Source organism: Ectopseudomonas khazarica (assembly GCF_017915135.1).
Taxonomy (GTDB): Bacteria; Pseudomonadota; Gammaproteobacteria; order Pseudomonadales; family Pseudomonadaceae; genus Aquipseudomonas; species Aquipseudomonas khazarica.
This window is the reverse complement of record NZ_CP068551.1, coordinates 3,441,926-3,557,268: the sequence shown is the minus strand read 5'-3', so window position 1 is coordinate 3,557,268 and position 115,343 is coordinate 3,441,926. Positions and strand designations below refer to the sequence as shown.

Genomic DNA, 115,343 nt, shown 5'->3' with positions numbered 1-115,343 from the left:
CGACCCAGACCGCTCTTGTGCCTCTGGCCGGACTCTATTCCGGTTTGAGTGGCGTTGGAGTAGGTGGCTTGCAGGGCGGTCGCACCGTTGATGCCAGCGGCAACATCAAGGTGGCGAGCATCGGTCCTGATATCAATGCCAAGAACGATGGTCAGTTCGGCGTCGCGTTCCGTTATATCGCTGAAGAACTGAACTCCACCGAGTTCGGTTTCTACTTCGTCAATTATCATGCGAAAGAGCCGACCATCTACGCAGATCTTGGTGATTACAGCGGGCTTGATCTCGGTGCAATTGCCGCACAGACACAAGGCGCACTGGCACCGCAGGTGCAACAGGCCGTTGCTGCCCAGGCTGGTGTGTCCGTTCCCACGCTGCAAGCTGTGTTGGCCAACCCTGCCCTTAATCCCGCGCTGGCCGCCGCCTATTCGAATGCACTGACCAGTGCGGTGACGAGTGCTACTGGTGGCCTGGCTACGATTGATGTGGCCAATCAGGTCAACGCTCGCCGTGAATATGCTGAGGACATCCGTATGTACGGCTTCAGCTTCAACACCACGGTCGGCAACGCGTCGGTGTTTGGCGAGTTGTCCTACCGCCCCAATCTGCCGATTGGTATTGCTGCGACCAACGACCTGCTCGGTGACCTGCTGACGCAGGCGCCTCAGCTTGCAGGCGGTAGCGTGGTCAACATTGGCGGTCAGCAGGTTCAACTGGGTGACCAGATCCACAACTCCACCCGTGTCGAGGCATTCAACACCTCGCTGGGCACCATCTACAACTTCGGCCCGACTCTCGGTTTCGACTCGCTGTTCGGCGTGGCCGAGCTGGCTTCCGAGCACCTGCGTGGCGACAGCCTGCAGTACAACTCCCGCAATGGCACGCGTTATTACGCAGGCCGCGGTAACGGCTCCTACATCTCCGGCTACGATCGCGACGATCAGGTCAACAAGAACGCCTACGGCTACACCCTGGTGCTCTCCGGTACCTGGAACGACGTCTACGCGGGCGTGAACCTGTCGCCGTTCGCCGTGTTCAAGCACGACTTCGAAGGCAACTCGCACCAGACCGGCAACTTCATCGAAGGTCGCAAGGCGTACACCGTCGGTATGCGCGCCAGCTACCTCAACAGCCTGGAAGCCGAGATCCAGTACACCGAGTTCTATGGCGCAGGCCAGAACAACGGTGCGCGTGATCGCGACAACATCGGTCTGAACGTCAAGTACTCCTTCTAATACCTATAACCAGAAAAACGCCGGGCGCCTGCGGGCGCCCGGCCAGACTCTTCACGGAGAATTACCCATGCTGAACAAGCACAGGCTGATGGCCGTAGCCGTTGCGCTGGCGTTTTCCGCCGGCTCTGCACTGGCTGCCGTTTCCCCGCAGGAAGCTGCCAAACTCGGCGATACCCTGACGCCCTTCGGTGCCGAGAAAGCCGGCAATGCCGCCGGCACCATCCCGGCCTGGACCGGTGGCATCACCAAGGCACCGGCCGGCTACACCCGCTCGGGCCAGCATCACGTCGACCCGTTCCCGGAAGACAAACCGCTGTTCACCATCACCGCGGCCAACCTGAGCCAATACGAGGCCAACCTGACGCCGGGTCAGATCGCCATGTTCAAGGCCTACCCGGAAACCTACCAGATGCCGGTCTACCAGACCCGTCGCTCCGGCTCGGCGCCGCAGTGGGTCTACGACAACACCATGAAGAACGCCACCAGCGCCAAGCTGGTCGACGGCGGCAACGGCTTCTCCGATGCCTATGGCGGCATCCCGTTCCCGATTCCGCAGAACGGCGTGGAAGCGCTGTGGAACCACATCGCCCGTTATCGTGGTACCTACATCGTGCGTCGTGCCTCGGAAGTGGCGGTACAGCGCAATGGCGCCTACTCGCTGGTCACCTCGCAGCAGGAGGCCATGTTCAAGTACTACATGCAGAACGGCTCCTTCGCCGACCTGAACAACATCATGTTCTACTACCTGTCCTTCACCACCAGCCCGGCGCGTCTGGCCGGTGGTGCGGTGCTGGTTCACGAGACCCTGGATCAGGTCAAGGAACCGCGCCAGGCCTGGGGTTACAACGCCGGTCAGCGTCGTGTGCGTCGTGCGCCGAACCTGGCGTACGACACGCCGATCGCTGCCGCCGATGGCCTGCGTACCGCCGACGATACCGACATGTTCAACGGTGCTCCGGATCGCTACGACTGGAAACTGGTGGGCAAGAAGGAAATCTACATCCCGTACAACAACTACAAGGTCACCAGCCCTGAGGTTAAGTACGAGGACCTGCTCAAGGTCGGTCACCTGAACCCGGCGCTGACCCGCAACGAACTGCACCGCGTCTGGGTGGTGGAAGGCACGCTGAAATCGGGCGCCCGTCACATCTACTCCAAGCGCACCCTGTTCCTCGACGAGGACAGCTGGCAGGCTGCAGTGGTCGATCAGTACGACGGTCGCGGTGAGCTGTGGCGCGTATCCATCGCCTACCTGAAGAACTACTACGACCTGCCGACCACCTGGTCTGCCCTGGACGTGTTCCACGATCTTCAGGCGCGTCGTTATCACGTGCAGAACCTGGACAACGAAGAGAACAACACCATCGACTTCAGCCAGGCCATTCCGGACGACGGTTACTTCAAGCCGGCTGCGCTGCGTCGTCGCGGCACGCGATAATAGTCGTGTAGCCTCGCGCCAAGGCCGCTACAGTAGTAGCGGCCTTTTTCGTATCAGCTTCGCGAATAGGCTTCTATAACGCGGGTTCTGCCTTAACAAAACATAACGTCGCGCTAATTGTCAGGGCTTTCCTAAGCTCGCTAGGATGGGCGGCCTGCTATTGAGAGCAGTACCGCCTATAACAAGAAAGGGGGAAGGTATATGAGTGAGCCCGTCATGCGGCGCACCCAGTCCGGTCTGACGCCCACTACGGCGCACAAATCGGCGCTTCGTGTCCATTCGCCGCTGGCTAAAGCGCTCTCGCTGTGCAGTGTGCTTTCCGTTCTGGCTTTCACTGCCGTGCCTGCATACGCCGAGACGTCGTCGACAGCGGAGGCCGGTTATGCCATCGAGTCCGCCAAGGCCGTACACAGCCTGCTACAGGACGTCGTCAACACTGGCGAACGCCTGGTAGCCGTCGGCGACCGTGGCCACATTCTCCATTCCGAAGACCAGGGACAGAGCTGGGAGCAGGCCAAGGTGCCGACCCGGCAGATGCTCACCTCGGTCTTCTTCGTCGATCCCAAGCACGGCTGGGCGGTCGGTCACGACGCGCAGATTCTCGTCACCGGCGACGGCGGTCTGACCTGGACCAAGCAGTTCGAAGACCTCGAGCGCGAGGCGCCGCTGCTGGATGTCTGGTTCAAGGACCTGCAGACCGGTTTCGCGGTGGGCGCCTACGGTGCGCTGCTGGAAACCAGCGACGGCGGCAAGACCTGGGAAGACGTCAGCGATCGCCTCGACAACGAGGATGCCTATCACCTCAATGCCATCACCGCAGTGAAGGATTCCGGCCTGTTCATCGTCGGTGAGCTGGGCCAGATGTTCCGTTCCGCCGACTGGGGGCAGACCTGGGAACGCATCGAAGAGCCGCCCTACGAGGGCTCGCTGTTCGGCGTGCTCGGTACCGACCAGAGTGGCACCTTGCTCGCCTACGGCCTGCGCGGCCACCTGTTCCGCTCCGCCGATTTCGGTGACAGCTGGCAGCAGATCTCGCTGCACACCCCCAACAATGGCCCGCTGGAGTTCGGCCTGGCCGACGGTACGCTGCTCCGCGACGGCAGCATCGTGGTCGTGGGCCACGGCGGCACCGTGCTGCGCAGTACCGACCACGGGCAGAGCTTCAGCCTGATGAATCGTCCCGACCGCCTTTCGCTGGCCGGGGTGACTGCACTGGATAACGGCAACCTGATCCTGGTGGGGCAGGGCGGCGTTCACCTCGCCGCTTCGACCGGCGCCGATCTGGGCCAACAATAACAAGCCGGGAGCCTTTGCATGACCAAGCATCAACAAAAGCCTGCTTCTTATCTCGAGCGGCTGATCTTCAACAATCGCCCGGCGGTGATCCTGATCTGCCTGCTGATCAGCATCTTCCTGTTCTACCAGGCTGCTCAGGTGCGCCCGCAGACCAGCTTCGAGAAGATGATTCCGCTGGGCCATCCGTACATCCAGAAGATGCTCGAACACCGTAACGACCTGGCCAACCTGGGCAACACGGTGCGCATCTCGGTGGAAGCCACCGAAGGCGACATCTTCAGCAAGGAGTACATGGAGACGCTGCGGCAGATCCATGACGAGGCCTTCTACATCCCCGGCGTCGACCGTTCCGGCCTCAAGTCGCTGTGGAGCCCCAGCGTGCGCTGGACCGAAGTGACCGAGGAAGGCTTCGCCGGCGGCGAAGTGATTCCGCAGACCTACGACGGTTCCGCCGACAGCCTCGAGGAGTTGCGCAGCAACATCCTCAAGTCGGGGCAGATCGGTCGCCTGGTGGCGAACAACTTCAAGTCCAGCATCGTCGACATTCCTCTGCTCGAGTCCTATCCGGACCCGGCCGACCAGAGCAAGCTGATCAAGCTGGACTACCAGAAGTTCTCCCACGAGCTGGAAGAGAAGATTCGCGACAAGTACCAGGCGCAGAACCCCAATGTGCAGGTGCACATCATCGGTTTCGCCAAGAAGGTCGGTGACCTGATCGACGGCCTGGTCGGCGTGGCGCTGTTCTTTGCTGTCGCCATCGGCATCACCTTCGTTCTGCTGCTGTGGTTCACCCACTGCTTCAAGAGCACGCTGGCGGTGGTCATCACCACTCTGGTGGCGGTGATCTGGCAGCTTGGCCTGCTGCACACGCTGGGCTTCGGTCTGGACCCATACTCGATGCTGGTGCCGTTCCTGGTGTTCGCCATCGGTATCTCGCACGGGGTGCAGAAGATCAACGGCATCGCCATGGCCTCCGGCGAGGCGACCGATGCGCTGTCCGCAGCGCGCATGGCCTTCCGTCAGCTGTTCATCCCCGGGCTGGTCGCGCTGCTCTCCGATGCCGTCGGCTTCGTGACCCTGCTGCTGATCGATATCGGCGTGATCCGCGAGCTGGCCATCGGTGCGTCCATGGGCGTGGCGGTGATCATCCTGACCAACCTGATCCTGCTGCCGGTGGTGATCTCCTACATCGGCATCGGCAACCGTGCCGTGAAGAAGAGCCGCGAGGAAGCCGCCAAGGACCATCCGCTGTGGCGCGCCATCTCCAATTTCGCGCACCCGATGGTGGCGCCGATTTCCGTGGTGATTGCCGTGGTGGCCCTGGCCGGTGGCGTCTGGTACGGGCAGAACCTGAAGATCGGTGACCTCGACCAGGGCGCGCCGGAGCTGCATCCGGATTCGCGCTACAACCTGGACAACGACTTCGTCATCCGCAACTACTCGACCAGCTCCGACGTGCTGGTGGTGATGATCAAGACCGCGACCGAGCGTTGCTCCACCTACGAAGCGCTGTCCGCCATGGACGAGCTGATGTGGAAGATGGAGAACACCCAGGGCGTGCAGTCGGCCATCTCCATGGTCACCGTGTCCAAGCAGGTGATCAAGGGCATGAACGAGGGCAACCTGAAATGGGAAACTCTGTCGCGTAACCAGGATGTGCTGAACAACTCCATCGCACGTGCCGAAGGCCTGTACAACGCCGACTGTTCGGTGGCGCCGGTACTGGTGTTCCTCGAGGACCACAAGGCCGAGACGCTGTCGCGGGTCATGGCTGCCGCCGAGGCGTTCTCCGCAGAGCACAGCACCGATGACCTGCAGGTCGTGCTGGCCGCCGGTAACGCCGGTATCGAGGCCGCCACCAACGAGGTGATCGCGGCTTCCGAGACCACCATGCTGATCGCGGTCTACGCGGCTGTGAGCATCATGTGCCTGCTGACCTTCCGCTCCCTGGCGGCGACGCTGTGCGTGATCCTGCCGCTGGTACTGACCTCGGTGCTGGGCAACGCGCTGATGGCCTTCATGGGCATCGGCGTGAAGGTCGCGACCCTGCCGGTGATCGCGCTGGGCGTCGGTATCGGTGTGGATTACGGTATCTACATCTACAGCCGCCTGGAGACCTACCTGCGTCAGGGCATGACGCTGCAGGAGGCCTACTACGAGACGCTCAAGTCGACGGGTAAGGCGGTGCTGTTCACCGGCGTCTGCCTGGCCATCGGCGTGGCCACCTGGATCTTCTCGGCGATCAAGTTCCAGGCCGACATGGGCCTGATGCTGACCTTCATGTTCCTCTGGAACATGATCGGCGCGATCTGGCTGCTGCCGGCGCTGGCGCGTTTCCTGATCAACCCGGAGAAGCTGCGCGGCAAGGCCTGATGCCTGTAGCGCAGGACGAGAACCGCGGCCCCAGGGCCGCGGTTTTTTTATGCGTGTTGCATGAGGGGCGATATGGGCGCGGGTAGGGGGCTTGGCTGGTGCCTGGGATCGCCCGCAAGCGGGCTCCTACGGAGTGGGTGGGCGGCAATGTGCGGGCCGCGCTCGGTTCCTGGGGCGTTGGCAGGTTGCGAATCGCCTTGCACGGTTCATCGCCTTGCCACTGCTGGCCGGTCTCGCTGTGCGGCGTGCCGTCGGGTGCATCGGGTGCGTCCGTCAGCGGTACGTAGTGCGCCGCCATGTCAGGGTTTACGCGAGGGATCGCCCGCAAGCGGGCTCCTACGTAGTGTGTGCGGCTGCGTTTGCTAGGTGTGTAAACCCAGCACGTTGTTCAGTGGAAGCGGCGCTCTGCTGATCGGGGGCAGGTATCCGAGGCTGGCGTGCAGTCGGTGCCAGTTGTAGTGATGCAGCCAGGGCAGCAGGTGCGCTGCTCGCTGCTGTGAAGTGTCGTAGCTACGGGCATAGGCCCATTCACGCAGGCTCGTTTGGATGAAGCGCTCGGCCTTGCCGTTGGTACGTGGCGTATAGGGCTTGGTGCGGATGTGTTTCAGCCCGAGCCGAGCACACAACCGTTGAAACGCCCGGGACCGATAGCAGGCGCCGTTGTCTGTCATGACGCGCCGAAAGCAGATGTTCAGCCCGCGGTAGTAGCGCAGTGCTTGCAGCAAGGCCCGGCAGGCGCTGCTGCCGCGCTCATCCGGATGCAGGCTGGTGAACGCCAGTCGGGACGCATCGTCGATAGCCACGTGCATGAACTCCCAGCCGGCGCCGTCGGAGCACTGCTGACGGTCGCCAGTGACTCGATGTCCGGGTTTCCAGAAGCGGCCAAGCTTCTTGATGTCCAGGTGCAGGAGATCACCAGGATTGGCGTATTCATAACGCACCACCACAGGCGCGGGTTCCAGCTCAGCCAGCCGATGAAAGCCGGCCTGCTTGAGACGGCGGGCCACGGTACTGACGGCCAGGCCGAGTATCTGGGCGATCTGCCGGTAAGTCTTGCGAGAGCGACGTAGCTCGATCAGTTTTTCGACCAGGGCGACTGCCGTGGCATGGGGGCATGAGTGCGGACGTGATGAACGATCCATCAGGCCGATCTCACCTTCCTCACGAAAGCGTTTGAGCCACTTGTAGGCTGTACGCACACTGACGCCAGCGGCTTGTGCCGCATCTTCGACTCGTAGGCCGTTGAGCATGCGCTGCACGAGAAGGGCTCGACCTCGCGGGGTAAGACGGGCATGTTTATGCAGGTTCATCCGGGGCTCCTGGAAGGCTGTGTTGGTCGCACTTCCAGAATTCCGGGAATGCCCCGGATGAACAACCTACTGAGAGATCACAGCTAGCGCGGATACAGCGGCGGCAACGCGCTGCTGTCCTGCGGGGCGGCGCTCGGTTCCTGCGCTGCCGGCAGGTTGCGAATCGCCTTCCACAGCTCATCGCCTTGCCACTGCTGGCCGGTCTCGCTGTACAGCGCGCCGTTGAGGCCATCGAGCGCGTCCGACAGCGGCACGTAACGCGCCGCCATGTCGGCCAGGGTTTCCGGTTGCTGTCGCGCCCAGGCATCGAGCGCATAACGGGTGGCCTGGGCATCGCCCGCCTGGCAGGCGCGCTTGAGGTCGTCGAGCAGCGTGCGCGGGCTGGGGCCAGCCTGTGCGGCCCGCTGGATGGCCGGTTGGCGTCGGGCGCGCCACCACAGGGCGAAGCCGAGCAGGGTGCTCAGGCCGAGCAGCGCGCAGGCCAGTTGCCAGGGCCACAGCTCGGGCACCTCCTGTGGCTGTGCGACGGGCAGGTTCACCGTGGGGCTGTCCTCGCCCTGCAGCTGAGGGTTCTCGGCCACCTGCAGGGTGCGTGCCGGCAGCGTCGTCCGCTCCAGGCTGTCGCTCTGCGTGTTCCACCACACCACTTCCAGCGCCGGTAGGGCGATGTCGCCGCTGCGGCTCGGCACCAGGGCCTCGCGTTCCTCGCGCGTGCCGACCACGCCGCTCTCGCTCTTCTGGTCGCTCAGTTGCGGCTGGTCCGGGTAGCGGCGCAGGCCTTCGACCTGGGTAGCCGGCAGCGGCGGCAGCTGGGCGCTGGACAGGCCATCGACCTTGAGGATCAGGCGGCGGGTCAGCGAGTCGCCGACCTGGCTCTGTTCCGGCTGCGGGTTCCAGGTTTCCGCCAGGCCCAGCGCCCGTGCCGGCAGCCAGGGTGCATCGGCGGGATAGTCCGCCGGCTTGGCCTTGACCCGCAGGGGGATGTCCGGCGACTTGACCCGCGAGACCTTGCCCGCACGCGGGCCGAAGGGCAGGAAGTCATCGTTGCTCGAGCGGTCGACCAGGGTGGCGCTGAAGGTCTGCCCCGGAATCACCAGTTCGCCGCTGCGCTGCGGGTAGATGGCGTACTGCAGTTCGATCACGCCGTGGCGCACGCCACCGATGCGCTTCTCGTAGGTGCGCGGCTCGCCCAGCTGTTCCACGCGCGCGTCCTGCATCTGCAGCGGCGTCAGGGTGCTGTCGTCGTACATGGACACCGAATGGTAGATGCGCAGCGTCAGCACGGCCTGTGCCTGCACGTAGACGCTGTCCTGGTCGAGGCTGGCATCGATGTACACCGGGGCCAGCTTGGCGCTGCCGCTGGCGTCGCTGACCGCATCGACGGTGAGGGTGATGGGCAGGGTCTCGGCGTCTTCCAGGCGGATGGGCGGAATCACCACTTCGCCGCTGCGCCGGGGTTGCAGGGTGAGGATCCAGCGGGTGCTGGCGCGGGGCGTGTCGCCGATGCTGCTCAGGCGATTGACCTGGCGGCTGCCGAGGACTTCGAAGTTCTCGTCCAGCGGGCTGAAGTCGGGCCGTCCGAAACGGGTCGGGTCGGTCGATTCGAGGGTCAGCACGACGGTTTCCCCCTCGCTCAGGCGCGTGCGGTCGACGCTGGCGAAGAAGGCATCGGCGCAGGCCTGGCCGCTTACCAGTAGAAGAAGCAGGAAGAGGAAGCGCTTCATCGGCTTGAGTCCTGACGCTGTTGCTGTTCATACCAGAATTTGCGCCGCAGCAGTTCGGCCGGGTCGTCCGGGATCTGCCGCAACCATTGTTCCAGGGCCTGGCGACGTTCTGCGGCGTCGCCCAGATCGCCCTCGGTGACGGCGCCCTGGCCCGGCTCGCTCGGCTCCGCCGGAGCGCCCGTATCCGGCTGCGTGCCACCTGCGCCTGTATCCTGGGCATCGCCGTCGCTGCCACTGTCATCGCGGCTGCCGGATTGGCCGGGCTGCGCAGGCTGGCCGTCGGCGGGCTGAGCGCTTGCGTCCTCGTGCGGTTCGCCGGTGTCGCCCGAGGCGTCGTCCTGTTGCTGCGCAGACGCATCGCCGCCGTTCTGCTGCTGATCCTGGCGCTGGCGCAGCGCTTCTTCCACCAGCGCCTTGTTCTGTTGTGCTGCGGTCAGTTCCGGCTGGCGCTCCAGGGCCTGTTCATAGGCATCCAGCGCCGCTTCCAGTTCGCCGGACTTGGCCAGCGCGTTGCCGCGATTGTAGTGATCGGCGGCCGTGTCGCCCTGGGCGAAGCGCTCGGCGGCACCGGCGTAGTCCTCGGCCTGGTACAGCGCGTTGCCTTGCCACTGCGGGTCGACGAAACGCTCCGCGGCCTCGGCCGGGCGCTGCGCCTGCAGCAGGCGCTGGCCTTGCTGGTCAGGGCGCAGCCACAGGTCGTCCAGTTCGAAGGCCTGGCTGCTCTGCGGCGGCAGCATCAGCAGCAGCGGCAGGCAGAACAGCCAGCCGCGACGCCCCGCGCAGGCCGCGAGCAACAGCAACGGCAGCAGCAGCCAGTAGCCCTGGTCGACATGGCTGTCGAGCTGCGTGGGCTCCTGTGCCGCCCGCAGTGCCTGGGGGGCGTCGAACAGGCCGAGGCTCCTGAGGTCGTCGTCATCCACCCGTATCTGGGCGTAGCGGCCGCCGTTGCTCTCCGCCGTTTCGCGCAGGCTGCGTGCATCCAGGCGGGGCACCAGGATGGCGCCGCGCTGATCCTTGAGGAAGCTGCCGTCTTCCTGCACCACCGGTGCGCCTTCGCGGCTGCCGACGCCAAGGATCAGCAGCGGCACCGCACGTTTTTCCAGGGCCTGGCGAATGCCGCTGCGCTCCTGCTCATCCAGTGCGCTGCCGATCAGCAGGATGCGACCCTGGCCGAGCTGCGCCTGATCGAGCATCTGCAGGGCGCGCACCACCGCCAGGTCGGCACGGCGGCCGGGTTCGGGCATCAGCGACGGTTTGAGCGCCTCGAGCAGGTTGCGGCTGGTGGCCAGGTCATCGGACAGTGGCACCAGGCTGTGTGCGCTACCGGCGTAGACGATGATCGCCGTCTGCGCATCGCGCCGCGCCTCGAGCAGGTCGAGCAGCTTGCGCCGTGCCTGTTCCAGGCGATTGGGGTGGCCATCGCTGGCGAGCATCTGCGGGGTCAGCTCGAGCACCACCAGCAGCGGATCGGCCGGTTTCTGGTTGCTCTGCTCGACCCGCTGCCAGCTGGGCCCCAGCAGTGCGCCGATGGCCAGCAACCAGGCCAGGCCCAGGGTTACCCAGGGCAGGCGGCTGGAGCGGCCATCACCGCCCTTGAGCAGCACCTGATGAAAGGCGGCGGGAAGCAGCAGCTGCCAGCGGCCGCTGGCCCGTTCACGGTGCCACAGGCGCCACAGCAGCCAGGCCAGCAGGGGCAGCGGCAGCAGCCACAGCGGGCGCAGCCATTCCGGCCACAGCGCCATCATGCGCGCCTCCGCAGCCGGTCGGGCCACAGCACCTGGCCGACCAGCAGCAGCGAGCCCAGCAGCGCCAGCGCCAGTGGCCAGGCGTACAGCGCCAGGGCAGGGCGGGCGAGAGTCGGTTGCTGGGCCACGGGCTCCAGGCGGTCGAGGCTGAGTTCGATCTGCTCCAGCTCGGCCTGGCTGCGTGCGCGGAAGTATTCGCCACCGGTGGCATCGACGATCGCGCGCAGGGTCGGTTCGTCCAGTTCGAGGCCACTGTTGAAGCCCAGCGCGCCAGCCAGGCCGCCTTGCTGAGGGTCGGCGCCGATGCCGATGGCATAGATGCGCACGCCTTCATCGGCGGCCAGTTGCGCGGCCACCAGCGGCTCGATGCTGCCGCCGTTGTTGGCTCCGTCGGTGATCAGCACCAATACGCGGCTCTGCGCCGGGCGCTGGCGCAGGCGCTTGACCGCCAGGCCGATGGCGTCGCCGATGGCGGTGTTCTTGCCGGCGATGCCGATCAGCGATTCTTCCAGCCAGGTGCGCACGGTGGTGCGGTCGAAGGTCAGCGGTGCCTGCAGGTAGGCCTGGCTGCCAAAGAGGATCAGGCCGACGCGGTCACCACGGCGGCCATCGATGAAATCACCGAGCAGGCGCTTGACCAGCTCCAGGCGGCTGATCGGCTCGTCGTCCCATTGCATGTCGGCGTAATCCATCGAGCCGGACACATCCACCGCCAGCAGCAGGTCGCGGCCGCTGGCCGGCAACGGCAAGGGCTCGCCGACCCACTGCGGGCGCGCCGCCGCGCACAGCAGCAGGCACCAGAGCAGCACCAGCGGGGCCTGCTGGCGCCAGCTGGGCAGGGCGGCGCGGGCGCGGCGGCCGCTCAGGGCCTGCAGTTCGTCGAGGAAGCTGACGCGCAGCGCCGCATCGCCGCTGTCGGCGGCTGGCAACAGCAGGCGCAGCAGCCAGGGCAGCGGCGCCAGGAGGAAGACCCACGGCCAGGCGAACTCAAACATGTTTGCGAATCCACACGGCAATGGCCTGGTCGAGCTCGGCGATGGCCTTGTCGCTCAGCGTGCACTGCGGCTTGTAGCTGCCTTCGACCAGAATCATCCAGCGCGTCAGGCCGGCGGCCGGGCAGCGGTTGTCGAGGAACGCCAGCCAGGCGCGACTGCTCAGCACGTGGCTGCCGCTGTCCGGATAGCGTTCGCGGCACAGTCGCTTGAGCAGGGCGTTGAGCTGTTGCAGCCAGGGGCCGGCCGGCGCTGCGTCGTAGGGTTTGCTCAGCCGCGCCAGTTCGTCCAGCGCGGCCTGGCGCAGCGGGTCCAGGTCGCTCTCGAGCTGCGCCCTGGGCTGACGCTGGCGCCAGCGCCGAAGCAGCTGCCAGAGCCCCCAGCCGAGCAGCGGCAGCAGGGCTGCCAGCAGCCACCAGCCTGGTGCGGGCGGCCACCAGGGCACGGGCGCCGGTTCGATCAGCGGCTGCAACTGGTCGATGGGGTTCATAGGGTTTTTCTCGGGTGCAGCGCGCCGAGCTGCTCCTGCAGCTGTTCGATCAGCTCGAACTGCGTGCTGAGCGGCAGCAGCGGTACGCCGAGCTTTTGCGCCAGGCGCTGCCAGCGTGCTTCACGCGCCTGGGCCTGGGCACGATAGGCCTGGCGCAGGTCGCCGTTGTGGCTGTCGACTTCCAGCTGCATGCCGCCCTGGGTGAAGCGCAGCAGGCCGGCAGCCGGCAGGGCATGATCCAGCGGGTCCGACATCGGCAGCAGGAGCAGGTCGGTATGCCGGGCGAGCAGGCTGAGTTGCTGCTCGGCGTTATCGCTCAGGGCGCGCTCGTCGCACAGCACGATCACCAGGCTGCCGGGACGCAGCACTTCGCGGGCACGGCGCAGGGCCAGGCCGAAGTTGTCACGGGCGAGGTTGGCCTGGCTCTCGGGGCCCAGCGCCTGGTTGGCGCGGGCCAGCAGGTTGAGCAATTGCAGCAGGCTCTGCTTGCTGCGCCTTGGCTTGACTTCATGGTGCTCGTCGTCGGCGAAGACCAGGCCGCCGATGCGGTCATTGTGACCGAGCGCGGCCCAGCCGATCAGCGCGGCCGCACGGGCGGCGAGCACCGACTTGAAGCACTGCCCGGAGCCGAAGAACAGGCGCTGGCTCTGTTCGGCGATGATGAAGATCGGCCGCTCGCGTTCTTCGTGGAACAGCTTGGTATGCGGTTCCTGGGTGCGCGCGGTGACGCGCCAGTCGATGGTGCGCACATCGTCGCCGGGCTGGTAGACGCGCACCTGGTCGAAGTCCACGCCGCGTCCGCGCAGCCGCGAATGGTGCAGGCCGGTGAGCGGGCTGCGCCGTGCGGGGGTGGAGAACAGCGGCACCTCATGCGCCTTGTGGCGCATCTCGATCAGCTCGCCGAGATCGACCTGGATGCCCGCCTGCAGCTTGTGGCTTGCAGCTTGCGGCTGCATCTATGCCACCGCCACCACGTCGAGGATGCGCTGGATCACGCGGTCCTGGTCGACGCCCGAGGCTTCGGCCTCGAACGACAGGATGATGCGGTGGCGCAGCACGTCGAACAGCACCGCCTGGATGTCTTCCGGGCTGACGAAATCACGCCCGGCCAGCCAGGCGTGGGCGCGTGCGCAGCGGTCGAGGGCGATGGAGCCGCGCGGGCTGGCGCCGTAGGCGATCCAGTCGGCCAGCTCGGCGTCGAACTTGGCCGGGGTGCGGCTGGCCATGACCAGTTGCACCAGGTATTCCTCCACGGCATCGGCCATGTACAGGCCGAGGATTTCCTTGCGTGCGGAGAATATCGCCTGCTGGCTGACCCGGTGCTCCGGCTTGGCCTCACCGTTGAGGGCGTCGCCGCGTGCCTGGGCGAGGATCTTGCGCTCGACCGCCGCGTCGGGAAAACCGATCTTCACGTGCATCAGAAAACGGTCGAGCTGCGCTTCGGGCAACGGATAGGTGCCCTCCTGTTCGATCGGGTTCTGCGTGGCCATGACCAGGAACAGCGGCGACAGGTCGTAGGTGCTGCGTCCCACCGACACCTGGCGCTCGGCCATCGCCTCGAGCAGCGCCGACTGCACCTTGGCCGGTGCCCGGTTGATCTCGTCGGCCAGCACCAGGTTGTGGAAGATCGGCCCCTGCTGGAACACGAAGCTGCCGGTCTCCGGACGATAGATCTCGGTGCCGGTGATATCGGCCGGGAGCAGGTCAGGGGTGAACTGGATGCGGTGGAACTCGCCTTCGATGCCTTCGGCCAGTTCCTTGATCGCCTTGGTCTTGGCCAGGCCCGGTGCGCCCTCGACCAGCAGGTGACCGTCGGCGAGCAGGGCGATCAGCAGGCGCTCGATGAGCTTCTCCTGGCCGAGGATCTGGGTGGAGAGAAATTGGCGTAACGCGACCAGCGCTTCACGGTGTTCCATCGTCGGGCTCTTCTGGCGGATGGGCAAGGCGCACTGCGACCTCGCGTGCAGACCGCCGACTTTAATGCATTTGCGCCTTCAGCCGCTATGCATGGCGCGGGTGATGAACCGCCTGGTGAAAGAAATGAGCGACGCATCGCCAGGCGCCAGGGCAGTCCATCACAGCGCGTGCTGGATTGCCCGGGCGCGGCCGCTCATTGCCACTGCGCGAGCAGTCGACGCTGGCTGCGCTGTGCGCTGTCCTGGGTGGTCGGTTGCAGCCACAGGCTCTGCCCCGGCAGGCATTGCGCCAGGCGCGCCACCGCCTGGGGTGTCAGCGCGCCGAGGCGTGGATAGCCGCCGATGGTCTGGCGGTCATTGAGCAGGATGATCGGCTGGCCGTCCGGGGGTACCTGCACGGCGCCCAGCGGAATACCTTCGGAGATCATCGAGCCGCGCTGGCATTGCAGTTGCGGACCGTTGAGGCGAATGCCCATGCGATCGGCACGCTGGTCGATCAGCCACTCGCTGTTGAAGGCGTCGAACAGGCTCTGGCCACGGAAGTCACCGATCTGCGCGCCGAGCACCACCTGCAGCCGGGGGGCATCCTCGTAGACGGGGATGCACACCGCGGGCATCTGCCGGGCAGCGGCTGCTTCCGTGTCCCAGGTGAGCGCATCACCCACGGCCAGCGGGCGGCCGTCGCCGTGCAGGCCGCCGAGCCCCTCGCGGCGCATGCTCGCGCAGCTGCCCAGTACCAGGGGCGCCTTGAACCCGCCGGGCGCAGCCAGGTAGGCCCGTGCGCCCTGGCGCGGCGTGGCGAAGCTCAGGCGCTGCCCCTGGCGCACGCGGAAACTGCGCCAGGGCAGCAAGGCCTGGTCATCGAGACGCGCGCCGAGATCCGCGCCGGTCAGCGCCAGGGTCGCATCGCGGGTGCATTCGAACTCGAGGTTGCCGAGGGTGATCTCCACCACGGCTGCCGTGAGCGGGTTGCCCAGCAGCCAGTTGGCCCAGCGGTGGGCGATCCAGTCCAGTGCGCCGCTCTGGGTCACGCCAAGGTGGCGTACGCCGAAGCGCCCAGCATCCTGCAACTGAATGAAAGGGCTGCTGCGCAGCACGCGCAGGCCATTGCCGATCGCGCTCATTGGCTGGCCTCCAGCGGACTGTCGTCACCGCCCAGGCGAATGAATTCGGCACGTTCGACAGCGACGAAGCGCACGCGGTCACCGGGTTGCAGCAGGCTGTAGCCCTCGATGTCGCTGCCGAACAGGCGAGTCGGGGTACGCCCGATCAGGTTCCAGCCGCCGGGGGAGACCACCGGGTAGGCGGCGGTCTGGCGCTCGGCGATGCCGACGCTGCCCGCAGCGATACGCTGGCGGGGCGTGCTCAGGCGCGGTGCGGCGAGGATTTCCTCGACCAGCCCCATGAAGGCGAAGCCCGGTGCGAAACCCAGGGCGAACACCTGGTAGGCATGGCCGCTGTGACGAGCGATCACCTCGGCTTCGCTGAGACCGCTGCGGCGTGCCAGCAGCTGCAGTTCCGGGCCGACGCTGCGGTCGTACCAGGTCGGCAGCTGGTGCTCACGGCCGTTCTGCACGTCGGCAGGCTGCAGGCCATCGAGTGCCTCGGCGACCTTGGCGCGCGCCTGGGCGCTGTCGAGCTGGCACAGGTCATAGTGCAGCAGCAGCGTGGTGTAGGAGGGCACCAGGTCCAGCAGGGCGTCGCCGAAGGCGGCCTGCAGGCGCGTGCGTGCCGCCAGCATCCAGGGCATGTTGGCTTCGTCGATGTGATCGAACAGGCGCAGGATCAGGCTGTCGATGCCGGCGACTTCCAGTCGCACACTGGGCGCCTTCATGCCTGGGCCAGATGGTCGAAGGCCTGGCGGATACGCTTGACCGCCGCGACCGAGCTGGCGTTGTCGCCATGCACGCACAGGGTCTGCGCGACCAGCGGCAGGGCACTGCCATCGCTGGCCTGCAGCGCCTCGCCACGTGCCAGGGTCACGGCCTGGGCGACTATCACTTCGCTGTCGTGATGCACTGCGCCGGGCAGGCTGCGGCTCACCAGGTAGCCGGCGGCGTCGTAGGCGCGATCGGCGAAGGCCTCGAACCACAGGGTCAGGCCGAACTCGTCGCCCAGTGCCTGGGCGGCAGCGTTGTCGCGGGTGCACATCAGCATCAGCGGTAGCTGGCGATCGTACTTGGCCACGGCGCTCATCACCGCGCGCAGGGTGGCGGGCTTGCGCATCATGTCCTGGTACAGCGCGCCATGCGGTTTGACGTAGCTGACGCGGCTGCCCTGGCTGCGGCAGAGGCCTTCCAGCGCACCGATCTGATAGAGCATCAGGTCTTCGACTTCCTGGGGCGTGCAGTCCATCGAGCGGCGGCCGAAGCCGACCAGGTCCTGGTAGGCGGTATGTGCGCCGATGCGTACGTCGTGGGCCACGGCAAGGGCCACGGTCTTGCGCATCACGCTGGGGTCGGAGGCGTGGAAGCCGCAGGCGATGTTGGCGCAGTCGATATAGGGCATGACCTCGGCGTCCAGGCCCATGGTCCAGGCGCCGAAGCTTTCGCCGATGTCGCAGTTCAGAAGCAGGCTGTTCAAGGGAGCATCCTAATCATGGCTTGTCGATTCCAGCAGCGTTGAGCTGTACTGGCTGATGGCTGCATTTTTTCCGTTGCCACGGAACAGCGTCCAACTAATAAAAACATCCGCCGGAGATAGGAAAAGCTGATGGTGGCGGGTATCGGATTTTTCGATCGCGAGGCGCTGGTTTTTCCCGTTGGACAGGGCGCGTCGCGTGGGTCGACAGTGCGTCGGGTGAACGCTCCCTGGCGCCGTTCTGGCGCATCCCCGGTGCCCCGCACCGGGGCCTCTTGCGTTTCCTTCGACCCGACACGAACGGGGGACCCCGATGAAGACCGCTCCCTGCATGTCCGCGCTCTGCGCGTTGCTCGTCGTTCTACCCATGAAAGTATCCGCGCAAGGTGCCGCGTCCTGGTCGATGTCGGTGGAGCAACCGGCTGGCAATTTCATCAGCCGCGTGGCCGTCGATTTTGCCAGGAATGTGCGCCAGACCACCAAGGGGCAGCTGAACATTCGCGTGCATCCCGGTTCTGCCCTGTACAGCCGGCCGCAGGTGAAGGGCGCCGTGAGCCGCGGTGACATTCAGCTCGGCGATGTGTTCATGTCCGCGCTGGGTGCCGAGGACCCGCTCTACGAACTGGACAGCCTGCCGTTTCTCGCCACCGATTACGAGCAGGCGCGCCGGCTCTGGGCCGTCAGCCGCGGGGCGGTCGAGCAGCGCCTGCTGGCCGATGGTGTGCGCCTGCTGTATGCGGTGCCCTGGCCGGCGCAGAGCCTGTTCAGCACGCGCCCGCTGCGCCAGCCGGGCGATATCCGCGACCTGAGCTTTCGCAGCTACAACCCAACCATCTCGCGCCTGGCGCAACTGCTCGAGGCCCGGCCCACGACCATCGACACCGAGGACGTGCCGCAGGCGTTCCGCGACGGCCAGGTCGATATCATGCTCACCTCCAGCGCCACGGGGGTGGACCTGCGCGCCTGGGACTTCACCTCGCACTTCTATGACGTGCGCGCCTTCATCCCGAAGAACATCGTGATCGTCAACGAGCGTGCCTTCCAGCGCTTGCCCGAGGCGCAGCGTCAGGCCCTGCTGCATGCGGCCGAGCGCGCCGAGCGGGCAGGCTGGGAGCTGTCCTGGGCACTGACCGAGTACCAGACGCGGATGCTCGCGCGACATGGCATGCAGGTGGTTCGCGACATCGATCCGACCCTGCAGCAGGGGCTGGTCGAGGTGGGGCAGCGGCTGACCGAGGAGTGGCTGGCGCGTGCCGGCGACACGCGGGCAGGGATCATCCACGAATATCGGCAAGAGCAGGCGCGCTGAACCACGGCGGCGGGCGTCAGCCTCGAGCTGGCGCCCGCCGTGCTCATACCAGGCGAAACTGACTGGCGCTGCGACCCAGGGCGTCGACCTGGGATGACAGCCCCTCGGTATGACCGCCCAGCGTATGGCGCAGCTCTTTGCTTTGCCCGGTATGCACGTGGATGGTCTCCATCTTGTCGGCGATGTCCTCGGTGGTGGTGGACACTTCCTCGATGGCGACCACCACCTGGTTCATCTCGCCGGTCAGGCGCTCCATCGCCGAGGTGATCGAGGTGATCGCGTCGGCGACCTGCGCCGCATGGCGTTCGCTGTCGGCTGCCAGGTTCAGGCCGTTGCTCATCAACTGATGCATGTGCCGGGTCTGGTGCTGGAACTCACCGACGATGGCGCTGATGTCGGTGGTGGCGGCCACGGTCTTCTGCGCCAGCGAGCGCACTTCATCGGCCACCACCGAGAAGCCGCGTCCGGCATCACCGGCCCGCGCCGCCTCGATGGCCGCGTTGAGCGCGAGCAGGTTGGTCTGGTCGGCCAGGCTGTTGATCACATCGACGATGCCGTTGACCCGGGCGCTGCTCTGGCCGAGGGCGTCCACCTGGTTGTGCGTGTCCTGAATCAGCTGCGCCAGGCGGCTCATGCTGTTCACGCTGGCGGCGATCACTTCGCCGCCGTTGCGCGCCGCGTCGTAGGCACTGGTGGTGGCGCTGCCGACTTCCGCAGTGCGCTGCGCCATGTCGTTGAGGGTGGCGCTGATCTGGTGCGAGGCGGAGGCGGCCTGCTCGGTCTGCATCTCCACCTGGCTGCTGTTGTCACCCAGCTGGCGCATGGCGTCGCCGAGGTGATTGTGCAAGCGGCTCAGCTCGCCGTTGGCACGCACCACCTCGGCCACGATGCCACCGATGCCCTGGATCATGCGATTGGCCGCGTCTGCCAGCTGATTGAATTCGTCGCGGCGGTTGCCTCCCACCGGCAGCTTGCCGCTGAGGTCGCCGGACGCCACCTGGCTGAGCAGCTGGATGACGTTGCGCAGGCGGCTGACCAGGGTGCGTGAGGCTTGCAGCAGGGGGAAGCAGAGCAGGGCGGCGACGGCCAGGAAACTCAGGCCCATCAGCCACAGCGCGGAGATGCGCGATTGCTCCGCCTCCTGCGCACGTCGCAGCAGCAGGCCGTCCTGCAGGGCGCGAGCCTGTTGTGTCATGCGCGCCTGCAAGTCTTCGCCCAGCTGGCCCAGGCGCTGGTTGGTGGCGTTGATGCGCTCGATACTGGCATGGGCTTCGCTGAAGGTATCGGCGTAGGCCTGCACGTTCTTGCCGATCGGGGTCTGCTGCCACTCCAGGTCGGCGATCTGCTCCTGCAGCTTGCCGATCGCCGTCAGCGCGATCTGGGCGAAGGCCGGATCGAAGGTCGACAGGTAGTCGCGCTGGCTGCTCAGTGCGCTGGTGATGAACGGCTTGATCAGGTCGAAGCTGATGGCTTCCAGGGCCTTGCCCTTTTCACTCAGGACCTTGCGCTGGCCATCGAAGGGCGACAGCCCCAGCGCCTGGTTGAAGCTCAGCCACTGACGCTGTTGTTCCAGTTCCTCCTCGAGGATGGCCTGGATCCGCTGTGCGTGTTGCAGGGTATCGTCGTCTCGCAGGGCTTGAGCCTTGGTCAACAGTTGTCCGATGAGTTCGTGCAGTTCATCGAGACCGCTGCCGAATGCCGCCAGCTGCTCGGGCGTGAGCTGCTGGCGCTGGGCGTTCTGCCGCCACCAGCGGTTCATCAGTTCGGTGCTGGCGCTGGCGTAGCTCGCCGCCTGCTCCCTGGCTTGCAGGGCGCTGCTCAGGCGGTGGCTGGCCCACAGCGAGGCGGCCGCCATCAATGCCAGACTGATCAGGGTGAGCGCGATGAGGGCGCGGAATTTTTGTTGCCAGGACAGGTGCAAAGTCACGATAACGCCTCGCCATCTTCTTCAGGATGATTCTCGGGAATCGGCAAGTTGTCATACGACTGCGGTGAAAGTCTATGGCTATCTTGCCGCCCGGGAAATGAAAAACGGGGCCCTGAAGGCCCCGTCCGCGCAACGCCGCTTACCAGAGCGGCAGGGTGTAGCTGAGGATCAGGCGGTTCTCGTCGAGATCGTTGCCGAAGTTGGAACGAACGGTGGCGTTGCGCCATTTCAGGCCCAGGTTCTTCAGCGGGCCGGTCTGCACCACGTAGGCGATGTCCATGTCGCGCTCCCACTCCTTGCCCTCGCTGCTGCGTCCGGCGACCTCGACGTTGTCGCCAGAGATGTAGCGGGTCATGAAGGTCAGGCCGGGGATGCCGAGGCTGGCGAAGTTGTAGTCGTAGCGCAGTTGCCAGGAGCGTTCCTGGGTATTGGCGAAGTCGTTGATCTGCACGAAGTTGACCAGGAAGGGGTCGCTGTTGGCGATGTACGGGAAGGGGTCGTCACCGCTCATGCGCTGGTAGCCGGCACCGAAGGCATGGCCACCCAGGCTGTAGGTGAACATGGCGCCGAAGGCCTTGTTGTCGAGGTCGCGGAAGTTGCCGTCCTCGCGGCTCTGCGAATAGCGCAGGTCGCTCTTCAGCGACTGCCCTTCGCCCAGTGGTAGCACATGCACCAGGGTGCCGTAGTACTGCTGGTAGATGTCTTCCAGCGTGCCGTAGTGCAGGCCGGCGGTGAGCTGCGGCGTGAGCTTGTACTCACCACCGCCGAAGACGAAGGAATCGCTGCTGCCGCCGATGCGGTTGCCGCTCATCTCGGTGTAGTCGCTGGAGCTGTTGGCCTTGATCCGGTTGATCTTACCGCCCTGCAGGGTCAGCTTGTCGATTTCCTGGACGTTGAGCAGCGCGCCCTGGAAGGTCTGCGGCAGCAAGCGCGAGTCATTGGCGGAGACGATCGGGCTGCGGAACTGCAGGGCGCCGACTTTCAGTGTGCTGTTGGAGATCCTGGCCTTGGCGGTCAGGGCGAGCTTCGAGTAATCGTCCTGCGAACCGCCGGAACGGTCGGCCGGCAGCAGGCCGGTGCCGGCGGTGCCGTCGCCGGAGTCGAGTTTCAGGCCGAGCATCCCCAATGCATCGATGCCGAAACCGACGGTGCCCTCGGTGTAGCCGGATTCCATGCGCAGCAGAAAACCTTGCGCCCATTCCTCAGCCTTGTCGCGAGCGCCGCTCTGACGGAAGTCGCGGTTGAAGTAGAAGTTGCGCATCTCGACGCTGGCCTTGCTGTCAGCGATGAAGTCGGCGTGCGCCAGGGTTGGCAGGCCGCTGCCGAGCAGCAGCGCGGATGCCAGTGGGTAATGGGGTTTCATGGTTGCAGTGTCTCCTGTTGGGAGCGCGCAGCGGCGAGAGCGGCTGCTTGGCAGAGCGCGTTTTGAATGATGTTGTTGTGGTCTGCGCGGAGCGCGCCGCCATTCTTCAAAGCGTTGTTCGGCTGCGTCCAACGAGAAAAAACAGGGGGCCGGCGATAGGAAAATTCATCCGCCGGGCGAAAAACCTCTGGCATGCAACCTGCTACGCCCAAGGCAGCATGGGTGCTGACGATCAGGCCCGGATGACGATATTGCGAAGAGGCGTTGTGGCATGAACCTGAGATTTCTCGAGACCTTCGTTTGGGTGGCGCGGCTGAAGAGTTTCCGCCTGACTGCCGAGAAGCTGTTCAGTACCCAGGCGTCGATTTCCAGCCGCATCGCCGCGCTCGAGGATGAACTCGGTACGCGTCTTTTCCTGCGTGATTCTAAGGGCGTGTCGCTGACGCCCGAAGGGCAGAAGGTGCTCGAATACGCCGAGCGGATGATCGACACCATGCAGGCGCTGAAGCAGTCGATCAGCGATACCGGCAGTATCCAGGGGCGCATCCGCATCGGGGCGATGGATACCGTCATTCACACCTGGTTGAGTCCGTTCGTAACACGGGTGATGGAGCGCTACCCCGCAGTGGAGATCGAACTGACCGCCGACACCGCGCGCAACCTCAACGAGCAACTGCTCAAGGGTTATCTGGACATCGTGTTCCAGACCGACATGGTCAATGGCGACAGTGTGCGCAATCTGCAGCTGGCGGTGTTCCCGGTGCGCTGGATCGTGCCCACCGGCTCGCTGTACCACCGCCGCTACGCCTCCACGGATGAGCTGGCGCGCGAGCGCATCATCACCTTCTCGAAGAACTCGCGGCCACACCAGGACATTCTCAACCTGCTGCACGCCGGCAGCGTCAGTGCGCCGCGCATCAACTGCGTCAACTCCATCGCGGCGATGACCCGGCTGATTCGCGATGGCTTCGGGGTCGGCGCCTTGCCGCCGGCGCTGGTCCACGATGAACTCAAGCAGGGGGTGCTGAGCATTCTCGACGACGTTCCCGAGCCGCCGGCCTTGCCGGTGGTGGCCACCTGGCGCACCGGGGTCGGGCTGGAACTCAGCGAAGACATCATCGCCCTGGCCTGCGAGGCACTCGACGTCTATGCCGAGGAAATGGGCGAAGCCTGCATGGCGCGCGTCGCCCCGGCGCCGGAACAGCAGAGCGCCTGAGCCCTTTCGCTGGTCGACGGCCCCTCGAGAAGCCCCCTCGGCAGGCTCGCTCAGCGCACTTGAATCCCGCTCGCCTGCCTGTCATGCCTCGGCGCAGGCGGCCTTGCCCAGGTTTTCCAGGAGCCGTCAGCGATTGCCCGCTGCTGGTGCATTTGCCACAGCGATGCCCCGTTTCATCCCATAACGAATTCCGATCATGCGCCCCCGGTTTTTCTAGTTGGACAGGGTAGGGCGATGCGCTGAGACTCGAAATCGTCTTCCAGCCGCGCGTGCGGCGCACAAAGAACAATTAACAGGAGAGCACCATGAAAAGCATCGCATCGCGTTTCGCTATTACCGCTTTGGCTTGCGCACTGGGCGTCGGCGCCCAGGCTGCCGAGCGCTGGAACATGAGCGTCGAGCAGCCCGACGGCAACTTCATCACGACCGTGGCCAAGTCGTTCGCCGAGGACGTGGAGCAGGCCAGCCAGGGTGAGCTGCAGATTCGTGTGCACGCCAACTCGGTGCTGTTCAAGCGCCCCGAGGTCAAGCGTGCGGTGCAGACCGGGCAGATCCAGGCTGGCGACGTGCTGATGTCGGTACTGGGTAACGAAGACCCGATCTTCGAAGTCGACAGCGTGCCGTTCCTGGTGCGCAACTACGAGCAGGCCCAGGCGCTGTGGGCCGCCAGCCGGCCGGCCGTCGAGGAGCGCCTGGCCAAGCAGGGCATCAAGCTGCTGTACGCCATGCCGTGGTCGCCGCAGAGCATCTTCACCAAGACCCCGGTCGCCAGCATGGACGACTTCAAGGGCATGAAATTCCGTGCCTACAACCCGGCCACCTCGCGCATGACCGAGCTGATGGGGGCGGTGCCGACCGTGATCCAGACCGGCGAGATTCCACAGGCCTTCAGCACCGGCATGATCAACGGCATGCTCACTTCGCCGACCACGGGCGTGGACTCCCAGGCCTGGGACTTCTCTTCCTACTACTATGACGTCAAGGCCTTCATCCCGAAGAACTTCGTCATCGTCAACGCACGTGCCTTCGCGCGCCTGCCGGAAGCGACCCAGGCTGCGGTACTCGATGCCGCCAAGCGTGCCGAGGCGCGTGGTTGGGCGATCGCCCAGGAGAAGACCGGCGAGCTGGTCAAGACCCTGGCCGACAACGGCATGCAGGTGTCCGAGCAGGCACCGGCTGCGGTCGAGAAGGGCTTCGAGCAGATCGGCCAGACCATGGCCGAAGAGTGGCTCAAGCGCTCCGGGGCCGACGGCCAGGCTATCCTCGACGCCTACCAGCGCTGATGTCAGTGCCCATCGCTGCGTCGCAGCGATGGGCTTTTTCTTCAAGCTTGCCCAGGGAGCCCGCTGTTCATGACCCCACTGCACAAGCTCTACACCCTGTCCGGATGGCTGTCCGGCGTCTTTCTCGTCTCGATCTGCGTGCTGGTGGTGGCACAGATCGTGGCCCGCCAGCTGGGCACCATGGTGCCGGCGGCCGATGAGTTCGCCGCCTACGCGATGGCGGCGTCCGGTTTTCTCGCCTTGCCCTATGCCCTGCAACGTGGCGCACACATTCGCGTGGAACTGATGCTGCGCCTGCTGCCGCCTGGTGGCCGTCGTGCGGCCGATGTGCTGGCCACACTGATCGGTCTTGGCATCGCCGCCTACCTGGCCTGGTACTGCACCCTGTTCGTGCTGGAGTCCTACGAGTTCAAGGAAGTGTCCTCGGGCCTGTTGCCGATCCCGATGTGGCTGCCTCAGCTGCCGATGCTGCTCGGCACCCTGATCCTGGTCGTGGCCATGGCCGAGCGCCTGGTGCTGACCTGCCTGGGCAGGCGTTTCGAGTCTGCCGAGGCCGATACGGCGATGAGCGAGTGAGCCGCATGGCTCGATCCTTAATTGCGGCCATCGCCGCACTGATTCGTGAGTGAACCCGTGGACTACACAACCATCACCATTACGCTGCTGCTGGCACTGTTCGTGCTGCTCGGCGGCGGCGTCTGGGTCGCCCTGTCGCTGCTCGGCGTCGGCATCATCGGCATGGAGCTGTTCGGCGGCGCGCCGGCCGGCTCGATCCTGGCCTCCACCAGCTGGGCGTCCAGCGCCAGCTGGACCCTGACCGCCTTGCCGCTGTTCATCTGGATGGGCGAGATCCTCTACCGCACACGCCTTTCCGAAGACATGTTCAACGGCCTGGCACCCTGGATGCGCGGCATGCCGGGGCGCCTGCTGCACGTCAACGTATTCGGCTGCGGCATGTTCGCGGCGGTCAGCGGCTCGTCCGCGGCCACCGCCGCCACCATCGGCCGCATTTCCCTGCCCGAGCTGAAGTCGCGCGGTTATCCCGAGTCCATCGCCATGGGCTCGCTGGCCGGCGCCGGCACGCTCGGCCTGCTGATTCCGCCGTCGATCATGATGATCGTCTACGGGGTGGCGGCGCAGGTGTCGATCTCGCGCCTGTTCATCGCCGGCATTCTGCCCGGCCTGCTGCTGCTCGCCATCTTCAGCGGTTACCTGATGCTCTGGTCGGCCTGCAATCGCAGCCAGCTGCCGGAGGAGGGCGACCGCCTGCCGTTCATGGAAAAACTGCGCCGGGCCAAGTTGCTGATCCCGGTGCTGGGGCTGATCGTCGCGGTGATCGGTTCGATCTATGGCGGCATCGCCACGGCGACCGAGGCCGCGGCGGTGGGGGTGGTCGGCGCGCTGCTGATCGCGCTGTGTTCCGGGGCGCTGACCCGGGAGACCTTCATGGCCAGCCTGATGGGCGCCGTCTCCACCTCGTGCATGATCTTCTTCATCCTGCTCGGCGCGGCCTACCTGACGTCGGCGATGAGCTTCACCGGCCTGCCGGCGGCGCTGGCCGACTGGATCATCGCCAAGCAGCTGTCGCCGTACCTGCTGCTGCTGGCGCTGACGCTGTTCTTCATCGCCCTGGGCTGCTTCCTCGATGGCATCTCGATCATCCTGCTGACCACGGCGGTGATCCTGCCGGCGGTGCAGGCGGCGGGCATCGACCTGCTGTGGTTCGGCATCTTCGTCATCCTGGTGGTGGAGATGGCGCAGATCACCCCGCCGGTGGGCTTCAACCTGTTCGTCATCCAGAACCTCACCGGGCGCAACCTCGGGGCGGTGGCGCGGGCCAGTTTTCCGTTCTTCATGCTGCTGGTGCTGGCGGCGGTGCTGATCACCACCTTCCCGCAGATCGTCCTGGCGCTGCCCGAGGCCATGCGCGGCGCCTGACCCTTCTGCATGGCTCGTTCGCCCTGCGCTGGCGGGCCATGGTTTTCTCTTTTGCACCGTCTCGGTGCAGCCTTGAAAGAAAATGTCGCAGCACCGCAAGCGGTTGCAGGGCTTCCCTCGTTAAGCTCGGCGGTCATACGTGACCAGTCGGTCGTCTCCCTTCGCGCCGGTCCGATGCGACTCGCAGGTGTCATTGTCGCTTCATGGACTAACGTTGAACTAGCAGACCATTGCAAACGTAGACGCGGCAGCAATGGCAACGCAGGTGGTTGTTCAACCGCCTGGCAACACCCAGCGGCAGCGATCCAGATGTCCTGTCGAACCACCAGCCCAACGGAGCAAAAACATGGCGTTCTTTACGGCGGCCAGCAAAGCCGACTTCCAGCACCAACTGCAAGCGGCCCTGGCGCAGCACGTGAGTGAGCAGGCGCTGCCACAAGTAGCCCTTTTCGCCGATCAGTTCTTCGGCATCATCGCCCTCGAGGAGCTGACCCAGCGGCGTCTTTCCGACCTGGTCGGCTGCACCCTGTCGGCCTGGCGCATGCTGGAGCAGTTCGATCACGCCAAGCCGCAGGTGCGGGCGTTCAACCCCGACTACGAGAAGCACGGCTGGCAGTCCACCCATACGGCGGTGGAAATTCTCCATGGCGACATCCCGTTCCTGGTGGATTCGGTGCGCATGGAGCTGAACCGCCACGGCTACAGCATCCATACCCTGCAGAACAGCGTGTTCAGCGTGCGCCGCGACAAGAACGGCCAGCTGCTGGAGATCCTGCCGCGTGGCACCCAGGGCGAGGGCGTGCTGCAGGAAGCGCTGATGTTCCTGGAAATCGACCGCTGCGCCAGCTCCGCCGAACTGAAGACGCTGGAGAAGGCCATCCATGAAGTCTTCGGCGACGTGCGCATGAGCGTTGCCGACTTCCAGCCGATGAAGGCCAAGGCACGCGAGCTGCTGGCCTGGCTGGACCGCGCCAAGCTCAAGGTGGACAAGACCGAGCTGGAGGAGATCAAGGTCTTCCTCGGCTGGTTGCTGGATGACCATTTCACCTTCCTCGGCTACGAGGAATTCACCGTGGCGCCCTCCGCTGAAGGCGGCACCATGGTCTACGACGAGAAATCCCTGCTCGGCCTGTCCAAGCGCCTGCGCTCCGGGCTCAAGGCCGACGAGCTGCACATCGAGCCGGAGGCGGTCGCCTACCTGCGTGAAGCGCAACTGCTGTCTTTCGCCAAGGCGGCCGTGCCGAGCCGCGTGCACCGCCCGGCCTACCCGGACTTCGTCTCCATCCGCGAACTCGATGCCAAGGGCAACGTGGTCAAGGAATGCCGTTTCATGGGCCTCTACACCTCGGCGGTGTATGCCGAGAGCGTGTGGAACATCCCCTACATCCGCCGCAAGGTGGATGTGATCAAGCAGCGCTCCGGTTTCGACAGCAGCGCCCACCTGGGCAAGGAGCTGGCCCAGGTGCTGGAAGTGCTGCCGCGTGACGACCTGTTCCAGACCCCGGTCGACGATCTGTTCAGCACCGCCATGGCCATCGTGCAGATCCAGGAGCGCAACAAGATTCGCGTGTTCCTGCGTCGCGACCCCTATGGCCGCTTCTGCTACTGCCTGGCCTACGTGCCGCGTGACGTGTACTCCACCGAAACCCGGGTGAAGATCCAGCAGGTGCTGATGGAGCGCCTGCAGGCCACCGATTGCGAGTTCTGGACCTTCTTCTCCGAGTCGGTGCTCGCCCGCGTGCAGTTCATTCTGCGGGTCGACCCGAAGAGCAAGACGCAGATCGATCCCGTGCGCCTGGAGAAGGAAGTCATCCAGGCCTGCCGTTCGTGGAAGGATGACTACGCCGGCCTGATGGTGGAGAGCTTCGGCGAGGCGCAGGGCACCAACGTGCTGGCGGAATTCCCCGGCGGCTTCCCGGCGGGCTATCGCGAGCGTTTCGCCCCGCACTCGGCGGTGGTGGACATGCAGCACCTGCTCAGCCTGAGCAGCGAAAAGCAGCTGGTGATGAGCTTCTACCAGCCGCTGGCGCAGAACGAGCAGCAGCTGCACTGCAAGCTGTACCACGCCGATGCGCCCCTGCCGCTGTCCGACGTCATGCCGATTCTGGAGAACCTCGGGCTGCGCGTGCTCGGCGAGTTCCCCTACAAGCTGCGCCGTGCCGATGGCCGCGAGTTCTGGATCCACGACTTCGCCTTCACCTATGCCGAAGGCCTGGATGTCGACATCCAGCAGCTCAATGACACCCTGCAGGATGCCTTCATCCACATCGTCGGTGGCGACGCCGAGAACGACGCCTTCAACCGCCTGGTGCTGACCGCGGCCATGCCCTGGCGCGACGTGGCGCTGCTACGCGCCTATGCGCGCTACCTCAAGCAGATTCGCCTGGGCTTCTCGCTGAGCTACATCGCCGCCACCCTGGTCAACCACGCCGACATCGCCAAGGAGCTGGTGCGCCTGTTCCGCACGCGCTTCTACCTGGCGCGCAAGCTCACCGCCGAAGACCTCGACGACAAGCAGCAGAAACTGGAGCAGGCCATCCTCGCTGCGCTGGACAACGTTGCGGTGCTCAACGAGGACCGCATCCTGCGGCGCTACCTGGACCTGATCAAGGCTACCCTGCGCACCAACTTCTACCAGAACGGCGAGCATGGCCAGGGCAAGGCCTACTTCAGCTTCAAGCTCAGCCCGCGCCTGATTCCGGACATTCCGCGCCCGGTGCCGAAGTTCGAGATCTTCGTCTACAGCCCGCGTGTCGAGGGCGTGCACCTGCGCTTCGGCGACGTTGCGCGGGGCGGTCTGCGCTGGTCGGATCGTGAAGAAGACTTCCGTACCGAAGTGCTCGGCCTGGTCAAGGCGCAGCAGGTGAAGAACGCCGTAATCGTGCCGATGGGCGCCAAGGGCGGCTTCGTGCCGCGCCGGATGCCGGTCGGCGGCTCGCGTGACGAGGTGATGGCCGAGGGCATCGCCTGCTACCGCATCTTCATCAGCGGCCTGCTCGACATCACCGACAACCTCAAGGATGGCGAGGTGGTGCCGCCGGCCAACGTGGTGCGCCATGACGCCGACGACCCCTACCTGGTGGTGGCGGCGGACAAGGGCACCGCGACCTTCTCCGACATCGCCAACGGCATCGCCGCCGAGTACGGCTTCTGGCTCGGCGACGCCTTCGCCTCCGGCGGTTCGGCCGGTTACGACCACAAGGGCATGGGCATCACCGCCAAGGGCGGCTGGGTCAGCGTGCAGCGTCACTTCCGCGAGCGCGGCATCGACGTGCAGAAGGACAACGTCACGGTGATCGGCATCGGCGACATGGCGGGCGATGTGTTCGGCAACGGCCTGCTGCTGTCGGAAAGCCTGCAGCTGGTGGCGGCGTTCAACCACATGCACATCTTCATCGACCCCAACCCGGACGCCGCGCGCAGCTTCGTCGAGCGCAAGCGCTTGTTCGAGCTGCCGCGTTCGAGCTGGGCCGACTACGATGCCAAGCTGATCTCCGAGGGCGGTGGCATCTTCCTGCGCAGCGCCAAGAGCATCGCCATCAGCCCGCAGATGAAGGCGCGCTTCGACATCGCCGCCGATCGCCTGGCGCCGACCGAGCTGCTCAACGCACTGCTCAAGGCGCCGGTCGACCTGCTGTGGAACGGCGGTATCGGCACCTACGTCAAGTCCAGCAAGGAAAGCCACGCTGACGTCGGCGACAAGGCCAACGACGCCCTGCGTGTCGATGGTCGCGAGCTGCGCGCCAAGGTGGTGGGCGAGGGCGGTAACCTGGGCATGACCCAGCTCGGCCGTGTCGAGTTCGGCCTGCACGGCGGCGCCAGCAACACCGACTTCATCGACAACGCCGGCGGCGTGGACTGCTCCGACCACGAGGTCAACATCAAGATCCTGCTCGGCGAGATCGTTGCCGGCGGCGACATGACCGAGAAGCAGCGCAACAAGCTGCTGGCGCAGATGACCGACGACGTTTCCGAGCTGGTGCTCGGCAACAACTACAAGCAGACCCAGGCACTGTCGCTGGCCGAGCGCCGTGCGCGCGAGCGGGCAGGCGAGTACAAGCGCCTGATGAACGCGCTGGAAAGCGCCGGCAAGCTGGATCGTGCCCTGGAGTTCCTGCCGTCCGACGAGGAGCTCAACGAGCGCGCCAACAACGGCCAGGGCCTGACCCGTCCGGAGCTGTCGGTACTGATCTCCTACAGCAAGATCGACCTCAAGGAGTCCCTGCTCAAGTCTCAGGTGCCGGATGACGACTACCTGGCCCGCGAGATGGAAACCGCCTTCCCGGATATCCTCACCGAGAAGTTCGGCGACGCCATGCGCCGTCACCGCCTCAAGCGCGAGATCGTCAGCACGCAGATCGCCAACGACCTGGTCAACCACATGGGCATCACCTTCGTGCAGCGCCTGAAGGAGTCCACCGGCATGAGCGCGGCCAACGTCGCCGGCGCCTACGTCATCGTGCGTGACCTGTTCCGCCTGCCGTACTGGTGGCAGCAGATCGAGGCGCTGGACTACAAGGTGCCGGCCGACCTGCAGCTGCAGCTGATGGACGAGCTGATGCGCCTGGGCCGTCGGGCCACGCGCTGGTTCCTGCGCAGCCGGCGCAACGAGCTGGACGCCGCCCGCGACGTGGCGCATTTCGCGCCGCGTATCGAGGCGCTGGTCGGTCGCCTGGACGAGCTGCTCGAAGGCCCGGCGCGCGAGCAGTGGCTGGCGCGCTACCAGAGCTTCGTCGAGGCTGGCACGCCGGAGGAACTGGCGCGCGTGGTCGCCGGCACCAGCCACCTGTACACCCTGCTGCCGATCATCGAAGCCGCAGACGTGACCGGCAAGGATGCCAGCGAAGTGGCGACTGCCTACTTCGCCGTGGGTGGCGCGCTGGAGCTGTCCTGGTACCTGCAGCAGATCACCAACCTGCCGGTGGAGAACAACTGGCAGGCACTGGCCCGCGAAGCCTTCCGCGACGACCTCGACTGGCAGCAGCGGGCGGTCACCGTGTCGGTCCTGCAGATGGTCGACGGCCCGCAGGACATCGAGGCACGGGTGGCGCTGTGGCTCGACCAGCATCAGCGCCTGGTCGATCGCTGGAAGGCCATGCTGGCCGACCTGCGCTCGGCGACCGGCACCGACTACGCCATGTACGCCGTGGCCAACCGCGAGCTGATGGACCTGGCGCAAAGCGCCTGAGCCATCCGCTGAAAGAAAAGCCCCGCCTAGTGCGGGGCTTTTCATTTCAGGCTGCGCGTGTAGCCCGGATGAAGTCCGGGGCCGGGCTACGGGGCTGTACTACGGACTCCCCGGATTGCATCCGGGCTACGGACGCCGCGCCCGCACGGTTTGCTCCCCTCTCCCATTTATGGGAGAGGGGGCCGGGGGAGAGGGCGAGCGCGCCGCATTTCGCCAAACCAGTACGCCACCGCCTTGACCACCTTCGTAGCCCGGATGAAATCCGGGGCCGGGCTACGGGGCTGTACTACGGACTCCCCGGATTGCATCCGGGCTACGGATGCAGCGCCCGCACGGTTTGCTCCCCTCTCTCATTCATGGGAGAGGGGCCGGGGGAGAGGGCCGAGCGCGCCGCACTTCGCCAAACCAGTACGCCACCGCATTGACCACTTTCGTAGCCCGGATGAAATCCGGGGCCGGCTACGGGGCTGTACTACGGATTCCCCGGATTGCATCCGGGCTACGGTCGTAGAGTCCGCACGGTTTGCTCCCCTCTCTCATTCATGGGAGAGGGTCCGGGGGAGAGGGGCGAGCGCGCCGCACTTCGCCAAACCAGTGCGCCACCGCATTGACCGCCTTCGTAGCCCGGATGGAGCGCCCGCACGGTTTGCTCCCCTCTCCCATTCATGGGAGAGGGGCCGGGGGAGAGGGCCGAACGTACCGCGGTCAAAAGACCGTGCCAGCACGTGCGTCAGCGCAACATCTGCTCGACCAGGCGTTTCTCTTCGGAGAGTTCGCGCTGGCGTGCGTCGATGCGCGAGGCCAGCTGGAAGTTGTTGCTGGCGCGGCGCTTGGCGTAGTCCAGCTGTTCGATCGCCTGGTTGTAGTCACCCACCAGCGCGAAGAACTCGGCGCGCGCCTGGTGCAGGCCGATGGTGTTGCCGCTCAGGCCGCGTACCTCGGCGACCTGGTACCAGACGTCCGGGTCCTTGCTGCGGGTCTTCAGCAGGTCATCCAGCGCTCGCTCGGCATCCGGGATGCGCTGCTGCTTGAGCAGCAGGTCGATGCCGCTCTGTTGCAGCGGATAGTTGCTGGGGTACAGGGTGCGCATGCGTGCCTGGCGTCGATCGGCTGCGTCGAGGCGGTTGGCGGCCATGTCCAGCTCGATCTGCGCCAGGTTGTAGACGATGTCGTCCGGGGCCTTGCTCAGCAGCGGTGCCAGGGTCTTGCCGGCCTCGTCGAGCTGGCCGGTCTTCATCTGCGCCAGAACCAGGCCATAGCGTGCGGCATCCAGCCCCGGGTTCTCGTCGAGCATGGCGCGGAAACGCTTGGCGGCGACCCCGGGCGTCTCTTCATAGGTCAGCTGCACGCGGGCGCGCATCAGCTGGTAGCGCAGGCTGTCCTCGCGGCCTTCCACCGGGTACTGCTCGGCGCGGTTGCGGGTGTCGGCGATGCGCGACTCGGAAACCGGGTGGGTCAGGAGGAATTCCGGCGGCTTGGCGTCGTAGCGGTACTGGCGCATCAGGCGCTCGAACATCGACGGCATGGCGCGCGGGTCGTAGCCGGCCTTTTCCAGGTTGACCAGGCCGATGCGGTCGGCCTCCTGCTCGTTCTGGCGCGAGAAGCGGCGCTGCTCCTGAATCGCCGCAGCCTGGGTCGACATGATCGTGGCGATGCCGGCATCCCCCGCGCCCGCTGCAGCGGCGACGATGCCGGCGAGCATGGCGGCCATCAGCGGCAGTTGCATGCGCTGCTGCGCCTCGACGCCACGGGCGAAGTGGCGTTGCGACAAGTGCGCCAGTTCGTGCGCCATGACCGAGGCGTACTCGGCTTCGGTCTGGGCGTAGAGGAAGAGGCCGCCGTTGACCCCGACGATCCCGCCCGGGGCGGCGAAGGCGTTGAGCTGCGGGCTGTTGAGCAGGACGAACTCCAGGCGGCGGTCCTGCAGCTGGCTGGTTTCCGACAGGCGATAGACGCTGGATTCGACGAAGTCCTTGAGCTGCGGGTCATCCAGTTGCGAGACCTGGCCACGCAGCAGGCCGAGCCAGGCGCGGCCGAGTTGGTGTTCTTGCTGAGGGGAGACGATCGAGGAGCTGGCATCGCCAAGCGACGGCAGGTCACTGGCTCCCGTGTGGGCAGCGAACAGGCAGGCCAGCGTCAGCAGGGTGGGGCGCAGAAAAGTCATGCACTCAGGGCTCTCGGAGGGCAAAGGGGGTTACTGTAGCCGGCCAGCTAGCGCGCTGGCCAGGGTTGCAGTGGCTTGGTTATCCTAGCGCCCTTATCAGGAGTAGACGATGACAGACGTACCGGCTTTCGATGCCGAACTCGACGCCTGCGGGCTCAATTGCCCGCTGCCCTTGCTCAAAGCCAAGCTCGAGCTCAATCGCCTGGCCAGCGGCGCCGTACTCAAGGTCAGTGCCACCGATGCCGGTTCGCAGCGCGACTTCCGCGCATTCGCCACGCTGGCCGGTCATGCGCTGCTGCATGAAGAAGTCGACTCGGGTGTCTATCGTTACTGGCTGCGCAAGGCCTGAGCCCTTCGCCGTCCTCCCCAGCACATCTGCAGATTAAGGATCGTTGATGGTCAAGGTTATACGCGACTGGCTGCACCGCTACTTCTCCGACGAGCAGGCCGTGGTGCTGGCCGTGCTGCTGGTGCTGGGGTTCGCCGTGGTGCTGACCCTGGGCGGGATGCTCGCGCCGGTGCTGACCGGCCTGGTGCTGGCCTTCCTGATGCAGGGCATGGTCAACGGCCTGGAGCGCATGCGGGTGCCGCAAGTGCTCGCCGTGTGGCTGGTGTTCACCCTGTTCATGGGCTGCCTGGCGGTGTTCATGCTGGTGCTGATGCCGTTGCTGTGGCAGCAGCTCAGCACCCTGTTCAACGAGCTGCCGCGCATGGCGGCCGAATGGCAGTCGGTATTCCTGCTGCTGCCGGAGCGCTACCCGAACCTGATCACCGACGCGCAGATCGTGCAGCTGATCACCAGCATGCGGGGCGAGGCCGGCAAGTTCGGCCAATGGGCGCTGTCGTTCTCGCTGTCCAGCCTGCCGATGCTGGTCAGCGTGATGATCTACCTGGTGCTGGTGCCGATCCTGGTGTTCTTCTTCCTCAAGGACCGCGAGCAGATCGGCCAGTGGTTCCGTGGCTACCTGCCGCGCGAGCGGGCGCTGATCAGCCAGGTCGCGCAGGAGATGAACCAGCAGATCGCCAACTACATCCGTGGCAAGTTCATCGAGATCATCATCTGTGGCGTGGTCACCTACATCGCGTTCGCCTACCTGGGGCTGAACTACGCGGCGCTGCTGGCGCTGCTGGTTGGCCTGTCGGTGGTGGTGCCTTATATCGGCGCGGTCGTGGTGACGGTGCCGGTGGCGCTGATCGGCCTGTTCCAGTGGGGCTGGAGCGACCAGTTCATTTACCTGATGGTGGTCTACGGCATCATCCAGGCCCTCGACGGCAATGTGCTGGTGCCGTTGCTGTTCTCCGAGGCGGTCAACCTGCACCCGGTGGCGATCATCTGCGCGGTGCTGCTGTTCGGCGGCCTGTGGGGATTCTGGGGCGTGTTCTTCGCCATTCCGCTGGCCACGCTGTTCAAGGCGGTGATCAACGCCTGGCCGCGTACCGAGCTGGAGTCTGCACAGGCCTGAGAGGGCTTGTCGCAGGAGCTAGCGGTCTTTGCTCTGTGTCTGGCACGCTAGTGCTGGGGCCGCGTTAGGGGGCATCCGCGACCAGCGGTGTGCGCCTGGGGCGCATCGCAAATGAATTCGCTCCTGCCGCCTCAGGCTCCTCGGGCGAATCACCCGGTAGGCGCGGCTTCAGCCGCGAAACAGGCGCATGACTGGAGCGATTTCCCCGTCAAACGAAAAAGGCCGCGAATGCGGCCTTTTTCATACTCGGTCCCCGCTGGTACGGGGCTCGGCATTCGCGGCTGAAGCCGCGCCTACAGCAGGCGTGCCCGGTCTCAGCGCTTGTGCAGTTCCTGCGCGGCGGCCAGCACTTTGTCGACATGGCCGGCAACCTTGACGTTGCGCCATTCCTCGCGCAGTACGCCATCCTTGTCGATGAGAAAGGTGCTGCGCACGATGCCCATGTACTCCTTGCCGTAGTTCTTCTTCAGCTGGTACACGCCGAACAGGTCGCACAGGGCGTGCTCCTCGTCGCTGATCAGCTCGAAGGGGAAATCCTGCTTGCACTTGAAGCTCTCGTGCTTCTTCAGGCTGTCCATCGACACGCCGAAGATCAGCGTGTTGGCGGCCTGGAACTGTTCGAAGCGCGCGCGGAAGTCCAGGCCCTCGGTGGTGCAGCCGGGCGTGGCGTCCTTCGGGTAGAAGTACAGCACGACCTGCTGGCCCTTGAGGTCAGACAGCTTCACCTGCTGGCCGCTGGTGGCTTCGGCCTGGAAGTCGGCAACGGCTTGGTCGATGGCTACGGTCATGGGAACTCCTTCAATAGAGGCGGTCGATAATCTCGCGCGGCAGACGGCGGGGCCTGATGAGCAGGCCGCCGTTGTGGCTACTGGCGCAGCGCCGACGAGCGGCGAATCGTCATGGGTTCTGCGGGCGCCAGGGTTCGATCAGCGCGTCCAGGTTCAGGGCGTCGGCGAAATCGAGGAACTGATCACGCAGCCAGCTGATCTGGGTGCCTGCCGGCAGCGTCACCGTCAGCGTGGCGTTGAGCATGGTGCCGCCGGTCTGTGGTGCCTGGTAGGTATCGCAGGTGAGGTTCTCCAGCTCCACGCGGTGGTCGATGAAGAACTGGCACAGTTCGTTGAGGATGTCCGGGCGGTACACGGCGCTGACGTAGGCGACGTAGGGCAGCGCCTGCGGGCGAGCGTCGGCAGCGGCGCTGCGGATCAGGTTGACCGAGAAGTCGTGCTTCTTGGCCAGCAGCGGCAGGCTCGACTCCAGGCGCGCTAGGGCGTCCCAGCTGCCGGACACCTGCAGCACCAGGGCGCTGAACTCTCCATGGCGGCTCAGGCGGGTGCTGATCACCGCACAGCGGTTCTCGTGGCTGGTGCGGCTGAGCAGGTTGGTCAGGGCCATGGCATCACGGCCGAGAGCGCTGATAACGAGGAATTGTTCGCGAACGGGGGGGGTGGACATGCAGCCTTCCTAAAGCGATGAACGGTCCGCGCACGAGACGCCGCAGACCAAAGAGAGCAGGTTAGCGAAAAGCACCGCCGAGGGGAATGGCGCCGCCACCCTCGTCGCCCCAAGTCGGGAGCGGATATGCCCTTGTCCGTTGCTTGTGCCGGACTGGTGGCACCAGTACCATTACGGCTCAATTTTTCCGGCAGGAGCAGTTGCATGATTGCGGGCAGTATGGTGGCACTGGTCACGCCCATGGACGCGCAGGGTGATCTGGATTGGGCGGCCCTGAGCAAACTGGTGGATTTCCACCTGCAAGAGGGTACCAATGCCATCGTCGCGGTCGGCACCACCGGTGAGTCCGCCACGCTGGACGTGGGTGAGCACGTCGAAGTGATCAGGCGCGTGGTCGACCAGGTCGCTGGCCGTATCCCGGTCATCGCCGGCACCGGTGGCAACTCCACCCGTGAGTCGGTCGAGCTGACCCGTGCGGCCAAGGACGTTGGCGCCGATGCCGCTCTGCTGGTCACCCCGTACTACAACAAGCCGACCCAGGAAGGCCTGTACCTGCACTTCCGCCATATCGCCGAAGCCGTGGCCATCCCGCAGATTCTCTACAACGTGCCGGGCCGCACCGTCTGCGACATGCTGCCGGAGACCGTCGAGCGCCTGTCGAAGATCGACAACATCATCGGCATCAAGGAAGCCACCGGCGACCTGCAGCGTGCCCAGGACGTGCTGAGCCGCGTCGGCAAGGACTTCCTCGTCTATTCGGGCGACGACGCCACCGCTGTCGAGCTGATGCTGCTGGGCGGCAAGGGCAACATCTCCGTCACCGCCAACGTCGCGCCGCGCGCCATGAGCGACCTGTGCGCCGCTGCCATGCGTGGCGAGGCGGCCATCGCCCGTGCCATCAACGACCGCCTGATGCCCCTGCACAAGGCCCTGTTCCTCGAATCCAACCCGATTCCGGTGAAGTGGGCGCTGCACGAAATGGGCCTGATGGACGAAGGTATTCGCCTGCCGCTGACCTGGCTCAGCCCGCGCTGTCACGAACCGCTGCGCCAGGCCATGCGCCAGTGCGGCGTATTGGCTTAATCGAGGAATTCTACGCATGAAGCGACTGGCCGGATTTTCCGCCCTTGCTCTGATCGTCTCCAGCACCAGCGGTTGTGGCTGGCTCTGGGGTGAAGATGGCTACTTCCGTGATCGCGGTAGCGACTACCTGGAAGCGCGTCAGACCGCACCGATGCAACTGCCGGCCGATGTCCAGGCCAAGCGTCTCGACCCGCTGCTGCCGGTGCCTGCCCAGGTCGCCACCAGCAACTCGACGTCCCGCGAATTCGAGGTGCCGCGTCCTCAGCCCCTGCAGGTGCGCGGCGACGAGCGTGAGTTCAGCCTGCAGCGCAGCGGCGACTCGCGTTGGGTGGTTGCCCAGCGCGTGCCGGCCGAAGTCTGGCCGCTGGCCCGTCAGTTCTTCGAGGACAATGGCTTCCGTATCGCCAGCGAGCGCCCGCAGGTCGGTGAATTCACCACCTCCTGGCAGCGTTTCGACGAGCTTTCCAGCACCATGGCGCGTCGCCTGAGCAGCCGCGTGTCCGGTGTCGCACCGGATGCCGAGACGCGCGTACGTGTGCGCATCGAGCCGGGTGTGCAGCGCAACACCAGTGAAGTCTTCGTCACCAGCGCCGAGCGTCCGGCCGGCAGCAGTGCCGATGTCGCTTTCGCCGAGCGCAGTGGCAATGCCAGCCTGGAAGCGGCACTGCTCGACGAAATGCTGGTGAGCATGGCGCGTGGCGTGGAGCAGGGCGGTTCCGTCTCGCTGCTCGCCGCTCGCGACTTCGATGCCCCCAGCCGCGTCAGCCTGAGCGAAGACGGCAACGGCAACCCGGTGCTGAACCTCGGCGCCGACTTCGACCGCGCCTGGTCGGGTGTCGGCCGCTCGCTGGAGCTGGGTGACGTGCGTGTCGACGACCTCAACCGCAGCCTTGGCCTGTACTACATCAACCTGGCCGAAGGTGCCCAGGTCAATGAAGAGAAGCCCGGTTTCTTCGGTCGTCTGTTCGGCAGCGAGCCGAGCAAGGAAGAGATCGAGGCGCGCGCCGAGCGCTATCAGGTTCGCCTGACCCCGGTGGGCGATAGCGTGCAGGTCACGGTGGAGAAGGACCTCAACACCATCGCCCCGGCCGATGTATCGCGCCGCGTGCTGAGCCTGATTCAGGACAACCTCGGCTGATCCAGGCAGCAGCTGCCTCAGCCTCCAATCGATGGGCGAAATCCTAAAGGGTTTCGCCTGTTTTGTTTGCCACGAACGGAAATGCCGACATGAGCACACCTACCACCCTGAGCCTGAAGAAGATCTACTCGGGCAAGGTCCGCGACCTCTACGAAATCGACGACAAGCGCATGCTGATGGTGGCCACCGATCGTCTGTCGGCATTCGACGTGATCCTCGAACAACCGATCCCGGAGAAGGGCAAGATCCTCACCGCCATCTCCAACTTCTGGTTCGACAAGCTGGCCGGCGTGGTGCCCAACCACTTCACCGGCGACAAGGTCGAGGACGTCGTGACGGCGGCCGAACTGCCCCTGGTCGAAGGCCGTGCCGTCGTCGCCAAGCGCCTCAAGCCGGTTGCCGTCGAGGCCATCGTGCGTGGCTACATCGTCGGTTCCGGCTGGAAGGAGTACCAGAAGAGCGGCACCGTCTGCGGCATCGCCCTGCCGGCTGGACTGAAGGAAGCGGCCAAGCTGCCGCAGCCGATCTTCACCCCCTCGACCAAGGCCGCCGTCGGCGACCATGACGATAACATCAGCTTCCAGCAGTGCGAAGCCATCATCGGTGCCGAACTGGCGGCCAAGGTACGTGACACGGCCATTGCCCTGTACAGCGCTGCGGTCGAGTACGCGGCCACCCGTGGCATCATCATCGCCGACACCAAGTTCGAATTCGGTCTCGATGAAGACGGCACTCTGACCCTGATGGACGAAGTGCTGACGCCCGACTCCAGCCGCTTCTGGCCGGCCGACAGCTATGTCGAAGGCAAGAACCCGCCCAGCTTCGACAAGCAGTTCGTCCGCGACTGGCTGGAGTCCACCGGCTGGAACAAACAACCCCCGGCCCCGGCCGTGCCGGCGGACGTGGCGCAGAAGACGGCGGACAAGTACCGCGAGGCGCTGACGCGCCTGACCGCCTGACCACCCAGACAGGCGCCACCGGCAGCACCGGAGGCGCCTGTTTTTTACAAGCGACTGATAGAACAAGAAAAATTTTCAAAATTAGCTTCGCCAAAGCGCATTGAGCTGTTATGATTCGCGCCGCTTGGGAAGATGCCGGAGTGGTCGAACGGGACGGATTCGAAATCCGTTGTGTCAGCAATGGCACCTAGGGTTCAAATCCCTATCTTCCCGCCATATATAGAAAAGCCCTGTAAATTAATGGTTTACGGGGCTTTTTCTTTTCCGATTATACCATCCTTGTTTACCACCCTTGCCCCACTCTTGATAGTCGGAAAAGCGTTCAAATTTCCTCGCTCCTAGCCCGAAAATCCCCGCTCGATAGGAAGACCGCCGAACCTGCCGCGCTGGTGGGGTGGTGGCAATAGCCAAGATTCGACAAATCCGACAAAGGAAGGCCCCAGCTATGAGGCCGGGGCGCTGTATGCGAACTGTCGTTAAATCACAAACTCATGGTAGGTGGCGTCAATCTCGGCTTGCGTGAGGCCGATGTAAGCCATTGTGATAGCTGGGCTTGAGTGGTTCAGCACTCGGCAAATCTTCTCGATGCTCACGCCAGCGGAGTGCATCAGCCATCCACGGGTTTTCCGCATTGAGTGAGTACCAAGGCTAATACCCAGTTCGTCACCTACGGCCTTGAACGCTACCGCTACGGCTACCCGACTAACAGGCTTGCCGCTGGCCCTGTTGCTCTCTACCTCAAACAGGTAGGTGTGGTGAGGGTGTGCAGCGCGGCGCGCCTTAACGATCTCCTGCGCCTTGCTGTTCAGCTCGATAGATCGGGTTTTGCCGGTCTTGCCTTCCTTGAGCACCACACGCCCGCTTAGGGCCTCCTCATAGGTGATGGTGAGCAGGTCTGTGATACGTAGCGCCACCTGCAAACCAAAATTCCAAAGGTCAGCGTACAGAGTATTGCCACGAGCGTTCAGAGTGAGCTTGTGGGTGATCTGCTGAACCTCGGCTTGAGTTTTGACTGCTTCGACTAGCTGCATGGTGCACCCCTGAATCTGCTGCGATATCTAATTAACATAAAATTCTTACAGAGGGAGATTAGCGCTTAGAGAGCTTGAAGTCAACGTTTTCAAAGGCTGGCTAATTAACAAAATAAGATTCTGTTAATTAGGGCTGCGCTCATACGATCCTTGATGGTTCCTTGCGCAGGCCTGCTGCTATGCTGGCGCTCTGACATCCTCGAAGGGACTCACTATGAAGCTATCACCTTTAGCTCTACTGGCACTGCTGGCGCTAACCGGCTGTGCTACATCGAAACTCACACCTGAACAGGCAGACCCCGTGCTTACCGCCTGAGCTTTGATCAGGGTGGGTTTTATATCAACCCGTATTTTTCCGACTGAAAGTTATAGTTAAAGCTTGAATTCATAAAAACCAAAGGAATGTCACTATATGTCAGCATCAAACGTAATTTTATCTGTATTGTCTCTACTTGTGAGCATTTCATCATTTGCAGATCCAATAGAACGGAAAAAATACAACTGGCCTCAGGAGCCACGATCCGTTATTGGAATTAAACTAGGAGTACCGGCGGCTGACTCCAAACTTCCCGCCTGCATTGAACCAAGTGCGAGCAACGGCTACGCCTTGCCTAAAGCTACCTGCCTTTATTCTGATGATAGTTTGGGTGTGCAGAGAATAGATGGGTTACCTTGGAAAACTCTGAGAATAACGGGCAACGTATTTTTGTTTGAAGGGAAGGTTAAGTCGATTCACTTCGATATTCACCACGGAGATTTCCCTGAGTTTTCTCAGATGTTGATCGAACGGTATGGTAAGCCAATGAAAATAATAGGCGGGGCGGTGCAAACATATGGCGGAGCCGAACTACCGGCCAAGACCATGGAGTGGCATGGTGAAAAAACTTTAATTACTGCCTACGAGAGATACAATAAAATAGATAGGTCTCTTATTGTATTTAGTGATGCAGGCATGTTGAATAAGTCGATCGAGCTTGACAAGAAAAATATTGAGTCCGGCGCCTCCAGCTTTTAAATCAAGGATGTTAGCAGTGTTTGAGTATACATTGGTCTACAGCTTTCGCGGCGAGCAAAAACAACTAGATGGAGCTTCAACTACCAAGCTGGATAAGGTGACTCTTTTAAACAAGGCGCTCCCCAAAACTTTTATCTATCCTAAAAACTGGAGTAAAGAGACCCATCCCACAATGGAGGAGTTACAGGAATACCATGGATATAAAGCGTTAAATGTTATTTGGAAAAGTTAAATGAGCAGATTTGGTGCTTAACCACTAACTAGCATAGAGCCAAGTATAATCAGTGTTTGAGCGCATAAGGGGCTTGTATCTGTAGCATACAAAAGCCCCTTTTCATTTGTTTAGCTGTCTGTTATTCAGGAATGATGAGTTCCCCGAAACATTCTTCAGCTTGTTGCTGAAAGTCAGCCAGTTTCTTAGCTTTAGCCTGTTCCTGACGCTTACGCTCCTTCTCCATTTCAGCTTCTTCTAACTGGAGCACAAGAAGCTTCTTGTATTCCGCACGCTCTTTTTTCAGAGCTTCGATATAGTCCTCTTTGACTTGTTCATAAACTACAGCCAGCTCAGCTTCCTGCACCTCTTCGGGCTTAATCATCCGTGCTCTAAATGCCAGGGGCACCATATTAATATGAGCCTTTGGACACAGAACAAAACCTTCTTTTTCCTTCTCAATCACTGCCATAAGAAAGTCGTAGCTTAGGTCAGCCTGAACATGAATATAGTTCTCCGCGTGTTGATATAGAGTCTTGCGTTGCTCTTGAAGCTGAGCTAGTTCTGCTTGGCTGTATTCACGTGGAGCGCCGCTGATAGTGGTTTTGTTAGTCATTGTGGTTGTTCCTCTGTTGTTGTATGGTTAGTGTTTAAAGATTACGAAAAAGATCACGAATAGCTTTTCGGTGTTCGGAGAGTGGGCCTTTTGTTAGGGGTGCTGCTTTAACGATAGGCTTAAATGCATCTTGCTTTGCTATCTGTGCATTTGCTTCTTCTTGCTCTTCAATCAGGGCTTGTGCATGACGTTGCATCACGAGGTGCATTAGCTCTGATTTCAGGTCTGGGGGTAGAAGACATTTTGTATCTGGTTTCATTATTTATTCCCTCTTGTTATGGGCGATAGATGCCCGTAAACCCAAATTCTTTAAAGTGGGATTGGTTATTTTATTAATGGTTGAGTTGTTGCTGCGCTTTGAAAGGCGGGAAGAGCCACGTGTGTTACGGCTTCGCCTCTATCAGAACTACTTATTCGCTGACGCTCACAAGCAGTTCTGTCACACTCTCAAGCGAAGTCGCTTCGCTTTGTTGCTTTCGCGTGTGACCTAAACTAATTAGAAAAAGATGATGAAGAGGTGTCACCCTGTCTACCTGTCTCCAAGAGCCGCATATACTGGGCTTCTCAGGGTAGACAGCTAATCTGCATGGGTGTCTACCTAGGTGTCTACCTGTCTACTTAGCTGTCACCTAAAACGATGTGCTCGGCATAGCCTCTTCAAGTTCTTTCGCTGTCGATGTTAAAGTGATGCCAGACTCAAAACCAAATGAAGTGATGTAGTACCGCTGGTGTTTGGTTTTTCGCTGTATGCATCCCATTTTCAATAGAGCATTGGCAATCGCCATTTCCGAAAGCCCATGCTCAAATTCGTCTGCATACTTCTGCTTCACCCACTTAACAGTTAGTACCGAATTGGCCTCTACTACAGCGGATAACACGTCTTCCAGTTTGTCAGTGGTAGAGAAGCCCATTAGCTCCTGTTTACTTACAGTCATCGGTGGTGCATCTGTTGGACGATGCTTTGACAGGTCGATCTGTTCCAGATAATCCCTTACCAACTGAAAACCACCAGCCAATAACCAAGGCTTAAACGTATCGTTCAAGAATGATGCTGTCTCTGTTACAGATTCTCTGTGACGGATAAAAGCGGGAATCCAGAAACGGCGATCACCTTTCTCTAATACCAGCGGCAAATGATCGTTACTGGTGACAATAAAATTAAGGTAATTGTCGATGGTAATGGTTGGCTTGTGTTTACGATGTAGCGGAATCGTTGCGTTGCCTTGGAAGCTCTTCAATGCGTCTGTAGTGCTCTTCTTGCTTTTGTAAACCTCATCAATCAAAAGTAGCGTCTTGGACTCAATAACATCGTTAAAATCGCCTACAACATCTTTTAGCCCGCAAACAGCTACCGACGACCTACCTAATAGACCAGAAAGCAGAGTCTCGACTAAGAATCCTTTGCCTACGCCATGGTCTGATCGGAGCACGGGAGTTGCAATAATTCGCTCTTCCGGTTTGCGTACAGTGTGCGACAACCACCAGCCAAAATAGTGGCGCTCCAACTGATCAGGGAACCAACGTTCAAGAAACTCAACAAAGGGAGCCACTTGCTCTTTTGTAACCTTAACTCCAGATGGCTGAATCTTCGAAGGCTGCCATAGATTGATCAGACCCCCATCGAGAATAGGAGCCGCATTAGGTTTGAAGCCTTCACCGTAAGCCCAAGGAAGACAAGCCAGTAGGTATACGGAGTCATGCTCACTACCACCGCACTTGCGATAAAAATCAGCAAGGATGCCGGCATCACTTTGATCAATGTTAGTGATTAGGTCACGAAAGCGCGGATAGGTATTATTGCTTGGGATGCGAACAAAGCGAGATTTTACGGCTTCAATTGCACTGGTGTTGTTATTGGTCTTGTGTACTGCGTTGGTCATTAAGGTCTACCTCACATAGATGGGTGTATTTGATTTGCTTGTGCATTTGACTGATAAGAATGTTCAAAGTGTGAGATGTGCTTGTCTCGCCAAGTAGCCGCATGATTTCAAGTAATTCCTTGGATGCTCGGTCGTTTAGGTGTGCTCTCATATTTACAGTCCTCTAGGATGAGATGTTCAGTTACTACATGCCGACTGGTTATGTTGAGTTGTATTCGCTAGCCTCAAGGCCAGGGTCTCTAGTTCTCGGATTTCTTCGGTGTCGATAGTACCAAGAAGTAGAGTCTTGAACTCAGCAAGAGCCTTCTTTCGTGCCCTGTGGAGTTTGATAGTGCAGGCGTTACTACAAAGGATTTTATTGCTGCGGCCTTCAATCTCTGTTCCGCAAATTACGCAGCATCGGGGCACTGTGGCTCTCCTTTTTCTTTGGATAGAGGGTGATTGGGACTAATATGAGAGCCTTGTTTAATCAGGCCCTCAAGGAAGGTAATAAAATCTTTGCTGCTCAGATTTTTATAGAACTTCCTGTTATGGTAGCTAAGTTGGTTATAGCAGCTATCACTACAGATTTTCTTTGAAGACCGTAGGGTGTCCATTGGTGAACTGCACCATAAGCAATTGCGAATAACTTTTCGGTGAATTTCAACTTTTACGATAGACAAGGGTGTACCTCCTTTGGTACTGGATTAAATTCAAGAATAAGGATGTTTAGGTAAAAAGAAACCCGTTAGCAACCACGCAAAGAAAGAGGAGGAAGCGAACGGGCTAATGACTAAAACGCTCATTTATAACTTAGAGGAATTGTGAGCAGGATTAGTCAGGAGGTTCCAGACTGGCTGTCTGAAGCTTTAGAAACGCAAAAGCCGACAAGGAGTCGGGTATTTTTCAAATATGATAAAATAAGGAAGCAAAGGCAGAAGCAGAGAAATGTATTTCTTCTCTCACTATATTAACATCTTCGCATAGAAAGTTGAATTTGTCAATAGGTTAGACAGCTATTTCACAATAAAAGTCAAACTTTTTCTTGGGGGCCTGATTTTTAGACGCCTGTAGAAAGTTGCTGTTTAAGTATTTCTGCAGAAGCCCCGATTATACCATATTTGCTGTGCTGACTTCAATCTATTATTGTGGTTTAGTTGAAGTCAAATGATAGGAGAGAGACGGCCTCCCGCTTCTGGGCAAGAGTTGGCCCTTTGCTATAGCGAGACAGTGTGAAAGATGCGTTTGTGTGGCCATCCAGATAGCTGATGAGTTCCACGCCGACACCTGCTTGATGTAGCAGTGTAGTGAACGTATGTCGCAGACTATGAAAGGTGTGATCCTTTCCATAATTCAGTGCTGTCTTTAGCCTGCCGAACCTCTTGGAAAGCGGATCAAGCCGATTCCCATATTTATTTTCGCCACCTGGGAATAAGAAACCATCGTTATTGCTGGCATTACTGGAGAGCTTTTTGAACAGTGATACTAGGTCAGGGTGCAGTGGGCACTCCCTGATACCAGCCTCCGTTTTACTCTCATAAATCTTGAAACCGATAGGTTCCCCGCTTGCGTCGAAAATCGTATCTTCTGGCCGTATCCTGCCAATTTCCTCAAGTCTTGCCCCTGTGTACGCACCGAACTGAATCAGGTGAGAAAGTGGAGTGTCTTTTTTCTCAACCGCTACCTGATGCAGTTCCTGCACTTGCTCTTTAGTGAAGGCTTGGCGCTCGATGGGGGCTAGTGGGCCTGTGCGGGGTAGGTCGTGGTCATCGAAGGGGCACGGCTGTCCCTTGAATTGATTTCTGAAAGCTTCGTTGTACTTCATTGCCCAGTGCCAGAAGCTACGCCCCGTCCACAAGTAATTGGTCTGAGTTTTACGCGATGCCGACAAAGAGTTAAGAAAGTTATGGATTGTCTCAAAGGTCAAGGCGTGGCCTGTGACATTCAAATGGTCGGAAATTCTCTTGATTCGGGAGATGTTGGTATCAACCGTTTTCTGGGTTTTAATCTGCGTGGCAAGGTGCTTATGCCAACCCTCAATCATACTTTTAGTGATGGGTGAACGAGGCTTGTACAGTGCTGGGTTTTTCACGATGGCAACGGCTTCTTGGCGTTCTTTCTCTGAAAGCAAGTAGTCCTGTGCAGTTGATGCCGCCTCAAGCTCTTGAAGAATTTCAAGGAATTGTTGATGTAATGCGATGGCTTCGCCTTCGCTACCACCCCTCTCAAGGAAAGCTACATAGCTTTTGGCATAAGTAGTGAATCTCTCAGCAATCTGCGCCTCTCCCTGCTCCCAAAGCTCCTTAATTAGGTCAGGAAGCTGCAAGAACCAAGAGAAGTCTGCAGGAGTGCTATCAGGTAAGGCGGGTGTGTAGAGCCTGTTAATCGCTGCTGTCCGGCGTGCTGCAATGTCCAGACCCGCCGTGTGCTGCGCTAAACGCCACTCATCCCCTTTGCCTGCCTTAGCCTGTCTGGCATCCTCAATCTCGGCTTTCCACTTGGCCAGATAGGGCAGCCTGCGTGCCATTGCCTCTGACCGCAGCCCAGTTTTTAGGCTGGCCTTTAGCACTGTTCGATCGCCGAATGCCTGCCTAACGTCTTTGGGAATGTCGAGGCGGACGTACCATGTTGGTTTGCCCTTGTTCTGAAAAATGTTGTCTGCCACGTCAGGCGCCTAGGGAGAATGGTAGAGCGATTTATACCATCCTTTTATACCATTCTTTCGCTTTCAGGCCAGAAAGTACCGTGATTTCTGGCGTTTAGGGTAATATTCTGAGAGTCCCTATCTTCCCGCCATATCTCAAGCTTGAGCCCCTGAAATTCCTAGAGTTTCGGGGGCTTTTGCTATCTGCGGCATGCAAGGTGTCGAAGAAGTGTCGAGAGTCGCAGCGAAACAGAAGGGGAAAGGATGTTCCTGAAAACGCTGAAACCAAGCTGGAGAAAGCTGATTGTCGCAGCGGGCATCTACTTCATGGTCTTGCTAAGCGTCGGCGCAGATAAGGCCATCCAAGACGTATCCCGTAAGCACCTAGCCTCGCGTCCTGAGGTGCAGCGCTATCTAGCAGAGATCAAGAGCCTGTATGGCAGCGCTGATGTGGAAGCGACGTCTCCCCGTCTTCAGTAGCAGCTGGCGTTAGAGTCCTGAATCAATGTAATGGCTTTTGAGGCCAGTTGCTCGGCATAGGCGGATGGGGTTAATCCTCCAAGTCCTTTCTTCGGTCGCTCTTCGTTGTATTCCCGTCGCCAGGACTCAATCACTACCTTGGCGTGCGGCAGGCTGGTGAACCAGTGCTCGTTCAAGCACTCATCACGAAAGCGTCCATTAAACGATTCGATGTAGGCGTTTTGATTGGGTTTTCCTGGCTCAATCAGGAACAACTTCACACCACGCTGATAAGCCCAGGTCAGCATGGCGCGACCACAGAACTCCTTGCCATTGTTCGTGCGGATGGCTTTGGGCAGCCCGCGTGACATGGCCAGGCGATCCAAAATGCGCGTCAACGAGTGCCCGCCTATGGCTCGCTCCGGCACGATGGCAACAGCCTCATGGGTGGCGTCATCCACTACAGTCAGGCTCTTGATGACACGCCCTTCAGCCGTGCGGTCAAACACAAAGTCCATCGACCAGACCTGGTTAGCTGCACGTGGCCGTCCCAGCGGTTGTCGATCCGCAATCGGGATCTTCTTGCGCTTACGTCGTTTCACCTGCAAGCGGGCTTCGGCATACAGCCGCTCCACCCGCTTGTGGTTAACCACTTCGCCAGCCTGGCGCAGCTTTAAATAGATCATCGCGGCGCCATAGCGACGATGCCGATGCGCTAGGGCCACAATGCGCTCACGTAGGCTCTGGTTGCGATCCGGTCTCGGCTGGTAGCGCAATGCACTGGCGCTCATGCGGATCACCTGAAGCGCCCGACGCTCACTCAAGCCACGTGCCGTCATGTGGCGCACCAGCTCTCGACGGGAGGGTGCGCTCACCACTTTTTTCGCAACGCCTCGCGGGTAACTTCGATTTCCAGCATCGATTCGGCGAGCATTTTCTTCAGTCGGGCGTTTTCGCTTTCCAACTCCTTCAGGCGCTTGGCATCCGACACGCTCATCCCGCCGAACTTGCTGCGCCAAAGGTAGTAGCTGGCCTCTGAAAAGCCGTGCCGACGACACAGCTCCTTGATCGGCAGTCCGGCCTCGGCTTCGCGCAGGAAGCCAATGATTTGCTCTTCAGTGAAGCGCTTCTTCATGTCCAATCTCCTGGGTACTGGGATTGGACTCTAAAGCTTGGCGCTACTCAAATCGGGGGAGACGTCGTCCTTTCGGGGCTCTACCTGCATTTTCCATCCAGAGACCTTGTTCCTGTCCGGGTGGGCTGGCAGCAGTCGATTGACTGTGCCTCAGGTGTTGCACTGGGTCATTGAGATACCCGGCCTCCGCGTTCTGTGAGGCAATGCCGGAAATTCAGGCTTGGCACAGTGCCACCGTCTGGACTACTCTCCGGTCACCGGGCTAACGAAGTGGCCAACAGGCAGGATGCCGACCCCATACACTTCGTTAGCTCGGTTTTCAGTTGCGTGGCCTGCAGATCGCCGGATCTGCAGGCAAAACAAAGCCCTCTCCTGGAGGGCTTTGTCGTTTCTGCGGGGCGCTCGCGTTGCAGCGGTGGCGAAAAAAAGCGTCCTTGCCAGCTTTCCTTTCCCGCCCTTGAGCTGTCGTATCGATCAGCCTAGGCGAAGTCTGGCGTTTCGCCATGCAGTGGAGTGGCCTGGTGCCGACAGCGCCTGCGCGTCTGGCCTCAGTCGCTGCGTTGCAGTCTGGCCTTGCCGGGTTTGCTGGCGACGAGGTGTTCCGGCAGGTCGAGCAGGTCGGTGTCGTAGGTCTCCAGTGGCGGCGGACGCCGCTCGAAACGCGCGCCGAGCACCAGCAGGCAAGGCGTCAGCAGCAGCGTCAGGACCGTGGCGAACGCCAGGCCGCCGGCGATGGCGCTGGACAGCTGCGTCCACCATTGGGTCGACGGGGCGCCGAAGCCGAGGCTCGGCGTGAGCAGGTCGACGTTGATGCTGAGCACCATCGGCATCAGGCCGAGGATGGTGGTCACGGCGGTGAGCAGCACCGGGCGCAGGCGCAGGCTGCCGGTCTCCAGCGCGGCCTCGCGTGGGGCCAGGCCCTGCCGGCGCAGCTGGTTGTAGGTGTCGATGAGGATGATGTTGTTGTTCACCACGATACCAGCCAGGGCGATCAGGCCCATGCCGACCATGACGATGCCGAACGACTGGCCATTGACCAGCAGGCCGATCAGCACCCCGGCGGTCGACAGGACGATCGCGGAAAGCACCAGGGCCGCCTGGTAGAGGCTGTTGAACTGGGTCACCAGGATGATCGCCATGAGGAAGATGGCGACCAGGAACGCGGTCATCAGGAAGGTGGCCGCCTCCTGCTGGTCGGCATCCTCGCCGGTGAACTTCACCTTGACCTCGGCCGGCACCTCGCCCAGCGCCTTACGCAGGGCCTTGAGGCGTTCGTCCAGGCGTGCGCCGTCGGCCAGGTCGGCCTGCAGGGTGATGGTGCGATCACCATCCACGCGGCGCAGGGTACCGACCTTGGGCGCGGGCTGCAGGTCGACGAAGTTGCTCAGCGGGACCTGGCCGGCTGCCGTGTTCAGCGTCAGGCGGCCAAGCTGATCGAGCGAGCGCCAGTTGTTGGGCAGGCGCACGCGGATGTCGACTTCGTCGGTGGCGTCTTCTGGGCGGTAGGTTGCCAGCTTCAGGCCGTTGGTGATCATCTGCACCGCGTTGCCGACGCTCAGTACATCGGCGCCGAAGCGGGCCGCGGCCTCGCGGTCGACCTTGATCCGCCACTCGATGCCGGGCAGGGCGCGGTCATCTTCGATATCGACGAAACCCCCGAGCTTCTGCATCTCGCCGCGAATGCGCTCGACCCATTGTTCGGTCAGGGCCGTGTCCAGGGTGCTGATCTGCAGCTTGACCGGCTTGCCGTCGGTGGGGCCTTCCTCCTGCTTGCGGAACTCCAGCACCACGCCGGGAATGCCGGCGGTGCGCTGGCTCATTTCGGCGAGGATGTCCTTGGCCGGGCGCCGCTGGTGCCAGTCGACGAACTGGAACTGCAGGGTGCCGATCACGTCGGCGCCCAGCTGACCTTCCGGTTGCGCCAGGGAGCGGGCATACAGCGCCTTGACCTCGCGCATGCCCAGCACCTGCTTCTCGACCTGCCTGAGCAGGGCGTCCTTCTCCTGGATCGACAGGTCGCCACGGGCACGCAGCCAGATCTGCGCGCTTTCCGGCTCGACCTCCGGGAAGAACTCCACGCCATGGTTGAAGCGACCGTAGCCGATATAGATGAGGGCGATCAGCGCGAGCATGCCGAGGAGCGTCAGGCCGGGGCGCTTGAGCAGCGTCGCCAGCAGATGGCGATAGGCCGTGCCGGCGCGGTTGCTGGTCGTCGCCTGTGGCCGCGCCTTGCCGCCGCTGACGGCGCCGAGCACCGGCAGGAACACCAGGGCCATGGCCAGCGAGGCGAGCAGGCAGATGATCACCGTGGCGGGCAGGTACTTCATGAACTGGCCGACTACGCCGGGCCAGAACAGCAGCGGCAGGAACACCACCAGGGTGGTGGCGGTGGAGGCGATCACCGGCCAGGCCATGCGCGTGGCGGCATTGGCCCAGGCCTGGCGCGGCGACTGGCCCTGCTGCAGGTAGCGGTCGGCCAGTTCGGAGACCACGATGGCGCCGTCGACCAGCATGCCGGCCACCAGGATCAGACTGAACAGCACGACGATGTTGAGGGTGAAACCGAGCATCCAGATCAGCAGGATGCCGCTGAGAAACGCACCGGGAATGGTCAGCCCCACCAGCAGTGCCGAGCGCATGCCCATGCTCGCCACCACCAGGATCAGTACCAGGACGATGGCGGTCAGCACGTTGTTGAGCAGGTCGCCGAGCATGTTCTGCACTTCCTGCGACTGGTCCATGATGTAGCTGACTTCCACGCCGGGTGGCAGCAGGGGTTTGGCCTGCTCCATCAGCGCCTTGACCTGATCGATGGTGGCGAGGATGTTGGCGCCGCTGCGTTTGGCCACCTCCAGCACGATGGCCGGCTGGCCGTTGATCCGGGCGAAGCCGGTGGGGTCCTTGAAGGTGCGGCGAATGGTGGCGACATCGGCGAAGGTCACCACGCTGTCGCCGACCACCTTGATCGGCATGTTCATGACGTCTTCGAGGTCCTCGATGACGCCCGGAACCTTCATGCTCATGCGCCCGGCACCGGTGTCCAGGCTGCCGGCGGCGACCAGGCGGTTGTTGCGGCTGACCAGGTTGAACAGTTCGTTGTAGTCGATGCCATAGCTGTCGAGCACCTGCGGGTCGACGACGATTTCCATCAGGTCCTCGCGGTCGCCGCCGATGGTCACCGAGAGCACCTCGCCGATGCCTTCGATGTTCTCTTTCAGGCGCCGGGCGATGTACACCAGCTCGGTCTCGGCGATCGGCCCGGACAGGCCCACCGAGAGCACCGGGAACAGGGCCACGTTGACCTCGGTCACGGTCGGCTCGTCGGCCTCGTCGGGCAGCTTGCTGCGTGCGGTGTCGACTTTCTCGCGGACGTCGGCCAGTGCCACCTTGGCGTCGAAGCCCGCGTCGAATTCCAGGGTGACGGAGGAGTGGCCCTCGCTGGAGACCGAGCTCATCTCCTTGACCCCTTCGAGGCTGCGCAGCTCCTGTTCCAGCGGGCGTACCAGCAGGCGGTCGCCATCTTCCGGGCTGATGCCTTCCAGGGTCACCGACACGTAGATCATCGGAATGGTGACGTCGGGGTTGGACTCCTTGGGCATGGCGACGTAGGCCAGCAGCCCCCCGCATAGCAGGAACAGCAGGATCAGCAGGGTGGTACGGCTGCGGTCGAGCGCGGCGGCAATCAGTGCGTGCATCTCAGCTGCCCTCTGCGGCGAGTTGCGTGTGCACCTGCTGGCCCGCTTCGACGAAGCCCTGGCCCAGGGTAATCAGCGCGACTTTCGGCGGCAGGCCGCTGACCCAGGCGCCCTGGTTGTCGACGCTGATCAGTTGCACGGGGGTGAATTCCACGCGCTGCTCATCGTTGACCCACTTGACGCCGTGGCGGCCGTTCTCGTCGAGGCTGAGCAGGGCAGGGGACAGGCGGTGGGCCATGGCCTCGCCGGTCTGGATGTGCAGCGTGGCGCTGGCGCCTGCCAGGCGCAGGCCGTCCGGGTTGTCCACCTTGACCTCGATACGGAAGCTGCGCGAGTCCGGGTCGGCGGCAGCGGCGATGAAGTGCAGCTCGCCCTGCAGCGTACGGCCGTCGAGCAGTTCCACGCTCACCGCCTGCCCCAACTGCAGCTGGGTGACCTGTTGCTGGGCGATCTGCGCGGTGACCTTGAGGCGGTCGATGTCCACCAGGGTCAGCAGGCTTTGTCCGGGCTGTACGTAGTCGCCCAGTTCGACCGCGCGCTGGTCGTAGATACCGGCGAACGGCGCCTTGATCCTGGTGTTGCGCAGGTGCAGGCGAGCGCTGTCGAGTTCGGCGCGGGCCTTGGCCAGTTCGCTCTCCAGGCGCATCAGCTCGCTGGCGGAGATCAGGCTGCGCTCGCGCAGGCGCCTGGCCGCAGTCACGTCGCTCTCGCGCTGGCGCACGTCGGCTTCGCTGCGCGCCACCTGGGCCGGCCGGTCATCCGGCGACAGGCTGAGCAGCAGTTGCTCGGCGGCGACGCGGTTGCCCTTGTCCTGGTCCAGCTTCTGCACGCTGCCACTGACCTGCGCACGCAGCTCGACCCGGCGCCAGGCTTCGATCTGCCCCTGTACCACGTGCTGGCGCTGCATGGGCTGAGCCTCCAGCCACTGCACTTCGACCCTGGCCAGCTCGGCGGCGGCCAGGGGCTTGTCCGGCTCGGCCTGAGCCTCGTCACGGGCGCTGAAGCGTTCGCCGCTGAACAGCCAGAGCAGCAGGGCGATGGCGATGACGACCGCGATGATCCAGGGGCGTTTGCTGAGGTGCGTGAACATGAGAATCCCTTACTCGTTGGTGGCGGCCGCTGCCAGCAGCGCAGCGGCCTGGCCGTGCAGGCCGGCGATGATGAAGTCGGTGACGCGCTCGAAATAGGCGTCGAAGGCAATGGGGTCGGCCCAGTGCTCGAAACCGCCCGAGGCAATGCGCGTCATCACCCCGTTGATGCACGCCTCCACGCCCCACAACAGGTGCTGGCAGTGCTCGTCAGAAAGCTGCAGGCCGGCGAAGCTGTTCTGCAGCAGTTCGCTGAACAGGGCCATGTACTCGGCTTCGAGTTCGAGGAACTGTTCGCGGTAGGGCGGCTCCAGGCGTTCCTGAAAGGCCGGGCGGTCACAGTGCAGGCACAGCTGGGCCTGCAGCGGGTCGGCCAGCAGCTGCTCGAAGGCGCGACGGATCATCCGGCGCATGGCTTCCGGCGCCGGGGCCGAGTGGGAGAGTGTCTGCAGTTCGATCAGGTGCATGCGCGAGCGATCCAGCACCAGGCGCGCAAACAGCGCTTCCTTGCTGGGAAAGTGCTTGTACACGGTGCCCTTGCCGATGCCGGTGTGGCGCGCCACTTCGGCGATTGTGACGCGGTCCCAGGACTGACTCTGGAACAGCTGTCGAGCGGCTTCGAGCAAGGCGGTTTCACGTTGCTGGAAGAGTTGATCCTGATAGCGCATGGGCTTTCCGCGAAAGGCTGTGACCAGTGGTCATGCTATGACTGTTGGTCACGAGGCGGCAAGCCAGGAGTTGTAACAAGGCAATTGGCGTGGATGCGGTTGCGCCCTGCTGCCGGCGGGTACCGTTCGCCGGGGGGGCGCTGCGAGGCCGTCCGGGGGCCGGCCATTTCGTTGTCTTGGTGCCCTGCGGGCGGTGAAGCCTGCTGCGGGGCGCGCGGCGGCAGATGTGACGAAAGGGCGGCCACATGCTTGCGCGAGCGGCCTTTGTCTGCGCAGTGGCGCTCAGCGCGCCACGCTGACACCTTCCAGGCTGGCGAAGGAGGTGTCCTTGGCGGTGAGCAGGAAGTCGCGCATGAAGGGCGCATCGAGCATGTCGCTGCGGATCGCTGCATAGAGGGTGGCGAACAGTCCCTTTTCGCCCAGGCGCTTGGCGCTGACGTAGTGCCGCGAGCTGTACTCGTGCAGCGCCCAGTTGGGCAGGCCGCAGACGCCGCGTCCGCTGGCCACCAGTTGCATCATCATGACCGTCAGCTCGGAGGTGCGTACCTGCGCGGGCTCCACGTCGTTGGGTTCGAGGAAGCGGGTGAAGATGTCCAGGCGGTCACGTTCCACCGGGTAGGTGATGAGGGTTTCCGTGGCCAGGTCCTGTGGCTGGATATAGGCCTTGTGCGCCAGACGGTGCTGGTTGGCCACGGCCAGCATGGCCTCGTAGGTGAACAGCGGTACGTAGGTGATGCCGGCCAGCTCGACGGGGTCCGAGGTCACCACCAGGTCCAGGTCGCCGCGTGCCAGCGCGGGGAGTGGTGCGAAGGAGAAGCCCGAGGCCAGGTCCAGTTCCACTTCCGGCCAGGCGTCGCGGAACTGATCGATGGTCGGCATCAGCCACTGGAAGCAGCTGTGGCATTCGATGGCCATGTGCAGGCGCCCGGCGGTGCCACCGGCGAGGCGCGCCAGGTCCCGCTCGGCGCCACGCAGCAGGGGCAGGGCGGCGTCGGCCAGTTGCAGCAGGCGCAGGCCGGCGCTGGTGAAACGCACCGGCTTGGTCTTGCGCACGAACAGCTGCAGGCCGAGTCGCTCCTCGAGCTCCTTGAACTGGTGCGACAGGGCCGACTGGGTCAGGTGCAGGCGCTCGGCAGCCTCCACCAGGCTGTCGGTTTCGCGCAGGGCGTGCAGGGTTTTCAGGTGGCGTAGCTCGAGCATGACGGGTCTCTGCGAAGGTTTCATTCATCCAATGTCGTGGCTGGATGAAAGTGGTTCATACAGCCTACATGAGTAAATCTTTAGATCAAGACGAAAATCTTGAGTTTGTCTCACGTGTTGGCGATGCCGAGAATGGCGCCATCTCGATTGACTCTGGAGCGTTACCCCATGGCCCTGTCCCATTCCCTCGGTTTCCCGCGCATCGGCCGCGACCGTGAACTGAAAAAAGCCCTCGAAGCCCATTGGAAAGGCGAGCTGGACGAGGCCGGGCTGCGCGCCGTTGGCCAGCGCCTGCGTGCCGAGCACTGGCAACTGCAGAAAGACGCCGGCATCGACTTGCTGCCGGTGGGCGACTTCGCCTGGTACGACCAGGTGCTCGGCCATTCCCTGGCATTCGGCGTGATTCCCGAGCGCTTCCGCCCGGCCGCCGGCAAACCGACCCTGGACACCCTGTTCGCCATGGCGCGTGGCGCCGTGGCGAGCACGAACGGTTGCTGTGGCGGCGCCCACGCTCAGGAGCTGACCAAGTGGTTCGACACCAACTACCACTACCTGGTGCCGGAATTCAGTGCCGATCAGGCGTTCGCCCTGAGCTGGGAGCAGCTGTTCGAAGAAGTGGCCGAAGCCCATGCGCTCGGTCATAGCGTCAAGCCGGTGCTGATCGGCCCGTTGACCTACCTGTGGCTGGGCAAGGCCAAGGGCGATGAGTTCGACAAGCTGGAGCTGCTCGAGCGCCTGCTGCCGGTCTATGGCGAGATTTTCCAGCGCCTCGCCGAGCAAGGCGTGGAGTGGGTGCAGATCGACGAGCCGATTCTGGTGCTGGACTTGCCGCAGGCCTGGAAGAACGCGTTCGAGCGCGCCTACAACCTGATTCAGCGCGAACCCTGCCGCAAGCTGATCGCCACCTATTTCGGCGGTCTGGAGGACAACCTCGGCCTGGCGGCCAACCTGCCGGTGGATGGCCTGCATATCGACCTGGTACGGGCACCGGACCAGTATCCGACGATTCTCGACCGGCTGCCGGCCTACAAGGTGCTGTCGCTCGGCGTGGTCAACGGGCGCAATGTCTGGCGCTGCGACCTGGAGAAGGCGCTCGATGTGTTGCGCCATGCCCATGAACGCCTGGGCGAGCGCCTGTGGGTGGCGCCGTCCTGCTCGCTGTTGCACTGCCCGGTGGACCTGGCGCGCGAGGACCAGCTCGACGCCGAGCTGAAAGGCTGGCTGGCCTTTGCGGTACAGAAATGTGAGGAGGTCGCGTTGCTGGGCAAGGCCCTGGAAGCGCCGCAGGATGCCGGGGTACAGGCGGCGCTGGCGGCGAGCCGCGAGGTCCAGGCGGCGCGCGCGGCCTCGACGCGCATTCACAAGCCTGAGATCCAGGCACGCCTGGCGGCGACGCGTGCGCGCCATGCCCAGCGCCAGTCGCCGTTCGCCGAGCGCATCGGCAAGCAGCGCGAGCGCCTGCAGTTGCCGGTGCTGCCGACCACCACTATCGGTTCCTTCCCGCAGACTGCGGCCATTCGTCTGGCGCGGCAGTCGTTCCGTCAGGGCAAGCTGAGCCTGGCCGACTACACCGAGGCCATGCACAGCGAGATCCGTCATGCGGTGCAGGTGCAGGAGCGCCTCGGGCTGGATGTGCTGGTGCATGGCGAGGCCGAGCGCAACGACATGGTCGAGTACTTCGCCGAACAACTGGACGGCTACGCCTTCACCCGCTTCGGCTGGGTGCAGAGCTACGGGTCGCGCTGCGTGAAGCCGGCGGTGATCGTTGGCGATCTGAGCCGGCCACGGGCGATGACCCTGGAGTGGATTCAGTACGCGCAGGGCCTGACCGACAAGGTGATGAAAGGCATGCTGACCGGGCCGGTGACCATGCTGATGTGGTCCTTCGCCCGGGAGGATGTGCCGCGTGAGGTGCAGGCCAGGCAGCTGGCGCTGGCCATCCGTGACGAAGTGGTCGACCTGGAAGCCGCCGGAATCAAGGTCATCCAGATCGACGAGGCGGCGTTCCGTGAGGGCCTGCCCCTGCGTCAGGCGGCCTGGCAGGGCTACCTGGACTGGGCCACCGAGGCATTTCGCCTGAGCGCCAGTGGCGTGCGTGACGAAACGCAGATCCACACGCACATGTGCTACAGCGAGTTCAACGACGTGATCGACTCCATCGCGGCGATGGACGCCGACGTGATCACCATCGAGACCTCGCGTTCGGACATGGAGCTGCTGGCGGCCTTCGAACGGTTCGCCTATCCCAACGAGATCGGCCCGGGCGTCTACGACATCCACTCGCCGCGCGTACCCGACAGCGCCGAGATGGCCGGTCTGCTGCGCAAGGCGGCGCGGCGCATCCCGCTGGAGCGGCTGTGGGTCAACCCCGATTGCGGATTGAAGACCCGCGGCTGGCCCGAGACCGAGGCCGCGCTGGTCAACATGGTCGCGGCAGCCCGGCAGTTGCGCGCGGAACTGGCCTGATGTTCCGCCCGTAACGCCCAGGCCCCTCCTGCCAGCCGGTACGGAGGGGCACGCTCTGCATGGGCCTTTGGTCACTTGCCGGGCAACCGTTCGTCCTCCTTCATCAAACTGTCACGCTTGTGTGGCAGCGCCGTCGAACGACTTTCACCAGAATCGCGTTTCAGTGGGGTTCTATGTTTCTGGTGTTCTTCATGCGTGCACTCATCTTCATTGCCGCGTTGCTGTGCGGCGTGCAGTCTTTTGCTGCCAATCGTTGCGATCTGTCCGAGCCGACCCGCTATGCGGACGTCGGTGACGTGCGCCTGGCATACCAGAGCGTCGGTCGCGAGCGCGACCCGGCGCTGCTGCTGATCATGGGTCTGGGCGGGCAGCTGATCCACTGGCCCGACGAAGTGGTCGAGCGTCTCTGTCAGCAGGGTTTCCGGGTCATTCGTTTCGATAACCGCGACGTCGGCCTGAGCAGCTGGCGCAAGCCCGCGCCGAGCATCAACCTGCCTTACGAAGTGGTGCGCTACCGCCTGGGGCTGTCGCTGGGAGCGCCCTATCACCTGCGTGACATGGCAGGCGACGCGCTGGGTTTGATGGACGACCTGGGTATCGGCGTTTTCCATGTCCTGGGGGCGAGCATGGGCGGCATGATCGCTCAGCACCTGGCCGATCTGGCGCCGCAGCGGGTGCTCAGCCTGACCCTGGTGATGACCAGTTCCGGTGCCCAGGGCCTGCCGGCACCCAGCGATGCGCTGGTCGCGCTGCTGGCGCGGCGCGAGGCCGGCAGCCGCGAGGCCGCGCTGCAGCAGCAGGCCGACCTGCTCGCGGCGCTGGGCAGTCCGTCGGTCAAGGATGATCGCGCGTTGCTGTTGCATCAGGCCGAGGTGGCTTACGACCGGGCCTTCAATCCCGAGGGCGTGCAGCGGCAGCTGTTGGCGATTCTCGCCGAGTCGAGCCGGGTCGAGTTGCTCAACCGCCTGAGCGTGCCGACGCTGGTGGTGCATGGCACCGCCGACCCGTTGCTACCGGTGATGCATGGTGTCCACGTGGCGGCGCACATCAAGGGCTCGGAGCTGAAGCTGATTCCGGGGCTGGCCCACCGTTTCCAGGATGCCTTCAAGGAACCGCTGCTGGCCGCAGTGTTGCCTCACCTCGCGGCCCACCGCGGCGACCTCGGGCTGGCCCACCTGTAGCGAGATCAGAGCTCCTGATTGTGCTTGATCGCGTCGCGGCGCTGCTGGCTGTCGATGTGCTCGCTGCTGTGGCGGATCAGCTTGTCCGCCATGGCCATGCGCTCGATATAGCGCTGGATGCTCTGCTCGGCATCGTGGCGCGAGAGGTAGGGGCCTTCCAGCGTGCCTTCGCGGGTAGCGAAGAAATACTGGCCATTGACGGCGCTCAGGCGTGAACTGCGGTAGTGCGTGCCCGGTTGGGGGTCGACGGTGCGTTGGCCGAACATGACGAGAGCTCCATCTGCAGGTGCTGGATAGGCTGAGTCTACTGCGAGCGGAGCGGCTTGCCCGGCAAGGCGACCAATGGTCGAAGTTACCGGCCGTTGGCTACTGGTTGGCGTTTTTTATTGAATTTTGACGCCGGCCTGCTGACGCATGAGGCATGCCTGGCGGTACAGTTGCGCTCGGCAAGCGAGCCGAACTGTCACTGTGCTGGTGCGTCAGCCTCTCCTAGAATGGCCGGCTGCGGTCGACGCGTTCAGTCGACCGCGCTGCTGAGGTCGCCATGCACATTTCCTCCGGCCGCTGGATGTACGGCCTGCTTCTCGCCCTGCTCACATCGCTGCTCTGGGGCATCCTGCCGATCAAACTGAAAGAAGTCCTGCAGGTCATGGACCCGGTCACGGTCACCTGGTATCGCCTGACGGTGGCGGGTTCGCTGCTGCTGGCCTACCTCGCCGCCGCTCGCCGCCTGCCACGTTTCCGCCCGCTCGGGCGCAAGGGCGCCTGGCTGCTGGCCCTGGCCATCGGCGGGCTGACGGCGAACTACGTGCTGTACCTGGTCGGGCTCAGGCTGTTGAGCCCCGGCACCACGCAGCTGGTGATCCAGGTGGCGCCGATCCTGCTGCTGATCAGCAGCCTGTTCATCTTCCGCGAACGCTTCAGCCTGGGTCAGGCGCTGGGCCTGATGGTGATGCTGCTGGGCTTCGGGCTGTTCTTCAATCAGCGCCTGGGCGAGCTGCTGACATCGCTGACGACCTATACCACCGGCGTGCTGACCGTGCTCGCCGCCGCCTTCGTCTGGACCTTCTACGGTCTGGCGCAGAAGCAGCTGCTGACGCTGTGGAGTTCGGTGCAGGTGATGATGGTCATCTACCTCTCCTGCGCCTTGCTGCTGACGCCCTGGGCGCAGCCGCTGCAGGTGCTGGAGCTGAGCCCGCTGCAAGGCTGGCTGCTGTTGGCCTGCTGCCTCAATACCCTGGTGGCCTACGGCGCCTTCGCCGAGGCGCTGGCGCACTGGGAAGCGTCGCGGGTCAGTGCCACTCTGGCGCTGACGCCGCTGGTGACCTTCGTTTCCGTGGCGCTGGCGTCCACCTGGTGGCCCGACCACGTGCTGCCCGAGGCGGTCAACTGGATCGCCTACGCCGGTGCGGTGGTGGTGGTGCTCGGCTCCGCCCTGACCGCCCTCGGGCCCTCGCTGATGGCCAGCCTGCGTGCGCGCAAGGCCAGGCGCCTGGCGGCCACGCAGGGCTGATCAGTCCAGCGGCAGTTCGGTGGTGCGTTTGACCTCGCTCATGGCGATGTGCGAATGCGCTTCGTGCACATGCGGGCGCTGCAGCAGGTGGTCGCGCAGGAAGCGCTCGTAGTCGGCGATGTCCTTGGCCACCACCTTGAGCAGGTAGTCCGAGCTGCCGGCCATGCTGTAGCACTCCAGCACCTGCGGATAGCCGACCACGGCCTGTTCGAACTCATCCAGATTGCCGCGACCGTGCGCCGACAGCTTGATGTCGACGAACACGGTGATGCCGAAACCCAGGCGCTTGTGGCTGAGCAGCGCGACCTTGCGCTCGATCAGCCCGTCTTCCTGCATGCGGTGGATGCGCCGCCAGCAGGGTGACTGCGACAGCTCGACCTTCTCGGCCACCTCGGCGGCGGAGAGGTCGGCATTGTGTTGCAGCAGGCGGAGAATCCTGCGGTCGATGGCGCTGAGCTTATCCTGCATGACTATTTCCATTTTCTTGTGATTGTTGGAAGGATCATGCGAAGTATTGTCCTGCAATCTGAAAAATAGAAAGAAAAAAGCGGAACCCTCCAGTCATGCTTTAGGCAAATCCGTCGTGGTGATCCTGCGGCCGGATGCAACGGAGCGTGTTTACCGTCGCGCTCCTCGTGCTCGCCATAAGAATAAAAGGAGCGCTCCATGTCCCTGGCCGAAATCCGCCTGGATGACAAATATCGCCTCGCTACCGGTCACCTCTACCTGACCGGCACCCAGGCCCTGACCCGCCTGCCCATGCTGCAGAAGCAGCGTGACGCCGCCTTCGGTCTGAATACCGCGTGTTTCATCTCCGGCTATCGCGGCTCGCCCCTGGGCGGCCTGGACAAGAGCCTGTGGGACGCGCGCGACTACCTCAAGCAGAACCACATCCACTTCCAGCCGGGCGTCAACGAGGAACTCGGGGCGACGGCCGTGTGGGGCAGCCAGCAGGCCAACCTGTTCCCGGGGGCGCGCTACGACGGCGTGTTCGCCATGTGGTACGGCAAGGGGCCGGGGGTGGACCGCAGCGGCGACGTGTTCAAGCATGGCAACTCGGCCGGCGTCTCCAAGCACGGCGGCGTGCTGCTGCTGGCGGGCGACGACCATGGCTGCAAGTCCTCGACCATCGCTCACCAGAGCGAGCATGCCTTCATCGCCGCGTCGATTCCGGTGCTCAATCCGGCCAACGTTCAGGAGGTCCTGGACTACGGCATCATCGGCTGGGAGCTGTCGCGCTACAGCGGTTGCTGGGTGGCGCTGAAGACCATCGCCGAGAACGTCGACTCCTCGGCCGTGGTGGATGTCGACCCGCTGCGCGTGCAGGTGAAGATTCCCGAGGACTTCCAGCTGCCCGAGGATGGCGTGCACATCCGCTGGCCGGACCCGCCCCTGGCGCAGGAGAAGCGCCTCAACGTCTACAAGATCTATGCAGCTCGCGCGTTCGCGCTGGCCAACAACCTCAACCAGGTGAAGCTCGATTCGCCGAACCCGCGCCTGGGCATCATCACCACCGGCAAGTCCTACCTGGACGTACGCCAGGCCCTGGATGACCTGGGTCTGGACGAGACGCTGTGCGCCAAGGTCGGTCTGCGCGTGCTCAAGGTCGGCATGAGCTGGCCGCTGGAGCCGGTGTCCGTGCACCAGTTCGCCGAAGGGCTGGACGAAATCCTGGTGGTGGAGGAGAAGCGCAGCATCATCGAGGACCAGCTCACCGGTCAGCTCTACAACTGGCCGGTGGGCAAGCGCCCGCGGGTGGTCGGCGAGTTCGACGAGGAGGGCGGTTCCCTGCTGCCCAACCTGGGCGAGCTGACCCCGGCGATGATCGCCCGGGTGATCGCCAAGCGCCTGGCGCCGATCTACAGCAGCCCGGTCATCGAGGAACGCCTGGCCTTCCTCGACGCCAAGGAAAAGGCCCTGGCCGCGCCCAAGCACAAGACCGTGCGCACCCCGCACTTCTGCTCCGGCTGCCCGCACAACAGCTCGACCAAGGTACCGGAAGGCAGTCGCGCGCTCGGCGGCATCGGTTGCCACTACATGACCCAGTGGATGGATCGCAGCACCGATACCTTCACCCAGATGGGCGGTGAGGGCGCGACCTGGATCGGCCAGGCCCCCTTCACCGACACGCCGCACGTGTTCCAGAACCTGGGCGACGGCACCTACTTCCACTCCGGGCACCTGGCCTTGCGTGCCGCCGTCGCGTCCGGGGTCAACATCACCTACAAGATCCTCTACAACGACGCGGTGGCCATGACCGGCGGCCAGCCCATCGACGGCGAGCTGCGCATCGACCAGCTCAGCCAGCAGGTGCATGCCGAGGGCGTCAAACGCATCGCTCTGGTCAGCGACGAGCCGGACAAGTACCCGACCCGCGCCACCTTCGCGCCGGGCGTGACCTTCCATCACCGCCGCGAACTGGACGCCGTGCAGCGTGAGCTGCGCGAGTTCAAGGGCGTTTCGGTGATTCTCTACGACCAGACCTGCGCGACCGAAAAGCGCCGTCGGCGCAAGCGCGGCAAGCTGGTCGACCCGGCCAAGCGCGTGTTCATCAACCCGGACGTGTGCGAAGGCTGCGGCGATTGCAGCGTCAAGTCCAACTGCCTGTCGGTGCTGCCACTGGAGACCGAGCTGGGGCGCAAGCGCGAGATCGACCAGAGCGCCTGCAACAAGGACTACAGCTGCCTCGAAGGTTTCTGCCCGAGCTTCGTCACCGTGCATGGCGGCGGCTTGCGCAAGCCCGAAGCCGTGGGCCTGGGAGCCCTGTTCATCGCCTTGCCGGAGCCGAAACAGCCTGCGCTGACGCGTCCCTGGAACATTCTGCTGCCCGGTGTGGGCGGCAGCGGCGTGACCACCGTCGGTGCGCTGCTGGGCATGGCCGCGCATATCGAAGGCAAGGGCTGCACCGTACTCGACCAGGCCGGCCTGGCGCAGAAGTTCGGCCCGGTGATCACCCATATCCGCATCGCCGCGCGGCAGAGCGATATCTACGCGGTGCGCATCGCGGCCGGGGAAACCGACCTGTTGCTGGGGTGCGACCTGGTGGTGGCTTCCAGCGAGGAGTCGCTGGCCAAGCTGAATGACAAGATCGCCCACGCGGTGATCAACAGTCACGAGTCGGCCACGGCCGAATTCACCCGCAACCCCGATGCCCAGGTGCCTGGCGCGGCGATGCGCGAGGCGATCAGCGAGGCGGTGGGCGAGGGCAAGACCCGCTTTGTCGATGCAACGCGCCTGGCCACGCGCCTGCTCGGCGACAGCATCGCCACCAACCTGTTCATGCTCGGTTTTGCCTACCAGCGCGGCCTGGTACCGGTTTCGGCCGAGGCCATCGACAAGGCCATCGAACTCAATGGCGTGGCCGTGCAGTTGAACCAGCAGGCGTTCCTCTGGGGGCGGCGCGCGGCACATGACATGGCTGCGGTGGAGAAGCTCGCCGCGCCCAAGGTGGTCGAGGCACCGCATTGCAGCACGCTGGACGAGATCGTCGCCGACCGCATGCAGCGCCTGAGCCTGTACCAGAACGGCGCCTACGCCGAACGTTACCGGACGCTGGTCGAGCGCGTGCGCCAGGCGGATAGCGACGCCGGGCAGGCGCTGAGCAAGGCGGTCGCGCGTTATTACTTCAAGCTGCTGGCCTACAAGGACGAGTACGAAGTGGCGCGGCTGTACAGCGAGGCGACGTTCCGCAAGCGCCTGCAAGAGCAGTTCGAGGGCGACTACCAGTTGCAGTTCCACCTGGCACCGAGCTGGTTGAGCAAGCCCGATGCGGTGACCGGCGAGCCGCGCAAGCGCAGCTTCGGTCCCTGGATGCTCAAGGCGTTCGCGCTGCTGGCGCGCTTCAAGTTCCTCCGCGGTACGGCGCTCGACCCCTTCGGGTACAGCACCGAGCGACGTCTGGAGCGTGAGCTGATCGAGGAGTACGAGGTCAACCTGGCCTACCTGCTCAGCGAACTGAACGCGGACAACTACCGCACCGCCGTGGCGCTGGCCGAACTGCCGGAGCAGGTGCGCGGCTATGGCCACGTCAAGGAAGCCGCCATGGCCAAGGTGCGCGAGCAGGCCGTGCAGCTCAAGGCCCGCATGACCGTCAGCGAGATCGCGGCGGTGCAGCTGTTCGAACCGGCTGCCTGATTCTTCAAGCATCCCCCTTGCCACCCCCTCCCGTGCGGGAGGGGGATGGCCTTTTACGATCTGAATACCGAGGTGATTCGATGTCCGTCTTCACTCATGTCGACTTCGACCAGCACGAACAGGTGGTCTACGGCCACGACCAGGCCAGCGGCCTGAAAGCCATCATCGCCATTCACGACAGCACGCTCGGCCCGGCGCTCGGCGGTTGCCGCATGTGGAACTACGCCAACGACGACGAGGCCCTGCGCGATGTGCTGCGTCTGTCACGTGGCATGACCTACAAGTCTGCGCTGGCGCGTCTGCCGCTCGGAGGAGGCAAGGCGGTGATCATCGGCGATCCGCACCGCGGCAAGAGCGAGGCGCTGTTCCAGGCCATGGGCGACTTCGTCGACAGCCTGGGCGGACGCTACGTCACCGCGGCGGACTCAGGCACCGGCGTGAACGAGATGCGCATCATGGTCGAGCGCACGCGCCATGTCGCCGGTGCCGGGCAGCGCGAGGCCTTCGGCGGTGGCAGCCGCGATGGCGACCCATCGCCGTCCACGGCCTATGGCGTGTTCATCGGCATCCAGGCTGCTGTCGCACACCGCATGGGGCGGGCGGATCTGAACGGCATCCGCGTGGCCATCCAGGGAGTGGGGCAGGTCGGTTTCCACCTGGCCAGGCTGCTCCGCGAGGCCGGTGCGCAACTGTGGGTGACGGATATCTTCGAGGCCAACGTGCAACGTGCGGTCGCTCAGCTGGGGGCCACGGCCGTCGACCAGAACGCGATCTACGGCCTCGACGTCGACGTGTTCGCCCCCTGCGCGCTGGGCGCGATCATCAATCTGCAGAGCCTCGAGAACCTGCGTGCGCCGATCATCGCCGGCGCGGCCAACAACCAACTGGCCGACGCCAGCCTGGCCGAGCTGCTGCGCCGCCGTGACTGCCTGTATGCGCCGGACTACGCGATCAATGCCGGCGGCATCATCGACGTCTGTTACGAGCGCACCGGTGGCAGCGCCGCCGAACTCAAGGCACATATCGAGAGCATCGGCCCGACCCTGACGGAAATCTTCCAGCGCGCCGAACGGGAAGGCGAGACGACCACCGCGATAGCCGACCGCATGGCACTGGAGCGCCTGCACGGTGGTGTGCCCAGCGTGCGTGCCTCGACAGCCTCTGCGGCGGTTGCCCACGGCTGGCAGCGCTAGGCCGCGAACGGATCGCGACATGACAAACGCGCCGGTCGTCGCTAAGATGCCGCCCGGCCGTTGCGAATACGGCCGTGTCCCCTTAGTTCAACGGATAGAATAAGCCCCTCCTAAGGGCTAGATGCTGGTTCGATTCCAGCAGGGGACGCCATCTTCTTTTTCGCCGATCTGGCGTGCTTCTCCTCCTTAGTTCCCTGATTCTGCATGAGCGACCTTCGCTCGCCATGCCGTCCAGTCGCCTCGCTGTATCCCTCTCTTCGTTGTCGCTTCGCAGATCCAGAGCATGCTGTCTCTGGATGCCTCGCTGCGTCTTCTTTCTGGTCGGCAAGGGCTCTAGAGCGCACCTTCTGCACCCCGCTTGGCTGTCCCGGTCCCGGTTTGTCAGTCCTGTGCTAAAGCGTCCGTCCCGATATGAATATTTATTCTTATGCGCTATTGCAAATCATTATCACTGGGCTCTAGTATCGGCCCACTTTCATCCGGACTGATGAGGCGCAACGTGACCACGGAACTGCCCTACGACTTCATTGCAATAGGCATCGGGCCTTTCAATCCCGGGCTGGCATGCCTTGCGGAGCCTCTGGGAACCCGCAGCCTTTTCCTCGACAGGAAGGCCGAATTCAGCTGGCACCCCGGCATGCTGCTGGACGGCACCACGCTACAGAATCCCTTCCTTGCCGATCTGGTCTCGATGGCCGATCCCACCAGTCGTTTCAGCTACCTCAACTACTGCAAGCAGCAAGGCCGCTTGTACAACTATTACATCCGCGAGAACTGGTACCTGTCGCGTCAGGAATTCGATCGTTACTGCAAATGGGCGGCGGCGCAGCTCGACAACCTGCGCTATCAGCACGAAGTGCAGGAGGTCCGGTACGACGACTTGCTGCCTGGCTACGTGCTGGCCAGTTGCTCAACGAGCTGACCGGGCGCGATGACTGTCCCTGTGAAGCACGCACCACCTACCAGAACTTTCAGCCGCCAGCCGCCAGCGGTTTCGTTGCGCTCGGGCTGGGGAGCGCCTCTGCATGAATCTGCGTACCACCATTCTGATCATGTCGGGCTTCGGCGTGATCAGCGATTCGATTCTGATCGCGTTCTACCCGCAATTCTTCGAGACCCGTTACGGCGTGACCAGCCCGGTGCATGTGGGCGCCTACATCGCCGCTATCTCGATTGCGGTGATGTGCATGTTGCCCGTCTGGGCGCGTGTCGCCAGGCGTATCGAGACCATGCACCTGCTGTTCTACACCCAGGGAGTGGCTGCGCTGTTCTGCCTGGCTTCGATCTGGGCGCCGAGCGTCGAGAGCTACTGGCTGCTCAGTCTGATGATGTTCATGACCAAGGCCAGTTACCTGCTGATGTTCCCCTACCTGATGCGCCTGGAGGCGACAGAGAATCACAGCCTGGTGATCGGTCTGCTGTCGGTGGTCATCCACATCGGCGCGATCTTCGGTGCGGCTGTCGGCGGCATGGCGCTGGAGCATTACGGGCCCAGCTTCTGCATCGCCCTGATGGCGGCTGGTGACCTGGCGCAGATGGCCCTGTGCCTGTACCTGATCCGCAGCGGGAAAGTGGTCAGGGTGCTCAGTCGCGAGGAGAAGACCGGCCAGGCACCGGTGCCGCGGCGTAGCCCGCAGGCGCTGTCGGCGCTGCTCAAGCTGTGCCTGCTGATGTTTCTCTTCGACTTCAGCGCCTATCTGGTACGGCCTTTCTTCACCCTGTATTGGGAGGCACGTACGGGGCTGCACGAGCCTCTGCTGACCGGCCTGGTGTTCGCTATCCCCGGCATCGTCGCCTTGCTCGCGCTGCTGCTCAAGCATCTGCTCGCGCAGCCACCGCGCTGGGTCGATCACACCCTGTTCAATCTGCTGCTCGGGGCATCGGGCCTGGCGCTGCAGGCCAGCGAGTCGCTGGAGCTGATCATCGTGGGTCGCTGCCTGTACGGGTGGGCGCTGTATCAGGTGATCGTCAAGCTCGAGGTCACTCTGTTCAAGGTCAGTACGCCGGACGCGTATGCCCGCGATTTCGGCGTCACCAACTTCTTCCAGAACCTTGGCGTGCTGCTGTCCTCGTTCGGCGCCGGGTTCCTGGTCAACCTGGTCGGTATTCCGCTGACCTTCGTCATCGCTGCGGCAGGCCTGCTGCTCACGGCGATCATCGACCGCGGCTGGTTCGGCGTCGATCGCCGGCATGCCGCTCAGGGAGAACTCTGCCATGCCAACTGAGGCCACAGTGTTGCGCCATCCGCGTGCATCGCTAGACCCGCAATTCAGCCTGCGCCCGTTGCGTCTCGACGAGGATGTCGCGGTGATCCACCCCTGGTACCAGATGGACTACGCCCATTACTGGAACATGCAGGACATGACCCTGGAGGCGACCCGCGACTTCTACGCCGATGCCATGGGGAGCGGCCACATGCGTGCCTTCATGGGCTGCTATCGAGGTGCGCCAGCGTTCGTCATGGAGTGCTACGACCCCCGGTACGACCTGCTCGGTGAGCTCTATGCGGTGCAGCCTGGCGACCTCGGCATGCACTTTTTCGTCGGCCCGAGCAAGGAGCCGATTCGCCACTTCACCCGTGACGTGCTGCGCGCGGTGGCAGGCACTCTGCGAGAACAACCGCGAGCTGGTCGAGGCGCACCGCGCGGCCTACATGGAGACTGCCATCGAGGACGACGAGATCGCCGAGCGCACCGATGCCGGCCGGCGGGCGCTCTATCAACGCGGTATCGATGACAGTGGCCCGTACCAGATACCGCTGGAGGAGGGCATGCAGCACTTCCATGGCTGGTATCGCCAGGTGATGGGGCAGGCCTTGGCTGCCCAGCACCGTTGAGACACGCAGATCGGAGCGGCATGGAGGTTATTGCGATGAACTGAAGTCCCCTTGCGCTGTGCCCACGCTTTATCCAACTCAATCAAGAAAAAGTGTCTGCCCATGAAAACGATGTATCACTCAGAACACCGGGTGCGCCTGCGCGCCACCTGCAGTCCCCGCGTACTGGCCATGGCGCTGTGCGTGTTGCCGTTGGCCTGGCCGGTGGTGGCCGCCGAAGTCGATGAGGATGGCGATGCGCTGGTGTTGCAGCCCATCAGCGTCACCGGCGTCAACCGGGCGCCGCCGGTCGTCACCGAACAGAGCGACTCCTACACCCTGGGGAGCAGTGGTACGGCGACCAAGCTCGATCTGACGCCGCGGCAGACGCCGCAGACCATCACCAGCGTGAATCGTCAGCAACTCGACGACTTCAAGCTCGGCAACGCCAACGATGCCTTGCAGGCGGCGGGCATCGGTGTACAGCGCGTGGAGACCGACCGCACCTACTTCACCGCGCGTGGCCTGGACGTGAACAACTTCCAGATCGACGGCATCGGCGTACCTTTCTCCTCTGAAGAGCAGATGGGTGACATCGATACCTTCCTCTACGACCGCATCGAGATTCTCAAGGGCGCCAATGGCCTGACCTCCAACCCCGGCAATCCGTCCGCGACGATCAACTTCGTACGCAAGCGACCGACCCGTGAGACCCAGGCGCAGCTGGGCTTCAGCTATGGCTCCTGGCAGACGCGGCGCCTCGAGGCCGACGTGTCCGGCTCCCTCAACGACAGCGGTACACTGCGTGGGCGCGCTATCTTCGCCGGGCAGGAGGGCAATTCCTACCTGGACCGTTACCAGCCGAGCAAGACGCTGTTCTCCGGCATCCTGGAGGCCGATCTGACCGACAGCAGCACCGCGACCATCGGCTACTCCAAGCAGCGCAACCGACCGGAAGGGATCATGTGGAGCGCGTTGTCGCTGTACTACACCAATGGTTCCAAGGTGCACTACGACCGCTCGCACAACACTGCGCCGGACTGGAGCTACTGGGACACCGATGACGAGCAGACCTTCGCCGAACTGAAGACTGACTGGGGCGGTGGCTGGCAAACCCAGGTGACGCTCAACTACCGCGAGATCGGTTCCGACGCCGAAATGCTCATGGCTGGCGGTGTGCCGGATGCCACCACCGGGCTTGGCCTGTACACCTATGGGTCGAAGTTCGATCGTACCGAGCGTCAGCTGCTGGGAGACGCGTCGGTGAAGGGGCCGTTCGAGCTGTTCGGTCGGACCCATGAAGTGGTCCTGGGCAGCAACTGGTCGCGTACCCGTGCGCACTGGACATCCAGTGACGATGCCATCGTCCAGTCGCTGCCACCGGTGTGGGACTACGACGGCGACTACCCGCGTCCGGATTTCGCCAACGTCACCAGCTGGGCCGACTACACCGTCTACCGCCGCAGCTACTACGTGGCCGGGCATTTCTCGCTGAGCGACCAGCTGAAGCTGATCACCGGCGTCAACCACACCAACCTCAAGAGCAGCGGTGAGCGCGTCGGTGAAGGCCATCAGTACGACAAGAACAAGTCGACGCCCTATGTCGGCCTGACGTACGACCTCAACGACAACTACTCGCTGTACACCAGCTACACCGAGATCTTCAGTCCGCAGTACCAGGTCGATCGAAACCATGCCTTGCTCGAGCCGATCGAAGGCAACAGCATCGAGGGCGGGATCAAGGGTGAGTGGTTCGACCGTCGTCTCAATGCCAGCTTCGCGCTGTTCCGCACCAAGCAGGACAACACCCCCGAGTACGCCGGCTTCGATGCGGCGGAGGGCTTCTCCTACTATCAGGGCGTGGACACCAAGGTCGAAGGCTTTGAAATGACCGTGGCGGGGCAACTGACACCGGGCTGGGAGGCCAGTGCGGGCCTGACGCATCTGTTCTCCCTGCGCGATGGCGATGGCAGCAGCACGCGCACCTTCATTCCGCAGAACACCCTCTACCTCGCGACCACCTATCGGGTACCGCAGGTGCAGGGATTGAAGGTGGGGGGCAGCGTCAACTGGCAGAGCGAGATCTTCCGCGAGCAGGGCACTTCGACGACCGGCGAGACCATCGTCAGCCGTCAGGGCTCCTACGCGGTGGTCAATGCACTGGCGAGCTATGACATCGACCCGCACTTCAACGTATCGCTCAACGTCAACAACCTGTTCGACCGCAAGTACCTGACCAGCCTGTACTGGGCGCAGTCGTACTACGCACCGTCGCGCAATGCGACCCTGAGCCTGACCTGGAAGTACTGAGTCCCTCCACCAGCCCCGCCTGAACCCAGGCGGGGCTTTCTATTCAGCCGGCAGCTTCAGCAGCGCTTCGCTGATGGCTTGCGCCAGGTACTGCACGCTGAACACGCCGCCGTGAGTCCAGGTCGCGCGCATGCTGGTCAGGCGCTGCTGGCGCACGAATGGCATGGCCTGCCACAGCCGTGTGGTGAACAGACGCTCGTGCTGGGCGAAGGGTTCGATGTAGATCACCACGCCATCCTCGATGCTGCCGAGCTGGGTAACCGGCGCCTGGGTACTGCCCCAGCGGCTGACCGGTACCGCTTGCGCAGGCTGCAGGCCGAGCAGGGTCATGGCGTGCTGCGGTAGTGAATTGGGACCGAAGATGTACACCTGGGTCGCTGACGCGAAGCGGATCAGGGTGACCTTGGGCAGTTCGCCCGCAAAGTGAACGAGCAACTGCTGGCGCAAGGCGTCGATGCGCTGTTGCATCTGGCGCAGGCGCCGGTTTGCCAGGTCGCTGCGTTGCAGGCGTGCGGCCAGATCCAGATAGTTGCTGCGCTGCAGCTCCAGGTTGTCCTGTTTCTGGGTGAAGTCACCATAGCTCAGCACCGGCGCGATGCGCTCGAGGGGCGCGCGTATGTCTTCCAGCAACGGGGTGATCAGGATCAGCTCGGGGCGCAGCTGCGCCAGCCGTTCCAGATTCGGCTCGGTGCGACTGCCGGCGTTGACCACGTCGGCTGGCAGCGTCGGGCGTACCACCCAATCACGATAATCCGGAGCATCGGCCACCGTCAGCGGGGTGATACCCAGCTGCAGCAGGTGCTCGGCAGGTTCCCAGCTCAGTGCGGCAATACGCGGCTCGCCCGACAGGGCCAGTGGCGAGCAGGCGAGCAGGGGCAGGCACAGCAACAGGGTACGGCGCTTCATGACAGGCGTCTGTGCAGCAGAAGAAGGATGAAGTAGCTGCCGCAGAGTATCGATGCAACGATGCCCAGCGGGATCTGCAGCGGGAATATCAGGTTGCGGCCGATGGCATCGGCCAGCAGCATCAGCAGGCCACCAAGCAACGCGGCGAGCGGCAGTTGTTGCTGAACGCGCCGCGCACCGAGGGTCGCCGCCATGTGTGGTGCGAGCAGGCCAAGAAAACTCACCGGGCCGACGAGGCTGGTCACCAGGGCGCAGAGCAGGGCCACCAGCAACAGCAGCGCCAGGCGCGTTGCCGGCACATCCAAGCCGCGCCCGTGAGCGATGCCGTCTCCCGCCGTGAGCAGGTCCAGCGCGCGCTGCCAGAACAGGCTGAGACCGATCAGCAGGCTTACGCCGACCCCCAGCACGCAGGCTTGCAGCGCGCTGACGCGGTAGGTCGAGCCCGCCAGCCAGCCGAGCAGCGCCAGGGAGTCCGACGACCCCTGGCTGAGTGCCAGTTGCAGCGCAGTGTTGAGCAGGGCCGCGAGCGCCATGCCGACCAGCACCATCAATCCTGGCGAGTACTGCTGTTTGCGCCCCAGCAGCACCAGCGTCGCCAGGACCAGCAGGCAGCCGATGAATGCGGCAATCGGCGCAAGCAGCCAGAACAGCGCCTGCCCGAACAGCAGCAGGCTGATCATCACCACCAGCGCTGCGCCGGCGCTCAGGCCAAGAATGTCCGGGCTGGCCAGCGGGTTGTGCAACAGGCGCTGCAGCAACACGCCGGCGACGGCTAGGCCTGTGCCGGCGGCTGCCGCACTGAGCAAGCGCGGCCAGCGTAGCGACCACAGCACGTCCGATGGCCAGGCCAGCTGCCAGCCCTGAGGTTCAAGCTGCAGGCACAGGCCAAGCAGTGCAGTGAGTGCCGTGGCCGATGCCAGCAGCCACCAGGTACGACCGCTGCAGCGCTCGCGGCCCCGCGGCAGGTCCAGCGACTGCCTGGTTTCCGCAGCGCGCTGCTGCCGGGACAGCCAGAGCAGGGCCGGCGCGCCGACCAGCGCGGCAACCGCGCCTGTCGGTATCCGCTCGCCCAGCCAGCGGCTGAGCAGCAGCGCCATGGCGTCGCTGGCCAGTAGCACCAGCATGCCCAGCAAGGCGCTGTAGAGCAGCTCGTCGCGGGCCGTGCGTGCGCCGCACAGATGCGCCAGATTGGGAGCCAGCAGACCGATGAAGCCGATCAGGCCGACTGCGGTGATGGCTGCGGAAGTCATCCACAGTGAGGCGAGAAACAGCGTCAGTAGCGCTGGCCACAGATTCAGTCCGCGCCCCTGGGCGGCAGTGCCGCCCAGCTTGAGCAGGGTCAGCGCGCGCGGCGCCAGCCAGAGCAGCAACAGCCCCGGCAGCAGTTTGGGCCAGAGCCAGCTGACCCAGGACCAGTCGATCTGCCCCAGGTCGCCCGCGCCCCAGATGAACAGGCCGCGTGTCTGCTGCTGGTTGAGTATCAGCACGGCAATGGCCAGCGCACCGAGCAGCAGGTTCATGGCCATGCCCGCGAGTATCACCGGCAGGCCGGCGATGCCATCACGTCCGGCAATCAGCAGGACCAGCCCCACGCTCAGCAGCGCCCCGGCCAGTGCAGCCCAGTGACCTTGCACGGCAGCGAAGGCGGGGAAGGCCAGGCTGACGACCAGCAGCCCGAGCCAGGCGCCGGACGCGGCACCCAGGGTCATGGGGGATACGAGGCGGTTCTGCGTCAGTTGCTGCAACAGGCTGCCGGACAGCCCCAGGGCCGCGCCCACCAGCAACGCCATGACCATGCGCGGCAGGCTGGCCAGGTGAAATTGCAAGGCGGTGAAGCTGTCGCCTTCGGGGAAGTTCAGCGTCCAGTGATCGAGGCTGAGATTGAGGTGCAGCAGGGCAATGAGCAACAGTCCGAGGAGCGTCAGAGCGTAGCGACAAGCATCCGCCTTCAGCGGCCGGCAATCGTCGACCGGGTACTGTGCGCTGTCGACTTCAGCCAAATCGGGGCGCTCTGTTGTCACGAAGAGGGGCGTGGGCCGAGCAGCGTGCGAGCATCAGCAGACCAGCTCTTCGCGAAAACGCTGCAGGCGCTCGGCGGGTTTCAGTCTTGGACAGCCTGCACAGGGCTCGCCATCGGCGCGACGAAAGTGTTGGCAGCAGGCGTTGCGCCCCAGTGCCAGGCACTGGCGACCGTCGTCCAGGCTGACTTCGATCAGCGGGCTCTTGCCTGACAGTCCCAGCGCTTGCAGCCACTGTTCTTCCAGCTCGCGCAGCTGTGCATTGCCCAGGTTCTGGTGGCGTTGCAGCAGAAGCAGTGCCGCGCGGGCGCAGTCGGCGATCAGCAGGCGGGCCAGCTTGGGGTAGATGGTGGAGACGCTGTTGAACTCCTCGAGCTGATGTTCCAGCAGGTTCATCAGTCGTTCAGCTGCGTTCTCGACCAGTTTCCGGTCGCCTGTGCACAGCGCGCAATCAGGCGGAAGGTTGAAACCACCGACGAAGCCCTGCTGGATCGACTGCCCCATTCGCTTCAGGCAGGGCACGCGGCGCTCCAGGTGAGCGGCCAGCAGGCTGAGGTAGATGGGTTGCCAGATCAGCAGGGTCCAGCAGCGGGTGGACCAGTAGTGCCGCCCGGCCTCGGGGTGGGCATGCTGCCAGTAGTCATGCAGCGCGGCGATGCGCTCCTGATTGCCCTGGCCTCCGCACAGGAGCTGGTCGCTGCGCACGGGAGCCACGTTACCGTTCAAGCCTGGCAGGCAGAGGGCGACGGACTTGAGCAGGGCGTCGAGGTCGGTGGCAGGGTGCATGGCGATCGAATCCGGAAGCTTCGCGAATGGAGCGCGTCGGCAGAAGCGGCCGGAATAATTTAGCAGTCAAATACGAGTGATACAAATTATCATTTGAGTGTTTGGTGTGCGTCACGCACAAATAATGCCCTCGCCAGGTGGGCCTTGAGGCCTGGGCGTACGGGCATTGGCGTTCAGAACACCACGTGTTCCGCCTTCCTCGCAGTTGTGTTTCATGGCTGCAAGCCCCGAAGTTTCTGGCGTTAGGTCAGAGCGGAACACCGGAAGCGTCAAGAACATCAGAATTTCCATGAGTAGGTTCGTCACGTCTCCAGCAGCCCTCTGGGGGTAGGTGCTGCGGGCTGGAAAGTCGGGATACGTTTGGGGGTATGCAATGAGTATCGAAATACTCAAGGCCAGTTATCACGAGGCCTTGATTGGCTATGCTCGATTCTGGCAGGGCCATCTGCCAGTCCCCAACAGGCGCGTCGGTTATCTTCCCCTTCCTTTCAGCGTGCCTTGCTTTCGATGCGCTTGAGCGCTTGCCGGCAGTGCAGCAGTGCATCACGCACCATGAAATTCACCAGGGTCGGTGAGACCCCCAGTTCCTTGGCAATGTCGTTCTGCGTCCGTCCGTGCAGTTTGTACATCTCGAAGGCGTAGCGAGTGCGCTCGGGCATCTGCGCCAAGGCCGAGGAGAGCATCTCCAAGGTCTCTCGACTCTCGTGGCTGGTCTCTGGTGAGGCTCCAGGGGCAGCGATATACAGGCCTTCTTCCTCGCTGCCGGCATAGCGTTTCTCCAGAGCCTGGCGGCGATAGAGGTCGATCGCCAGGTTACGCACCACGCGTAACAGGTAACTGCTCTGCGACTGGATGTTAGGGACCATGCTCGCGGCGCTGAGCTTGATATAGGCGTCGTGCACCACATCTTCGGCGTGGCTACGGCAGCCGAGGATGCGTGCCGCAGCGTTGATGAAGGTCTGCCTGCGGGTGACGAACAGGTCGTGCAGGGCCATATGCTGCTGGGGGGGGAGCGTCTTGGGCATGAGATGTTTCCTATGCGGCCAGAGCGTGATGGGCGTCCACATGGGGGAGATCTGACGCGAATCCATTGCGCGGGTCTTTCGCCCTGCCTGGCGGTTCCTGCGCCGGTATCGAGGTGGCCAAATCTAATGTAGTTGATAATTATTATCAAATCATACGTGGCCTCTGACTCGATCAAAAATCAAAACGTTCAGTCGGATGAGAATGCTTTCTCAAGTGGTGCGCATGATAATTAATCTCATGAGTTAATCCTAATTATTCGCTCCTCTCCTTCGTCTTCATCGGAAAGCCGCCCAACCCGGGCGAGAAGGAGGCAGAGATGGCATTCGATCGCGACGACGCGACATTCAAGGTTCTCGTCAATCACGAGCTGCAGTATTCCCTGTGGCCGGACGACAAGGCGGTGCCCGCTGGCTGGCGTGAGACGGAGCAGCGAGGCAGCAAGGCGGAGTGTCTGGACTACGTTGAGCGGGAGTGGGTCGACATGCGTCCACTGAGCTTGCGTCAGGTGATGAGCGGCGAGACTGTGGAGCGGTGATGATGCCTGGCCGCCTGCACCTGTATTGCCTGCCGTATTCCGGTGCCAGCGCGATGGCCTATGCGCGTTGGCGTCGTTCATTGCCGGCTTCGGTCGAGGTGTTGCCGCTGGAGTTGCCAGGGCGTGGTCGGCGTTTCAATGAGCCATTGCAGACCGATATGTACGCGCTGGCCAAGCAGCTTGCGGCCGAGTTGAGCGAGTCGCTCAAGCAGCCCTACGCCCTGTTTGGTCACAGTCTCGGTGGCCTGCTGGCTTTCGAATTGGCCCATGCGCTGCGCCAGCTCGGCATGCCTGCCCCGCAGGCGCTGTTCGCTTCGGCGGCGTCGGCGCCGTCGCGCCGTGAGAGCCACCTCGAACTGGCGCAAGAGCAGAGCGATGAGCAGCTGCTACTGCGCCTGCGGTCCCTGGGGGGAACGCCAGCAGCCGTATTTGACGATGCGGAGATGCTCAGCCTGACCCTGCCGGTGTTGCGCGCCGATTTTCTGCTGTGTGGCCGTTATCGCTACTACCGCCGTGCGCGGCTCGGTTGCCCGATCCATGTACTTGGCGGCAAGGCGGATCGCGTATCGATGGATGCGCTGGCGGCCTGGCAGGACGAAACCGCCGATGACTTCTCTCTGGAGATGTTCGAGGGCGATCATTTTTTCATCAACGCCTGCGAACAGCAGTTGCTCGAATACATGTTCGGCAAGCTGCGTGAGAGTGGGCGGGATCTCCGGGCTATCGAGGCCTGAGAGGAGCATGCGATGACTTTCTTCTCCATAAAGCCTTTGCCTGAGTCGCGTGAGGGTTTACCGCTGCTGGTGCAGGCTGAGGACGGAATCGACCTGCTGGCGAGCCAGCAGGAGCTGCGCGAGCTGATCGATCAACACCTTGAACGCTGTGGTGGAGTGCTATTGCGCGGTTTTGCGGTGGGCGAAGCCGAGCGTTTTCGTGCGTTCGCCGCCGCATTCGGCGACCCGCTGTTGAACTACGAATTCGGCTCCACGCCGCGCAGTAACGTGACCGCTGGCGTCTACACCTCTACCGAGTATCCGCCGCATCAACATATTCCGCTGCACAACGAGCAGGCCTACACCCGCGAGTGGCCGATGCGTATCTGGTTCTACTGCATGCAGGCCGCGCAGAGTGGAGGGGAGACGCCCATCGCAGATAGTCGGGTGGTCTACCGTCAGGTCGGTGAGACGATTCGCCGACGCTTCAGCGAGCGTGGGCTGATGTACGTGCGTAACTACGGCAATGGTCTGGACGTTGCCTGGGAACAGGTGTTCAACAGCAGTGATCGTGCGGTGGTCGAGGCCTACTGCCGGGCTCACCAGATCGAATGCGAATGGAAGGAGGACGGTGAACTGCGCACTAGCCAGCTGTGTCAGGCCGTGGCCCGTCATCCACGCACGGGTGACTGGGTGTGGTTCAACCAAGCGCATCTGTTCCACGTCTCCAACCTGCCCGTCGAGGTGCGCGAAAGCCTGCTGGAAATCGTCGACGAAGAGGACCTGCCGCGCAATGTCTATTACGGCGATGGCAGCCCGATCGAGGAGTCCCTGCTCGATGACATCCGCGGCGTATTGGCCGAAGCGACGGTCAGCTTTCCTTGGTGCAGCGGCGACGTGCTGATGCTCGACAACATGCTGACTGCTCATGCGCGCACGCCTTTCAGTGGCCCGCGCAAGGTCATTGTGGCCATGGCGCAAGGCCATGGCCTGGATCTGCTCTGAGCACCCGAATATTCCATTTCACACGGCGGGTGCAGTGCACCCATCGCGATTCAAGGTGATGCCATGAATGATCGTTACGACGCTGCCACCAACCTGGTTGAGGCGCTCGTCCAGCGTGCCGCTGAAACGCCGCGCGATATCGCTCTGCGTTTTATCGCTGAAGGGGTGGACGAAGCACTGACCTACCGTGCACTGGATGAGCGCGCACGTGATCTGGCTGTCTGGTTGCTGCAGCATGGTCAACCCGGTGATCGCGCCGTTTTGCTGATGCACAGCAGCACGGAATACGTGGTTTCCTTCTTTGCTTGCCTGTATGCCGGCATCATCGCTGTGCCGGCGTATCCGCCCGAGTCCGTTAGGCCGCAGCACCTGGCGCGTTTGCAGGCCATTCTCGGTGACGCCGAGCCAAGCCTGGTGCTCACCGATTCCAGTTTGTTGGACGCCCTGCGTCCGGCCTGTCAGGTTGTCGGTGGTGCCACGCCGCAGCTGCTTGCCGTTGACCACACGCCGGCCGGTCTGGGGCTGGCATGGCAGATGCCGGAGCTGAGCGATGCGCATATCGCCTTCCTGCAATACACCTCGGGTTCCACCTCGACACCAAAGGGGGTGCAGGTCTGCCATGGCAACCTGCTAGCTAACGAGCGGTTGATTCGCCATGGCCTGGGTATCTGTGCCGATGACGTGATGGTCAGCTGGCTGCCGCTGTTTCACGACATGGGGCTGATCGGTGGTTTGCTGCAGCCGATCTACAGCGGTATTCCCTGTGTGCTGATGTCGCCGCGCTACTTCCTCGAGCGTCCGCGCCGCTGGCTGGAGGCCATCTCTCGTTACGGCGGTACGGTCAGTGGTGGCCCGGATTTCGCCTACCGGCTGTGCTGCGAACGCATCGGTGAGGGCGCCATGGAGGGGCTTGATCTGAGCCGCTGGCGCCTGGCTTTCTCCGGCTCCGAACCGATTCGTCCGGACACCCTGGAGCGCTTCGCTACCACCTTCGCGCGGGTTGGGTTCGATGCCGATGCGCTCTATGCCTCCTACGGCCTCGCCGAGGCGACCCTGTTCGTTGCCGGTGGCCAACGCGGTAAAGGTATCGGTTTGCTGGAGGTGGATCCGACGGCACTGGCCAGTAACCTGGGACGCCCCGGCCGCGGCACCTTGCTGGTCAGTTGCGGGCACCTGCAGCCCGAGCATGAGGTGCAACTGGTCGACCCGCACAGCGGCGCATCTCTGGGGCCTGGACAGGTTGGCGAGATCTGGAGCAGTGGCCCCAGCGTCGCGCAGGGCTATTGGCGCAACCCCGAGGCCAGTGAGCGTGCTTTCGTCGAGCGCGATGGGCGCGTCTGGCTGCGTACCGGCGACCTGGGCTTCCTGCACAACGATGAGCTGTACGTCACCGGGCGGCTCAAGGACATGATCATCGTGCGTGGCCAGAACCTCTACCCGCAGGATCTGGAACGCTGTGTCGAAGAAGAAGTGGATGTGGTGCGCAAGGGCCGTATCTCTGCATTCGCTGTGGAGCACAACGGTCGCGAGGGGATCGGTATAGCCGCCGAGATTGGCCGCAGTGTGCGCAAGTTGATACCGGCTGCCGCGCTGATCAAGGCTATTTCGGCGGCCGTCGCCGACAGTTTCCAGGAAGCACCGCTGCTCGTGGCGCTGCTGGAACCGGGCGCGTTGCCAAAGACTTCCAGCGGCAAGCTGCAGCGCTCTGCATGCCGCCAGCAATTGGCTGATGGCACCTTGTCGGCTTATGCGGTACAGCGTGCCGGGCAACTGGTGGAAGGCGATCGGGTGAACACTGCTCGGCTGAGCGAGGCGGAGCAGGCCATGGCTGCTCTCTGGTGCGAGGTGCTGCAGGTGGAGGCGGTCGAACGTGACGATCACTTCTTTGTCCTCGGTGGTGATTCGGTGCGGGCGACCCAGTTACTGGCACGCCTGCGTGAGCGTCATGGCCGCGCAGTGGAGCCGCGCCTGCTGTTCGAGGCGCCGGTGTTGGGCGCTTTCGTCGCTGCGCTGGCCAGTCATGTTGTCGATACACCGGCCTGCGCCGAAGTGACCTGTCTGGATCGCCATGGCACGCTGCCGCTGTCGCCGGCCCAGCGCCGTCTTTGGTTCCTCTGGAAGCTGGAGCCGCACAGCCCGCTGTACCACATCGCCGGTGGTCTGACGGTGCGCGGCGAGCTGAATGTCGACGCAGTGCAACAGGCATTCGTCGATCTGCAATTGCGTCACGAGACGCTGCGCAGCCGTTTCGTCGAGGACAGTGATGGCGAAGTTCGCCTGAACCTGACCGACGCCGCGCCGGTGCCGTTCAGTCAGATCGATCTGAGTGGTCAGCCGAGCACTGCCGAGGGCGACGCGCTGCAATTCGCTGCCGAAACCTTCGATCTGGTCAGCGGCCCGTTGCTACGTCTGCGTCTGCAGCACCTGGGCGAAGGCCGTCAGGCGCTGCTGCTCTGCATGCACCACATCATCTCCGATGGCGCCTCGCTGAATCTGCTGTTGGAGGAGTTTTCGGCGTGCTATGCGGCGCGTCTGCAAGGTGAGGTTGCGCAGCTACCGCAGTTGAGCCATCAGTACGTCGATATCACCGCCGCTCAGCAGCAGGTACTGGACGGTGGAGCGAGCGCACGACTGCTGCAGTGGTGGCGCACATACCTTGGGCAGGAACATCCGCCGCTTGAGTTGCCATACACCTTGGTCAACACGACTCGCCAGAGTGGACGTCGTGCCGGCTTCATCGAGCAGCGTCTCGACGACGTCTTGAGCGGGGAGTTGCGTCAGCTGGCCCAGCAGCACGGTGTGACCTTGGCCATGCTGTTGCTGGCGGCGTTCAACCTGTTGTTGCAGCGCTTTACTGGGCAGCAGGATCTGCGCATCGGTCTTACCCAGGCCGGGCGTGAACAGCTCGCCAGCGAACGTCTGGTTGGGTTCTTCGTCAATCTGCTGGTGTTGCGCTGCGACCTTTCGACCAACCCGAGCCTGAGTGCGCTGTTGCGCCAGGTGCGCGATGGGTTGCTGGATGCCCAGGCTCATCAGGATCTGCCGTTCGAGCAACTGGTGCAGGCGTTGCAGCCAGATCGCAGTCACGGTCGCCATCCACTCTGCCAGGTGGCGTTCGACCATCAGGTACGGGGAACGGTGGCATTGCAGGGGCTGAACGTGGAAAGCCTGCGTCAGATCGATCTGGAAACCCCCTTCGACCTGGTGTTGCGCGTACGCGAGAGCCAGGCCGGCCTCGAGCTGAGCTTCTGCTACGCTGCCGAGCGCTATCGTGCTACCGGTATGGCGTGCATGGCCGAGCAGTTCCTCGCGCTGCTGCGTGCACTGCCGAAGCAGCCGGCGGATGCGCCGTTGCAGGCGGGTGCCTGGCTCGACGAAGCGCTGTGGCGCCGTGCAGTACCGGCCAGTGCTGAGGCTTTCGAGCCGCTGGCGACGGTTATCGCAGCCCAGGCTGCCGCCCAGCCGGAGGCCATCGCGCTGCAGGATGAGCAACGCAGCCTGAGCTTCGCTGAACTGGATGCGCGCGCCAACCGCCTGGCCCAGGCTCTGCTCGCGGCGGGTGTCGGCCCCGAGGCACGGGTTGGCGTGGCCTTGCCGCGCGGCGTGGATATTCCGCTGGCCCTGTTGGCCGTGATGAAGGCCGGCGGCGCCTATGTGCCGCTGGATCTGGATCATCCCCGCGAACGCCTGGCCTGGCTGATCGAGGATGCCGGTATCGGCTGGTTGATCAGTCAGTCCGCGCTGGCCGAGCAGCTGCCGATTGGCGATTCGGTGCAGCGCCTGGATCTAGACCGTTTCGATGATGCCGCCTGGCCGGCGCAATGCCCCGCTTCACGGGTTCACCCGGCCAACCTGGCCTATCTGATCTACACCTCCGGCTCCACTGGCCAGCCCAAGGGCGTTGCTGTAGCGCATGGCGAAATCGCCGCACACTGCCGCGCCATCGGTGAGCGTTATGCGATGCGACCGAGTGACCGCGAGCTGATCTTCATGTCGTTTGCTTTCGACGGGGCTCACGAGCGTTGGCTAACTGCACTGAGCCACGGCGCCAGTCTGCTGATCCGCGGTGCAGCGTTGTGGACGCCGGAGCAGACCCTGGAACGCCTCAAGCTGCATCAGGTGACGGTTGCGGCCTTCCCGCCGGCCTTCCTGCAGCAACTGGCCGAACAGGCAGCACGCCTTGGCCATGCGCCGAGCATGCGCATCTATTGCTTCGGTGGTGACGCGGTGCCCGAGGCAGCATTCGAATTGGCGCGGCGCAGCCTCAAGGCGGAACACCTGATCAATGGCTATGGGCCTACCGAAACGGTGGTCACGCCCCTGTTGTGGAAGGCTGATGCTACCGGCCGTTGTGGTGCCGCTTATGCGCCTATCGGCGAGGCAGTGGGAGCTAGAGACCTGTACGTACTCGACGAGCACCTGCAACCGCTGCCGCGCGGTGTGGTCGGCGAGTTGTACATCGGCGGTGAGTTGCTGGCGCGCGGTTATCACCAGCGTCCTGGGATGACCGCCGAGCGCTTCGTTGCCGATCCCTTCGGCATGACGGGTGGGCGTCTCTACCGTACCGGCGACCGTGTGCGTTGGCGTGAAGATGGCTCGTTCGATTACCTCGGGCGCGTCGATCAGCAAGTCAAGATTCGCGGCTTCCGTATCGAGCCCGGCGAGATCGAAGCACGCCTGCGCATGCTCGATGGGGTCAGCGAAGCGGCCGTGGTCTGTCGCGACGGTATGGCAGGGCGCCGGCTGGTGGCCTACGTGGCGCCGCTGCAGGCGACCGACGCGCTCAAGACAGCGCTGCGCGAGCAACTGCCCGAGTACATGGTGCCCACGCAGATCATCGCGCTGGCTCAGTTGCCGCTGAACGTCAATGGCAAGATCGACTGCAAGGCCTTGCCCGAAGTGGCGGACGTCAATGACGACTACAGCGCGCCGCGCGAGGGCCTGGAAAGCCAGCTTGCAGCGCTTTGGGCCGAGTTGCTCGAGCTGCCGCGAGTCGGCCGTGAGGATGATTTCTTCGAACTCGGTGGTCATTCGCTGCTGGCGACCCGGCTGGTATCGCGGATACGCCAACTCCTCGCCGTCGAGTGTCCGCTGCCGATGATCTTCGAGGCCTCGCGGCTGGATGCCTTCACCGCCGCTGTGGCGGCGCTCGGCGAGCGCGACAGCCGCCCGCCATTGCGCACTGTGCCGCGTGATGGCGCGCTACCGCTGTCCCCGGCGCAGGCGCGCCTGTGGTTCTTCTGGCAGATGGAACCGCACAGTGCTGCCTACAATGTCCCTGGCGCCCTGCGCCTGCGCGGCGCGCTGGACGAGGGCGCGTTGCGCCAGGCATTCGCGGGATTGATGGCGCGTCACGAGACACTGCGTACCACCTTCGACGAGCGTGAGGGCGAGCCGTGCCAGGTCATCCATGCGCGGCTGGAACTGCCCATGGTGCGCCTGGATCTGTCCGCCCACGGCGATGCCGAGGCCCAGGCGCATCGCCTGGCCGAAGAGGAAGCCGGGCGCCCGTTCGACCTGCGTGACGGCCCGCTGCTGCGTCTGACGCTGCTGCGCCTGGCTGCGGAGGATCATGTGCTGCTGTTGACCCTGCACCATATCGTCTCCGACGGTTGGTCGATCCGTGTGCTGATGGATGAATTCGCCGCGCTGTACAGTGCCGCGCTGGTAGGCAACCAGGCGGCGCTGCCGGCGCTGCCGGTGCAGTACGCCGACTACGCCCAGTGGCAGCGTAGCCTGCTCGCCGATGGCGAGGGTGAGCGACAACTGGCCTGGTGGGTGCAGCAACTGGGGCATGACAATCCGCGCCTCGACCTGGCATGCGACCGCCCGCGTCCGGCGCAGCAGAGCTACCGTGGCGGCAGTCTCAGCTTCGAGCTGGATGCGGCGCTGAGCGAGCGCCTGAGGGCGTTGGCGCGCAGCCACGACGTCACCTTGTTCATGTTGCTGCTGGGCGCCTATGGCGTCTTGCTGCGCAGTTGCAGCGGCCAGGCTGATCTGCGTGTCGCGGTGCCGGTCGCCAACCGCCAGCAACTGGAAACCGAGGGGCTGATCGGCTTCTTCGTCAACACCCTGGTCTACCCCTGCCGAGTCGACGTGCAGGCTTCCTTCAGCGATCTGCTGGCTGCGCTCAAGCCGTTGGCACTGGGTGCCCAGGCACATCAGGATGTGCCCTTCGAGCAACTGGTCGAGGCGCTGCAACCGGAGCGCAGCCTGGCCTGGAACCCTCTGGCGCAGGTCAAGTTCAACTTCGGCTTCGACGTCAGCCGCCTGCCGGATGCCGGCCCGCTGAAGCTGCAACTGTTCAGTGAACAGCAGTACGGTGCGCGTTTCGATCTGGCCCTGGACATGGCCGAGGCCAGCGAGGACGGCCATCTGCGCGGCAGCTTCGTCTTTGCCCAGGATCTGTTCGACGTCAGCACGGTGGCACGCATCGTCGCTACCTTCACCTGGCAACTGGAACAACTCTGTGCCCGGCCATCCGAGCCACTCGAGCAACTGAATCTGGTCCCAGCCGAACTGCGTTCGGAACTGGCCGGCGAGCGCCGTCCGTGGCCGTCCGCTGATGTACTGCAATTGTTCAACCGACAGTGCGTGGCACGCCCGGGCGAAATGGCAGTCGAGGCCTGGGATGGTCAATACCGTTATGCTGAGCTGGACGCCGCGGCCAACCGTTTGGCCAATGCCTTGCGCGCCCGGGGAGTCGGCCCGGGTGAGCGCGTCGCGCTCTGCCAGGCGCGCGGCGCACGCTGGCTGCTGATGCTTCTGGGGGTGCTGAAGTCAGGTGCTGCCTACGTGCCGTTCGACCCGGCATTGCCGAGTACGCGTCTGCAGCAACTACTGGCCGAGAGTGGGGCGCGCTGCGTGCTGGTGAGCGAGCGTGAAACCGCGGCGCTCTTCCCGGATCAGGCAATCCTGGTCGAGGCCGGAGGGCCGTCGGACTTTGCAGCGCAGGCACCTGCCGTGGTCATCGACGCGGCCAGTCCGGCCTATGTGATCTTCACTTCCGGCTCCACGGGGCAGCCCAAAGGCGTAGTGGTTAGCCACGGTGCCCTGGCCAACTACGTGCAGGGCGCGCTGACACGGTTGGACAGCCAGCCCGGGGAGGGCTGGGCGATGGTGTCGTCGGTGGCGGCCGATCTCGGCCATACCAGCCTGTTCGGTGCGCTATGCAGTGGTGGGCGGTTGTGCCTGGCCAGCGCCGAGGAGGTGGCCGATGCCGAGCGTTTCGCCGCCTTCATTCAGGCTCGTGCCGTCGCCGTGCTGAAGATCGTGCCCAGCCATCTCAGCGGCCTGCTGGCCGCCGCGCCGCAGCCGGTCGAGGTCTTGCCGCTGCGTCTGCTGGTGCTCGGCGGCGAAGCCTGCGGCGCACCACTGCTGGCGCGTGTGCGTGAGCTGGCGCCAGGTTTGCGGGTGGTCAACCACTATGGCCCAAGTGAAACCACAGTGGGTGTGCTGACCCATGAGTGGCGCATCGGTGAGTCCTTGCCGCAGGGCAATCTAGCTATCGGTCGGGCGCTGCCCAATAGTCGGGTGCGGGTGGTCGACGAGCAGCTCGCCAGCCTGCCACTTGGCGTGCCGGGTGAGCTGCTGATCGCCGGTGCCGGTCTGGCCGACGGCTATTTGGGCCTGCCGCAGCTGACAGCGGAGCGTTTTATCCATCTTGAGGATGAGCGCTATTACCGCAGTGGCGACCGCGTGCGCCTGCGCGCCGATGGTGAGATCGAATTCCTCGGTCGCCTCGACGAACAGGTGAAAATCCGCGGCTATCGGGTGGAGCCGGCCGAGCTGGCGCAGGTGCTCAAGCGCCTGCCGGGTGTGCATGATGCTCTGGTGCTGGCCGAGAGCGCGGGCGATGGGCCCGTGCGCCTGCTGGCCTGGTGTGTGGCCGATGGGGAGGCCGAAGCGCTGCGCCAGGAGTTGGCAGCCCAGGTGCCGGACTATCTGCTGCCGGCGCAACTGATGCTGCTACCGGCCTTACCGTTGACTGCCAATGGTAAGGTCGATCGCCAGGCACTGCCGCGTCCGGACATGGCTGGCAAACCGTGCGAGGAGGTGCCGCTGAGCGAACTGGAAAGCCAGTTGGCGACGATCTGGCAGGCGGTGCTCAAGGTCGAACGGGTCGGGGCCGAAGACAACTTCTTCGAGTTGGGTGGTGATTCCATCCTCAGCCTGCAGATCATCGCGCGCATCCGCAAACTGGGTTTCAAGCTCAGTCCCAAGCAGTTGTTCGAGCGGCAGACCGTGCGGCAACTGGCGCAGTGGCTGCAGGCACGTGAGGTGTCGGAAGTCGCCACGACGCCTGCCACCGTCAACGCACCGCCCGCTAGTGGCGCGCCGCTGGCCCCGGTGCAGGCTCGCTTCTTCGAGCGTGTACCGGCTGTGCTGCGCAACCACTGGAATCAGGCGATCCTGCTGGAGGCCAGCGAGCCGCTGGATCTCACTGCACTGGAGCGTGCGTTGCATGCCTTGCTGCAATGCCACCCGGCGTTGCGTCTGCGTTTGGATGGTGAGCAAGCGCGTCTGCGTATCGCTGACATGGGGGCACTCGACCTGACGCTGCTCTGGCGCCGCCATGCAACTGATCGGCAGACGCTCGAGCGCCTGTGTGACGAAGCCCAGCGCAGCCTGGATCTGCGTAATGGCCCATTGCTGCGTGCCATGCACGTCGGCCTGGACGAGGGCGGCGAGCGCCTGTTGCTGGTGATTCATCACCTAGCGGTGGATGGCGTCTCCTGGCGGGTGCTGCTGGAAGATCTGCACGCCGCCTATGGTGCTATTCGCGCGGGGCAGCCAGCTGTATTGCCGGCCGAAGGCGACCCGCATGCTGTCTGGGCTGCCCGCCAGCAGGCGCTGGCGACGAGTCCGGCACTGGACGCCGAAATGCCGTACTGGCTGGCGCAACTGGCCGATGCCCCGGCGATTCCCCAGGCCGATGGCCACGCGGCGGCCACCTGGCGCGAGGCACGGCAGCGCCACATTGCTCTGGACCGCGATGCCACCTCCGAACTTCTTGGTCCGGTCCTGGCCGCTCAGCGCCTGCGCATCAATGACGTCCTGCTGACGGCTGTCGGTCGCGCCTTGTGCAGCTGGACGGGGAGCGAGGAGGCCCTGCTGGAAGTGGAGGGCCATGGCCGTGACGCCTTCGATGACGGCGAACCTCTGGAGCTGTCGCGCACCGTTGGCTGGTTCACCTGCCTTTACCCGCTGCGCCTGCGCCCGACCGGCGAACCGGGTGAGGCACTGCGTGCGGTTAAGGAAAGCATCCGTGGTGTGCCTCGAGCCGGCATCGGCTATGGCGTGCTGCGCCACCTGAGCAAGCATGGTCTGGAGCTGAGTGCAGCGGGGCAGGCGCGTGTCACCTTCAACTACCTGGGGCAGTTCGACCAGCAATTCGATGGCGATTCTGTGCTGCGCCCTGCCAGTGAATCGGCAGGTCATAGCCAGCCGCAGAATGCCCCGCTGGGCAACTGGCTGGTGATCAATGGTCGCATCCTGGGCGGGCGTCTGGAGTTGGAGCTGACCTACAGCCAGGCCATGTTCCCGGCCGAGGCGATCGATGCCCTGGTACAGGGACTGGAGGATTCGCTGCACGAGCTGCTGGCCCATGTGCGCATCGCCACGCCGCGTCTGTCGCCGAGCGACGTGGCGTTGGCTGGCCTGGACCAGGCGACGCTTGACAGTCTCTATCTGCCCGTGAGTGATCTGGACGATCTCTATCCGTTGTCGCCCATGCAGCAGGGACTGTTGTTCCATGCGCTCGACATGCCGGGCTCCGGTCTTTACGTCAATCAGTTGCAGGTCGACCTGGAGGGGCTGGATGCACCGCGTTTCATCGCCGCGTGGCAGCAGGTTGTGGCGCGTCATGCCGTGCTGCGCAGCGGCTTCGTGCTCACCGAAGCGGGTGTGCCGTTGCAGTTCGTGTTGCGTCATGCCGAGCTACCGGTACGTGAACACGACTGGCGCACGCAGGCCGCCGAGCCCGAAGCACTGGATGCGCTGGCCGCGGCCGAGCGTGCCGAAGGCTTCGACCTCGCTATGCCGCCGCTGCAGCGTCTGACTCTGGTGCGCCTGGGTGAGCGCCGCTACCACCTGCTGTGGACCTGCCACCATCTGATCTCCGACGGCTGGAGCAGCGCTCGGCAAGTGGGTGAGGTGCTGGCACTCTACCGGGGTGAAACGCTGCCGGCGCAGTTCGGCCAGTACCGCGACTACATCAACTGGCTGCAGACTCGGGACGCCGCCGCCGGTGAGCGCTTCTGGCGCGAGCGCCTGGTCTCGTTCGACGAACCGACCCTGCTGGCTGGTGCGTTGGGGCATGCTGCCGCAGAGCCTGCGCGTGAGGTGCACGGCCGTTTGAGCGCCGAGCTGACCCGTGGTCTGCAGCAATTTGCCCAGGCCCAGCGTGTGACCCTCAACACCCTGTTGCAGGGTGCCTGGCTGCTGCTTCTACAGCGCTACACCGGGCAGGCGAGACCCTGCTTCGGCGCCACCGTCGCCGGGCGTCCGGCTGAGCTACCGAGTGCACAGAGCCTGCTCGGCCTGTTCATCAATACCTTGCCGATTGCCCATGAAATCCAGCCGCAATGGGCCGTTGGCGACTGGTTGCGAGATCTGCAAGCGCTCAATCTGCACGTTCGCGAGTTCGAGCACAGCCCGTTGCACGATATCCAGCGCTGGGCCGGCAAGCCGGGCCAGGCGTTGTTCGACAGCATTCTGGTGTTCGAGAATTTCCCCATGGACAGTGCGCTTGCTGGCGGCGGTGACAGCCTGCGCGTACTCGGCCAGCGCCCGGTCGAGAGCACCCATTTCGCCCTGGCCCTGGTGGCCAGTGCTGACGAGTGCCTGGATATCCGTTACGCCTACCGTGCCGACCGCCTGGCGTCCAGTCAGGTGGAGCGCCTGCGTGAGCACTTCGAGCGCTTGCTGCTGGCGATGGCCGAGAGTGCCGAGCGCCGTCTGGGGGATTTGTCGATGCTGGCAGGCGCGGAGCGCGAGCAACTGCTTGGTGGCTGGAACGCCACCGAGGCGGCGTTCCCCGATGGTGTGCAACTGCAAGCGCTGCTGCAGCAGCAGGCCGCGCAAACCCCGGACGCCCTGGCGCTGCAGTTCGGCGCGCAGCGCCTGAGCTATCGCGAGCTGCACCGGCGCGCCAATCAGCTGACACGCTGGTTGCGCGCTCAAGGTGTGGGCCCGGACGTACTGGTGGGTGTGGCGGCCGAGCGCAGCGTCGAGCTGGTGGTGGCCCTGCTGGCCATCGTCAAGGCCGGTGGCGCCTACGTGCCGATGAACCCGGATTATCCGCACGAGCGTCTGCAGCACATGCTGGACGACAGCGGTGTGACGCTGCTGCTGACTCAGGCACATCTGCGTGATGCGCTGCCAGCCTCGAACGCCCGTAGGTTCTGCCTGGACAGCGACTGGTCAGAAGTGGAGGGGCTGGAGGGGAGCGATCTGCCGATTCAGGGTACGCCGGACAACCTGGCCTACCTGATCTACACCTCCGGTTCGACCGGCAAGCCCAAGGGCGCTGGCAACAGCCACCAGGCGCTGATAAACCGGCTGCATTGGATGCAGAAGGCGTACTGCCTGACGCCGGCTGATCGCGTGCTGCAGAAGACGCCGTTCAGCTTCGATGTATCGGTGTGGGAGTTCTTCTGGCCGCTGCTGACCGGCGCTGGGCTGGTGGTAGCCGAGCCGGGCGCGCACCGCGATCCGCTGGCACTGCGTCAGGTAATCAACCAGGGCAAGGTCAGCGTGCTGCACTTCGTACCTTCGATGTTGCAGGCGTTCGTCGCCTCGGGCGAGCTGGAACACTGCCCTTCACTCACGCAGGTGATGTGCAGTGGCGAGGCGTTGCCCTACGAGCTGCAACAGCAGTTCCGTCAGCGCCACCGCGCCAAGCTGCACAACCTCTATGGTCCCACCGAGGCGGCCATCGACGTCAGCTACTGGGCGTGCGACGAGGAAAACGAACGGCACATCGTGCCCATCGGCCGGCCCATCGATAACCTGCGGCTGTACATCCTCGACCCCTGGCTGGAGCCGGTGCCGCAGGGTGTGGCGGGTGAGCTCTACATCGGCGGCGTTGGTCTGGCGCGGGGTTATCACGCAAGACCTGGGCTGACCGCCGAGCGCTTCGTCGCCGATCCGTTCGGTGCAGGTGGGCGGCTGTATCGCACCGGCGACCTGGCGCGCTGGCGGGCGGACGGCGCCATCGAGTACGTCGGACGTATCGACCATCAGGTGAAAATCCGTGGCCTGCGCATCGAGTTGGGTGAGATCGAAGCCCGTCTGCAGGCACATCCGCAGGTGGAAGAGGCGGTGGTGGTGGCGCGTGACACAGCGCAAGGCAAGCAACTGGTGGGCTATGCCGTGGCCGGTTGCGACGGCGAGGAGTTGCGCCAGGCGCTGGCTGAGCAATTGCCGGAGTTCATGGTGCCGGCGCGCATTCTGGTGCTTGAGGCCATGCCGCTGTCGCCGAATGGCAAGCTTGATCGCAAGGCTTTGCCGGTGCCGGAGTTCGGTACCTCGGCAGTCGGTTACGTGGCGCCCCGCAATGACCTGGAGCGTGAGCTGGCGGCGATCTGGACGCAGGTGCTGCAGGTCGAGCGGGTCGGAATCAACGACGACTTCTTCGAACTGGGCGGACATTCTCTGTTGCTGACTCAGGTCGGCATGACCCTGCGCAATCGTCTGGGAGTGACGTTGCCGCTGCACGCATTGTTCGAGTTGAGTTCCATCCAGGCGTTGGCAAGCCACCTGCAAGCGCAACGGGACAATGCGCCCTCGCAAGAGGCCGAGCTGGAGCTGATGGATGAATTGCTGGGCGAGTTGGAGAACCTCTGATGACCATGCTGGATGCACAACTGCGCACCGTTGCCGAACGCCTGGCGGCGCTCCCCGAAGAGAAGCAACTGACTTTCCTGCAACAACTGCGGGAGAAGGGCGTGAGCCTGGAACGCCTGCCGATCATGCGTCAGCCCTGTGAGCGTGCGCCATTGTCACCGGCGCAGAGCCGCCTGTGGTTCCTCTGGCAGATGGAGCCGCACAGTGCGGCCTACAACATTCCGGCGGCCCTGCGCTTGCGCGGCACGCTGGATCCTAAGGCCCTGCGCCAGGTTTTCGAGGCATTGGTGGCGCGCCATGAGAGTCTGCGCACGCTGTTTCGCGAAGAAGGTGGCGAGCCGTTGCAGGTGATCCTGCCGACCTCGCCTCTGGCCATGCTGGAAGAAGACTTTGCGGAACTGCCGGCAGGCCAGCGTGAGGACGCCGCACGTGTGCGTCTGGAACAGTTGGCGCGACAGCCTTTCGATCTCGCCAATGGCCCGTTGCTGCGCCTGCACCTGCTGCGACTCAGCGATAGCGAGCACCTGCTGCTGCTGAACCTGCATCATATCGTCTCCGATGGTTGGTCGATGGGCGTGCTGATCGACGAGTTCGTCAACCTCTATGGCGCCTGCGTCACCGGTCGTGGTGCCAGCCTGCCGCCGCTGCCGATTCAGTACGCCGACCATGCTCGCTGGCAGCGCCTGTGGATGGCGGCCGGGGAGGAGCAGCGTCAGCTCGATTACTGGACGCAACATATCGGCGATCCGTCGCTGCTGCTGACCCTGCCCAGCGATCGACCGCGTCCGCCGCAGCAGAGTTACTGTGGCGCCACGCTGGACTTTCAACTGCCTACGGCGTTGGTGAGCGAGCTGCGCAGCCTGGCACGTGGCCAGGGTGCAAGCCTGTTCATGGTGCTGCTGGCGGCATTCGAGGTGCTGCTGGTGCGCTACAGCGGCCAGCGCGAACTGCGTATCGGCGTGCCGGTGGCCAACCGTGGTAGGGCCGAGTGCGAGCGTCTGGTGGGTTTTTTCGTCAATACCCAGGTGCTGTGCGGTGAAGTCGAGGAACATGCTTCCTTCGTCGATCTGCTCGGTGCGGTACGCCAGGCCGTCCTGGATGCACAGGCTCATCAGGAACTGCCCTTCGAGCGCTTGGTGGAAACCCTGCAACCTGAACGCAGCTTGAGCCACAATCCGCTGTTTCAGGTGGCCTACAACCATTTGCCCAGTGCGCAGGATGCCTTGTGCGAGCTCCCCGCTGCCGATGGTGAGGCACTGACGCTGGAGCCTCTGCAGCTGTCGACCGGTATCGCCAAGTTCGACCTGATGCTGCAGACCGAGGAGAACCGTGAGGGCGCTGTGCGCGGGCAGTTCGCCTATGCCAGCGATCTGTTCGATGCAGCCACCATCGAGCGCCTGTGCGGTCACTTCGTTAATTTGCTGGGGGCATTGGCTGCCGATCCGCAGTGCCCGGTGGGGCGTCTGTCGATGCTGGCAGGCGCGGAGCGCGAGCAACTGCTTGGTGGCTGGAACGCCACCGAGGCGGCGTTCCCCGATGGTGTGCAACTGCAAACGCTGCTGCAGCAACAGGCCGCGCAAACCCCGGACGCCCTGGCGCTGCAGTTCGGCGCGCAGCGCCTGAGCTATCGCGAGCTGCACCAGCGCGCCAACCAGCTGGCACGCTGGTTGCGCGCTCAAGGTGTGGGCCCGGACGTACTGGTGGGTGTGGCGGCCGAGCGCAGCGTCGAGCTGGTGGTGGCCCTGCTGGCCATCGTCAAGGCCGGTGGCGCCTACGTGCCGATGGACCCGGATTACCCGCACGAGCGTCTGCAGCACATGCTGGACGACAGCGGCGTGACGCTGCTGCTGACTCAGGCACATCTGCGTGATGCGCTGCCAGCCTCGAACGCTCGTAGGTTCTGCCTGGACAGCGACTGGTCAGAAGTGGAGGGGCTGGTGGGGAGCGATCTGCCGATTCAGGGTACGCCGGACAACCTGGCCTACCTGATCTACACCTCCGGTTCGACCGGCAAGCCCAAGGGCGCTGGCAACAGCCATCAGGCGCTGATAAACCGGCTGCACTGGATGCAGAAGGCGTACTGCCTGACGCCGGCTGATCGCGTGTTGCAGAAGACGCCGTTCAGCTTCGATGTATCGGTGTGGGAGTTCTTCTGGCCGCTGCTGACCGGCGCTGGGCTGGTGGTAGCCGAGCCGGGCGCGCACCGCGATCCGCTGGCACTGCGTCAGGTAATCAACCAGGGCGAGGTCAGCGTGCTGCACTTCGTACCTTCGATGTTGCAGGCGTTCGTCGCCTCGGGCGAGCTGGAACACTGCCCTTCACTCACGCAGGTGATGTGCAGTGGCGAGGCGTTGCCCTACGAGCTGCAACAGCAGTTCCGTCAGCGCCACCGCGCCAAGCTGCACAACCTCTATGGTCCCACCGAGGCGGCCATCGACGTCAGCTACTGGGCGTGCGACGAGGAAAACGAACGGCACATCGTGCCCATCGGCCGGCCCATCGACAACCTGCGGCTGTACATCCTCGACCCCTGGCTGGAGCCGGTGCCGCAGGGTGTGGCGGGTGAGCTCTACATCGGCGGCGTTGGTCTGGCGCGGGGCTATCACGCACGACCGGGGCTGACCGCCGAGCGCTTCGTCGCCGATCCGTTCGGTGCAGGCGGGCGGCTGTATCGCACCGGCGACCTGGCGCGCTGGCGGGCGGACGGTGCCATCGAGTACGTCGGACGTATCGACCATCAGGTGAAAATCCGTGGCCTGCGCATCGAGTTGGGTGAGATCGAAGCCCGTCTGCAGGCACATCCGCAGGTGGAAGAGGCGGTGGTGGTGGCGCGTGACACAGCGCAGGGCAAGCAACTGGTGGGCTATGCCGTGGCCGGTTGCGATGGCGAGGCGTTGCGCCAGGCGCTGGCTGAGCAACTGCCGGAGTTCATGGTGCCGGCGCGCATCCTGGTGCTTGAGGCCATGCCGCTGTCGCCGAATGGCAAGCTCGATCGCAAGGCTTTGCCGGTGCCGGAGTTCAGCACCGTTCAGGCGGATTACCAGGCGCCAGAAACGGCGCATGAGAGGCTACTGGCCGATATCTGGCAAAACGTGCTGGGCGTGGCCCAGGTGGGGCGTGAGGACAGTTTCTTCGAGCTGGGTGGCGACTCCATCGTTTCCATCCAGGTGGTCAGCCGTGCCCGCCAAGCTGGTTTGCAACTGACCCCCAAGGACATGTTCCAGCACCAGAGCCTACGCGCCCTGGCCTCTGTCGTTCGTGAGGCGGTAAGCGAGGCCGAGCAGGGGCCGGAGCAGGGCGAGACGCCGTTGCTGCCGATCCAGCGATTGTTCTTCGCCACTCCCATGCCGCAGCGCGCCCATTGGAACCAGGCTGTGCTGCTGCACTGCCGCGAAGCGTTGGACGCGCGGCGTCTGAGCGAAACCCTGGCGGCGTTGCAGACGCATCACGATGCCCTGCGCTTGCGCTTCGCTGCCGATGGTAGCCATGCCGTGCATGCGGAACTGGTGGATGCCGACGTGCTCTGGCTGCGTGAAGCGGCCGATGCCAGTGAACTGGAGCATCATTGCGCCGTCGCACAGCGTAGCCTCGACCTGGCGTGTGGCCCGCTGCTGCGCGCCATGCTGGTCAGCATGGCTGACGGCAGCCAGCGCTTGCTGTTGGTCGTCCATCACTTGGTCATCGATGGTGTGTCCTGGCGGGTGTTGCTGGAGGATCTGCAGGCGCATTACGAGGGACAGCCCCTGGCGCCGCGCAGCAGTTCGTTCAAGCGCTGGGCGCAGCGTCTGGTCGAGCTTGCCGCCAGTCCCGAGCTGACCACCGAGCAGGATTACTGGCGTGCCCAGCTAGAGGTCAAGGCGCCGAGCCTGCCAGGCGCCCGCACCGATGCCAGCCTGACCGAGCGTCATGCCCACACCCTGCGCCTGGAACTGGACGAGGGCGAAACGCGTGCCCTGCTGCAACAGGCTCCAGCTGCTTATCGCACCCAGGTCAACGACCTGCTGCTGACTGCACTGGTTCGTGCCCTGTGTGCTTGGAGCGGGCAGAGCAGTGCCGCTGTGTTGCTGGAAGGCCATGGCCGCGAGACATTGTTCGACGATATCGACCTGAGCCGTACCCTGGGTTGGTTCACCAGCCTTTACCCGCTCCGTTTACATGCAGAGGGCGAACCCGATGCGGCGATCAAGGCGGTCAAGGAGCAACTGCGTGCGGTGCCGCGTGGGGGAATCGGCTATGGCCTGCTGCGCCACCTCGGCCAGGGCCTGGAAGGGCTGCACGAGCCACGGGTGACCTTCAACTACCTGGGCCAATTCGATGCCAGCTTCGCCGCTGATGCCCTGTTGCGTCTGGCCGGCGAAAACGCCGGGCCGAACCGCGATGCTGAGGCGCCGTTGGGCAACTGGCTGAGCATCGATGGTCAGGTGCTCGATGCGCGTCTGGGCCTGCGCTTTACCTTCAGCCGCGAGATGTTCGACGAGGCGCCGGTCATGCAACTGGCGCAGCGTTACCTGACCGAGCTGCGCGCCCTGATCGCCCATTGCCTGACACCGGGCGCGGGCGGCGTGACGCCGGCAGACTTCCCTCTGGCTGGTCTCGATCAGGCGCAGCTCGATGCCATCGACTTGCCCGCCGCCGTCATCGAAGATATCTACCCGCTGTCGCCCATGCAGCAGGGCATGCTGTTCCATGCCCTCGACAACCCGGGCTCAGGGCTCTACGTGAACCAGATCAGCGTGGCGGTCGAGCAGCTCGATCCGGCGCGTTTGCAGGCGGCCTGGGCGCATGTGGTGGCGCGCCACGAAACGCTGCGCAGCGGTTTTCTCTGGCAGGGCGGGCTGCGCCAGCCCTTGCAGGTGGTGCAGCGCCAGGTGCCCGCCGAGGTGCGGGTGATCGAGGGCGAGACGGATGTCATCGCCTTCTCCGAGCGTGATCGCGCCGAAGGCTTCGATCTGGCCCGGCCACCGCTGCAGCGCATGAGCCTGCTGGCCCTGGGTGAGGGGCGCTGGCAACTGGTGTGGACCATGCACCACCTGGTCACCGATGGCTGGAGCGGCGCGCAACTGATCAAGGAAGTGCTGCAGGTCTATGCCGGCGAGCGTCTGCCAGCGCCCGTCGCACGCTACGCCGATTACATCGCCTGGCTGCAGCGCCAGGATGGCGACGCTGCCGAAGCGTTCTGGCGGCAGCGCCTGACCGGGCTGGACGAACCCTGTTTGCTGGCCGACAGCCTGCCGCGCCCCGCTGAAGACAGTGGCCATGGCGTGACCTACAGCCATTACGATGCTGCGGCGACCGAGCGCTTGCGAGCCTTTGCCCGGCAGCAGCGCGTGACCCTCAACACCCTGTTGCAGGGCGCCTGGTTGCTGCTGTTGCAGCGCTACACCGGCAAGCAGCGGGTCACTTTCGGCGCCACCGTCGCGGGGCGACCCACTGGCCTGGCGGGCGCCGAGACGTTGCTGGGGCTGTTCATCAACACCTTGCCGGTGGTACAGGCGCCAGCGGCGGATGCGGGGCTCGGTGACTGGCTGCGAGCACTCCAGGCCTACAACCTGGAGGTGCGCGAATACGAGCACACGCCGCTGTACGACATCCAGCGCTGGGCGGGTCATGGCGGCCAGGCGCTGTTCGACAGCATCATCGTGTTCGAGAACTACCCGGTGGATGAGGCGTTGCGGCGCGGTGGTGGCGATGGGCCGCGCTTCGGTGAGCTGGCGTCCAAGGACGTGACCAGCGTGCCGATGGATCTGGCCGTACGTCTGGGCGAGGGAATGGAGATCGAATACCAGTACCTGCGCAGCCATTTTCATGAGGATGCGGTGCTGCGTATCCGCGCCAACTTCGAGCAGATCCTCGCCGCCATGCTGCAGGGGGGCGAGCAATGCCTCGGTGATCTCGATTGCCTGAGCACGCTCGAACACGAGGCGCACCATCGTCTGCACGGTCAGGCATCGCTGCCGACGGCATTCGAGCCGGTACACCTGGCTATATCTCGACACAACCGCCAGCGCCCGCAGGATTGTGTGCTGATCGACGAGACTGTCAGCCTCGACCGTCAGCGTCTGGAACTGGACTCCAACCGCCTGGCCCGGCGCCTGCTGGCCTTCGGCGTCGGCCCCGAAGTGCGCGTGGGCGTGGCCTTGCCGCGTGGTGTCGAGCTGCCGCTGGCGTTGCTCGCCGTGCTCAAGGCGGGAGGCGCATACGTGCCGCTGGACGCCGACTACCCGCGTGAGCGTCTGGCGTTCCAGATGCGGGATGCGGGTATCACCTTGTTGCTGACCGACAGCCGCCTGCGTGAGCGTCTGCCCGTCCCTGAAGGTGTTGTGTGCCTGGAGCTGGACTGGCTCGATCTGTCTGCCGAATCCTGCGAGCTGCCCCAGGTGAACGTGCAGCCTGGCAACCTGGCGTATCTGATCTACACCTCGGGTTCCACCGGCCAGCCCAAGGGCGTGGCCGTGGCGCATGGACAGATCGCCGCGCACTGCCGCGCCATCGGCGAGCGTTACGCCATGACGCCGGACGATCGCGAACTGATCTTCATGTCGTTCGCCTTCGACGGAGCCCATGAGCGCTGGCTCACTACCCTCAGCCATGGCGGCAGTCTGTTGATCCGTGGGGAGGCATTGTGGAGTGCTGAGCAGACCCTGGCGCAGCTGCGCGAGCACCAGGTCACGGTCGCGGCCTTCCCGCCGGCTTACCTGTTGCAACTGGCCGATCAGGCCGCGCACCTTGGCCATGTGCCGAGCATGCGCATCTACTGCTTTGGTGGCGATGCAGTGCCTGAAGCCGCCTTCGAACTGGCGCGCCGTACTCTCAAGGCCGAACACCTGATCAACGGTTACGGGCCGACCGAAACCGTGGTCACACCGCTGCTGTGGAAGGCCGATGCGAGCACGCGTTGCCAGGCGGCGTATGCCCCTATCGGCCAGGCGGTCGGCGCGCGCCGACTGTACATCCTCGACCCACAGCTACGTCCGGTACCGCTGGGGGTGGCTGGCGAGCTGTACATTGGCGGTGAGCTGCTGGCGCGCGGTTATCACCAGCGCCCGGGGCTGACCGCCGAGCGTTTCGCCGCCGACCCCTTTGGCGAGCCGGGCGCGCGTCTGTATCGCAGTGGCGATCTGGTGCGCGGACGCGCCGATGGCGTCGTTGAGTACGTGGGGCGTATCGACCATCAGGTGAAAATCCGCGGTTTCCGTATCGAGCTCGGCGAGATTGAGGCGCGCCTGCAGGCTCACGCGCAGGTGCGCGAAGCGGTGGTGGTGGCTCGCGAAGGCGCCAGCGGCAAGCAACTGATCGGCTACGTGGTCGGTGAGGTCGATGGCGACACGTTGCGCAGCGATCTGCGGGCGCAGCTACCGGACTACATGGTGCCGGCACAGATCCTCAGACTCGAGCGCATGCCGCTGTCACCGGCAGGCAAGATCGACCGCAAGGCGCTGCCAGAGCCGAGCTGGCAGGGCGCGGGTTATGTCGCGCCGCGCAATGAAGCCGAGCGTATCCTGGCTGATATCTGGGCGCAGGTACTGCAGGTCGAGCAGGTGGGTATCCACGATAACTTCTTCGACCTGGGGGGCGACTCGATTCTCAGCCTGCAGGTGGTGTCGCGTGCCCGTCAGGCCGAGGGACTTGGCCTGGAGCTGCGTTTACGCGACCTGTTGCAGTACCAGAGTATCGCGGCTTTGCTGGAGCGCCCGCAGCAGGCCAGCGCGTCCACGCCAACGCTGGTGACGGAGGCGGCCGAGGACGTAGAGCACTTCAGCCTGTTGCCGATCCAGCAGTGGCTGTTCGACCAGCATCTGCCTGAACCCGACCATTTCAACCAGGCCCTGCTGCTGGCTTGCCATCGACCGCTGGACGCAAGCCTCCTGGAGCAGGCGCTGCGCTTGCTGCTGGCCGAGCATGGCAGCCTGCGCCTGGCCTTCGCCAGGGACGATGACGGCCAGTGGCGGCAGCGCTACTGCAATCTCGATGAACTGGGGCTGGAGACCAACCCGCTGCTCTGGCATCAGCAACCGGCAGATGCCGACGAGGCGCTGGCACTGGCCAACAGTGCACAGCGCAGCCTGGATATCGGTCAGGGGCGTTTGCTGCGGGCTGTCTACAGCCAGTTGGCCGATGGTAGCTGCCGACTGTTGCTGGTGATCCATCACCTGGGAGTGGACGGTGTGTCCTGGCGGGTTCTGCTGGAGGATCTGCAACGGCTTTATGGAACATTGCAGCGCGGTGAAGCGCCGGATCTGCCGCCGTCTTCCTGCAGTTATCGAGACTGGGCGCAAAGTCTCAGGGCCTACGCCTGTCAGCCAAGCGTGCGCGAGGAGCTGCCGTACTGGCTGCAGCAGACTGCCAGCGAGGGGCTGGGCGAGCCACCGCGCGACAACCCTCGCGGTCGTGCTCAGGTGGCATTGCGTGAGCGGATCAGTCTGCGCCTGGATCGAACCACTACCACGCGGCTACTCAAAGTCGCACCGCAAGCCTATCGCACGCAGATCAACGATCTGCTGCTGGCGGCCCTCGGTCGCGCACTGTGTGGCTGGAGTGGGCAGCATGCGGTGCTGGTCGGGTTGGAGGGGCACGGTCGTGAGGATCTGTTCGATGGCCTCGACCACAGCCGCACCCTGGGCTGGTTCACCAGCCTGTTCCCGGTGCGTCTGGAGGCTGGCGAGGGCGATTATGGCCAGGCCATCACGGCGCTGCGCCAACGCCTGCGTGCGGTGCCGAACAAGGGCATCGGCTACGGTGTGTTGCGTTATCTGGCCGATGGCCAGATGCGCAGCAGGCTGGCAGCACAGGCGCAGCCGCGCGTCACTTTCAACTACCTGGGCCAGCTCGATCAGAGCGCCGACAGCGAAGCCCTGTTCAGCCTGCTCGATGAGCGGCCCGGTGATGCCTATGCCGCGAGCGCGCCGCTGAACAACTGGCTGGAGATCGTCGGCCAGGTGCACGACGGTGAGTTGGCGCTGCGCTGTCTGTTCAGTCGGCAGGTGTTTCGTCCTTCCAGCATCGAGCGCTTCATGGCGTCTTTCGAGGAGGAGTTGCTGGCAGTCATCGATCATTGTTGCGCACAGATCGCGCAGGAGGCGTTCGCGCTATGAGTGTTGCCCTTTCTAATGTACCTGGCGAGCTGCACGCGGAAATCGCCGCCTATCTCGATATGGTCGACGAGGGCCGGCGGGCAGGGCGGCCGGCTCCCCATGAGTTGGCGGTGGCACAGGCGCGTGCCGAGTTCGAGGCCGCTTCGCGCAGCCTGCCACCATTCGCTCCGCCCTGTACCGTGGAGCAAGTCTCGCCGCAGGTGCGCCATGGTCATCTGGCGGCAAGGCTGTATCGGCCGGAGCAGGCCGGTGCGGCGCTGCCAGTGCTGATCTATCTGCATGGCGGCGGTTATTGCATCGGCAGCCTGGACTCGCACGATGCGATCTGTCGGCAATTGACCATCAGCGCGCAGTGCGCGGTATTGGCGCTGGACTATCGACTGGCGCCGGAGCATCCCTTTCCCGCTGCCCTGGAGGACGTGCGCGATACCTGGGACTGGCTGCAAGAAGGCGGTTTGGCGCTGGGCCTGGACCCGGCACGCGTGGCCCTGGGGGGGGACAGTGCTGGCGCGACCCTGGCCAGCGTGGTTTGTGCCGAGCTGGCTGCCACGCAGGAGGCAAAGCCCTGCGCGCAACTGCTGTTCTATCCGGCGGTGGACGCCCGCCAGACCAGTGAATCCCAGGAGTTGTTTGCCGAAGGGCATCTGCTGGAGAGCGCGACACTGGCCTGGTTCTACCAGCACTATGCAGAACAGCCGGCGCAGCGCCGTGACTGGCGTTGCTCGCCGTTGCTGGCTGAGGGGCAATTGCGTGGCAGTGCGCCGGCTCTTCTGCTGATCGCCGAGTTCGACCCTTTGCTGGATGAGGGCCTGGCTTATGCCGAGCATTTGCGCGAGCAGGGTGTGGTCGTGCAGAGCCGGCTATGCCGTGGCATGACCCATGACTTCCTGCGTATGGCCGGGCTGGTGCCGGAGGTGCTGGAGCACTACGAGCAGGCGGCAGCGTTTCTGCGACGCTACTGGTAGGGCGTATCGATCAAAGAGAAACTGGTGCGCTGTGCGCACCAGTCGTTGACGATGTGCTAGCCACGGCGTTCGCGCTGCATCAGCCAAAGGAAGTATGGGCAGCCAATGAACGCGGCCAGCAGCCCGGCGGAAACCGGCCATGGATAAGCCAGGTTCCGCCCCAGCCAGTCGGCCAACAGCATGATCAGTGCACCGGCGCCAGCGCTTAGCAGGAGCTGCGGTAGCGCACGGTGTACGCCGAGATGGCGGGCGATATGCGGTGCGATCAAGCCGACGAAGCTCAGGGGACCGACCATCAGGGTGGCAGCGGCGGTGAGCAGTGCGGCCAGCAGCAGGATCCCCAGATGGCTGGCGCGCAGGCGCAGGCCGAGTGCTGCCGCCGTACCGTTACCCAGGCCGAGCAGATCGAGTGGGCGTGCCAGTAGTAACGCAGCGGCGCCCAGCAGCACGGTCAGGATCACGGCGGTCGTGGCAGCATTGGCATCGACCTGATAGGTCGAACCGGTCATCCAGCTCATCAACGCGGTCATGCGTGGGTCACCACTGGCCATCAACAGGGTGCTCAGCGCGCCCATCAGGGTGGTCAGGCACACGCCGGTGAGCAGCAAACGCTCCGGGCTGAAGGCGCTGCGCCAGGCGAACCAGAGCAGAACTGCGAGGGTCAGCAAGGCGCCAAGGCTGGCTGCCGGCAGCATCAGCGCCTGCGGCTGCGGTACCAACAGGAACAGCACCAGCACGCCCAGCGCCGCACCTGAGCTGGCACCCAACACCTCCGGGCTGGCCATGGGGTTACCGGTCAGGCGTTGCACCAACAGCCCGGCCATGGCCAGCATGGCGCCGGCGGCCACTGCACCGAACACACGCGGCAAGCGCCAGTGCAGCTCGCCAAGCTCAGCCCACTGCCATCCGTACAGCCCTTTGGCCAAAAACACGGCAGGTATCAGCAGCATGATCAGCAACCCGGCAACCAGCAGAATTGGCCGCCACGGATGATCCGTTGGTCGTCCCAGGCTCGTTCTGTGCGGCTGGATACCGCCGCTGCGCTGGCGCGCCAGCAGCCAGAGTAGCAGCGGCACACTGAACACCGCAGTGAGGATGCCGGCCGGTACTTCGCCGACCAGGCGCGACAGCTCGCGCGCGCACTGATCCACCAGGCACAGCAGCGCGGCACCGAGCAGAGGCGCCCACAGCAACCGTTGGCGCAGGGTGCGAGCGCCGGTCATGCGCGCGATGGCTGGCGCGGCGAGTCCGATGAAACCGATGATGCCGACCACGCTGGTGACGAAGGCACTCAGCGCCACAGCGACCAGCAGGCCAAAACCACGGGTGGCGCGCAGCGACACGCCGATGCTGGCCGCGCTCTGGTCTTCCAGGCCGAGCGCTGCCAGCGGGCGTATCAGCAGCACCGCCAGCGTGGCTGCGACGGCCAGACGTGGCGCCAGGTAGAGCACGCCATCCCAGCCGCTCTGGTTGATCGAGCCGGCCTGCCACAGCAGCAAATCAATCAGGTAGTCGTGGTTGAACAGTACCAGCAGGGCGTTCAACGCGTTGCAGTAGAGGCTGATCACCATGCCGGTCAGGATGAAACGCAACGGCGACAAATGGCGGCCCCAGGCGAAGCTGAACAGGGCCAGGGTAGCCAGGCCGGCCCCAGCCAGCGTCACGATTTCCAGGCCATGGATCAGCAGCGTCGGTGCCCAGATGGTGGTGACCGACAGGGCGAGGTTGGCGCCGGCCGCGACGCCAAGGGTCACCGGTTCGGCCAGCGGATTGCGCAGAATCTGCTGGAACAGGGTGCCGGCCAGGCCGAGGGCTGCGCCAACCATCAGACTGACCAGCAGGCGTGGCGCGAAGCTGAAATGCAGTAGTACCTGATTGGGGCTGTCCAGATCCGGTGACCACAGCGCCTGCCACCACAGTTCGTGCGGGAGCAGACCGTTGAGCCCACGCCATACCAGCAGTGCTGCCAGTATGGCGATAAGCAGGGTGCACAGCGCCGAGCCCAGGCTATGCCGAGGCGGGCGCATGGGAAGGCTCAGTGACTCAGCCATGCTGCACCTCTTGACTGTCCAGATAGTCGGCAATGCGCTCGGCCAGGCTGAGGTACGAGGCCACGCCGCCGTAGGGATAGAATTTGCCCAGCGGTTGAGTTTGATGGCGGCGCACTGATGGCAGGTTGTTCCACAAGGCATTGGGCTGACGCAGGCTCTGCAGGCGCGCCGACGTCGTAGGAATTTCGATGTACAGCAGATGGGCATCGGGTTGTTCGCTGAGGCGCTCGATACCGGTGAGGCTGAAGCCCATGGCATTGCTCGGGCCGTTCCAGGCATTGCGCAGCCCCAGTCGTTCGAGCACGTCCTGGGCCATGCTGTGCTGGCCGTAGACAGTGGCGTGGCGGCCATCCTGGTTGAGCACGGCGATGTAAATCGCAGGCCGTGGGCTTAGCGCCAAACGGTTGCGTAGCGTCTCCAGGCGTTGCTCTGCGGCTTGCAGATAAACGTCGGCGCGGTCACTCAGGTGCAGCCGCTCGGACAACTGGCGCATGAAAGCGCTGGCACTGTTCCAGACACCTTTGTCGGTTGGGAAAATGTTCACCACCTCGGTCGGTGCGATATCACCGAGCGTACGTAATACGCTGTTGGGCAGGGCATCGCTGAGGATCAGTTGCGGGTTCAACTGGTGCAGCAATTCGAGATTGGGCTCCCAGTAGGGGCCTATGTCGCGCACGGTCTGCGGTAGTGCTGGATCGGGCATTCGCCGTCGGTAGTAGCCGACGTCGGAAATGGCCAGTGGTTCCACGCCGAGCGTCAGCAGCGTTTCTGCCGCGGCCCAGTTGATGGCGACCACGCGCTGCAGGGGCTCCGCTCGCAATGGCAAACCACAGCCGAGGGCCAATCCGCCGATGGCCATGGCCTGAAGCAATTGGCGGCGTTTCAGGCAGCGGTGGGGGAGGTTCGTCGAGGCAGGCAAGTGTTTCTCCAGATACGCGCAAGGCTCCCGCAGGAGCCTGATCAGTCAGCAAGCAAAAGCCCGGCAGCGCCATTGGCGGTGCCGGGCTTTGCACCTGGTTACCAGCTGTACTTGACGCTGGTCATCAGGTTGCGTTCCAGGCCGGGGTAGCAACTGGTGGCTGCGTCGCAGGTGGCGGTGTAGTCCTCGTTCAACAGGTTTTGCGCGTATACGGCCAGCGTGACCTGTGGCGTCAGTTTGTAGCTGGCCGAGGCATCGAACAGGGTGTAGCTGTCGGCCCCGAAGGTATTGGCGTTATTGCCATACATCGAGCCGACGTAGCGGGCACCTGCGCCCAGGGTCAGGCCCCGCAGCGAGCCATCGCTGAAGTTGTAGTTCACCCAGGCAGAAGCCATGTGCTCTGGCACGTTGGCTGGCCGGTTGCCCTGATTGCCGTCGTTGCTGCGGGTGATCTGTGCCTTGGTGTAGGTGTACGAACCGAGGATATCCCAGTGCTCGCCCAGTTTGAGACGAGCCTCGGCCTCGATGCCGCGCGAACGCTGCTCACCTTCCGCGACGTTGAAACCGGTAGTTGCCCCACTGCTATTCCGCTCGGCGGTAAGAATATTGGTTTTGGTCAGGTCGTAGGCGGCCAGGGTCAGCAGCAGGTCGTCATGCGGCTGGTACTTCACCCCCACTTCCCACTGCTCGGCTTCGCTGGGATCGAAGGTGCTGCCCTGACTGCCGACCCCGCTGTTGGGCGCGAAGGATTCGGCGTAGCTGATATAGGGCGCCAAGCCGAAGTCGGTGACGTAGGTCAGACCTACGCGGCCGGTGAAGGCGTCGTCTTTCTGGTTGGTGGATTGACTGTTGGGAATGTTGTTATCGAAGTCGTTACGCACGCGGTCGTGACGGCCGCCGAGGGTCAGCAGCCAGTGGTCGTCGAAGTGGATCTGATCCTGGACGTAGGCACCGAGTTGTTCGATGGTTTGGTCGTAATCAGCTCGAGTCTGCGAGTTGCCTGCATTGGGTGTTTGAATCGGCTGGCCATAGATAGGGTTGTTCACGTTCAGCGGTGGTGTCACGCCTCCGGCGCCCAACGGCATGTTGCGGTAGAACTTGATATCGGCGTCCTGCCAGCTGTAGTCGATGCCGGTCAGCAGCGTGTGGCGGATTGAGCCGGTGTTGAAGTCGGCCTGCAACTGGTTGTCCACCGCGAAGGTATTGAGGTGCTGCTGGCGACGGTCAGCTACACGGAACACGGTACCGCTCGTGGTATCGATCAGTGCCGGCAGCAGGTTGTTGAAGGTCAGATCTACCTGGCCGTAGCGCAGGTTCTGACGGAATTCCAGCGTATCGTTGAAGCGGTGGCGGAACTCGTAGCCGAGGTTGTACTGATCCTGGTCGAAGCGGTTGAAGCTGTGGTCGCCCAGCAGTGTATCGGTGGTGTGACCATTAGGCTTGGTGTAGACGAACAGGCTGCCGCCGTTGCGATCACGCAGGAAGTCGGTGAGCAGGGTCAGGCTGGTGTCCTCGTTCGGCGCCCAGGTGAAGGACGGTGCGATGTACTGGCGATCGTCTTCCAGCTCATGACCATCGTCATACTCCACCTGTGTATTGGCTTCGCGGTACAGGCCGACGACGCGGTAGAGAAACTGGCTCTGCTCGTCGAGTGCGCCACCCACATCGAACTGACCCTGGCGACGGTCATGACTGCCGGCAGTGAGCTGAATCTCGTTGGTCTGGTTGGCGGTAGGTTTCTTGCTCACCCGGTTGATCACGCCGCCAGCATCACCCTGACCGAACAGTGTCGAGGCGGGGCCGCGAACCACATCGACTCTTTCGAGTGCATAGGGCTCGCTGCGAAACAGGGCGTAGTCGTTGTTCTGCTGACGCAGGCCGTTGAGGTAGTCGCTGGTGCTCTGGCCGTTGAAACCGCGAATGAACAGCCAGTCGTAGCCTTTCGGGTCGAGGCCATATGTCTCCACCTTGACCCCCGGCACATAGCGCAGCGCTTCGGTAACGCTCTGTGCACCCTGGGCTTCGAGCTGGGCGCGGGTGATCACCGATACCGACTGGGGTATCTCGAGAATTGAGGTATTGGTTTTGCTGGCGCTGTTGCTGGTTTTGGGTACGAAACTGCTCTGTCCTTCGCTACGCCCTTCGATTACCTGCTCGGGCAGGGCCAGGGCATTGTCGCCCGCGCTGGTGAACAGGCTGACGCGGTTACCGTCGAGTTGATAACGCACGCCGGTGCCTTCGAGCAGGGCATCCAGTGCCTGCAGAGCCTCCATTTCGCCAGTGACGGCATTGCTACGCAGGCGGCTGAGTTGGGCCGGGTTGAACAGGATCTGCAGCTCGGTCTGCTCCCCCAGACTGGTCAGTGCCGAGGCCAGCGGTTGTGCCGGCAGGTCGATGCGTACGGGCTCGGCCAGCAGCGGTGCAGAAGCCCCAAGTGCCAGGCCGAACGCAGTGGCGCGCACCAGGCGAGCCAGAGGTTTGAGTGTGTTCGCGGACGGAGAGAAAGAGCTGGATGAGCGCACTGCTGTACTCCTGAATTATCTGTTTAGCGTTGGTCATAATTAGAATGATTTGCTTTAAGACGCACGAGTGAGCGGAAACCGGAAAAGAAATTTCACGCTCGTGCTTTGCTGGTGCCTTACCCGACGGGGGAGCTCTCCGCAGCAGGCTCAGTGGTGCCTCGATGCTGTTCCTGTAGTGAAACGATTCGTCCGGAGGCCATTTGCAGCAGGCGGTCGGCTACGTGGAAGTAGCGGTCGTCGTGGGAGATCACTATCAAGGTGCGGCCCTGAGCCCGAAGCTCTGGCAGCAGCTCGGTATAGAAGATGCGGCGGAATTCGGGGTCCTGATCGGCGGCCCACTCGTCGAACACCAGCACTGGGCGTTTCTCCAGCCAGGCTTGCACCAGCGCCAGGCGTTTGCGCTGGCCTGTGGAAAGGTCGGTGGTCGAGTAGTTGTGGTCGTCCAGACTGACCTTGTGGGCGATCTCCAGGCGTTCCAGGTAGCGGTTGGCTTCGGCGGGTATGTCCTGGCTGCCCTTGAGCAGATCCTCGAACAGGAAGTAGTCGGCGAAGATGGTGGTGAACAGTTGGCGATAATCATCGCGATTGGCGTCTGTCACCGGCTCGCCGTTGAGTTGCAACGTGCCTCCCTTGGGCACATAGAGTCCCAGCAGCAGCTTGATCAGCGTGGTTTTGCCGCAGCCGTTCTCGCCAGCGATGAAGAGGATCTCACCGGGACGGATCTGCAGATCTACCGGGCCGACGCCAAAGCCTTCTCCGCCGTCTTCGGTGGGGTATCGGTAGTGCAGGCCGCGCAGCTCGATGCCTCGCATGGGCGGTGCGTTGCGGCCGTCGTCACGCAGAAGCAGATTGGGTTCTGGCGAGGAGAAACGCTGCGACAGCTCGGCAATGCGGCGGAAGGCCACCTGAGCGCGGCTGACGATGGGCAGCTGGCCAACCAGATGCTCCAGTGGCCCCTTCATGTACAGCAGCACCAGGATGAAGCCGCTCAGTGTCGCCTTGTCGGTGCTCGGCCAGAAGCTCTGGTAAGCCAGGGCCACGCCGATGACGATGAAGAACAGGGTCGAACCGAAGCCCTTGGCGATGACGAACAGATTGATCGAGCGGATCTGGATGTCGCAGATGCGTTCGGCTGTGCCCTGCAGGCGCTCGCTGTAATGCTGAAAGCGGCGCGGGCGGCTGATGCGCAGTTCCTTGGCACCCTCGGCCATGGCGCGATAGTGCTTCTGCAGATCATCTTCGGCGTCACGGGCCTGGAAGAAGCCGCGGATACCCTTGCTGCGCGCCACGTACTGAATGGCGCTGCCGATGACGATAGCCAGGGCGGTGGTGAGAAACATGGGTAGCGAAAGCGAGGCCAGATAGCCCAGGCAGCCAAGGGTGACGGTGAGTGACACTGCCAGTGGGGCGAAGGCGAAAGCGAAATCGCTGATGGTGTCTATGTCGTGGGTCAGCACTGGAATCAAGCGATGGCTGCGGTAGCGTTCGATCTGGTCGATCGGTGCCGAGATGATCTTGCTGCCCAGATCCTTGCGCAGGCGCGCGATAACGTGTTGACCGACATAGTTGGTGCCGATGTCGGACACGATAGAGCCCACCAGGGCCAACAGGCAGAGCCCGGCGAAACCCAACAGTAAGGCGCTGTGCATGCCGTCATCGGAATGCAGGCTGTAGTTGATGGTGGCCAGCAGTGCCGTGATGCTGGCGCCGCCAAGAATGCCCAACAGGGTTGCGGCGGCGAGTTGTGGCGCGAACGGGCGTAACAGCCGGAGGAGTTCGCGGAACGTACTTTGCGAAGGTGTCTGCATCATCCAGTCCTGAGGCTCGGCGCAGAGCTGCGCCGGAAAACGGGGCGACGCGGTTGCAATCGAAATGACTGCAAACCCGAATCGTTCCTGTTAAGACGGATAAGGCGAGAGAAAACTCAAAGAAAACCCTGGATAAGTGTCTTGCACGAGCTTCGCTTCTGCTGCAGGTCCGGCATCGTTCTCCCCGTGCGCATGGCGTGCCCGGCTAGAGTGAGGCGTAGCGGCTCTTCAGTACCAGGCCACCGTCATCGTCACGCCTGACTTCGATGGGCAGCACGGTTGGCAGCGATTCGACCAGCGCCTTGAGGTCGTCGGTACGGTAGACCCCACCTATTCGCAGGTTGCCGCTGGCTGCGTCGCCGAGGCGAGCCGGCTGTTCAAGGTAGCGATTGATCAGTGGCAGGGCGGCGCTCAATGTCAGATCATCCAGCACCAGTTTGCCTTCGGTCCAGGCAATGGCGCTGGTGGTGCTTGCCTGTTCCACGTCGATCTGGTTGCTCCCTTTGCTGTAGCGTGCCTGCATGCCTGGCGAAAGTTGCGCCTGGCCAGCCTGGGCGCCATTCGGCGGGCTGACGATCACGGCTCCTTCAAGCAGGCTGACCAGCATCTGTCGTTCGTCTGTCCAGACATTGAAACGGGTGCCAGTGACGCGCACCTGGCCGTTGTCGGTCAGTACGCTGAAAGGCTGTTCTATGTCGTGAGTGACTTCGAAATAGCCTTCGCTACCGCTACTGAGCCAGGCACTGCGGTGGTCGCGAAAGATGGCGAAGATCAGTCTGCTGTCGCTGTTCAGTTGAGCGTGCGAGCCGTCTGCCAGGATGACCTTGCGCGGGGCTTCCTGAGCTGCGTAGTAGCCAACCTGCGCTGGCAGCAGGCCTGCCGCCCAGCCGCCCATCCAGATAGTCACTCCTCCCAGCATGGCGGCAGCAGCAATCCTGGTCGCGCGCCAGGGGGTTCGTTGGCGGCGAGGGTGAGTTGTCGTGTTGCTGGGTGTGGAGGTGTGGGCTGGGTGTAGTTGATCGGCCAGCCGCCAGATCGCCAGCATGGCGTCGTACTCGTGCTGGTGGTCGGGGGTAGTGGCTATCCAGCGAGCGAAGGCCTGGCGCTCCTCGGCAGTGCAGTCCATGTCATGCAGACGCGCGCACCAGTATGCCGCCTCGGCGCTGAGGCGCTCGTCTTCGTCGGTGGATTGCGGCTCGATCATTCGGGCGTCCCAGGCTTTTGCGAGGCTTTCATTTGCACAAAATGCGAGTGATTATAAGTATCGCTGACCGGGGCTGTCAGCAAGTGTCTGTTGTCGTGACACATCAGGAACCTGCACGGGGCGGTTCCTTCGGGGGCTTAGAGAGTGTTGTGATACACCATTACCAAGAATTGGTCCGTTACCTCAGTCGTACGCTTGGTGATCGCCAGGCGGCTGCAGATGTGGCTCAGGAAAGCGTCTTGCGCCTGCTCGAGCGTAAGTCCTTGGCTGCCATCGAGTAGCCGCGCGCGTTTCTTTTTCGTACCGCGATCAACCTGAGTGTCGACCGATACCGGCGTGCGCAGGTGCGCGCCGACGAGCCGCTCGAGTCTCTGGGGCATGAAGAACTCGACGACACCTGTGATCCACAGGTTCAGGCCTGTCAGGCGCAGCAGTTGCGCCTGCTGAAGAGGGCGTTGGACGAACTGCCACCGGTTTGTCGCCAGGCATTCCTGATGCGCAAGGTAGAGGGTTGTTCTCATGCCGAGATCGCCGAGAGCATAGGCATCTCTCGCGACATGGTGGAGAAGCATATCGTCAACGCCATGAAGCATTGCCGCATGCGTCTGCGCCGGTGGGCGAGGTGAGAGTAGGCCGTTGATGAGACGTCAGTAATGAGAATTATTATAAATTTCTGAGTTTCTGCCTCGTCTTCTTCTTCAAGACCGCATCCTCGGGCCGCAAGGCTGAGCGAGCGGACTCTCCCAGGCAGGCCCATGGCTTGTTCATGGCAAACGGCTAAAGGACACAGGCATCATGACTCAGTTGATTGTTCCGACCTACGACGTGCTCGGCATCGGCTTCGGCCCCTCCAATTTGGCATTGGCTATTGCTCTGCAGGAGCAGGGTGAGCGGGAAGGGCGCGCTTACAATGCGTTGTTCCTCGATCGTCAGCAGGATTACCGCTGGCACGGCAATACCCTGGTGAGCCAGAGTGAACTGCAGATTTCCTTCCTCAAGGATCTGGTCACTCTGCGTAATCCCAGTAGTCCCTACAGCTTCGTCAACTACCTGCACGCGCAGGGACGCCTGGTGGATTTCATCAATCTTGGCACCTTCTACCCATGCCGGATGGAGTACAACGACTACCTGCGTTGGGTCGCTCAGCAATTTGCCGATCAGTGCGCCTACGGGGAGTCGGTGGTTCGCGTCGAGCCGGTGCATGGTGCTCAGGGTATCGACCAGTTACGGGTGATCTCTGTCGACAGTCAGGGCGCCGAGCGCTTCCGCCTGGCGCGCTCCATTGTTCTCAGTACCGGAGGGACTCCGCGGATTCCGTCTGCCTTCACCCATCTGCGTGACGATGCAAGGGTCTTCCATCACGCCCAGTATCTGGAACGCATGGCTAGCCAGCCCTGTAATCGTCACCAGCCGATGCGCATCGCCGTGGTTGGCGGTGGGCAGAGCGCGGCGGAGGCTTTCATCGACCTCAACGACAGTTATCCGTCGGTGCAGGTGGACATGATCCTGCGTGCGGCGGTGCTGAAGCCGGCTGACGACAGCCCATTCGTCAATGAGATATTCACCCCCGGCTATACCGATCTGGTGTTCAACGAGCCTGAGGCCGAGCGCGAAAAGCTGATTCATGAGTACCACAACACCAATTACTCGGTGGTCGATCTGGATCTGATCGAGCGCATCTACGGCATCTTCTATCGGCAGAAAGTGGCCAAGCAGGCGCGTCATGGTTTCCTGTGCCGGCGCACGGTTGAAAGCGCCCGTGCCAGCGACGAGGGGATCGAGTTGGCGCTGCGCGATAGTGCCACCGGTGATATTGAGAGCAAACGTTACGATGCGGTGATCCTCGCCACCGGTTATGAGCGCAGTTCTCACCGCGAGTTGCTGGCGCCACTGCAGAAATACCTGGGCGATTTCCAGGTCGAGCGCGACTACCGTGTGCGTGCTGACGCGCAGCTGCGGGCTGGCGTGTATCTACAGGGGTTCAGTCAGAGCAGTCATGGGCTGAGCGACACCTTGCTGTCGGTACTGCCGATGCGCGCTGAGGAGATCGCCCATTCGCTGTTCGAGCACATGCCAGCAGCCGCTACGACTCAAGCTCGGGCGCTGGAAAGCGCCTGAGTGAGTTCGACTAAATATCTTCATTTGTCATTCGTCTTCAGGTTTTCGAGGTTGTATTCATGACCGGTGTTTCTCTGCCCTTGCCCGATGGGCGCGTGCTTCTGGTCGATGGCGGTGTGGATGAGCTGACCTTGTTGCTGGATGGGCAGCCGCTGCTGCGCGCCGAGCGTCAGGACGAGGTTTGGTGGTTGCAAGGGCGTGATATGCCGCTTGCACTCTGGGCTTTCTCTTATCAGGCGTTCGCCATCGATCCAGCCTGCCAACGACTGCTGCTGAGGCTCGACGATTGTCCTGCTGAGCTGGTGCAGCAGGGGCTGCTCAGCCCTGAGATGGGCGGCCTCTGGCAGGTGCAGCGTTCGATGTTCTGGCAATTGCCGATGCCCTGGCGGAGCGGGGCGGCCAGCGAAAGCTATCCGCAGCGCTTCGTGCTCAGCGATGGGCGGCGTCATCCGCAACGCTCGCCGAAGCCCGACGGCGAACTGTATCGACGCTTCGACTTTCGTCTGGGCAGTTGGATTTCGCTGCGTACGCTTGATATCGAAGTCGACCTGGAGCGTTTCAATCGCTGGCAGAACGCCCCACGAGTAGCTGAGTTCTGGCAGGAACAGGGTAGCCTCGATCAGCACCGCGACTATCTCGAGCGTCTGGCGGCCGATCCGCATGTGTTGACGATGATCGGGTGTTTTGACGACCAGCCGTTCGCCTATTTCGAAGCTTACTGGGCCAAGGAAGATCGCATAGCGCCTTTCTACGCTGCCGCTGACTACGACCGCGGCATTCACATGCTGGTTGGCGAGGAGGATCATCGCGGGCCGCACAAGGTGGAAAGCTGGCTATCGGCTCTGGTGCATTATCTGTTGCTGGATGAACCGCGTACCCAGCGCATCGTCGCTGAGCCGCGTGCCGACAATCAGCGGATGATTGGCCATATGCAGCGTCTCGGCTTCTGGCAGGAGAAGGAATTCGATTTTCCGCACAAGCGCGCTGCGTTGATGGCGCAGAGTCGCGAGCGTTTCTTCGAGCGATGCCGATTGTGCTGAGTTGGTTCTCCCGAATTCGCAGGGGGGGGCGATGATCGCAGCTCTTGCTCCACTGTTTTTTGGCGAGTTCGCGAGTTATCGCGACGTGCTGACTACCTTTGAAGACCCGCGCCCGTCGCTGCCGGTGCGCCAACTCCTGCATACGGCTCAGCTCGATGCGGTACTGCAGCGGTTCGACCCCCTGCATGTCGGGCAGGACCGCCGAGCACTGGCCTCGCAGTGGTCCAAGCACTATCTGGTTCGACTGATTCCTCCAGTGGTCGCTGCCGCGCTGGTGTTGGGACGTCGTTTGCCGTTGGCGCTCGATGCGATTGAGGTGGTGTTGGACGAGCAGGGGCTGCCACAGGCCTTCAAGTTACCCGACGATGGTGAACCCTTTGCTGTTCCACCGGCTGATGCCTTTCAGCGCTTCGCCGAGCTGACCGGGCATCTGCAAGCGTTTATCCAGATACTGGCGACGGAGGCAAGGCTGTCACCCAAGGTGCTCTGGAGCAACGCCGGCAACTACCTGGAGTGGTTCGTCGGTGAAATGGGCAAGGTCTTGCCCTCGTCGTTATTGGTGCATGGCCATGAGCTGATGGAACAGGAGCGATGCGCCGATGGTGTTCGCAACCCCCTGTTCAGGCCGATTCGGTATCTGCAGGTAAGTCAGGAGCTGCGTCCCGACGGTCTCTGGCGCCAGCGTAGGGTGTGTTGCATTCGTTATCGCCTCGAGAACCTCGAGCATTGCGATAACTGCCCCTTGCTGGATCAGCCTCTACCTTATACCGATGATCGCTAGCCTTTGCTCATTGCAAGTAGCTGATCGGCGATCCGTCCGCAGGATTGGTCATTATCCCCATGGGTACGCCGTAGATACGCTCCAGGGTCTCGCCGCGCATCAACTCGGCCGGGTTGCCTTGCGCCAGCAGGCGACCACTGTGCAGGGCCAACATGTGATCGCAATAGCGCGCAGCCATATTGACGTCGTGCAGCACCACCAGCACGCCCAGGCCCAACTCACGGCTGAGGTCGTGGACGCGTGAGAGCACCTCCACCTGGTGGGCGATGTCCAGCGCTGAGGTGGGTTCGTCGAGCAACAGGTAACGGGTGTTCTGCGCCAGCAACATGGCCAGCCAGACGCGCTGGCGCTCCCCTCCGGACAGATGGTCGACCAGACGATCGGCAAAGATGCCGGTATCGGTCAGGTCCATGGCGCGTTGGATGTGCGTGCGGTCTTCACTACCCAGGCGGCCAAGGGCGCCGTGCCAGGGATAGCGGCCGAAACCTACCAGCTCACGCACGGTAAGCCCCTCGGTCTGTGGCAACTGCTGAGGCAAGTAGGCCACCTGGCGGGCGAAGTCGCGCTGGCCCCAGTTTGCCAGCGGCTTGCCGTCGAGCAGTATATGGCCGCCGCTGGGTGCCTGTTGGCGAGCGAGTAACTTGATCAGGGTGGATTTGCCGGAGCCGTTGTGGCCGATCAGACCGACCATGCGTCCGGCATCGATGTGCAGGTTCAGGGGATGCAGCAGTGTGCGTTCAGGAATGCTGTAACTGACGCTTTGCAATTCGAACATGAAGCCGTCCGCGGTAGGTTGCGAAAGGCGTCAATCTAATTCAAACGCTAATCGTTATCAATTTTCCCTTTGTCGGTGCCAGGTGTGGCACCAGCCGAAATACAGAAGGCCTGCACGCGCAAGCCTTCTATCTGTCGTTTCAGCCCTGGCGCTTTTCCTGCGCCATGCACGCCGCAGCGGTGAACAGTGCATCGGTGGAGGAGTTCAGTGCGGTCTCTGCCGAGTCCTGGACGATGCCGATGATGAAGCCGATGGCGACGACCTGCATGGCCACGTCATTGGGGATGCCGAACAGGCTGCAGGCCAGCGGGATCAGCAGCAGCGAGCCGCCGGCCACGCCCGAGGCGCCGCAGGCGCTGATCGAGGCCAGCACGCTGAGCAGCAGGGCGGTGGGCAGGTCCACCGCGATGTTCAGCGTATGCACGGCGGCCAGGGTCAGCACGCTGATGGTGATGGCGGCACCGGCCATGTTGATGGTGGCGCCCAGCGGGATGGACACCGAGTAGGTTTCCTCGTGCAGGCCCAGGCGCTGGCACAGTTGCAGGTTGACCGGAATGTTCGCCGCCGAGCTGCGGGTGAAGAAGGCGGTCAGGCCGCTTTCGCGCAGGCAGGTGAAGACCAGCGGATAGGGGTTGCGGCGGATCTTCCAGTACACCAGCACCGGGTTGACCACCAGGGCGACCAGGAGCATGCAGCCGACCAGCACCACCAGCAGGTGCAGGTAGCCGAGCAGGGCGTCGAAACCGGATTCGGCCAGGGTCGCGGCCACCAGGCCGAAGATGCCCAGCGGGGCCAGGCGGATGACCAGCTTGACGATGGCGGTGACGCCGTTGGACAGGTCCCCCAGCAGTTGCTTGCTGCCGGCGCTGGCATGGCGGAAGGCGAAGCCCAGGCCGATGGCCCAGGCCAGGATGCCGATGAAGTTGCCCCTGAGCAGCGCATTGACCGGGTTGTCGACCAGGTTCATCAGCAGGGTCTTGAGGACTTCGCCGATCCCGCCCGGAGGCGACAGTTCGGCGGCCTGACTGCTCAGTACCAGTGCCGAGGGGAAGGCGAAGCTGGCGACGACGGCTACCAGTGCGGCGCTGAACGTGCCGAGCAGGTACATCAGCAGAATCGGGCGGATGTGGGTCTGCTGACCGTGCTGGTGGTTGGCGATGGAGGCCATCACCAGGATGAACACCAGGATGGGCGCCACTGCTTTCAGCGCGGAGACGAAGACATTGCCGATGAAGCCGACGGACAGCGCAGCCTGGGGAGCGACATAGGCAAGGGCGATGCCTGCCAGCAGGCCGATGACGATCTGCGTCACCAGGCTGATGCGGTTGAGAAGCTGCAGGGCAGGGTGGAGGGCTTGGGACATCGGGTGGTCTCTGGTTGCTGGGCACGCTGCTCGAGCAGGGCGCCGGGGCGAG

72 protein-coding genes, 2 tRNA genes and 3 pseudogenes (1 of these 77 cut by a window edge) are annotated in these 115,343 nt (G+C 63.5%); 39 read left to right on the top strand and 38 right to left on the bottom strand.

The annotated features are described in order from the left end of the window. The 4 genes from JLK41_RS16770 to JLK41_RS16755 form a co-directional block, all read left to right on the top strand. Positions 1-1,232 carry the 3' portion of a DUF1302 domain-containing protein gene (locus JLK41_RS16770; protein WP_210389409.1) on the top strand. It extends 802 nt beyond the left edge of the window, so the window shows 1,232 of its 2,034 coding nt (coding positions 803-2,034); its start codon lies off the left edge, out of view; the stop codon is at positions 1,230-1,232. Between the two features lie 67 nt (positions 1,233-1,299). Next, positions 1,300-2,670 carry a DUF1329 domain-containing protein gene (locus JLK41_RS16765; RefSeq protein ID WP_047586338.1) on the top strand — a complete coding sequence of 457 codons (1,371 nt, stop codon included), beginning with the start codon at positions 1,300-1,302 and terminating at the stop codon, positions 2,668-2,670. Between the two features lie 216 nt (positions 2,671-2,886). Beyond that, positions 2,887-3,966, top strand: coding sequence for a WD40/YVTN/BNR-like repeat-containing protein (locus JLK41_RS16760; RefSeq protein WP_210391248.1), 1,080 nt, complete (start codon positions 2,887-2,889; stop codon positions 3,964-3,966). A gap of 18 nt (positions 3,967-3,984) precedes the next feature. Then, complete coding sequence (locus tag JLK41_RS16755; protein WP_037056234.1) at positions 3,985-6,339, top strand: efflux RND transporter permease subunit; 2,355 nt, start codon at positions 3,985-3,987, stop codon at positions 6,337-6,339. Positions 6,340-6,701: 362 nt separating this feature from the next. On the opposite strand, the gene JLK41_RS16750 is transcribed toward JLK41_RS16755, so the two are convergent. The 10 genes from JLK41_RS16750 to JLK41_RS16705 form a co-directional block, all read right to left on the bottom strand. Next, entirely contained in the window at positions 6,702-7,649 is a 948-nt protein-coding gene (locus JLK41_RS16750; protein ID WP_179553980.1) for an IS481 family transposase, read from the bottom strand. Positions 7,650-7,732: 83 nt separating this feature from the next. Further along, positions 7,733-9,373 (bottom strand): protein BatD, encoded by a 1,641-nt coding sequence (locus JLK41_RS16745; protein ID WP_210389408.1) that lies wholly within the window; start codon positions 9,371-9,373, stop codon positions 7,733-7,735. Beyond that, the gene (locus tag JLK41_RS16740) at positions 9,370-11,118 is read right to left on the bottom strand and encodes a VWA domain-containing protein (protein WP_210389407.1); all 1,749 of its coding nucleotides are present in this window, start codon (positions 11,116-11,118) and stop codon (positions 9,370-9,372) included. The genes JLK41_RS16745 and JLK41_RS16740 overlap by 4 nt, the downstream gene beginning before the upstream one ends. Beyond that, complete coding sequence (locus JLK41_RS16735) at positions 11,115-12,113, bottom strand: vWA domain-containing protein (protein WP_210389406.1); 999 nt, start codon at positions 12,111-12,113, stop codon at positions 11,115-11,117. The genes JLK41_RS16740 and JLK41_RS16735 overlap by 4 nt, the downstream gene beginning before the upstream one ends. Then, a complete protein-coding gene (locus tag JLK41_RS16730) occupies positions 12,106-12,600 on the bottom strand; it encodes a DUF4381 domain-containing protein (protein ID WP_210389405.1) in 495 nt (164 codons plus the stop codon). The genes JLK41_RS16735 and JLK41_RS16730 overlap by 8 nt, the downstream gene beginning before the upstream one ends. After that, positions 12,597-13,556 (bottom strand): DUF58 domain-containing protein, encoded by a 960-nt coding sequence (locus JLK41_RS16725; protein ID WP_037056219.1) that lies wholly within the window; start codon positions 13,554-13,556, stop codon positions 12,597-12,599. Before JLK41_RS16725 ends, JLK41_RS16730 begins: the two co-directional genes overlap by 4 nt. Further along, positions 13,557-14,516, bottom strand: a complete 960-nt coding sequence (locus JLK41_RS16720) for an AAA family ATPase (RefSeq protein ID WP_037056217.1) — start codon at positions 14,514-14,516, stop codon at positions 13,557-13,559. Positions 14,517-14,710: 194 nt separating this feature from the next. Then, positions 14,711-15,640, bottom strand: coding sequence for a 5-oxoprolinase subunit C family protein (locus JLK41_RS16715; RefSeq protein WP_210389404.1), 930 nt, complete (start codon positions 15,638-15,640; stop codon positions 14,711-14,713). Next, entirely contained in the window at positions 15,637-16,350 is a 714-nt protein-coding gene (locus tag JLK41_RS16710) for a 5-oxoprolinase subunit B family protein (protein ID WP_037056215.1), read from the bottom strand. The genes JLK41_RS16715 and JLK41_RS16710 overlap by 4 nt, the downstream gene beginning before the upstream one ends. After that, positions 16,347-17,099, bottom strand: coding sequence for a 5-oxoprolinase subunit PxpA (locus JLK41_RS16705; RefSeq protein WP_210389403.1), 753 nt, complete (start codon positions 17,097-17,099; stop codon positions 16,347-16,349). Before JLK41_RS16705 ends, JLK41_RS16710 begins: the two co-directional genes overlap by 4 nt. A 364-nt stretch (positions 17,100-17,463) precedes the next feature. Between JLK41_RS16705 and JLK41_RS16700 the strand changes: the two genes are divergently transcribed. Beyond that, positions 17,464-18,405, top strand: a complete 942-nt coding sequence (locus JLK41_RS16700; RefSeq protein WP_244976436.1) for a TRAP transporter substrate-binding protein — start codon at positions 17,464-17,466, stop codon at positions 18,403-18,405. Between the two features lie 43 nt (positions 18,406-18,448). Here JLK41_RS16700 and JLK41_RS16695 read toward each other — a convergent pair whose 3' ends face one another. Together JLK41_RS16695 and JLK41_RS16690 are read right to left on the bottom strand one after the other, a co-directional pair. After that, entirely contained in the window at positions 18,449-20,332 is a 1,884-nt protein-coding gene (locus tag JLK41_RS16695; protein ID WP_210389402.1) for a methyl-accepting chemotaxis protein, read from the bottom strand. Positions 20,333-20,471: 139 nt separating this feature from the next. After that, on the bottom strand, positions 20,472-21,695 hold the full coding sequence (locus JLK41_RS16690) for an OprD family porin (RefSeq protein ID WP_152489162.1): 1,224 nt from the start codon (positions 21,693-21,695) through the stop codon (positions 20,472-20,474). Positions 21,696-21,966: 271 nt separating this feature from the next. Between JLK41_RS16690 and JLK41_RS16685 the strand changes: the two genes are divergently transcribed. The 5 genes from JLK41_RS16685 to JLK41_RS16665 all read left to right on the top strand — a co-directional run bounded on the left by JLK41_RS16685 (position 21,967) and on the right by JLK41_RS16665 (position 31,320). After that, positions 21,967-22,911 carry a LysR family transcriptional regulator gene (locus JLK41_RS16685; protein ID WP_037056204.1) on the top strand — a complete coding sequence of 315 codons (945 nt, stop codon included), beginning with the start codon at positions 21,967-21,969 and terminating at the stop codon, positions 22,909-22,911. A gap of 305 nt (positions 22,912-23,216) precedes the next feature. Continuing rightward, on the top strand, positions 23,217-24,194 hold the full coding sequence (locus tag JLK41_RS16680; protein ID WP_210389401.1) for a TRAP transporter substrate-binding protein: 978 nt from the start codon (positions 23,217-23,219) through the stop codon (positions 24,192-24,194). A gap of 69 nt (positions 24,195-24,263) precedes the next feature. Next, a complete protein-coding gene (locus JLK41_RS16675; RefSeq protein ID WP_037056200.1) occupies positions 24,264-24,770 on the top strand; it encodes a TRAP transporter small permease in 507 nt (168 codons plus the stop codon). Between the two features lie 57 nt (positions 24,771-24,827). Beyond that, on the top strand, positions 24,828-26,132 hold the full coding sequence (locus JLK41_RS16670) for a TRAP transporter large permease (protein WP_152489161.1): 1,305 nt from the start codon (positions 24,828-24,830) through the stop codon (positions 26,130-26,132). Between the two features lie 346 nt (positions 26,133-26,478). Next, the gene (locus JLK41_RS16665) at positions 26,479-31,320 is read left to right on the top strand and encodes an NAD-glutamate dehydrogenase (protein ID WP_047591678.1); all 4,842 of its coding nucleotides are present in this window, start codon (positions 26,479-26,481) and stop codon (positions 31,318-31,320) included. A 730-nt stretch (positions 31,321-32,050) separates the two neighbouring features. Here the strand turns inward: JLK41_RS16665 and JLK41_RS16660 are convergent. Then, positions 32,051-33,484, bottom strand: a complete 1,434-nt coding sequence (locus tag JLK41_RS16660) for a M48 family metalloprotease (protein WP_047589932.1) — start codon at positions 33,482-33,484, stop codon at positions 32,051-32,053. 109 nt (positions 33,485-33,593) lie between these two features. Between JLK41_RS16660 and JLK41_RS16655 the strand changes: the two genes are divergently transcribed. Then, positions 33,594-33,833, top strand: coding sequence for a sulfurtransferase TusA family protein (locus JLK41_RS16655; protein WP_037057431.1), 240 nt, complete (start codon positions 33,594-33,596; stop codon positions 33,831-33,833). Positions 33,834-33,879: 46 nt separating this feature from the next. Then, positions 33,880-34,947 carry an AI-2E family transporter gene (locus JLK41_RS16650; protein ID WP_037057428.1) on the top strand — a complete coding sequence of 356 codons (1,068 nt, stop codon included), beginning with the start codon at positions 33,880-33,882 and terminating at the stop codon, positions 34,945-34,947. Between the two features lie 314 nt (positions 34,948-35,261). On the opposite strand, the gene JLK41_RS16645 is transcribed toward JLK41_RS16650, so the two are convergent. Next, the gene (locus JLK41_RS16645) at positions 35,262-35,735 is read right to left on the bottom strand and encodes a peroxiredoxin (RefSeq protein ID WP_210389400.1); all 474 of its coding nucleotides are present in this window, start codon (positions 35,733-35,735) and stop codon (positions 35,262-35,264) included. Between the two features lie 109 nt (positions 35,736-35,844). Next, on the bottom strand, positions 35,845-36,402 hold the full coding sequence (locus JLK41_RS16640; protein WP_037057423.1) for a glycine cleavage system transcriptional repressor: 558 nt from the start codon (positions 36,400-36,402) through the stop codon (positions 35,845-35,847). A gap of 204 nt (positions 36,403-36,606) precedes the next feature. Between JLK41_RS16640 and dapA the strand changes: the two genes are divergently transcribed. From dapA to JLK41_RS16620, 4 genes are all read left to right on the top strand, one after another. Next, positions 36,607-37,485, top strand: coding sequence for a 4-hydroxy-tetrahydrodipicolinate synthase (dapA, locus tag JLK41_RS16635; RefSeq protein WP_210389399.1), 879 nt, complete (start codon positions 36,607-36,609; stop codon positions 37,483-37,485). A gap of 16 nt (positions 37,486-37,501) precedes the next feature. Continuing rightward, positions 37,502-38,623 carry an outer membrane protein assembly factor BamC gene (gene bamC, locus JLK41_RS16630; RefSeq protein WP_047589934.1) on the top strand — a complete coding sequence of 374 codons (1,122 nt, stop codon included), beginning with the start codon at positions 37,502-37,504 and terminating at the stop codon, positions 38,621-38,623. 89 nt (positions 38,624-38,712) lie between these two features. Beyond that, positions 38,713-39,582, top strand: coding sequence for a phosphoribosylaminoimidazolesuccinocarboxamide synthase (locus tag JLK41_RS16625; RefSeq protein WP_210389398.1), 870 nt, complete (start codon positions 38,713-38,715; stop codon positions 39,580-39,582). 126 nt (positions 39,583-39,708) lie between these two features. Next, a tRNA-Ser gene (locus JLK41_RS16620) sits at positions 39,709-39,798 on the top strand. Positions 39,799-40,058: 260 nt separating this feature from the next. Here JLK41_RS16620 and JLK41_RS16615 read toward each other — a convergent pair. Further along, positions 40,059-40,613 carry a tyrosine-type recombinase/integrase gene (locus JLK41_RS16615; protein ID WP_210389397.1) on the bottom strand — a complete coding sequence of 185 codons (555 nt, stop codon included), beginning with the start codon at positions 40,611-40,613 and terminating at the stop codon, positions 40,059-40,061. Between the two features lie 412 nt (positions 40,614-41,025). Here JLK41_RS16615 and JLK41_RS16610 point away from each other — a divergent pair, with 412 nt between their 5' ends. Then, the gene (locus JLK41_RS16610) at positions 41,026-41,628 is read left to right on the top strand and encodes a hypothetical protein (protein ID WP_210389396.1); all 603 of its coding nucleotides are present in this window, start codon (positions 41,026-41,028) and stop codon (positions 41,626-41,628) included. A gap of 353 nt (positions 41,629-41,981) precedes the next feature. Here the strand turns inward: JLK41_RS16610 and JLK41_RS16605 are convergent, their stop codons facing one another. The 4 genes from JLK41_RS16605 to JLK41_RS16585 form a co-directional block, all read right to left on the bottom strand. Continuing rightward, positions 41,982-42,455 (bottom strand): hypothetical protein, encoded by a 474-nt coding sequence (locus JLK41_RS16605; protein ID WP_210389395.1) that lies wholly within the window; start codon positions 42,453-42,455, stop codon positions 41,982-41,984. 34 nt (positions 42,456-42,489) lie between these two features. Then, on the bottom strand, positions 42,490-42,714 hold the full coding sequence (locus JLK41_RS16600; protein WP_210389394.1) for a hypothetical protein: 225 nt from the start codon (positions 42,712-42,714) through the stop codon (positions 42,490-42,492). Positions 42,715-43,084: 370 nt separating this feature from the next. Continuing rightward, complete coding sequence (locus tag JLK41_RS16595) at positions 43,085-44,335, bottom strand: primase-helicase family protein (protein ID WP_210389393.1); 1,251 nt, start codon at positions 44,333-44,335, stop codon at positions 43,085-43,087. 1,132 nt (positions 44,336-45,467) lie between these two features. Beyond that, positions 45,468-46,979 carry a tyrosine-type recombinase/integrase gene (locus tag JLK41_RS16585; RefSeq protein WP_210389391.1) on the bottom strand — a complete coding sequence of 504 codons (1,512 nt, stop codon included), beginning with the start codon at positions 46,977-46,979 and terminating at the stop codon, positions 45,468-45,470. 243 nt (positions 46,980-47,222) lie between these two features. On the opposite strand from JLK41_RS16585, the gene JLK41_RS16580 reads away from it, so the two are divergent. Then, positions 47,223-47,438 carry a hypothetical protein gene (locus tag JLK41_RS16580; RefSeq protein ID WP_210389390.1) on the top strand — a complete coding sequence of 72 codons (216 nt, stop codon included), beginning with the start codon at positions 47,223-47,225 and terminating at the stop codon, positions 47,436-47,438. On the opposite strand, the gene JLK41_RS16575 is transcribed toward JLK41_RS16580, so the two are convergent. From JLK41_RS16575 to metR, 5 genes are all read right to left on the bottom strand, one after another. After that, a protein-coding gene (locus JLK41_RS16575; RefSeq protein WP_210389110.1) for an IS3 family transposase occupies positions 47,432-48,552 on the bottom strand; the annotation gives its coding sequence in 2 pieces (ribosomal slippage) (positions 47,432-48,294 and positions 48,294-48,552; 1,122 coding nt in all). The genes JLK41_RS16580 and JLK41_RS16575 overlap by 7 nt on opposite strands. Before the next feature lie 548 nt (positions 48,553-49,100). Then, positions 49,101-52,247 (bottom strand): efflux RND transporter permease subunit, encoded by a 3,147-nt coding sequence (locus JLK41_RS16570; RefSeq protein ID WP_047584316.1) that lies wholly within the window; start codon positions 52,245-52,247, stop codon positions 49,101-49,103. A 1-nt stretch (position 52,248) separates the two neighbouring features. Then, entirely contained in the window at positions 52,249-53,337 is a 1,089-nt protein-coding gene (locus tag JLK41_RS16565; protein ID WP_210389389.1) for an efflux RND transporter periplasmic adaptor subunit, read from the bottom strand. A gap of 9 nt (positions 53,338-53,346) precedes the next feature. After that, positions 53,347-54,003 (bottom strand): TetR/AcrR family transcriptional regulator, encoded by a 657-nt coding sequence (locus JLK41_RS16560; RefSeq protein WP_152489140.1) that lies wholly within the window; start codon positions 54,001-54,003, stop codon positions 53,347-53,349. A 282-nt stretch (positions 54,004-54,285) separates the two neighbouring features. Beyond that, a complete protein-coding gene (gene metR / locus JLK41_RS16555) occupies positions 54,286-55,203 on the bottom strand; it encodes a transcriptional regulator MetR (RefSeq protein ID WP_037055645.1) in 918 nt (305 codons plus the stop codon). Positions 55,204-55,371: 168 nt separating this feature from the next. Here metR and metE point away from each other — a divergent pair, with 168 nt between their 5' ends. Next, positions 55,372-57,669, top strand: coding sequence for a 5-methyltetrahydropteroyltriglutamate--homocysteine S-methyltransferase (gene metE / locus JLK41_RS16550; RefSeq protein ID WP_210389388.1), 2,298 nt, complete (start codon positions 55,372-55,374; stop codon positions 57,667-57,669). A gap of 191 nt (positions 57,670-57,860) precedes the next feature. After that, entirely contained in the window at positions 57,861-58,850 is a 990-nt protein-coding gene (locus JLK41_RS16545) for an alpha/beta fold hydrolase (RefSeq protein ID WP_150605714.1), read from the top strand. A gap of 77 nt (positions 58,851-58,927) precedes the next feature. Here JLK41_RS16545 and JLK41_RS16540 read toward each other — a convergent pair. Beyond that, positions 58,928-59,116 (bottom strand): annotated as a pseudogene (locus JLK41_RS16540) (DUF6316 family protein); the annotation flags it as partial. 278 nt (positions 59,117-59,394) lie between these two features. On the opposite strand from JLK41_RS16540, the gene JLK41_RS16535 reads away from it, so the two are divergent. Next, complete coding sequence (locus JLK41_RS16535) at positions 59,395-60,363, top strand: DMT family transporter (protein WP_047585728.1); 969 nt, start codon at positions 59,395-59,397, stop codon at positions 60,361-60,363. On the opposite strand, the gene JLK41_RS16530 is transcribed toward JLK41_RS16535, so the two are convergent. Beyond that, a complete protein-coding gene (locus JLK41_RS16530) occupies positions 60,364-60,831 on the bottom strand; it encodes an Lrp/AsnC family transcriptional regulator (RefSeq protein WP_037055653.1) in 468 nt (155 codons plus the stop codon). Between the two features lie 198 nt (positions 60,832-61,029). Between JLK41_RS16530 and JLK41_RS16525 the strand changes: the two genes are divergently transcribed. The 8 genes and pseudogenes from JLK41_RS16525 (at position 61,030) to JLK41_RS16495 (ending at position 70,815) form a co-directional block, all read left to right on the top strand. Next, the gene (locus tag JLK41_RS16525; protein WP_210389387.1) at positions 61,030-64,497 is read left to right on the top strand and encodes an indolepyruvate ferredoxin oxidoreductase family protein; all 3,468 of its coding nucleotides are present in this window, start codon (positions 61,030-61,032) and stop codon (positions 64,495-64,497) included. A gap of 80 nt (positions 64,498-64,577) precedes the next feature. Next, the gene (locus tag JLK41_RS16520; protein ID WP_210389386.1) at positions 64,578-65,690 is read left to right on the top strand and encodes a Leu/Phe/Val dehydrogenase; all 1,113 of its coding nucleotides are present in this window, start codon (positions 64,578-64,580) and stop codon (positions 65,688-65,690) included. 76 nt (positions 65,691-65,766) lie between these two features. Beyond that, positions 65,767-65,841, top strand: a tRNA-Arg gene (locus JLK41_RS16515). Between the two features lie 348 nt (positions 65,842-66,189). Next, positions 66,190-66,612 carry a SidA/IucD/PvdA family monooxygenase gene (locus tag JLK41_RS16510; protein WP_280527652.1) on the top strand — a complete coding sequence of 141 codons (423 nt, stop codon included), beginning with the start codon at positions 66,190-66,192 and terminating at the stop codon, positions 66,610-66,612. A gap of 103 nt (positions 66,613-66,715) precedes the next feature. Then, entirely contained in the window at positions 66,716-67,915 is a 1,200-nt protein-coding gene (locus tag JLK41_RS16505; protein WP_210389385.1) for a YbfB/YjiJ family MFS transporter, read from the top strand. Next, positions 67,881-68,261, top strand: a pseudogene (locus JLK41_RS25585) (GNAT family N-acetyltransferase); the annotation flags it as partial. The gene JLK41_RS16505 and the pseudogene JLK41_RS25585, both read left to right, overlap by 35 nt. 7 nt (positions 68,262-68,268) lie before the next feature. Continuing rightward, a complete protein-coding gene (locus JLK41_RS25395; protein WP_280527651.1) occupies positions 68,269-68,526 on the top strand; it encodes an SRPBCC family protein in 258 nt (85 codons plus the stop codon). 102 nt (positions 68,527-68,628) lie between these two features. Next, entirely contained in the window at positions 68,629-70,815 is a 2,187-nt protein-coding gene (locus JLK41_RS16495) for a TonB-dependent siderophore receptor (RefSeq protein ID WP_210389383.1), read from the top strand. 39 nt (positions 70,816-70,854) lie between these two features. Here the strand turns inward: JLK41_RS16495 and JLK41_RS16490 are convergent, their stop codons facing one another. From JLK41_RS16490 to JLK41_RS16475, 4 genes are all read right to left on the bottom strand, one after another. Beyond that, entirely contained in the window at positions 70,855-71,721 is an 867-nt protein-coding gene (locus JLK41_RS16490; protein WP_037055669.1) for an ABC transporter substrate-binding protein, read from the bottom strand. Then, the gene (gene fhuB, locus JLK41_RS16485) at positions 71,718-73,721 is read right to left on the bottom strand and encodes a Fe(3+)-hydroxamate ABC transporter permease FhuB (RefSeq protein ID WP_244976435.1); all 2,004 of its coding nucleotides are present in this window, start codon (positions 73,719-73,721) and stop codon (positions 71,718-71,720) included. Before fhuB (JLK41_RS16485) ends, JLK41_RS16490 begins: the two co-directional genes overlap by 4 nt. Positions 73,722-73,775: 54 nt before the next feature. Continuing rightward, entirely contained in the window at positions 73,776-74,525 is a 750-nt protein-coding gene (locus JLK41_RS16480) for a siderophore ferric iron reductase (protein WP_210389382.1), read from the bottom strand. Positions 74,526-75,013: 488 nt separating this feature from the next. Next, complete coding sequence (locus JLK41_RS16475) at positions 75,014-75,550, bottom strand: RNA polymerase factor sigma-70 (RefSeq protein ID WP_051800647.1); 537 nt, start codon at positions 75,548-75,550, stop codon at positions 75,014-75,016. A 317-nt stretch (positions 75,551-75,867) separates the two neighbouring features. On the opposite strand from JLK41_RS16475, the gene JLK41_RS16470 reads away from it, so the two are divergent. The 6 genes from JLK41_RS16470 to JLK41_RS16445 all read left to right on the top strand — a co-directional run bounded on the left by JLK41_RS16470 (position 75,868) and on the right by JLK41_RS16445 (position 100,710). After that, a complete protein-coding gene (locus tag JLK41_RS16470; protein WP_210389381.1) occupies positions 75,868-76,086 on the top strand; it encodes an MbtH family protein in 219 nt (72 codons plus the stop codon). Then, the gene (locus tag JLK41_RS16465; protein WP_371923175.1) at positions 76,086-76,820 is read left to right on the top strand and encodes a thioesterase II family protein; all 735 of its coding nucleotides are present in this window, start codon (positions 76,086-76,088) and stop codon (positions 76,818-76,820) included. The genes JLK41_RS16470 and JLK41_RS16465 overlap by 1 nt, the downstream gene beginning before the upstream one ends. Before the next feature lie 12 nt (positions 76,821-76,832). Next, on the top strand, positions 76,833-77,804 hold the full coding sequence (locus JLK41_RS16460) for a TauD/TfdA family dioxygenase (protein ID WP_210389380.1): 972 nt from the start codon (positions 76,833-76,835) through the stop codon (positions 77,802-77,804). A gap of 63 nt (positions 77,805-77,867) precedes the next feature. Further along, the gene (locus JLK41_RS16455) at positions 77,868-90,653 is read left to right on the top strand and encodes a non-ribosomal peptide synthase/polyketide synthase (RefSeq protein WP_210389379.1); all 12,786 of its coding nucleotides are present in this window, start codon (positions 77,868-77,870) and stop codon (positions 90,651-90,653) included. Continuing rightward, entirely contained in the window at positions 90,653-99,745 is a 9,093-nt protein-coding gene (locus JLK41_RS16450) for a non-ribosomal peptide synthetase (protein WP_210389378.1), read from the top strand. The genes JLK41_RS16455 and JLK41_RS16450 overlap by 1 nt, the downstream gene beginning before the upstream one ends. Further along, complete coding sequence (locus JLK41_RS16445) at positions 99,742-100,710, top strand: alpha/beta hydrolase (RefSeq protein WP_210389377.1); 969 nt, start codon at positions 99,742-99,744, stop codon at positions 100,708-100,710. Before JLK41_RS16450 ends, JLK41_RS16445 begins: the two co-directional genes overlap by 4 nt. 56 nt (positions 100,711-100,766) lie before the next feature. Here JLK41_RS16445 and fhuB (JLK41_RS16440) read toward each other — a convergent pair whose 3' ends face one another. From fhuB (JLK41_RS16440) to JLK41_RS16420, 5 genes are all read right to left on the bottom strand, one after another. Then, entirely contained in the window at positions 100,767-102,761 is a 1,995-nt protein-coding gene (gene fhuB / locus JLK41_RS16440) for a Fe(3+)-hydroxamate ABC transporter permease FhuB (RefSeq protein ID WP_210389376.1), read from the bottom strand. Further along, the gene (locus JLK41_RS16435; protein WP_037050307.1) at positions 102,754-103,620 is read right to left on the bottom strand and encodes an ABC transporter substrate-binding protein; all 867 of its coding nucleotides are present in this window, start codon (positions 103,618-103,620) and stop codon (positions 102,754-102,756) included. Before JLK41_RS16435 ends, fhuB (JLK41_RS16440) begins: the two co-directional genes overlap by 8 nt. A gap of 158 nt (positions 103,621-103,778) precedes the next feature. Then, positions 103,779-106,202 carry a TonB-dependent siderophore receptor gene (locus JLK41_RS16430; protein ID WP_210389375.1) on the bottom strand — a complete coding sequence of 808 codons (2,424 nt, stop codon included), beginning with the start codon at positions 106,200-106,202 and terminating at the stop codon, positions 103,779-103,781. A 116-nt stretch (positions 106,203-106,318) separates the two neighbouring features. Next, positions 106,319-108,010 (bottom strand): cyclic peptide export ABC transporter, encoded by a 1,692-nt coding sequence (locus JLK41_RS16425; RefSeq protein WP_208651071.1) that lies wholly within the window; start codon positions 108,008-108,010, stop codon positions 106,319-106,321. Positions 108,011-108,215: 205 nt separating this feature from the next. Beyond that, on the bottom strand, positions 108,216-109,214 hold the full coding sequence (locus JLK41_RS16420) for a FecR family protein (RefSeq protein ID WP_134675505.1): 999 nt from the start codon (positions 109,212-109,214) through the stop codon (positions 108,216-108,218). A gap of 149 nt (positions 109,215-109,363) precedes the next feature. Between JLK41_RS16420 and JLK41_RS16415 the strand changes: the two are divergent. The 4 genes and pseudogenes from JLK41_RS16415 to fhuF all read left to right on the top strand — a co-directional run bounded on the left by JLK41_RS16415 (position 109,364) and on the right by fhuF (position 113,153). Further along, positions 109,364-109,840 (top strand): annotated as a pseudogene (locus JLK41_RS16415) (sigma-70 family RNA polymerase sigma factor). Positions 109,841-110,009: 169 nt separating this feature from the next. Continuing rightward, a complete protein-coding gene (locus JLK41_RS16410; protein ID WP_210389374.1) occupies positions 110,010-111,332 on the top strand; it encodes a lysine N(6)-hydroxylase/L-ornithine N(5)-oxygenase family protein in 1,323 nt (440 codons plus the stop codon). 59 nt (positions 111,333-111,391) lie between these two features. After that, on the top strand, positions 111,392-112,372 hold the full coding sequence (locus JLK41_RS16405; RefSeq protein ID WP_210389373.1) for a GNAT family N-acetyltransferase: 981 nt from the start codon (positions 111,392-111,394) through the stop codon (positions 112,370-112,372). 31 nt (positions 112,373-112,403) lie between these two features. Further along, positions 112,404-113,153, top strand: coding sequence for a siderophore-iron reductase FhuF (gene fhuF / locus JLK41_RS16400; RefSeq protein ID WP_175253856.1), 750 nt, complete (start codon positions 112,404-112,406; stop codon positions 113,151-113,153). 7 nt (positions 113,154-113,160) lie between these two features. On the opposite strand, the gene JLK41_RS16395 is transcribed toward fhuF, so the two are convergent. Together JLK41_RS16395 and sstT are read right to left on the bottom strand one after the other, a co-directional pair. Beyond that, on the bottom strand, positions 113,161-113,928 hold the full coding sequence (locus tag JLK41_RS16395; protein WP_037050323.1) for an ATP-binding cassette domain-containing protein: 768 nt from the start codon (positions 113,926-113,928) through the stop codon (positions 113,161-113,163). 139 nt (positions 113,929-114,067) lie between these two features. Further along, positions 114,068-115,291: a serine/threonine transporter SstT gene (gene sstT, locus JLK41_RS16390; RefSeq protein ID WP_175253855.1), complete on the bottom strand. Its 1,224-nt coding sequence runs from the start codon at positions 115,289-115,291 to the stop codon at positions 114,068-114,070. Positions 115,292-115,343 lie beyond the last annotated feature (52 nt).

Coding starts and splice junctions, on each gene's coding strand:
- JLK41_RS16640 (WP_037057423.1), bottom strand. CDS start 36,402: ATGTCCACCCCCCCCGTTCGCGAACAATTCCTCGTTATCAGCGCTCTC.
- sstT (WP_175253855.1), bottom strand. CDS start 115,291: ATGTCCCAAGCCCTCCACCCTGCCCTGCAGCTTCTCAACCGCATCAGC.
- JLK41_RS16625 (WP_210389398.1), top strand. CDS start 38,713: ATGAGCACACCTACCACCCTGAGCCTGAAGAAGATCTACTCGGGCAAG.
- fhuB (WP_210389376.1), bottom strand. CDS start 102,761: ATGGCTGAGTCACTGAGCCTTCCCATGCGCCCGCCTCGGCATAGCCTG.
- JLK41_RS16425 (WP_208651071.1), bottom strand. CDS start 108,010: ATGCAGACACCTTCGCAAAGTACGTTCCGCGAACTCCTCCGGCTGTTA.
- JLK41_RS16720 (WP_037056217.1), bottom strand. CDS start 14,516: ATGGAACACCGTGAAGCGCTGGTCGCGTTACGCCAATTTCTCTCCACC.
- JLK41_RS16615 (WP_210389397.1), bottom strand. CDS start 40,613: ATGCAGCTAGTCGAAGCAGTCAAAACTCAAGCCGAGGTTCAGCAGATC.
- JLK41_RS16395 (WP_037050323.1), bottom strand. CDS start 113,928: ATGTTCGAATTGCAAAGCGTCAGTTACAGCATTCCTGAACGCACACTG.
- JLK41_RS16715 (WP_210389404.1), bottom strand. CDS start 15,640: ATGAGCGCGATCGGCAATGGCCTGCGCGTGCTGCGCAGCAGCCCTTTC.
- JLK41_RS16525 (WP_210389387.1), top strand. CDS start 61,030: ATGTCCCTGGCCGAAATCCGCCTGGATGACAAATATCGCCTCGCTACC.
- JLK41_RS16565 (WP_210389389.1), bottom strand. CDS start 53,337: ATGTTCACGCACCTCAGCAAACGCCCCTGGATCATCGCGGTCGTCATC.
- JLK41_RS16455 (WP_210389379.1), top strand. CDS start 77,868: ATGAATGATCGTTACGACGCTGCCACCAACCTGGTTGAGGCGCTCGTC.
- JLK41_RS16535 (WP_047585728.1), top strand. CDS start 59,395: ATGCACATTTCCTCCGGCCGCTGGATGTACGGCCTGCTTCTCGCCCTG.
- JLK41_RS16445 (WP_210389377.1), top strand. CDS start 99,742: ATGAGTGTTGCCCTTTCTAATGTACCTGGCGAGCTGCACGCGGAAATC.
- metE (WP_210389388.1), top strand. CDS start 55,372: ATGGCCCTGTCCCATTCCCTCGGTTTCCCGCGCATCGGCCGCGACCGT.
- JLK41_RS16710 (WP_037056215.1), bottom strand. CDS start 16,350: ATGAAGGCGCCCAGTGTGCGACTGGAAGTCGCCGGCATCGACAGCCTG.
- JLK41_RS16750 (WP_179553980.1), bottom strand. CDS start 7,649: ATGAACCTGCATAAACATGCCCGTCTTACCCCGCGAGGTCGAGCCCTT.
- JLK41_RS16700 (WP_244976436.1), top strand. CDS start 17,464: ATGAAAGTATCCGCGCAAGGTGCCGCGTCCTGGTCGATGTCGGTGGAG.
- JLK41_RS16460 (WP_210389380.1), top strand. CDS start 76,833: ATGACTTTCTTCTCCATAAAGCCTTTGCCTGAGTCGCGTGAGGGTTTA.
- JLK41_RS16495 (WP_210389383.1), top strand. CDS start 68,629: ATGAAAACGATGTATCACTCAGAACACCGGGTGCGCCTGCGCGCCACC.
- metR (WP_037055645.1), bottom strand. CDS start 55,203: ATGCTCGAGCTACGCCACCTGAAAACCCTGCACGCCCTGCGCGAAACC.
- JLK41_RS16645 (WP_210389400.1), bottom strand. CDS start 35,735: ATGACCGTAGCCATCGACCAAGCCGTTGCCGACTTCCAGGCCGAAGCC.
- JLK41_RS16545 (WP_150605714.1), top strand. CDS start 57,861: ATGCGTGCACTCATCTTCATTGCCGCGTTGCTGTGCGGCGTGCAGTCT.
- bamC (WP_047589934.1), top strand. CDS start 37,502: ATGAAGCGACTGGCCGGATTTTCCGCCCTTGCTCTGATCGTCTCCAGC.
- JLK41_RS16605 (WP_210389395.1), bottom strand. CDS start 42,455: ATGACTAACAAAACCACTATCAGCGGCGCTCCACGTGAATACAGCCAA.
- JLK41_RS16665 (WP_047591678.1), top strand. CDS start 26,479: ATGGCGTTCTTTACGGCGGCCAGCAAAGCCGACTTCCAGCACCAACTG.
- JLK41_RS16755 (WP_037056234.1), top strand. CDS start 3,985: ATGACCAAGCATCAACAAAAGCCTGCTTCTTATCTCGAGCGGCTGATC.
- JLK41_RS16660 (WP_047589932.1), bottom strand. CDS start 33,484: ATGACTTTTCTGCGCCCCACCCTGCTGACGCTGGCCTGCCTGTTCGCT.
- JLK41_RS16520 (WP_210389386.1), top strand. CDS start 64,578: ATGTCCGTCTTCACTCATGTCGACTTCGACCAGCACGAACAGGTGGTC.
- JLK41_RS16560 (WP_152489140.1), bottom strand. CDS start 54,003: ATGCGCTATCAGGATCAACTCTTCCAGCAACGTGAAACCGCCTTGCTC.
- JLK41_RS16410 (WP_210389374.1), top strand. CDS start 110,010: ATGACTCAGTTGATTGTTCCGACCTACGACGTGCTCGGCATCGGCTTC.
- JLK41_RS16730 (WP_210389405.1), bottom strand. CDS start 12,600: ATGAACCCCATCGACCAGTTGCAGCCGCTGATCGAACCGGCGCCCGTG.
- JLK41_RS16530 (WP_037055653.1), bottom strand. CDS start 60,831: ATGCAGGATAAGCTCAGCGCCATCGACCGCAGGATTCTCCGCCTGCTG.
- dapA (WP_210389399.1), top strand. CDS start 36,607: ATGATTGCGGGCAGTATGGTGGCACTGGTCACGCCCATGGACGCGCAG.
- JLK41_RS16675 (WP_037056200.1), top strand. CDS start 24,264: ATGACCCCACTGCACAAGCTCTACACCCTGTCCGGATGGCTGTCCGGC.
- JLK41_RS16475 (WP_051800647.1), bottom strand. CDS start 75,550: ATGCCCAAGACGCTCCCCCCCCAGCAGCATATGGCCCTGCACGACCTG.
- fhuF (WP_175253856.1), top strand. CDS start 112,404: ATGATCGCAGCTCTTGCTCCACTGTTTTTTGGCGAGTTCGCGAGTTAT.
- JLK41_RS16735 (WP_210389406.1), bottom strand. CDS start 12,113: ATGTTTGAGTTCGCCTGGCCGTGGGTCTTCCTCCTGGCGCCGCTGCCC.
- JLK41_RS16690 (WP_152489162.1), bottom strand. CDS start 21,695: ATGAAACCCCATTACCCACTGGCATCCGCGCTGCTGCTCGGCAGCGGC.
- JLK41_RS16420 (WP_134675505.1), bottom strand. CDS start 109,214: ATGATCGAGCCGCAATCCACCGACGAAGACGAGCGCCTCAGCGCCGAG.
- JLK41_RS16760 (WP_210391248.1), top strand. CDS start 2,887: ATGCGGCGCACCCAGTCCGGTCTGACGCCCACTACGGCGCACAAATCG.
- JLK41_RS16450 (WP_210389378.1), top strand. CDS start 90,653: ATGACCATGCTGGATGCACAACTGCGCACCGTTGCCGAACGCCTGGCG.
- JLK41_RS16740 (WP_210389407.1), bottom strand. CDS start 11,118: ATGATGGCGCTGTGGCCGGAATGGCTGCGCCCGCTGTGGCTGCTGCCG.
- JLK41_RS16570 (WP_047584316.1), bottom strand. CDS start 52,247: ATGCACGCACTGATTGCCGCCGCGCTCGACCGCAGCCGTACCACCCTG.
- JLK41_RS16725 (WP_037056219.1), bottom strand. CDS start 13,556: ATGCAGCCGCAAGCTGCAAGCCACAAGCTGCAGGCGGGCATCCAGGTC.
- JLK41_RS16655 (WP_037057431.1), top strand. CDS start 33,594: ATGACAGACGTACCGGCTTTCGATGCCGAACTCGACGCCTGCGGGCTC.
- JLK41_RS16595 (WP_210389393.1), bottom strand. CDS start 44,335: ATGACCAACGCAGTACACAAGACCAATAACAACACCAGTGCAATTGAA.
- JLK41_RS16600 (WP_210389394.1), bottom strand. CDS start 42,714: ATGAAACCAGATACAAAATGTCTTCTACCCCCAGACCTGAAATCAGAG.
- JLK41_RS16470 (WP_210389381.1), top strand. CDS start 75,868: ATGGCATTCGATCGCGACGACGCGACATTCAAGGTTCTCGTCAATCAC.
- JLK41_RS16505 (WP_210389385.1), top strand. CDS start 66,716: ATGAATCTGCGTACCACCATTCTGATCATGTCGGGCTTCGGCGTGATC.
- JLK41_RS16490 (WP_037055669.1), bottom strand. CDS start 71,721: ATGAAGCGCCGTACCCTGTTGCTGTGCCTGCCCCTGCTCGCCTGCTCG.
- JLK41_RS16580 (WP_210389390.1), top strand. CDS start 47,223: ATGTTCCTGAAAACGCTGAAACCAAGCTGGAGAAAGCTGATTGTCGCA.
- JLK41_RS16650 (WP_037057428.1), top strand. CDS start 33,880: ATGGTCAAGGTTATACGCGACTGGCTGCACCGCTACTTCTCCGACGAG.
- JLK41_RS16745 (WP_210389408.1), bottom strand. CDS start 9,373: ATGAAGCGCTTCCTCTTCCTGCTTCTTCTACTGGTAAGCGGCCAGGCC.
- JLK41_RS16685 (WP_037056204.1), top strand. CDS start 21,967: ATGAACCTGAGATTTCTCGAGACCTTCGTTTGGGTGGCGCGGCTGAAG.
- JLK41_RS16405 (WP_210389373.1), top strand. CDS start 111,392: ATGACCGGTGTTTCTCTGCCCTTGCCCGATGGGCGCGTGCTTCTGGTC.
- JLK41_RS16480 (WP_210389382.1), bottom strand. CDS start 74,525: ATGCACCCTGCCACCGACCTCGACGCCCTGCTCAAGTCCGTCGCCCTC.
- JLK41_RS16435 (WP_037050307.1), bottom strand. CDS start 103,620: ATGGCCATCGGCGGATTGGCCCTCGGCTGTGGTTTGCCATTGCGAGCG.
- JLK41_RS16610 (WP_210389396.1), top strand. CDS start 41,026: ATGTCAGCATCAAACGTAATTTTATCTGTATTGTCTCTACTTGTGAGC.
- JLK41_RS16680 (WP_210389401.1), top strand. CDS start 23,217: ATGAAAAGCATCGCATCGCGTTTCGCTATTACCGCTTTGGCTTGCGCA.
- JLK41_RS16765 (WP_047586338.1), top strand. CDS start 1,300: ATGCTGAACAAGCACAGGCTGATGGCCGTAGCCGTTGCGCTGGCGTTT.
- JLK41_RS16465 (WP_371923175.1), top strand. CDS start 76,086: ATGATGCCTGGCCGCCTGCACCTGTATTGCCTGCCGTATTCCGGTGCC.